Origin of the sequence: Mesorhizobium huakuii, assembly GCF_030160235.1 — a bacterium.
Taxonomy (GTDB): domain Bacteria; phylum Pseudomonadota; class Alphaproteobacteria; order Rhizobiales; family Rhizobiaceae; genus Mesorhizobium; species Mesorhizobium huakuii.
This window is the reverse complement of record NZ_BSNY01000018.1, coordinates 52117-163643: the sequence shown is the minus strand read 5'-3', so window position 1 is coordinate 163643 and position 111527 is coordinate 52117. Positions and strand designations below refer to the sequence as shown.

116 protein-coding genes, 2 tRNA genes, 1 pseudogene and 1 riboswitch (2 of these 120 only partly in view) are annotated in these 111527 nt (G+C 63.8%); of the genes and pseudogenes, 44 read left to right on the top strand and 75 right to left on the bottom strand.

The window, feature by feature from the left end; genetic code table 11:
* From lpxK to QQK95_RS09410, 6 genes are all read right to left on the bottom strand, one after another.
* Nucleotides 1-608, bottom strand: partial view of a tetraacyldisaccharide 4'-kinase gene (gene lpxK / locus QQK95_RS09435; protein WP_284271382.1) — the 5' portion only. The gene continues 418 nt to the left of window position 1, outside the view; the window shows 608 of its 1026 coding nt (coding positions 1-608); it begins with the start codon at nt 606-608; its stop codon lies off the left edge, out of view.
* Between the two features lies 1 nt (nt 609).
* Nucleotides 610-1926: a lipid IV(A) 3-deoxy-D-manno-octulosonic acid transferase gene (waaA, locus tag QQK95_RS09430; protein ID WP_284271381.1), complete on the bottom strand. Its 1317-nt coding sequence runs from the start codon at nt 1924-1926 to the stop codon at nt 610-612.
* Entirely contained in the window at nt 1923-2714 is a 792-nt protein-coding gene (locus QQK95_RS09425; RefSeq protein WP_284271378.1) for a lysophospholipid acyltransferase family protein, read from the bottom strand. The genes waaA and QQK95_RS09425 overlap by 4 nt, the downstream gene beginning before the upstream one ends.
* A gap of 5 nt (nt 2715-2719) precedes the next feature.
* Complete coding sequence (locus QQK95_RS09420) at nt 2720-2965, bottom strand: DUF4170 domain-containing protein (protein WP_032929795.1); 246 nt, start codon at nt 2963-2965, stop codon at nt 2720-2722.
* 76 nt (nt 2966-3041) lie between these two features.
* Entirely contained in the window at nt 3042-3851 is an 810-nt protein-coding gene (locus QQK95_RS09415) for a 3'(2'),5'-bisphosphate nucleotidase CysQ (RefSeq protein ID WP_284271373.1), read from the bottom strand.
* On the bottom strand, nt 3838-5181 hold the full coding sequence (locus tag QQK95_RS09410) for a TldD/PmbA family protein (RefSeq protein WP_284271475.1): 1344 nt from the start codon (nt 5179-5181) through the stop codon (nt 3838-3840). The genes QQK95_RS09415 and QQK95_RS09410 overlap by 14 nt, the downstream gene beginning before the upstream one ends.
* A 168-nt stretch (nt 5182-5349) precedes the next feature.
* On the opposite strand from QQK95_RS09410, the gene QQK95_RS09405 reads away from it, so the two are divergent.
* Complete coding sequence (locus tag QQK95_RS09405) at nt 5350-5766, top strand: VOC family protein (protein ID WP_027042200.1); 417 nt, start codon at nt 5350-5352, stop codon at nt 5764-5766.
* Nucleotides 5767-5791: 25 nt separating this feature from the next.
* On the opposite strand, the gene epmA is transcribed toward QQK95_RS09405, so the two are convergent.
* Nucleotides 5792-6838 carry an EF-P lysine aminoacylase EpmA gene (gene epmA, locus QQK95_RS09400; RefSeq protein ID WP_284271370.1) on the bottom strand — a complete coding sequence of 349 codons (1047 nt, stop codon included), beginning with the start codon at nt 6836-6838 and terminating at the stop codon, nt 5792-5794.
* A gap of 129 nt (nt 6839-6967) precedes the next feature.
* On the opposite strand from epmA, the gene efp reads away from it, so the two are divergent.
* A complete protein-coding gene (gene efp / locus QQK95_RS09395) occupies nt 6968-7537 on the top strand; it encodes an elongation factor P (RefSeq protein ID WP_096456789.1) in 570 nt (189 codons plus the stop codon).
* Nucleotides 7538-7563: 26 nt separating this feature from the next.
* On the opposite strand, the gene QQK95_RS09390 is transcribed toward efp, so the two are convergent.
* Nucleotides 7564-8463, bottom strand: a complete 900-nt coding sequence (locus tag QQK95_RS09390; protein ID WP_284271368.1) for an HNH endonuclease — start codon at nt 8461-8463, stop codon at nt 7564-7566.
* Nucleotides 8464-8625: 162 nt separating this feature from the next.
* Between QQK95_RS09390 and QQK95_RS09385 the strand changes: the two genes are divergently transcribed.
* Complete coding sequence (locus tag QQK95_RS09385) at nt 8626-9162, top strand: dihydrofolate reductase family protein (protein ID WP_284271366.1); 537 nt, start codon at nt 8626-8628, stop codon at nt 9160-9162.
* A 52-nt stretch (nt 9163-9214) separates the two neighbouring features.
* Here QQK95_RS09385 and QQK95_RS09380 read toward each other — a convergent pair whose 3' ends face one another.
* The 5 genes from QQK95_RS09380 to QQK95_RS09360 form a co-directional block, all read right to left on the bottom strand.
* Entirely contained in the window at nt 9215-10084 is an 870-nt protein-coding gene (locus tag QQK95_RS09380; protein WP_284271365.1) for a patatin-like phospholipase family protein, read from the bottom strand.
* The gene (locus QQK95_RS09375) at nt 10081-11508 is read right to left on the bottom strand and encodes a M16 family metallopeptidase (protein ID WP_284271363.1); all 1428 of its coding nucleotides are present in this window, start codon (nt 11506-11508) and stop codon (nt 10081-10083) included. Before QQK95_RS09375 ends, QQK95_RS09380 begins: the two co-directional genes overlap by 4 nt.
* 131 nt (nt 11509-11639) lie before the next feature.
* Nucleotides 11640-13028, bottom strand: a complete 1389-nt coding sequence (locus QQK95_RS09370; protein ID WP_284271361.1) for a M16 family metallopeptidase — start codon at nt 13026-13028, stop codon at nt 11640-11642.
* A gap of 114 nt (nt 13029-13142) precedes the next feature.
* Nucleotides 13143-13697 (bottom strand): 16S rRNA (guanine(966)-N(2))-methyltransferase RsmD, encoded by a 555-nt coding sequence (gene rsmD, locus QQK95_RS09365; RefSeq protein ID WP_199643046.1) that lies wholly within the window; start codon nt 13695-13697, stop codon nt 13143-13145.
* Nucleotides 13694-15799 (bottom strand): pseudouridine synthase, encoded by a 2106-nt coding sequence (locus QQK95_RS09360; RefSeq protein WP_284271358.1) that lies wholly within the window; start codon nt 15797-15799, stop codon nt 13694-13696. Before QQK95_RS09360 ends, rsmD begins: the two co-directional genes overlap by 4 nt.
* A 241-nt stretch (nt 15800-16040) precedes the next feature.
* On the opposite strand from QQK95_RS09360, the gene QQK95_RS09355 reads away from it, so the two are divergent.
* Nucleotides 16041-16490, top strand: coding sequence for a nucleoside deaminase (locus QQK95_RS09355; RefSeq protein WP_284271356.1), 450 nt, complete (start codon nt 16041-16043; stop codon nt 16488-16490).
* A gap of 40 nt (nt 16491-16530) precedes the next feature.
* Here QQK95_RS09355 and QQK95_RS09350 read toward each other — a convergent pair whose 3' ends face one another.
* The 3 genes from QQK95_RS09350 to QQK95_RS09340 form a co-directional block, all read right to left on the bottom strand.
* Nucleotides 16531-17208: a metal ABC transporter substrate-binding protein gene (locus QQK95_RS09350; protein WP_284271354.1), complete on the bottom strand. Its 678-nt coding sequence runs from the start codon at nt 17206-17208 to the stop codon at nt 16531-16533.
* A gap of 204 nt (nt 17209-17412) precedes the next feature.
* The gene (gene ileS / locus QQK95_RS09345) at nt 17413-20394 is read right to left on the bottom strand and encodes an isoleucine--tRNA ligase (protein ID WP_284271352.1); all 2982 of its coding nucleotides are present in this window, start codon (nt 20392-20394) and stop codon (nt 17413-17415) included.
* Between the two features lie 289 nt (nt 20395-20683).
* Nucleotides 20684-21490 carry a MipA/OmpV family protein gene (locus QQK95_RS09340; protein WP_284271350.1) on the bottom strand — a complete coding sequence of 269 codons (807 nt, stop codon included), beginning with the start codon at nt 21488-21490 and terminating at the stop codon, nt 20684-20686.
* A gap of 185 nt (nt 21491-21675) precedes the next feature.
* On the opposite strand from QQK95_RS09340, the gene QQK95_RS09335 reads away from it, so the two are divergent.
* Nucleotides 21676-22230 (top strand): HdeD family acid-resistance protein, encoded by a 555-nt coding sequence (locus QQK95_RS09335; protein ID WP_284271348.1) that lies wholly within the window; start codon nt 21676-21678, stop codon nt 22228-22230.
* Between the two features lie 60 nt (nt 22231-22290).
* On the opposite strand, the gene QQK95_RS09330 is transcribed toward QQK95_RS09335, so the two are convergent.
* Together QQK95_RS09330 and QQK95_RS09325 are read right to left on the bottom strand one after the other, a co-directional pair.
* Nucleotides 22291-23271, bottom strand: coding sequence for a bifunctional riboflavin kinase/FAD synthetase (locus QQK95_RS09330; RefSeq protein WP_284271346.1), 981 nt, complete (start codon nt 23269-23271; stop codon nt 22291-22293).
* 6 nt (nt 23272-23277) lie between these two features.
* Nucleotides 23278-24138, bottom strand: a complete 861-nt coding sequence (locus QQK95_RS09325; RefSeq protein ID WP_284271344.1) for a TIGR01459 family HAD-type hydrolase — start codon at nt 24136-24138, stop codon at nt 23278-23280.
* Between the two features lie 297 nt (nt 24139-24435).
* Here QQK95_RS09325 and QQK95_RS09320 point away from each other — a divergent pair, with 297 nt between their 5' ends.
* The 3 genes from QQK95_RS09320 to QQK95_RS09310 all read left to right on the top strand — a co-directional run bounded on the left by QQK95_RS09320 (nt 24436) and on the right by QQK95_RS09310 (nt 29341).
* Nucleotides 24436-26382 carry a TadE/TadG family type IV pilus assembly protein gene (locus QQK95_RS09320; RefSeq protein WP_284271342.1) on the top strand — a complete coding sequence of 649 codons (1947 nt, stop codon included), beginning with the start codon at nt 24436-24438 and terminating at the stop codon, nt 26380-26382.
* Nucleotides 26383-26572: 190 nt separating this feature from the next.
* Nucleotides 26573-28558, top strand: coding sequence for a TadE/TadG family type IV pilus assembly protein (locus tag QQK95_RS09315; protein ID WP_284271340.1), 1986 nt, complete (start codon nt 26573-26575; stop codon nt 28556-28558).
* A gap of 150 nt (nt 28559-28708) precedes the next feature.
* Complete coding sequence (locus tag QQK95_RS09310; RefSeq protein WP_140888789.1) at nt 28709-29341, top strand: LysE family translocator; 633 nt, start codon at nt 28709-28711, stop codon at nt 29339-29341.
* 123 nt (nt 29342-29464) lie between these two features.
* Here QQK95_RS09310 and QQK95_RS09305 read toward each other — a convergent pair whose 3' ends face one another.
* Together QQK95_RS09305 and QQK95_RS09300 are read right to left on the bottom strand one after the other, a co-directional pair.
* Complete coding sequence (locus QQK95_RS09305; protein WP_284271336.1) at nt 29465-30289, bottom strand: DUF2189 domain-containing protein; 825 nt, start codon at nt 30287-30289, stop codon at nt 29465-29467.
* Nucleotides 30290-30461: 172 nt separating this feature from the next.
* Nucleotides 30462-30857, bottom strand: coding sequence for a VOC family protein (locus QQK95_RS09300; RefSeq protein ID WP_284271334.1), 396 nt, complete (start codon nt 30855-30857; stop codon nt 30462-30464).
* Between the two features lie 247 nt (nt 30858-31104).
* Here QQK95_RS09300 and QQK95_RS09295 point away from each other — a divergent pair, with 247 nt between their 5' ends.
* Nucleotides 31105-32328 (top strand): TadE/TadG family type IV pilus assembly protein, encoded by a 1224-nt coding sequence (locus tag QQK95_RS09295; protein ID WP_284271332.1) that lies wholly within the window; start codon nt 31105-31107, stop codon nt 32326-32328.
* A 77-nt stretch (nt 32329-32405) separates the two neighbouring features.
* Nucleotides 32406-32921: a CAP domain-containing protein gene (locus QQK95_RS09290; RefSeq protein WP_284271330.1), complete on the top strand. Its 516-nt coding sequence runs from the start codon at nt 32406-32408 to the stop codon at nt 32919-32921.
* A gap of 54 nt (nt 32922-32975) precedes the next feature.
* On the opposite strand, the gene QQK95_RS09285 is transcribed toward QQK95_RS09290, so the two are convergent.
* The 7 genes from QQK95_RS09285 to QQK95_RS09255 form a co-directional block, all read right to left on the bottom strand.
* Complete coding sequence (locus QQK95_RS09285; protein ID WP_284271328.1) at nt 32976-34511, bottom strand: DHA2 family efflux MFS transporter permease subunit; 1536 nt, start codon at nt 34509-34511, stop codon at nt 32976-32978.
* A gap of 310 nt (nt 34512-34821) precedes the next feature.
* Nucleotides 34822-36000, bottom strand: coding sequence for an HlyD family secretion protein (locus QQK95_RS09280; protein WP_284271326.1), 1179 nt, complete (start codon nt 35998-36000; stop codon nt 34822-34824).
* Nucleotides 35997-36476, bottom strand: coding sequence for a MarR family winged helix-turn-helix transcriptional regulator (locus QQK95_RS09275; protein WP_284271324.1), 480 nt, complete (start codon nt 36474-36476; stop codon nt 35997-35999). Before QQK95_RS09275 ends, QQK95_RS09280 begins: the two co-directional genes overlap by 4 nt.
* Nucleotides 36477-36629: 153 nt before the next feature.
* Entirely contained in the window at nt 36630-37679 is a 1050-nt protein-coding gene (locus QQK95_RS09270) for a FecCD family ABC transporter permease (RefSeq protein WP_284271322.1), read from the bottom strand.
* Nucleotides 37679-38626, bottom strand: a complete 948-nt coding sequence (locus QQK95_RS09265; protein ID WP_284271319.1) for an ABC transporter substrate-binding protein — start codon at nt 38624-38626, stop codon at nt 37679-37681. The genes QQK95_RS09270 and QQK95_RS09265 overlap by 1 nt, the downstream gene beginning before the upstream one ends.
* 47 nt (nt 38627-38673) lie before the next feature.
* Nucleotides 38674-39462, bottom strand: a complete 789-nt coding sequence (locus tag QQK95_RS09260) for an ABC transporter ATP-binding protein (RefSeq protein ID WP_284271318.1) — start codon at nt 39460-39462, stop codon at nt 38674-38676.
* Nucleotides 39459-39857 (bottom strand): DUF1636 family protein, encoded by a 399-nt coding sequence (locus tag QQK95_RS09255; RefSeq protein WP_284271316.1) that lies wholly within the window; start codon nt 39855-39857, stop codon nt 39459-39461. The genes QQK95_RS09260 and QQK95_RS09255 overlap by 4 nt, the downstream gene beginning before the upstream one ends.
* 91 nt (nt 39858-39948) lie before the next feature.
* A riboswitch (cobalamin riboswitch) is annotated at nt 39949-40154 on the bottom strand.
* A 381-nt stretch (nt 40155-40535) separates the two neighbouring features.
* On the opposite strand from QQK95_RS09255, the gene QQK95_RS09250 reads away from it, so the two are divergent.
* Complete coding sequence (locus tag QQK95_RS09250; RefSeq protein ID WP_284271314.1) at nt 40536-41495, top strand: DMT family transporter; 960 nt, start codon at nt 40536-40538, stop codon at nt 41493-41495.
* Between the two features lie 186 nt (nt 41496-41681).
* Here QQK95_RS09250 and QQK95_RS09245 read toward each other — a convergent pair whose 3' ends face one another.
* From QQK95_RS09245 to QQK95_RS09230, 4 genes are all read right to left on the bottom strand, one after another.
* Nucleotides 41682-42671 (bottom strand): substrate-binding domain-containing protein, encoded by a 990-nt coding sequence (locus QQK95_RS09245; RefSeq protein ID WP_284271311.1) that lies wholly within the window; start codon nt 42669-42671, stop codon nt 41682-41684.
* Nucleotides 42672-42742: 71 nt separating this feature from the next.
* Nucleotides 42743-43798 (bottom strand): ABC transporter permease, encoded by a 1056-nt coding sequence (locus tag QQK95_RS09240; protein ID WP_284271309.1) that lies wholly within the window; start codon nt 43796-43798, stop codon nt 42743-42745.
* Nucleotides 43798-45315, bottom strand: a complete 1518-nt coding sequence (locus tag QQK95_RS09235; protein ID WP_284271307.1) for a sugar ABC transporter ATP-binding protein — start codon at nt 45313-45315, stop codon at nt 43798-43800. The genes QQK95_RS09240 and QQK95_RS09235 overlap by 1 nt, the downstream gene beginning before the upstream one ends.
* Nucleotides 45312-46340: a LacI family DNA-binding transcriptional regulator gene (locus QQK95_RS09230; RefSeq protein ID WP_284271305.1), complete on the bottom strand. Its 1029-nt coding sequence runs from the start codon at nt 46338-46340 to the stop codon at nt 45312-45314. Before QQK95_RS09230 ends, QQK95_RS09235 begins: the two co-directional genes overlap by 4 nt.
* 217 nt (nt 46341-46557) lie before the next feature.
* On the opposite strand from QQK95_RS09230, the gene QQK95_RS09225 reads away from it, so the two are divergent.
* On the top strand, nt 46558-47391 hold the full coding sequence (locus QQK95_RS09225; protein WP_284271303.1) for an AraC family transcriptional regulator: 834 nt from the start codon (nt 46558-46560) through the stop codon (nt 47389-47391).
* Nucleotides 47392-47440: 49 nt separating this feature from the next.
* Here QQK95_RS09225 and QQK95_RS09220 read toward each other — a convergent pair whose 3' ends face one another.
* From QQK95_RS09220 to QQK95_RS09200, 5 genes are all read right to left on the bottom strand, one after another.
* Complete coding sequence (locus QQK95_RS09220; RefSeq protein ID WP_284271301.1) at nt 47441-47755, bottom strand: antibiotic biosynthesis monooxygenase; 315 nt, start codon at nt 47753-47755, stop codon at nt 47441-47443.
* A 250-nt stretch (nt 47756-48005) separates the two neighbouring features.
* Entirely contained in the window at nt 48006-48956 is a 951-nt protein-coding gene (locus QQK95_RS09215) for a bifunctional helix-turn-helix transcriptional regulator/GNAT family N-acetyltransferase (RefSeq protein WP_284271299.1), read from the bottom strand.
* A gap of 60 nt (nt 48957-49016) precedes the next feature.
* Nucleotides 49017-50162 carry a DSD1 family PLP-dependent enzyme gene (locus tag QQK95_RS09210; RefSeq protein ID WP_284271296.1) on the bottom strand — a complete coding sequence of 382 codons (1146 nt, stop codon included), beginning with the start codon at nt 50160-50162 and terminating at the stop codon, nt 49017-49019.
* Nucleotides 50159-51439 carry a D-arabinono-1,4-lactone oxidase gene (locus QQK95_RS09205; protein ID WP_284271294.1) on the bottom strand — a complete coding sequence of 427 codons (1281 nt, stop codon included), beginning with the start codon at nt 51437-51439 and terminating at the stop codon, nt 50159-50161. The genes QQK95_RS09210 and QQK95_RS09205 overlap by 4 nt, the downstream gene beginning before the upstream one ends.
* A gap of 12 nt (nt 51440-51451) precedes the next feature.
* Nucleotides 51452-52639, bottom strand: a complete 1188-nt coding sequence (locus QQK95_RS09200) for an MFS transporter (RefSeq protein ID WP_284271292.1) — start codon at nt 52637-52639, stop codon at nt 51452-51454.
* 124 nt (nt 52640-52763) lie between these two features.
* Between QQK95_RS09200 and QQK95_RS09195 the strand changes: the two genes are divergently transcribed.
* The 6 genes from QQK95_RS09195 to QQK95_RS09170 all read left to right on the top strand — a co-directional run bounded on the left by QQK95_RS09195 (nt 52764) and on the right by QQK95_RS09170 (nt 59113).
* Complete coding sequence (locus QQK95_RS09195) at nt 52764-53390, top strand: TetR/AcrR family transcriptional regulator (RefSeq protein WP_284271289.1); 627 nt, start codon at nt 52764-52766, stop codon at nt 53388-53390.
* 177 nt (nt 53391-53567) lie between these two features.
* Complete coding sequence (gene groES / locus QQK95_RS09190; RefSeq protein WP_010915433.1) at nt 53568-53864, top strand: co-chaperone GroES; 297 nt, start codon at nt 53568-53570, stop codon at nt 53862-53864.
* A 63-nt stretch (nt 53865-53927) separates the two neighbouring features.
* Nucleotides 53928-55583, top strand: coding sequence for a chaperonin GroEL (gene groL / locus QQK95_RS09185; protein WP_019857432.1), 1656 nt, complete (start codon nt 53928-53930; stop codon nt 55581-55583).
* Nucleotides 55584-55998: 415 nt separating this feature from the next.
* Nucleotides 55999-58074: a TadE/TadG family type IV pilus assembly protein gene (locus tag QQK95_RS09180; RefSeq protein ID WP_284271202.1), complete on the top strand. Its 2076-nt coding sequence runs from the start codon at nt 55999-56001 to the stop codon at nt 58072-58074.
* Nucleotides 58020-58676, top strand: a complete 657-nt coding sequence (locus QQK95_RS09175; RefSeq protein WP_284271200.1) for a TadE/TadG family type IV pilus assembly protein — start codon at nt 58020-58022, stop codon at nt 58674-58676. Before QQK95_RS09180 ends, QQK95_RS09175 begins: the two co-directional genes overlap by 55 nt.
* Nucleotides 58673-59113 carry a TadE/TadG family type IV pilus assembly protein gene (locus QQK95_RS09170; RefSeq protein WP_284271198.1) on the top strand — a complete coding sequence of 147 codons (441 nt, stop codon included), beginning with the start codon at nt 58673-58675 and terminating at the stop codon, nt 59111-59113. The genes QQK95_RS09175 and QQK95_RS09170 overlap by 4 nt, the downstream gene beginning before the upstream one ends.
* A gap of 127 nt (nt 59114-59240) precedes the next feature.
* Here QQK95_RS09170 and QQK95_RS09165 read toward each other — a convergent pair whose 3' ends face one another.
* A complete protein-coding gene (locus QQK95_RS09165) occupies nt 59241-59849 on the bottom strand; it encodes a TetR/AcrR family transcriptional regulator (protein ID WP_284271195.1) in 609 nt (202 codons plus the stop codon).
* A gap of 98 nt (nt 59850-59947) precedes the next feature.
* Here QQK95_RS09165 and QQK95_RS09160 point away from each other — a divergent pair, with 98 nt between their 5' ends.
* From QQK95_RS09160 to QQK95_RS09150, 3 genes are read left to right on the top strand one after another with little or no spacing between them, the layout of a single operon-like run.
* On the top strand, nt 59948-60958 hold the full coding sequence (locus QQK95_RS09160; protein WP_284271193.1) for a zinc-dependent alcohol dehydrogenase family protein: 1011 nt from the start codon (nt 59948-59950) through the stop codon (nt 60956-60958).
* A gap of 32 nt (nt 60959-60990) precedes the next feature.
* Nucleotides 60991-61440, top strand: coding sequence for an OsmC family protein (locus QQK95_RS09155; RefSeq protein WP_284271192.1), 450 nt, complete (start codon nt 60991-60993; stop codon nt 61438-61440).
* Between the two features lie 15 nt (nt 61441-61455).
* A complete protein-coding gene (locus QQK95_RS09150; RefSeq protein ID WP_284271190.1) occupies nt 61456-61842 on the top strand; it encodes a nuclear transport factor 2 family protein in 387 nt (128 codons plus the stop codon).
* A 14-nt stretch (nt 61843-61856) separates the two neighbouring features.
* Here the strand turns inward: QQK95_RS09150 and QQK95_RS09145 are convergent, their stop codons facing one another.
* From QQK95_RS09145 to QQK95_RS09110, 8 genes are all read right to left on the bottom strand, one after another.
* Nucleotides 61857-62468, bottom strand: coding sequence for a LysE family translocator (locus QQK95_RS09145; RefSeq protein WP_096456686.1), 612 nt, complete (start codon nt 62466-62468; stop codon nt 61857-61859).
* Between the two features lie 106 nt (nt 62469-62574).
* Nucleotides 62575-62955: a YkgJ family cysteine cluster protein gene (locus tag QQK95_RS09140; protein WP_284271188.1), complete on the bottom strand. Its 381-nt coding sequence runs from the start codon at nt 62953-62955 to the stop codon at nt 62575-62577.
* A 4-nt stretch (nt 62956-62959) separates the two neighbouring features.
* Nucleotides 62960-63124, bottom strand: a complete 165-nt coding sequence (locus tag QQK95_RS09135) for a hypothetical protein (RefSeq protein WP_010915423.1) — start codon at nt 63122-63124, stop codon at nt 62960-62962.
* A gap of 1 nt (nt 63125) precedes the next feature.
* Complete coding sequence (locus QQK95_RS09130) at nt 63126-63533, bottom strand: hypothetical protein (RefSeq protein WP_010915422.1); 408 nt, start codon at nt 63531-63533, stop codon at nt 63126-63128.
* Complete coding sequence (locus tag QQK95_RS09125) at nt 63533-63760, bottom strand: hypothetical protein (RefSeq protein ID WP_027046702.1); 228 nt, start codon at nt 63758-63760, stop codon at nt 63533-63535. Before QQK95_RS09125 ends, QQK95_RS09130 begins: the two co-directional genes overlap by 1 nt.
* 361 nt (nt 63761-64121) lie before the next feature.
* Nucleotides 64122-64331 (bottom strand): cold-shock protein, encoded by a 210-nt coding sequence (locus QQK95_RS09120; RefSeq protein WP_010915421.1) that lies wholly within the window; start codon nt 64329-64331, stop codon nt 64122-64124.
* A 408-nt stretch (nt 64332-64739) separates the two neighbouring features.
* Entirely contained in the window at nt 64740-65366 is a 627-nt protein-coding gene (locus tag QQK95_RS09115) for a class I SAM-dependent methyltransferase (RefSeq protein ID WP_284271183.1), read from the bottom strand.
* Nucleotides 65356-66300, bottom strand: coding sequence for an oxidoreductase (locus QQK95_RS09110; protein ID WP_284271181.1), 945 nt, complete (start codon nt 66298-66300; stop codon nt 65356-65358). Before QQK95_RS09110 ends, QQK95_RS09115 begins: the two co-directional genes overlap by 11 nt.
* Nucleotides 66301-66479: 179 nt before the next feature.
* On the opposite strand from QQK95_RS09110, the gene QQK95_RS09105 reads away from it, so the two are divergent.
* Complete coding sequence (locus QQK95_RS09105; protein ID WP_284271179.1) at nt 66480-67106, top strand: TetR/AcrR family transcriptional regulator; 627 nt, start codon at nt 66480-66482, stop codon at nt 67104-67106.
* A gap of 14 nt (nt 67107-67120) precedes the next feature.
* Here the strand turns inward: QQK95_RS09105 and QQK95_RS09100 are convergent, their stop codons facing one another.
* Together QQK95_RS09100 and QQK95_RS09095 are read right to left on the bottom strand one after the other, a co-directional pair.
* Nucleotides 67121-67450: a YciI family protein gene (locus QQK95_RS09100; RefSeq protein ID WP_284271177.1), complete on the bottom strand. Its 330-nt coding sequence runs from the start codon at nt 67448-67450 to the stop codon at nt 67121-67123.
* 45 nt (nt 67451-67495) lie between these two features.
* On the bottom strand, nt 67496-68149 hold the full coding sequence (locus tag QQK95_RS09095) for a glutathione S-transferase family protein (protein WP_284271175.1): 654 nt from the start codon (nt 68147-68149) through the stop codon (nt 67496-67498).
* A 165-nt stretch (nt 68150-68314) separates the two neighbouring features.
* Here QQK95_RS09095 and QQK95_RS09090 point away from each other — a divergent pair, with 165 nt between their 5' ends.
* The gene (locus QQK95_RS09090) at nt 68315-68503 is read left to right on the top strand and encodes a CsbD family protein (protein WP_284271173.1); all 189 of its coding nucleotides are present in this window, start codon (nt 68315-68317) and stop codon (nt 68501-68503) included.
* A 57-nt stretch (nt 68504-68560) separates the two neighbouring features.
* Here the strand turns inward: QQK95_RS09090 and QQK95_RS09085 are convergent, their stop codons facing one another.
* Nucleotides 68561-69691, bottom strand: a complete 1131-nt coding sequence (locus QQK95_RS09085) for a metallophosphoesterase (RefSeq protein WP_409371670.1) — start codon at nt 69689-69691, stop codon at nt 68561-68563.
* Nucleotides 69692-69826: 135 nt separating this feature from the next.
* Between QQK95_RS09085 and QQK95_RS09080 the strand changes: the two genes are divergently transcribed.
* Nucleotides 69827-70420 (top strand): hypothetical protein, encoded by a 594-nt coding sequence (locus tag QQK95_RS09080; RefSeq protein ID WP_284271169.1) that lies wholly within the window; start codon nt 69827-69829, stop codon nt 70418-70420.
* A 39-nt stretch (nt 70421-70459) separates the two neighbouring features.
* On the opposite strand, the gene QQK95_RS09075 is transcribed toward QQK95_RS09080, so the two are convergent.
* The 3 genes from QQK95_RS09075 to QQK95_RS09065 form a co-directional block, all read right to left on the bottom strand.
* Nucleotides 70460-71581, bottom strand: coding sequence for an NAD(P)/FAD-dependent oxidoreductase (locus QQK95_RS09075; RefSeq protein WP_284271167.1), 1122 nt, complete (start codon nt 71579-71581; stop codon nt 70460-70462).
* Nucleotides 71582-71636: 55 nt separating this feature from the next.
* Nucleotides 71637-73178, bottom strand: a complete 1542-nt coding sequence (locus QQK95_RS09070) for an amino acid ABC transporter permease/ATP-binding protein (RefSeq protein ID WP_284271165.1) — start codon at nt 73176-73178, stop codon at nt 71637-71639.
* Between the two features lie 96 nt (nt 73179-73274).
* Nucleotides 73275-74117 carry an ABC transporter substrate-binding protein gene (locus QQK95_RS09065; protein WP_284271163.1) on the bottom strand — a complete coding sequence of 281 codons (843 nt, stop codon included), beginning with the start codon at nt 74115-74117 and terminating at the stop codon, nt 73275-73277.
* Nucleotides 74118-74344: 227 nt separating this feature from the next.
* Between QQK95_RS09065 and QQK95_RS09060 the strand changes: the two genes are divergently transcribed.
* Nucleotides 74345-75433, top strand: coding sequence for a LacI family DNA-binding transcriptional regulator (locus QQK95_RS09060; RefSeq protein ID WP_284271474.1), 1089 nt, complete (start codon nt 74345-74347; stop codon nt 75431-75433).
* A gap of 7 nt (nt 75434-75440) precedes the next feature.
* On the opposite strand, the gene QQK95_RS09055 is transcribed toward QQK95_RS09060, so the two are convergent.
* Nucleotides 75441-76049, bottom strand: coding sequence for a TetR/AcrR family transcriptional regulator (locus QQK95_RS09055; protein ID WP_284271161.1), 609 nt, complete (start codon nt 76047-76049; stop codon nt 75441-75443).
* 94 nt (nt 76050-76143) lie between these two features.
* Between QQK95_RS09055 and QQK95_RS09050 the strand changes: the two genes are divergently transcribed.
* Nucleotides 76144-76926, top strand: a complete 783-nt coding sequence (locus QQK95_RS09050) for an NIPSNAP family protein (RefSeq protein ID WP_284271159.1) — start codon at nt 76144-76146, stop codon at nt 76924-76926.
* On the opposite strand, the gene QQK95_RS09045 is transcribed toward QQK95_RS09050, so the two are convergent.
* Both QQK95_RS09045 and choX read right to left on the bottom strand, forming a co-directional pair.
* The gene (locus tag QQK95_RS09045) at nt 76923-77759 is read right to left on the bottom strand and encodes an alpha/beta fold hydrolase (RefSeq protein ID WP_284271157.1); all 837 of its coding nucleotides are present in this window, start codon (nt 77757-77759) and stop codon (nt 76923-76925) included. The two genes, QQK95_RS09050 and QQK95_RS09045, sit on opposite strands and share 4 nt — an antisense overlap.
* A complete protein-coding gene (gene choX, locus QQK95_RS09040) occupies nt 77756-78694 on the bottom strand; it encodes a choline ABC transporter substrate-binding protein (protein WP_284271155.1) in 939 nt (312 codons plus the stop codon). Before choX ends, QQK95_RS09045 begins: the two co-directional genes overlap by 4 nt.
* 121 nt (nt 78695-78815) lie before the next feature.
* Here choX and betI point away from each other — a divergent pair, with 121 nt between their 5' ends.
* The 5 genes from betI to QQK95_RS09015 all read left to right on the top strand — a co-directional run bounded on the left by betI (nt 78816) and on the right by QQK95_RS09015 (nt 82322).
* Nucleotides 78816-79418: a choline-binding transcriptional repressor BetI gene (betI, locus tag QQK95_RS09035; protein ID WP_284271152.1), complete on the top strand. Its 603-nt coding sequence runs from the start codon at nt 78816-78818 to the stop codon at nt 79416-79418.
* A 137-nt stretch (nt 79419-79555) separates the two neighbouring features.
* Nucleotides 79556-79690, top strand: a complete 135-nt coding sequence (locus QQK95_RS09030) for a hypothetical protein (protein WP_284271151.1) — start codon at nt 79556-79558, stop codon at nt 79688-79690.
* A 56-nt stretch (nt 79691-79746) separates the two neighbouring features.
* Nucleotides 79747-81144 (top strand): class II fumarate hydratase, encoded by a 1398-nt coding sequence (gene fumC, locus QQK95_RS09025; RefSeq protein ID WP_284271149.1) that lies wholly within the window; start codon nt 79747-79749, stop codon nt 81142-81144.
* Between the two features lie 177 nt (nt 81145-81321).
* Entirely contained in the window at nt 81322-81744 is a 423-nt protein-coding gene (locus tag QQK95_RS09020) for a DoxX family protein (RefSeq protein WP_284271147.1), read from the top strand.
* Nucleotides 81745-81899: 155 nt separating this feature from the next.
* Nucleotides 81900-82322 (top strand): DoxX family protein, encoded by a 423-nt coding sequence (locus QQK95_RS09015; protein ID WP_284271145.1) that lies wholly within the window; start codon nt 81900-81902, stop codon nt 82320-82322.
* 21 nt (nt 82323-82343) lie between these two features.
* Here the strand turns inward: QQK95_RS09015 and ppx are convergent, their stop codons facing one another.
* Nucleotides 82344-83879, bottom strand: a complete 1536-nt coding sequence (gene ppx / locus QQK95_RS09010) for an exopolyphosphatase (protein ID WP_284271143.1) — start codon at nt 83877-83879, stop codon at nt 82344-82346.
* Nucleotides 83879-86080 carry an RNA degradosome polyphosphate kinase gene (locus QQK95_RS09005; protein WP_284271141.1) on the bottom strand — a complete coding sequence of 734 codons (2202 nt, stop codon included), beginning with the start codon at nt 86078-86080 and terminating at the stop codon, nt 83879-83881. Before QQK95_RS09005 ends, ppx begins: the two co-directional genes overlap by 1 nt.
* Nucleotides 86081-86308: 228 nt before the next feature.
* On the opposite strand from QQK95_RS09005, the gene QQK95_RS09000 reads away from it, so the two are divergent.
* Together QQK95_RS09000 and QQK95_RS08995 are read left to right on the top strand one after the other, a co-directional pair.
* Entirely contained in the window at nt 86309-86554 is a 246-nt protein-coding gene (locus tag QQK95_RS09000) for a zinc-finger domain-containing protein (protein WP_015318409.1), read from the top strand.
* A 19-nt stretch (nt 86555-86573) separates the two neighbouring features.
* Nucleotides 86574-87809 carry an FAD-dependent monooxygenase gene (locus tag QQK95_RS08995; protein WP_284271135.1) on the top strand — a complete coding sequence of 412 codons (1236 nt, stop codon included), beginning with the start codon at nt 86574-86576 and terminating at the stop codon, nt 87807-87809.
* 39 nt (nt 87810-87848) lie between these two features.
* On the opposite strand, the gene QQK95_RS08990 is transcribed toward QQK95_RS08995, so the two are convergent.
* From QQK95_RS08990 to QQK95_RS08960, 7 genes are all read right to left on the bottom strand, one after another.
* Entirely contained in the window at nt 87849-88514 is a 666-nt protein-coding gene (locus tag QQK95_RS08990; protein ID WP_284271132.1) for a TIGR02117 family protein, read from the bottom strand.
* Between the two features lie 93 nt (nt 88515-88607).
* On the bottom strand, nt 88608-89357 hold the full coding sequence (locus tag QQK95_RS08985) for an amino acid ABC transporter ATP-binding protein (RefSeq protein ID WP_031240865.1): 750 nt from the start codon (nt 89355-89357) through the stop codon (nt 88608-88610).
* A gap of 76 nt (nt 89358-89433) precedes the next feature.
* A complete protein-coding gene (locus tag QQK95_RS08980) occupies nt 89434-90591 on the bottom strand; it encodes an amino acid ABC transporter permease (protein WP_284271129.1) in 1158 nt (385 codons plus the stop codon).
* Nucleotides 90592-90595: 4 nt separating this feature from the next.
* A complete protein-coding gene (locus QQK95_RS08975; RefSeq protein WP_284271127.1) occupies nt 90596-91783 on the bottom strand; it encodes an amino acid ABC transporter permease in 1188 nt (395 codons plus the stop codon).
* A gap of 62 nt (nt 91784-91845) precedes the next feature.
* Nucleotides 91846-92874: an amino acid ABC transporter substrate-binding protein gene (locus QQK95_RS08970; RefSeq protein ID WP_284271125.1), complete on the bottom strand. Its 1029-nt coding sequence runs from the start codon at nt 92872-92874 to the stop codon at nt 91846-91848.
* A 382-nt stretch (nt 92875-93256) separates the two neighbouring features.
* Nucleotides 93257-94117: a DUF2182 domain-containing protein gene (locus QQK95_RS08965; protein WP_284271123.1), complete on the bottom strand. Its 861-nt coding sequence runs from the start codon at nt 94115-94117 to the stop codon at nt 93257-93259.
* A 9-nt stretch (nt 94118-94126) separates the two neighbouring features.
* On the bottom strand, nt 94127-94762 hold the full coding sequence (locus tag QQK95_RS08960; RefSeq protein ID WP_284271121.1) for a DUF1326 domain-containing protein: 636 nt from the start codon (nt 94760-94762) through the stop codon (nt 94127-94129).
* A gap of 351 nt (nt 94763-95113) precedes the next feature.
* On the opposite strand from QQK95_RS08960, the gene QQK95_RS08955 reads away from it, so the two are divergent.
* From QQK95_RS08955 to QQK95_RS08930, 6 genes and pseudogenes are all read left to right on the top strand, one after another.
* Nucleotides 95114-96295 (top strand): cystathionine beta-lyase, encoded by a 1182-nt coding sequence (locus QQK95_RS08955; protein WP_284271119.1) that lies wholly within the window; start codon nt 95114-95116, stop codon nt 96293-96295.
* A 230-nt stretch (nt 96296-96525) separates the two neighbouring features.
* Complete coding sequence (locus tag QQK95_RS08950) at nt 96526-97605, top strand: HPP family protein (protein ID WP_284271117.1); 1080 nt, start codon at nt 96526-96528, stop codon at nt 97603-97605.
* A gap of 94 nt (nt 97606-97699) precedes the next feature.
* The gene (locus tag QQK95_RS08945) at nt 97700-98386 is read left to right on the top strand and encodes an RNA polymerase sigma factor (RefSeq protein WP_284271116.1); all 687 of its coding nucleotides are present in this window, start codon (nt 97700-97702) and stop codon (nt 98384-98386) included.
* A gap of 106 nt (nt 98387-98492) precedes the next feature.
* Nucleotides 98493-99017, top strand: coding sequence for a DUF4142 domain-containing protein (locus QQK95_RS08940; protein WP_284271115.1), 525 nt, complete (start codon nt 98493-98495; stop codon nt 99015-99017).
* On the top strand, nt 99014-99331 hold the full coding sequence (locus QQK95_RS08935) for a cupredoxin domain-containing protein (protein ID WP_284271113.1): 318 nt from the start codon (nt 99014-99016) through the stop codon (nt 99329-99331). Before QQK95_RS08940 ends, QQK95_RS08935 begins: the two co-directional genes overlap by 4 nt.
* 187 nt (nt 99332-99518) lie before the next feature.
* Nucleotides 99519-99747, top strand: a pseudogene (locus tag QQK95_RS08930) (alpha/beta hydrolase); the annotation flags it as partial.
* Between the two features lie 117 nt (nt 99748-99864).
* Here QQK95_RS08930 and QQK95_RS08925 read toward each other — a convergent pair.
* The gene (locus QQK95_RS08925; protein WP_284271112.1) at nt 99865-100740 is read right to left on the bottom strand and encodes a crotonase/enoyl-CoA hydratase family protein; all 876 of its coding nucleotides are present in this window, start codon (nt 100738-100740) and stop codon (nt 99865-99867) included.
* 79 nt (nt 100741-100819) lie between these two features.
* On the opposite strand from QQK95_RS08925, the gene QQK95_RS08920 reads away from it, so the two are divergent.
* Both QQK95_RS08920 and QQK95_RS08915 read left to right on the top strand, forming a co-directional pair.
* Nucleotides 100820-101404 carry a TetR/AcrR family transcriptional regulator gene (locus QQK95_RS08920; protein ID WP_284271111.1) on the top strand — a complete coding sequence of 195 codons (585 nt, stop codon included), beginning with the start codon at nt 100820-100822 and terminating at the stop codon, nt 101402-101404.
* A gap of 58 nt (nt 101405-101462) precedes the next feature.
* Nucleotides 101463-102179, top strand: a complete 717-nt coding sequence (locus tag QQK95_RS08915; RefSeq protein WP_284271110.1) for a hypothetical protein — start codon at nt 101463-101465, stop codon at nt 102177-102179.
* Here QQK95_RS08915 and QQK95_RS08910 read toward each other — a convergent pair.
* The 8 genes from QQK95_RS08910 to QQK95_RS08875 all read right to left on the bottom strand — a co-directional run bounded on the left by QQK95_RS08910 (nt 102117) and on the right by QQK95_RS08875 (nt 107711).
* Nucleotides 102117-102986, bottom strand: a complete 870-nt coding sequence (locus QQK95_RS08910) for a tetratricopeptide repeat protein (protein WP_284271109.1) — start codon at nt 102984-102986, stop codon at nt 102117-102119. The two genes, QQK95_RS08915 and QQK95_RS08910, sit on opposite strands and share 63 nt — an antisense overlap.
* A 17-nt stretch (nt 102987-103003) precedes the next feature.
* A complete protein-coding gene (locus tag QQK95_RS08905; protein ID WP_284271108.1) occupies nt 103004-104230 on the bottom strand; it encodes an anion transporter in 1227 nt (408 codons plus the stop codon).
* A 130-nt stretch (nt 104231-104360) separates the two neighbouring features.
* The gene (locus QQK95_RS08900) at nt 104361-105323 is read right to left on the bottom strand and encodes a glycosyltransferase family 4 protein (protein ID WP_284271107.1); all 963 of its coding nucleotides are present in this window, start codon (nt 105321-105323) and stop codon (nt 104361-104363) included.
* Nucleotides 105324-105535: 212 nt separating this feature from the next.
* The gene (locus QQK95_RS08895; protein WP_284271106.1) at nt 105536-106324 is read right to left on the bottom strand and encodes a GGDEF domain-containing protein; all 789 of its coding nucleotides are present in this window, start codon (nt 106322-106324) and stop codon (nt 105536-105538) included.
* A gap of 177 nt (nt 106325-106501) precedes the next feature.
* Entirely contained in the window at nt 106502-106723 is a 222-nt protein-coding gene (locus QQK95_RS08890) for a hypothetical protein (protein WP_284271105.1), read from the bottom strand.
* Nucleotides 106724-106897: 174 nt separating this feature from the next.
* Nucleotides 106898-107143 carry a hypothetical protein gene (locus QQK95_RS08885; protein ID WP_284271104.1) on the bottom strand — a complete coding sequence of 82 codons (246 nt, stop codon included), beginning with the start codon at nt 107141-107143 and terminating at the stop codon, nt 106898-106900.
* Between the two features lie 139 nt (nt 107144-107282).
* A tRNA-Arg gene (locus QQK95_RS08880) sits at nt 107283-107359 on the bottom strand.
* Nucleotides 107360-107405: 46 nt separating this feature from the next.
* Nucleotides 107406-107711 (bottom strand): ETC complex I subunit, encoded by a 306-nt coding sequence (locus tag QQK95_RS08875; RefSeq protein WP_015318428.1) that lies wholly within the window; start codon nt 107709-107711, stop codon nt 107406-107408.
* A gap of 125 nt (nt 107712-107836) precedes the next feature.
* Here QQK95_RS08875 and QQK95_RS08870 point away from each other — a divergent pair.
* Nucleotides 107837-107913: transfer RNA gene (locus tag QQK95_RS08870), tRNA-Pro, on the top strand.
* Nucleotides 107914-107935: 22 nt separating this feature from the next.
* Here the strand turns inward: QQK95_RS08870 and QQK95_RS08865 are convergent.
* Nucleotides 107936-108802: an NAD(P)H-binding protein gene (locus QQK95_RS08865; RefSeq protein ID WP_284271103.1), complete on the bottom strand. Its 867-nt coding sequence runs from the start codon at nt 108800-108802 to the stop codon at nt 107936-107938.
* A 127-nt stretch (nt 108803-108929) separates the two neighbouring features.
* Here QQK95_RS08865 and QQK95_RS08860 point away from each other — a divergent pair, with 127 nt between their 5' ends.
* Nucleotides 108930-109832 carry a LysR family transcriptional regulator gene (locus QQK95_RS08860; RefSeq protein WP_284271102.1) on the top strand — a complete coding sequence of 301 codons (903 nt, stop codon included), beginning with the start codon at nt 108930-108932 and terminating at the stop codon, nt 109830-109832.
* A gap of 153 nt (nt 109833-109985) precedes the next feature.
* Nucleotides 109986-110267 carry a hypothetical protein gene (locus QQK95_RS08855; protein WP_284271101.1) on the top strand — a complete coding sequence of 94 codons (282 nt, stop codon included), beginning with the start codon at nt 109986-109988 and terminating at the stop codon, nt 110265-110267.
* Nucleotides 110268-110572: 305 nt separating this feature from the next.
* Here the strand turns inward: QQK95_RS08855 and hdaA are convergent, their stop codons facing one another.
* Together hdaA and QQK95_RS08845 are read right to left on the bottom strand one after the other, a co-directional pair.
* Nucleotides 110573-111277 (bottom strand): DnaA regulatory inactivator HdaA, encoded by a 705-nt coding sequence (gene hdaA, locus QQK95_RS08850; RefSeq protein ID WP_284271100.1) that lies wholly within the window; start codon nt 111275-111277, stop codon nt 110573-110575.
* Nucleotides 111274-111527 carry the end of an AI-2E family transporter gene (locus QQK95_RS08845; protein WP_284271099.1) on the bottom strand. The gene runs 955 nt beyond the window's last position, so 254 of the gene's 1209 nt are visible here — the last part of the coding sequence; the start codon falls outside the window, past its right edge; it ends in the stop codon at nt 111274-111276. The genes hdaA and QQK95_RS08845 overlap by 4 nt, the downstream gene beginning before the upstream one ends.

Below are 111527 nucleotides of genomic sequence, written 5' to 3'. Positions count from 1 at the left end.
ACGGCGTCGGCGGCGGTGCCCTCGCCCATCTTCAACAGCCCGCTGGTGAAGACCAGCTGGTCGACGATCTTGGCCCTCAGCGGGCCGCCCGGAATGACGCGGCCATTGCCGATGCCGTAGCGGGCATCGACGACGACAAGCGCGTAGTCGATATGGATGCGCGCACTCTGAAAGCCATCATCCATGATCAGGAAATCGCAGCCATGCTTTTCCAGGAGCAGCCGGGCGCCGGCGGCGCGGTTCGGCGTCACCGCGACGGGGGCGTGTTCGGCCAGAAGCAGCGGCTCGTCGCCGACATGCTTGGCGGCATCGTGATGGGCATCGACCACATGCGGCTCGGCGAAGGAACCGCCATGGCCGCGCGACAGGAAACCGGGCTTCAGCCGCATGCGCTTGGCCTGTTCGGCGAGCGCGATGGCGACCGGCGTCTTGCCGGTGCCGCCGACGGTGAAATTGCCGACGCACAGGACCGGCGCCTCGATCTTCTCGCGCCTGGCCCGCCGCATACCGCGGCCGGCAACCATCGCATAGACGGCCGACAGCGGCGACAGCGCCAGGACTTTCCAGTCCGGCTCTTCCCACCAGAATGGTGGTGCTTCGGAGGTCACGCTAGCGCCCGTTGGCGCCCTTCAGGCGCGATTTGACGACCAGTGGCTGGATATAGGGTTCGAGCGATTTCAGCGTGCGCGCCAGCGCGCCGCGCATCTCGTCGACGGTCGCCACCCCCGCAGCCATCATCTCGTGGCGGGCCACTTCGTTGGTCAAAAGGAAGTTGACCGCGCCGGCCAGCATATCGCGATCGCGCACCAGCTTGGCGCCGCCGCTGTCGATCAGGCGCTGATAGGCCTCGCGGAAATTCTGCACATTGCGCCCGGCCAGAACCGCTGTGTCGAGCATAGCCGGCTCAAGCGGATTCTGCCCGCCCTCGGAGGTCAGCGAGCGGCCGACAAAGGCGATCTCGGTCAACCGGAGATAGAGCCCCATCTCGCCGATCGTGTCGCCGAGCAGGATATCGGTGTCAGGCCCGATACGATCGCCCTTGCTGCGCCGCGCGACCTTCAGCCCCATGCCGGAAATCTGCGCGGCAAGGCTTTCCGCGCGATCGGGATGGCGCGGAACGACGATCGTCAGCAAGCCGTGGTGGCGCTTGTGCAGCGTCGCGTGGACTTCCGCCGCCACCACTTCCTCGCCATCATGGGTCGAGATCGCGGCCCAGGTCGGGCGGCCGCCAATCTGCCGCTGCAAGGAGGCCAATACCCGTTCGTCGACCGGCGGCGGGTTGGTGTCGACCTTGAGGTTGCCCGACACCGTGACCGGGCGGGCGCCCAGCGCGCGAAAACGCTCGCCGTCGACATCGGACTGGGCAACGACATGGGCGAGGTTCTCGAACAGCGCCTCGGCGATGTTGGCGCGCTTCTTCCACGAGGTGAACGAGCGGTCGGACAGCCTGCCATTGACCAGCACCTGCGGCACGTGGCGCGCGCCGAGCTCGAGGATGGTCATCGGCCAGATCTCGGATTCGGCGATGATCGCCAGGTCCGGCTGCCAGTGATCGAGGAACCGGCTGACCGCCGGTTTGAGGTCGAGCGGCACATATTGGTGGATGATGCGGTCGCCAAGCCGCTCGTCTGCGACCTGGGCCGATGTCACCGTGCCTGTCGTCAGCACGATGTTGACGCCGTAGTCGAGAATGCTTTCGACCAGCGGCACGACGGCAATGGTCTCGCCGACGCTCGCGGCATGGATCCAGATCACGGGCCCTTCGGGGCGCGGGCGGCCGGCGACGCCGTAGCGTTCGCGGCGCCGGTTGCGGTCTTCCTTGCCGCGCGAGGTGCGCCAGGCGACGTAAGGCCCGACCAGCGGATAGGCCGCGGCACCGGCGAAACGGTATGCCGTCAGCATGGCGCGCGCCCAGCGACCGCTCATCGCCGGCCATCCACGAGACGGTAGGCCTCGGCCGTCGCGGCATTGAGAGCGGTGGTGATTTCCTGGCGCTTGCGCTCCATTTCGGCGTCATCGGCGTCGGCCGCGACAAAGATCGGCGCGCCGATGGTCACGGCGGAACGGCCGAAAGGCAGGTTGATGGTGGTCTTGTCCCAGCTCTTTTCCAGCACCTTGCGGCGGCTGGTGGCGATGGCGACAGGCAGCAGCGGCCGGCCCGAGAGGCGCGCCAGGAGAACGATGCCGAGCCCTGCGTCGCGCGGGGTGCCATGCGGAATGTCTGCGATCATGGCGACGTTCTTGCCTGATGTGAGCGACTTTTTGAGGGCAATCAGTGCCTTGGCGCCACCCTTGTCGAGATGGCGGGCATTGTCGCGCCCACCGGAACCGCGCACCGCCTCGATGCCGAATTTCTCCAGCATCAGCGCGTTGAGCTCGGCATCGGCGCTGCGCGACACCATGGCGACCAGCGGCTTGCGCTTGGGATAGTAGGCCGGCGTCAAAAGATGCTGGCCGTGCCACAGAGCGATGATGCCGGGCTCGAATTCGGAATAGGCGCCGCCAGAAAAGCGCGCCGAGCCGGCGACCAGGGGGCTGGTCAGGCGAACCAGGCGCACGAACTGGGCAAGCAGGCTGGCAATGGCGTTCTTGACGAATCGCGACTGCGCGAGCGGCTCGCGCACCTTGCGCCAGAACGCCTTGGTCGCGCGGCTGCCGCCCCTGCCAGTCGGCGCGGCATCGCTGGCTGGCCCTTTCGCCAGGTCATGCTCCATCGAAGTCAACCGGCGGCCTTGTTGTCGGGGTCCAGCAGACGGTGCAGATGAACGACGAAATAACGCATATGGGCATTGTCCACGCTGGCTTGCGCCTTGGCCTTCCACGCCGTGTGGGCGGATTGATAATCGGGATAGATACCGACAATGTCGAGCCCGTCGAGATCGCGGAACTCGGTGCCCCCAAGCTTCTTCAGTTCGCCGCCGAACACCAGATGCAAAAGCTGTTTCTTCCCGTCTTCCGCGGTCATGTCGGTCCTTCACATATTGTGAGTTTGTGACAGGTCTAGACCAAAGCCGCCGACTTTGGAACCTGCGAATGTGCTTTCACGCGTCCAGCCCGGCAATGACATCGACGAGCACCGCCAGCAATTCACCGCTGCCGGCGGCGAGCGCGCCGTGCCGGGTCACCTCGCCGGCATAGAGCGGCGTGCGGCCATGCGGGTCGAGCAGTTGGCCGCCGGCCTCACGCAGGATGAGATCGGCGGCGGCGATGTCCCAGTCATGCGCATTCGGCTTGACGAAGGTGGCGTCGAGCGTGCCGTTGGCGATCATGGCCAGGCGGTAGGCAAGCGAGGGGCTGTAGGGTGCCCGTACCAGCCGCTTCTGCCAGCCGGGCGGCAGCAGGTCGATCAGCTGCTTCAACCCTGAAATCTCGGCCTTGTCGCCAAGCGTGCGCACGCCAATGCGCTTGCCGTTGCGGAAGGCGCCCTGGCCGGGCAGAGCCCAGTAGGTCTCGTCCATGGCCGGGCATTCGAGCACGCCGGCAAGCGTGCGGCCCTCTTCGACGACGGCGACACTGACGCACCAGGTGCGCTGTCCCTCGAGGAAGCCGCGCGTGCCGTCAATCGGATCGACGACGAAGGTGCGGCGAGCCGAAAGCCGCGCCGAATCGTCGACCGTCTCTTCCGACAGCCAGCCATAGTCGGGCCGCGCCGCCAACAGCGCGCCGCGCAGATAGGCGTCCGCGGCATGATCGGCTTCGCTGACCGGCGAGGTGCCGCCCTTCATCCAGACCTGTGGGCTGTTGCCGAAGTAGCGCATGGCGATCAGACCCGCCTCGCGGGCGGCGTCGCGCAGCAGCGGCAGATCCCCAATGGTGCCGGCAGGGGCAGCGGTCAGTTCAGGCTCCGGCAAGGGTCATGCCTTCGATCAGGAGCGTCGGCGCGGCGGTGCCGAAATTGCGGTCGAGGTCATCGGCCGGCACCATGTTGAGGAACATCGTCTTGAGGTTCGAGGCAATGGTGACTTCGGCGACCGGATAGGCCAGCTCGCCATTCTCGATCCAGAAACCGGAAGCGCCGCGGCTGTATTCGCCGGTCACCATGTCGACGCCCTGGCCGAACACTTCGGTGACATAGAAGCCGCGCTTGAGCGACTTGACCAAATCCTCCGGCGAGCGTTCGCCCGGCTCGATGGCGAGATTGGTGGAGGACGGCGAGACGGAAGAGCCGCTGCGCGAGCCGCGGCCGTTGGTGACAAGGCCGAGTTCCCGCGCGGCCGAAGTCGACAGGAACCAGTGGTTGAGCACGCCCTTTTCGACCATGAGAAGCTTTTCGCCCTCGACGCCCTCGCCGTCAAACGGCCGCGAGGCCTGGCCACGCGGCCTGAGCGGCTCGTCGGTGACGGTGATGGCGGACGCGGCCACCTGCTTGCCCATCATGTCGCGCAGGAACGAGGTCTTGCGCGCCACGGACGCGCCGTTGATGGCGCCGGCAAGATGGCCGGCGATGCCGCGCGCCACGCGCGGGTCGAACACCACGTCGACCGGCCCGGTCGCCGCCTTGCGCGCGCCGATGCGGCGCACGGCGCGTTCGCCGGCCTTGCGGCCGATATCCTCCGGCGCATCGAGATCGGCAAAATGCTGGCGCGAGGAGAATTCATAGTCGCGCTCCATGCCGGTGCCCTCGCCGGCGATGACGCTGGCCGAACGCGAGAAGCGCGAGCCGACATAGTGGCCGATGAAGCCGTGCGAGGTGGCCAGCACGATCCCGCCCAGCCCGGCACTGGCGCCGCTGCCGGCCGAATTGGTCACACCCTTGACGGCAAGTGCCGCCGCTTCGGCCGCAAGGGCTGCTTCCTTCAACTGGTCGGCCGACACTTCGGTGGCGTCGAACAGGTCGAGATCGCGCGTCTGCGTTGCCAGCAGCGCCGGATCGGCCAGACCCTGATAGGGATCCTCGGGCGAGACTTTCGCCATGGCAACGGCGCGTTCGGCCAGTGAGCGCGGATCGGATGCGGCGGTGGCCGAGACGCTCGCCACTTTCCGGCCGACGAAGACGCGCAACGAAACGTCCTCGGCCTCCGACGATTCGGTGGCCTCGACCTTGCCGAGCCGCACCGACACGCCGGTGGAGCGGCCGCGCACCGCAACCGCGTCGGCGGCATCGGCGCCGGCCTTCTTGGCGGCTTCGACCAGCGCCGCGACGCGGTCGGTCAGTTTTTTAGCGTCTGATGTGTCGGCCATGCCTGTGATCCTGCTCGTCGCGGCCAGCGTGCGGCCGCGCCCACCCATCTATTGTTCCGGTCCGGCTTGTGCAATGGCACAGGCTTCAATCAAAATGCGTCGCTGCATGGTTCCCATCGCGAACCCTGTGACGCAAAATCAGTCCGCAGCCCGCACGGAGTACCCTTCATGACGCCTTTCCATCTCGCCTTCCCGGTCCGTGATCTCGATGAAACCCGCACTTTCTATGGCGAAGTGCTGGGCTGCGCGATCGGCCGCTCGTCGGCGACCTGGGTGGACTTCGATCTTTACGGCCACCAGATGTCGGCGCATTTGCGGCCGCAGGCCGCGCAAGCCGCCAGCGACGGCAAGGTCGACGGCATTCTGGTGCCGATCCCGCATTTCGGCGCTGTGCTGCTGATGGATGACTGGCAGCGCCTGGCGACCCGGCTGGAAGCCCGCGACGACATAGACTGGCTGGAGCGGCCAATGGTCCGCTTCAAGGGCGAGCCCGGCGAACAGGCGACGCTGTTCATCCGCGACCCCTCCGGCAACGCCCTGGAATTCAAGGGTTTTCGCTCGCTGGAGCAGGTTTTCGCACACTGAGGCCGGGCACCACGAGGCCGGCGGCTCACGGGCCCGCGACCGGCGTCCAGATCACGTCCTCTATTTTCTGGGCGCCGGTGGCCAGCATCACCAGGCGGTCGAAGCCGAGCGCGATGCCGCTGGCCTGCGGCATGGTGGCAAGGGCGGCAAGAAAGTCCTCGTCCAGCGGGTAGCGCTCGCCATAGATGCGCTCTTTCTCGTCCATTTCGTGGATGAAGCGCCGGCGCTGCTCCTCGGCATCGGTCAGTTCACCAAAGCCGTTGGCGAGTTCGACGCCGCAGCAATAGAGCTCGAAGCGCTCGGCGACGCGCGGGTCGCGCTGGCTCGGCCGGGCGAGGGCCGCCTCGGCGATCGGATATTCGCACAGGATGGTGGCGCGGCCGAGGCCGAGATTGGGCTCGATCTTTTCCACCATCACGCGGCTGAACAGGTCGGCCCAGTTGTCGTCGGGTGCCGTACGCAGGCCCGCTCGCCCCAAGGCGGCGTAAAGCGCGTCCCGGTCGGTGCCGCCATCGGCGCCGACCGTGGCCAGGAGATCGATGCCGGCATGGCGCAAGAAGGCGTCCGCCACCGTCAGCCGTTCCGGCTCGGCAAACGGGTCGCAGTCGCGACCCCGGAACGAAAAGTGTGTCGCCCCTGCCCGCGTCGCGGCCAGCGCCAGCAGGTCGGCGCAATCGCGCATCAGGCTCTCATAGGTCTCGCCCACCCGGTACCATTCGAGCATGGTGAATTCGGGATGATGCAAAGGGCCGCGCTCGCGGTTGCGGTAGACCGGGCCGAGGCTGAAAATGCGCTGTTCCCCTGCGGCGAGCAGCTTCTTGCAGGCGAATTCCGGCGAGGTGTGGAGATAAAGCGGCACGCGCGCGCCATCCGGCCCGACCGCTTCGGTGGCGAAAGCCGCCAGATGCGCCTCATTGCCGGGCGAGACCTGCAGCGCCGCCGTTTCCACCTCGACGAAGTCCCGGGCCGCAAACCACTCCCGCAAAGCCGCGGTCAGCCCGTTGCGCAGCATCAGGCGCGGGCGGCGGTCGGCGTGAACGTCAGGCGTCCACCAGGGCGAAGCGGCGGTCATGGGCGATTTGAAGGCGTGCTGGCGCGCCCCATGTCAGTTTGCAGCGGGGGCTGGCGGTTCGCGCCAAGATGCGCTACCAGCGCCGCACAAGCCGGCAAACGCCCGTCAACTCTCGCAGGATTTAAAACCGTGGTGAAAGTCATCGCCAGTTCGCTCCGCAAAGGCAATGTCGTCGACAAGGACGGCAAGCTTTATGTGATCCTCTTTGCCGAAAACATCCACCCAGGCAAGGGCACGCCCGTGACGCAGCTCGACATGCGCCGCATCGGCGACGGGGTGAAGGTGTCAGAGCGCTACCGCACCACCGAGCAGGTGGAGCGCGCCTATGTCGAGGAGCGCGAGCACACCTTCCTCTACGCCGACGGCGAAGGCTATCACTTCATGAACCCGGAAACCTACGACCAGGTGGCGGTGAGCGAAGCCGTGGTCGGCGACGCAGCACCCTATCTGCAGGAAGGCATGCCGGTGCAGGTCTCGCAGTTCAACGGCATCGCGATTTCCCTGGTCCTGCCGCAGCGCGCCACTTTCGAAGTGGTCGAGACCGAGCCGACGACCAAAGGCCAGACCGCATCGTCGTCCTACAAGCCCGCCGTGCTTTCGAATGGCGTGCGCACCGCCGTGCCGCCGCACATCGCGCCCGGCACCCGCGTGGTGGTGATGACGGCCGATGGGTCTTATGTGGAGCGCGCGAAGGACTGAGGGGTATTCGGCACGTGAGCGAAGCACTACTGCTTGAAACAGTGCTCGCGGTGCCATTGCAAGAAATGAGGATGCGGGCGTTCGAGCGGCCGGCGAGGCGGAAGCGCACGGCGGCTCTTGTTTACGAACCCCTGCACGCTCTCGAGGTCATTGACCTGCCGCGAGATCAGGATTTCCAGATCGTCGGAGAGGCTGATCAATCCGCGATCGAACATCCAATGCGCGGTACCTGATAGTGCGAGCCCATTGTTGACGACATCGGGGCCGTTCGCTTCGACGGGTCGAATATGTGCCGCGGCAACTTCCGCCCGGCCACCGCCATTTATCAACTTCAGTCCCGTGATCGCGCAGCGCTCATCATAGGCCCGCAAGACGATACGGCGGAAAATACGGTCCCGCACGATCCGCGATCCGATGTAACTTATGCGGTCGCGGCTGTGCTCGAACTGGAACGGCGCCTCTTCATCCTGAAAGCCGGATGAAATGCCGATTTCATCGACGCGTGGCAGCAACGGTTCACGGGCGTCAAGGCCCAGATCGAGAATGCGGTTGAGGTCGCCCGGACTGATTGGCCGGACGGCCGATTGAGCGCGACCGGAAATCCGCCCCTCGTCGTTAAGCAAACCTCGCTCAACGAGCCCGTCCGTCCCATTGAATGGAACGGGATTGGCGAAATCGAGGTATGAGCCCGGCTCAATCAAAGCGAGATACATATCAGGCGCCACAGGATCAGGGATAACTTGCTGGACTTTGGCTAGAGCAAAATAGCCACGGGTATAGTCTACTTTTCTAGGTTCATAGTAGATGATCCAATCGCCGACGCATGCTTCCACACGACGCAGATACTGGCTGGGGAACTGATATCGCTCAGCGGGGCTGTCATCGTAGATCGAATCCGAGCGATGGATGAAGACCCCGAATCCCATGATCTGCCTGTAACTTTGGGGACACCTCGGCGACATGTAGCATCAAAATTCCTAGGAGCTTATCTAGATTAGAGAAACTCCCTCTCTGATAAACCGCTTTTTTCACGGAGCCTGTAGCAAAAGGCTCATCTGGTTCGTCCTTTGAGCGAAAAGGAGAACACCATGAGAAAACTCATCGTCACCGAGTTCATCAGCGTCGACGGTATTGCCGAGGTCGAGAAATTGCCAGGCGTGACCTGGAACGACGAGATGAACAGGTTCAAGGAGGATGAACTTGCCGACAGCGGCGCCATGCTTTTGGGGCGCACGACCTATGAGATCTTCGCCGGCTCATGGCCTGGGGAAACCGGGGATTTTGCCGACCGGTTCAACGCGCTGCCGAAATACGTCGTTTCGACCAGCCTGAAGGCGCTCGACTGGAAGCCGGCCGAATTGCTGAAGGGGTCCCTGCCGGACGCGGTGAGGGCGCTGAAGCAAGGCAGCGGCGGCAACATCTATGTGCATGGCAGCCTCAGCGTCGCGCAGGAATTGCTGCGCCACGGGCTGGTCGACCGCGTCAGGCTGCTCAGCTATCCCGGCGCCGTCGGCCAGGGCAAGCCGCTGTTCCCGCCGGGCGAACAAGTGGCGCTCGAGCTGATTTCGGCCGCGCCGTTCAGCAACGGCGTTGTTGCGCTGGAGTATGCGCCGGCGAAGTCTTAGCGGGCTTCCAGGCGACCTCGACACGGGACCGCCAATTGCGGCGTGCCACCGCTCAACCGGCCTTCTTCCCTCGCCTCCCCTTGATGGCAGCGCCATTGCGCGCCTCCACCACTCGCTCCACCTCGCGCTTCAGCTGATCCTTGATATCAGCCGTCTCGTTCATCAGCGCGTCGATCTTCAGGAAATCGAGCACGCGGTATTTCGACACCGCCGGGCGGACCAGTATGTCGGGGCGGCATTGTTTCAGCTTGTTGGCGATGATCGACTGCATCATCAGCTGGGTGGCGCCGAACATCAGGTCGACGGAGGTGGGGTGCTTGCGGTCGGCCTCTTCCGGCGCACCGACGACGTCGACGCCGATGATGATGTCGGCGTCGTTCTCGATGAGATCGAAGGGCACCGGGTTGTAGATGCCGCCGTCGATCAGCAGCCTGCCGTCGCGCGTCACCGGGCGGAACACGGCGGGAATGGCGGCCGAGGCGGCGAGCGCGGAGTGCAGGTCGCCTTCGTCGAACACGGCGAGCTTGTGGCCGAAATAGTCGGTCGCGGTCACCTTCAGCGGGATCTTCAGTTCGGCGAAGGTTTCGGGAATGGCCTCGGGCAGGAACGCCTTCAGGATACGCTCGACATTGAACTGGCTGACCCGGATGCCGTTCTGCATGGCCTCCGCGATCGTGCCCGGGCGCGCGCGCCACATGCGGCTCGCCACTTCGGCGCGGCGGCCAAGGATCGAGCGGGCATAGTCGTGGATGTCCTTGCCGGTCATGCCCGCGGCCATGCCGGCGCCCATGATGGCGCCGATCGACGAGCCGGCGATCGCCACCGGCTTGATGCCGAGCTCGTCCAGCGCCTCGATGACATGGATATGCGCCAGGCCCCGCGCGCCGCCGCCGCCGAAAGCTATGCCGAAGGTCGGGCTCATCCCTTGCCGGCTCCGGCCAGCGGCGGCCCGACCACCATGATGGTCGGCTCGGCCGTCAGCAGCTTTTTCGCCGCCGCCTTGACCTGGTCGAGCGTCACCGCGTTGATGTAGCCGGCGCGGCGCTGCATGTAGTCGATGCCGAGATCGTCGAGCTGCAATTCGACCAGCGTCGCGGCGATGGAACTCGAAGAGTCCAGATTGGTGATGGCGTAGGCGCCGATCAAATATTTCTTGGTCGCCGCCAGTTCAGCCTCGGTCGGACCTTCCTCGGCCAACCGCCTGGCGACATCGCGCACGATGCCGAGCGTCTCGGTCGCGCGGTCGGAGCGCGTGCCGGTGGTGACGATCAGCGCATTGGCATGGTCCTGGTTGACCAGCGAGGAATTGACGCTGTAGGCCAGCCCGCGCTTTTCGCGCACCTCCGCGAACAGGCGCGAGGTGAAGGTGCCGCCGCCAAGGATTTCGTTCATCAGCACAGAGGGGAAGAAATCCGCCGACTTGCGCTTCACGCCCGGCCAGGCGAGCTGCAGCGAGGTCTGCGGCAGATCGTAATTGACCTCGACGCGCTGCGCCAGCTGCGGCTCGACATCGGCGACCTGGGCGAGCGCCTGGGTCTGCGGCAGGTCGCCGAACACCATGTCCAACTTCTTCTTCAGCGTCTCGGGATCGATGGCCCCGACCACGGCGACATGCAGGCCGCCGCGCGCGAACACCGCCTTGTGCAGGGCCTTCAGATCGTGCTGCGTGATGGCGGCGATGCTCTGCCTGGTGCCCTGGTCGGAGCGCGAATAGGGATGGTCGCCATAGACGGCGCGCGCCCATTTGTGCTGCGCCACCGTGTCGGGATCGTTCTCGTTGGCGATGATGCCGGACAGGATCTGGGCGCGAATGCGGTCGATCGGCGCCTGGTCGAAGCGCGGCTCGTTGACCGCCAGCCGTAACAGGTCGAAGGCCTCGTCGCGCTGCTCGGCCAGCATGCGCATGGAGCCATAGACGCCGTCGCGGGTCTCCTCGAAGCTCATCTCGGCGCCGGCATCGTCGAGCCTGATCTGGAAGGCTTCCGAATCGAGAGACCCGGCGCCCTCGTCGAACAGGCCAGTCATCAGATTGGCCAAGCCCTCCTTGCCCACCGGATCCTGCGTCGAGCCGCCGCCGAAGACGAAACGGACGGCGACGATCGGTACGGAATAATCCTCGACCAGCCAGGCGGTGATGCCTTTTGGCGAGGTGACCTGCTGGATGTCCATGGCGCGGGCGGCCAGTGCCGGCAGGATCAGGAAGAGGATGGAGAGGAAGAGGGTCGCGAGGGCGTGCAGGGCCTTGCCTTCTCCCCTTGTGGGAGAAGGTGGATCGGCGCGCAGCGCCGAGACGGTTGAGGGGTGGGTGAAGGATCGCCGTCCCCGCGAAGCTGGAACACCTCTCATCCGACCTCGCTTCGCGAGGCCACCGCCCCGGGGCGAGCCACAGGTCTCACCCCGTCCTTCGGACCCCACAAGGGGAGTAGGGGGAGCCTGCCGGGGAGAAGTCAACCCGCCACCAAACTGGTTCGTCATCATCAGTTCCCCGCCTGTTGCTGCGGCAAGAGATAGCCTGATGTCGAGCGAGCGAGCACCAGATAGCGTGCGGCGACGGCCTTGACCTCGTCCGCCGTGACCTTGCGGATGCGGTCCGGCCATTGCTGGACGTCCTGCACATTGCCGCCGGTGGCCAGCGTCGAGCCATAAATCTCGGCCATGGAATCCTGCTTGTCGCGGGCAAAGACCATCGACCTGATGTAGCGGTCCTTGGCCTTTTCCAGCTCATCCGGCGTGACGCCGCTGGTGGCGATGCGCGCCACTTCCGCATCGACCGCGGCTTCGACGTCGGCCAGCTTGGCGTCGCCGCGCGGTGCGCCATAGACGGTGAAATTGGTGTCGTCGTGCATGGTGCCCTGGAAATACGCGCCGGCATTGGAAGCGATGCCTTGCTGGACCACCAGCGCCTGGTAGAGCCGGCTTCGGTTGCCGCCGCCGAGGATTTCGGCGAGCAGGTCGAGCGCCTCGGCCTCGCCCGGCTTGGCTGTGTGATAGGACGGCACCACCCATTGCGTCGAGAAACTCGGCACGCTGACGCGGGCGTCGGTGAGCGTGACCGTACGCTTGGTGTTCTGCTCCGGCTCGACCGGGCGTATGCGCGGCGGCAGGTCCGGTCCGCGCGCCACCTTGCCATAGGTCTTCTCGGCCAGCGCCTTGACCGTCTCCGGCTCGACATCGCCGGCCACGATCAGCACGGCGTTGTTGGGCCGGTAGTATTTGTCATAGAAGGCGGTGGCGTCGGTGCGGTTGAGCTGCTCCATCTCCTGCATCCAGCCGATGACCGGAATGCGATAGGGCTGGTTCTGCCACAGCGTGGCATCGACTTCCTCGTCGAGCACCGCCTGCGGATTGTTGTCGATGCGCGAGCGGCGCTCCTCGAGGATGACATCGCGCTCGGTCTTGATGACATCGTCGGTGAGGATGAGGTTGCGCATGCGGTCGGCCTCGAAACCCATCATCTGCTCGAGCGCCGAGGGCGCCACCGTCTCGTGGAAAGCGGTGTAGTCGTAGGAGGTGAAGGCGTTGTTGGAGCCGCCAATGTCGGAGACCGCGCGGTCGAACTCGCCGGCGGCGTGATTTGTCGTCGCCTTGAACATCAGATGCTCGAAGAAATGGGCGATGCCGGATTTGCCGGGCGGCTCGTCGGCGCTGCCGATCTTGTACCACACCATATGGGTGACGATCGGCGCGCGATGATCGGGAATGACGACCACTTCCATGCCGTTATCGAGCAGGAAATCCGTCACCTTGAACTCGGCCGGCGTCTTGTCGGGCGACGCGGTGCCGTCGGCCAGAACGGGGCCGGTGAACGTGAAGGCCAGCGAGGTTGCCAGCAGTATCGTCCTCAGCCATTCAGCCCTGGATGTCATCAATGGCTCCGGTTTTCTCTTCAAGACGATAGGCAAGGTGCGGGCGACAAGCAAAGTGAATTGTTGTTGCCGGCAAAGGCGGCGGCAAAGAGGCCGCCGCTCGACGCAGGCGTGTCACGCGGCCTCGATGAAGCGGATTATGGTTTCGCCATAGTTGCGCTCGTCCAGCACCGAAAAGCCGGGGCCAGGTTCGAAGGGAACCGCCGCCGTCTCCTCGACCACGCACAACGCGCCGGGGCGCAGCCAGCCGCCGGCTTTCGCCGATTGCAAGGCACGTTCGCCCAGCCCCTTGCCATAGGGCGGGTCGGCGAAGACCAGGCCGAAGGGCGCCAGCGTGCCCGCCTCGCCAAGGCCGGTGGCGTCGCGGCGAAATATCTTGGTGCGGCCGGTCAGGCCGAAGGCCTCGACATTGTCGCGGATCAGGCCGCGGCCTTCGGCCGATTCCTCGATGAAGACGCCATAGGACGCGCCGCGCGACAGCGCTTCCAGACCAAGCGCCCCGGTGCCAGCGAACAGGTCCAGCACGCGCGCGCCGTCCAGCTGTTCCGCAAAGCGATGCGCCAGCACGTTGAAGACGGCCTCGCGGGTGCGGTCGGTCGTCGGACGGATGGCGCTGCCGCGGGGCGTCGCCAGCGGACGCCCACGAAACTCACCGCCGACGATTCTCATCTTGTGCGGGGCCCCTTGGGGCCGCTGCGTGGCCGTTCGCCGCCAGCCGGACGCTCGCCACGCAGCTTGCCGAACGGCTTTGCGCCGCCCGGTTTGCCAGCGGGCTTGCCATAGGATGGCTTGAACGAGGCCTTGCGCGCCTTGGCCTCAGCCGCCTTGGCGGCGTCGGCTTCCGCCCTGCCCTTGCCGATCGGCCGGGCCCCGGGCGCCATCCAGACATTGGCCTTGCGCTGGCCGGGCGGCTCGATCGGCCTCTGCTCGCGCTCGGATTTCTTGCCGCCAAAACCGCCGCGAGGCTTGTCGCCGAAGCCACCACGCGGTTTGTCGCCGAAACCGCCGCGTGGCTTGTCGCCGAAGCCGCCGCGTTCGGGTCGGGGCCCGCGTTCGCCAAAGCTCTTTTCCGGCCGCTCGCCCCTGTCGGGACTGGTCGACAGTTTGCCGAGCGCTTCGTCGCGGCTGCCTTCGCGGCGCTTGCGGTTCTTGATCAGCCCACCCTCGCCGATCGGCCGGCGCTCGCCATCGCGGGTGAATTTCGGCCGCTCAGGTTCCGGCTCGCGAACCTCGGTGCGCCGCACCGGCTTGTTGGAAAACGGCTTTGCTATTTCGGCGTCGAAATTGGCGCCGGATTCCTCCACCAGGCGCTCGCCAAGCTGGTCGCGTAGCACGCGGCCCTTGATCTCCAGCACGTGGCCTTCGGGAAGATCCTCGAGCTGGAACGGGCCATAGGAGATGCGGATCAGCCGGGTCACGTCGAGGCCGAGCGCGCCGAGGATGTTCTTCACCTCGTGGTTCTTGCCTTCGCGCAGGCCGATCGTCAGCCAGGCATTGGAGCCCTGCTCGCGGTCGAGGCTCGCTTCGATGGCGCCGTAGAAGACGCCGTCGACGGCAATGCCTTCGCGCAGGCCGGCAAGCGCGCTTTCCTCGACCTTGCCGTGGACGCGCACGCGGTAGCGGCGCAGCCAGCCGGTAGCAGGCAGTTCGAGCACGCGCGACAGGCCGCCATCATTGGTGAGCAGCAGCAGCCCTTCGGTGTTGATGTCGAGCCGGCCGATGGTCATCAGCCGCGGCAATTCGGCGGGCAGCACGTCGAAGACGGTCTTGCGGCCTTCGGGATCGCGGTTGGTGGTGACGACGCCGGCCGGCTTGTGGAACAGGAACAGGCGCGTGCGCTCGATCGGCGGGATCTCCATGCCGTCGAGATGGATGATATCACCAGGCATCACGTTGAAGGCCGGCGAAGTCAGGGCGCGGCCATTGACCTTGACGCGGCCTGCGGCAATCAGTTCCTCGGCGTCGCGGCGCGAGGCAAGCCCGGCGCGCGCCAGCCGCTTGGCGATGCGTTCGCCGGCCTCTTCCGTGGCCTCCGCGGGACGCGGGCGCGGCTTGAAGCCGGCCGATGCCCCTTGGGGCCGGTCACTGAAATCACGCTTGGGGCGGTCACCGCCAAAGTCGCGCTTGGGCCGGTCGGCAAAGTCACGCTTCGGGCGATCGCCGAAATCGCGCTTGGGACGGTCGAAGCGCTTTTCGCCACCCTCCGCCGATGCGGCAACCGGACGATCGCTACGCGGTGCGTAGGGCTTGCGCGGCCCTTCGCGCTTCTCATACGGCTTGCGCTCGCCCTCGGCCGCCATCGGACGGTCGCCACGCGGCGCGTAGGGCTTGCGCGGTCCTTCGCGCTTTTCGTAGGGCTTGCGCTCGCCTTCGGCCGCCATCGGCCGGTCGCCGCGCGGCGCGTAGGGTTTGCGCGGTCCCTCGCGCTTCTCGTAGGGCTTGCGCTCGCCCTCGGCCGCCACGGGCCGGTCGCCGCGCGGCGCATAGGACTTGCGCGGTCCTTCGCGCTTCTCGTAGGGCTTGCGCTCGCCCTCAGCCGCCGTCGGTCGATCGCCACGCGGTGCGTAAGGCTTACGTGGGCCTTTGCTGAATGGCTTGTCGCCACCCTTGAAGTCGCGCTTCGGGCGTTCGCCCTCGGCGGCCATCGGCCGATCGCCGCGCGGCGCATAGGGTTTCTTGGCGCCGAAGGATGGCTTCCTGTCGCCTCGCGGGGCCGCAGGTTTCTTGCCCGGGCCTTTTTGGCGCGGAGATTTCTTGTCGTTGTCGTCCATGTGGCCTTTGTCCGTTTGCGCTGCTACAGCGTGGCGCATCCTTTCGGGCGCGCAACGAACGCTGTAGCACTTTGATTTGGCGCATGATCTTTTCCGAAAATCGAGTCCGATTTTCGGGTTGATGCGCTCCATAACAGGATCGCGGGAGTTTGTCAGGGAAAAGTGGAAACCGGTTTTCCCGGGAAGACAAACGAAAACCAAAAGCCAGGAGTGGCGAGGAGATAATCGGAATGGAAACCGCGTGAAGCGGCCGGATTTCATGGCGCTGGCCCTGCATGAGGCTGAAGCGGCAGCCTTGCGCGGCGAAGTGCCGGTCGGCGCCGTCATCGCCAACGGCAGCACGGTCGTCGCAAAAGCCGGCAACCGCACCCGCGAGCTTGCCGACCCGACGGCGCATGCCGAGATGCTGGCCATCCGCGAAGCCTGCGGCAAGCTCTCGAGCGAGCGGCTGACCGGCCACGATCTCTATGTGACGCTGGAACCTTGCGCCATGTGCGCCGGCGCCATCTCCTTCGCCAGGCTGCGCCGTCTCTACTTCGGCGCCGCCGACGAAAAGGGCGGCGCGGTGGTCAATGGCGTACGCTTCTTCGCCTCGCCGACCTGCCACCACACGCCCGAAATCTATCCGGGCATGGGCGAGACCGAGGCTGCCCTGTTGCTCAAGGAATTTTTCAGGGAACGTCGCGACTGAACCGCGCCGCGCCGCCCAAAAAAGGCAGCGCTGACCATTCTTACAGGGACGGCAACCAGTCGAACCAGCCGGACTTCTTGCCTTCCGCCTCTTTCTTCAGGCGGCGTTCCTTCTTGTATTCGTCCTCGCCGAGTTCGTTCTGCGGCGCCGTGTCGGCCGCGACGCGATAGGCCAATGGCGGCTCGCTCAGATATCTGCGGGTGTTGGGGTCGCCCTGCTTGCTCACGGCAAGACGACGCTGAATCTCGGCGGCGCGGCCCTTGTCGGAATCAGCAGGCGTCCAGGCCGGCGGGTGGCTGGAGCCAGAATCAGCCATCGCCTTCTTGACCGAGGCCGGATCGGTCTGCACATCGTCGACGATCTCCGCCTGATAGCTCGGATCGTTCTGGTGGGCGGTGGCGTCGGCGCGCAGGCGCGCGCGGCGCTGCTCGGGCGATTCGGGCCATTGGGCGCTTGCCGTCTGGATGCTTTCCTGCGGTGCGGGAAGCGCTTCCTTCTGTCCCGGAGCGGGCTTCACCAAGGTGGGGCGCGGCTTGTAGTCGATCGGATCCTTGCGCTTCGGCGCGAAGGAGACGGCGCCGGTGAGATCGCCGGCCAGCTGTTCGGCAGCGGTCTTGTCGGTGCCATAGGTCGGAGAGCCCATGCAGCCGGATAGAGCGAGGCCCGATGCGACAAGCGGCGCCAGCAGCGCAAGGCGCGCCTTATATCTCTCGGTCATGCCAAAAAGTCCCACTCTAGACAGCCTCTCGATCGCCACCGGTCTTATGACCGGTCCCCATCGTCCAAGCACTTGCGACGGAAATCCGGCGACAATTTGTCTTCCGGAGTTTCGCGTGTTTACCTCAACCGCTCGTTAAGGGCAACGTACGGGCGGATTTGCACCGCCCGGCGTGGCATTTGTGCACTATCAAGCGACATGCAGCTAAAGCCGGCCGAGCGCCTTCAGTTCATGCAGCACGGCGGCATCGCGAGCGGAGACATCGGGAAATGCAGGATCCTGCCCGACATCGGCCGTGTAACGCCAGGAACGCGCGCATTTGACGAGGCCGCGATCCTCGGCCTTCTCGACCACCACGGCGACGCCCTTGACATCGTCGAGGGTGAAGGCGCCTTCCGGCGCCTGACCATGGGCAATGACGAGATCGCTGGTGATCGCCATCTCGGCCATGTCGACATCCGATATCGCCGCTTCGAGCGCTGCGTCGTTGATGGTGACGACGGGCACCGCTTCCAGCGAGGAGCCGATCACCTTCTGGGCACGCGCGATCTCGAGCGCACCGGTGACGACGCGGCGCACCTGCCGCACCTTGCGCCATTTTTCCGCCAGCGCCTCATTCTTCCAATCCGCCGGGATTTCCGGGAACTGGTCGAGATGCACCGACGCGGCATCCGGATGCCGGTCGAGCCAGGCCTCTTCCATGGTGAAGGGCAGCATCGGCGCCAGCCATTTCACCAGGCAGTCGAAGAGGTGGCGCACCACCTGCACCGAGGCCTTGCGCTTCATGCTCGACGGCGCGTCGCAGTAGAGCGCGTCCTTGCGGATGTCGAAATAGAAGGCCGACAGCTCGACCACCATGAAATCGACGAGCGCGCGGGTGATGCGCTTGAACTCGAAGGCGTCGTAACCCTGGCGCACCACCTCGTCGAGCTCGGCCAGCCGATGCAGCATCAGCCGCTCCAGCTCCGGCATCGCTTCCAGAGGCACGGTCTCGCCATCGTCATGGGCGAGCGTTCCCAGCATCCAGCGGATGGTGTTCCTGAGCTTGCGGTAGGCGTCGATATTGGTCTGCAGCACGTTCTTGCCGAGCCGCTGGTCTTCCCAATAGTCGGTCGTCACCACCCACAGGCGCAATATGTCGGCGCCGGATTGCTTGATGACGTCCTGCGGCACCACCGTGTTGCCGAGCGACTTCGACATCTTGCGTCCGTCCTCGTCCATGGTGAAGCCATGGGTGACGACGGTGTCGTAGGGCGCCCTGCCCCTTGTGCCGCAGCTTTCGAGCAGCGAGGAATGGAACCAGCCGCGATGCTGGTCGGACCCTTCGAGATAGACGTCGGCCGGCCATTTCAAGTCGGGACGGTCCTCCAGCGTGAAGACATGCGTCGAGCCCGAATCGAACCAGACGTCGAGGATGTCCATCACCTGCTTCCACCGGGACCCATCGTGGTTGCCGAGAAAGCGTTCCTTGGCGCCGGCCGCGAACCAGGCATCGGCGCCCTCTTCCTCGAAGGCGTCCATGATGCGCCGGTTGACCGCCTCGTCCTTCAGCACGTTGCCGTCCTCGTCGGCGAAGACGGCGATCGGCACGCCCCAGGCGCGCTGGCGCGACAGCACCCAGTCAGGGCGCTCCTCGATCATGGCGCGGATGCGGTTCTGGCCGGCGGCTGGCACGAAGCGCGTGTCGTCGATGGCCTTCAAGGCGCGGCTGCGCAATGTCGTGCCGTCGCCGAGGTCCTTGTCCATGTAGACGAACCATTGCGGCGTGTTGCGGAAGATCACCGGCTTCTTCGACCGCCAGGAATGCGGGTAGCTATGCTTCAGGCGGCCGCGCGCGAACAAGGCATTGCGCTTGATCAGCTCGTCGATGACCGCCTGATTGGCGTTGCCCTTCTTGCCATTGTCGTCGATGACACGCGCCGCCCCGCCCTCGCGATCCGGGCCGAAGCCAGGCGCATCCCTGGTGAAGAAGCCGGCATCGTCGACCGTAAAGGGGATCACGGTGTCGATGCCGCGTGCGCGCAGTTGGGGCGCGGCGTCCATCCAGGCGTCAAAATCCTCGCGGCCGTGGCCGGGTGCGGTGTGGACGAAGCCGGTGCCGGCATCGTCGGTCACATGGTCGCCCGCAACCATCGGCACCGGGAACTCGTAACCGCCGCCGAGCCCCTTGAACGGGTGCGAAAGCACAAGATTTCCAAGCTGTTCGGCGCTGACGCCGTGAAGGCGCTTCAAGGTGACCTTGGCCTTGGCCTGGCTTTCCTCGGCCAGGGCGTCGGCGAAGATCAGCTTCTCACCCGGCTGCGGGCCAAACGCGTTCTCGGCCGCCGTCACCTCGTAGAGGCCATAGGCAACGCGCGGCGAATAGCTGACGGCGCGGTTGCCCGGGATGGTCCACGGCGTCGTCGTCCAGATGACGACATGGGCGTCCAGCAGATCCAGCGACCGTCCGCTCAGGTCCGGATTGAGTTCCGCCGGCTGTCCGTCCACGACATTGGCGACGACAAGATTGGCCACCGGAAACTTCGCCCAGATCGTGTCTGACTCATAATCCTGGTACTCGATCTCGGCCTCGGCCAATGCGGTGCGCTCGACGACGCTCCACATCACCGGCTTCGAGCCGCGATAGAGCTGGCCCGACAAAGCGAATTTCAACAGTTCGCCGGCGATGCGCGCCTCGGCGTGGAAAGCCATCGTCGTATAGGGGTTCTTGAAGTCGCCGATGACGCCAAGCCGCTGGAACTCACCGCCCTGCACCGAGATCCAGTGCGCGGCGAACTCACGGCATTCCTTGCGGAACTCGTTGACCGGCACCTCGTCCTTGTTCTTGCCCTTGGCGCGGTACTGCTCCTCGATCTTCCACTCGATCGGCAGGCCGTGGCAGTCCCAGCCAGGCACGTAGTTGGAATCATAGCCGCGCATCTGGAACGAGCGGGTGATGACGTCCTTGAGGATCTTGTTCAGCGCATGGCCGATATGGATGTTGCCGTTGGCGTAGGGCGGGCCGTCATGCAGCACATATTTCGTACGGCCGGCGGCACTCTCGCGCAGCTTGGCGTAGAGGTCCATGTCCTGCCAGCGCTTGACCAGCACCGGCTCCTTCTCGGGCAAGCCGGCGCGCATCGGGAAATCCGTCTGCGGCAAATAAAGCGTCTTGGAATAGTCGATCGTTTCAACAGTGTCGGTCATTGATCTGCCATCTGCGTAGCCCCGTCGGCACAAAGCCCGGGCGTTGAGGTCTTTGATTGATGCCTATCGTTTTCCCAAAACCGGACCCACTTTTTGGGCGATATGCGTCGATGTTCTGAAAAAAGCGCGAGGGCGCGCGCGAAACTCCCGGCGGTTCCGGCGGCGCTCAGGCCACCCGGAACACCGGGCCAGTAATTCGTATCGCGATCGCGAAAAGGCGCGAAAAGCTCATCATGGCGTGGCTTTTAGCGGAGATGGGCGCAGGAATAAAGCGTCTCGTTCGATTCGCCTACATCTTGAAGTCGAAGCGATAGGTGGTCGACACACCGACCATGAACTGGTTGCGGTCCCCGCGCTCCCTGACCAGGCTGGAATCGGCCGCCGGACCCTCCAGGCGCGAATATTCGCCGAACAGGCTAGCGGTCATCGGATCGGTCACCTTCCAGGTCACCGCGCCGCCGAGGCCGACGGATTTCAGGCCGCCGCCGGGGTTGTACTGGCTCAGGCCCGAGGCAACGGCTTCCTGCGCATTGACGCCATAATAGGCGTCGAAATAGTTCGCCGAAGCAAAGGACACGCGCGGGCCGCCCGAAATCCTGACGGTTGGCGTCACATCGTAGAAGGCGTCGGCGGCGATATCGGCGACAAAGCCGTTATGGGCACGGATGCCATGCCGCAATTCGGCGCGCGCGCGCATCCAGTCTGTCGGATAGAATTCGAAGAAACCGCCGACTTCGCCGCCCCAGCGAACCGGATCGAGTCCCTTGAGTTCGTCATCGCTGCTGCGTGAAAACAGGAACTTGCCGGTCAGGCCGGCGCGGACGCCGCCATCATCGACAAGCGCCAGCGAAATATTGTCGTTGCGCGAGGTGAAGCGAGCCTGGGGACCAGCCTTGCCCAGGGAGATGATGGGCTGGGCGCTGAGCATGTATTTCTTGCCGCCTTCGAAATTCGGCGCGACGAGGCCCGTGGCGCCAACCGTCAGATACCAGTCGCCGGACAGCCAGCCGAAGGGGCCGTCGCCAGCCTCGGCCGCGCCCGACGTGGCCAGCATCACGGTAGCCAAGGCTGCAGAAATCTTCCCGACCGGACTCATGGCCACTCCACTAACACGATACAACTGTCCTTCGGTGACAGCTTTGACGAGGCTTTGGTAAAATTTGATTTAAGGTCGAGACATCCCCTCGCATTGCTTGCCCATCCGGCTCACCTCGGCTGGACGCGGGCCGGCACCGGGGATAACTTCATTGGATGCTGGCGGTCCTCAACGGAGGTGGCGACATGACCTTACACGGCGATACACTGAAGAACGCGATCGGCCAGACGCGGGAAAAGTGGGGATGGTTTGTCGGCCTGGGCGTGGTGCTGCTGATCCTCGGCGGCATTGCCTTCGGCAATCTGTTCATCGCCACGGTGGCTTCCGTCTATGTCGTCGGCTGGCTGATGCTGGTGGCCGGCATCATCGAGATCATGCATGCCTTCGGGGTCAAGACCTGGAGCCGCTTCTTCTACTGGCTGCTTAGCGGGCTGCTTTACGCGGTCGCCGGGTTTTTCGCCTTCGACAATCCGCTGCTGGCGTCGGCGGTGCTAACCTTCCTGCTGGCCGTTGCGCTCGTCGCCTCCGGCGCGCTGCGGGCCTGGGTCGGCTACAGCCACCGTCCGGAACAGGGCTGGGGCTGGATCGTCGCGGCAGGCCTCATCAGCGTGCTTGCCGGCCTGATCATCGCCATGGGTTGGCCGGTCAACAGCCTGTGGGTGCTCGGAATGTTCCTGGCGATCGACCTGATCTTCCAGGGCTGGACCTTCATCGCGGTCGGCCTGGCGCTGAAAAAGTAGCGTCTTGCTTGAGCATGATCTTGTCCGAAAACCGGTATCCACCACTTTTCAGGATCATGCTTAGAAGGCAATGGCCGCGTCGAGCCGCGAAAGCGACTTGACGCCGGCGAGCAGCGCGCGGGCTTCGGCTTCATCGCGCTTCATCTGCACCACCAATGCATCGAGGCCGTCGAATTTGGTCTCGCTGCGCAGGAAACCGAAGAACGAGACCTCGCAGGTCTCGCCGTAGAGATCGCCGGAAAAATCGAAGACAAAGGTTTCCAGAAGCGGTGCGCCATTGTCGTCGACGGTCGGGCGGCGGCCGAAGCTGGCGACGCCGTCATGCAACGTGCCGTCGGCGCGCCGGAAGCGGACGGCATAGATCCCTTCCTTGAGGGTGGCTTCGGCGGGAAGCCTCATATTCGCCGTGGGAAAGCCGAGCGTTCGCCCGAGCTGCTGGCCGCCGACGACTTCGCTTTCCACCGTGAAGCGATAGCCGAGCAGACCGGCGGCCTCGGCCACTCCGCCATCGCAGAGCAAGGCCCGGATCCGGCTCGACGAAACCACCTCGGCGCCCTCGTCGCGAAAAGCGTCGACGAGCGTGACGCCGAAGCCGTGGCGTTCGCCGGCTGCCATCAGATAGGCCGGCCCGCCCTGGCGGTCCTTGCCGAAATGGAAATCGAAACCGGTCACGGCGTGGGTGATGCCAAGCGTCCTCTCCAGCACGTCGGTGACGAAGGCTTCCGCCGACAGCGCGGCGAAGTCGCGCGTGAACGGCTGCTCGACGAGCGCGGCAAAGCCCAGCAGGGACAAGAGCCGCGCCTTCATCGGCGGCGGGGTCAGCACGAACAGCGGCAAATCGGGCCTGAAGACCTTTCGCGGGTGCGGTTCGAAACTCAGCACGAGGGCTGGCACGTCACGCCGCACAGCCTCGGCCAACGCCCGTTCGAGCACGGCCTGGTGACCACGGTGGACGCCATCGAAATTGCCGATCGCGACAACGCCGCCACGCAGATCGGCGGGCAGCGGCGCGGTCGCGGTGAGATGCTGGAAGCCTACCATCGCCACCTACTGCAGTCTGACCATGACGGCCACCGGACGATAGCCATGCCGTTCCAGGAAGAGCCCGAGCCTGGCCGGATCCGGCCGGGTTGCATCGCCGTAGTCGCGGGCATGGATGCCGCCGGAGACATAAAGAACGTCGAAACCATTGTCGGCCGCGCCCTTCACGTCGGTCATCATCCCATCGCCGATGGCCAATACCCGGGAACGCTCGACCGGCCGGCCAAGCACCTCCGCCACCTCCTTCATCGCCAGGTCATAGATCGGCGCGTAGGGCTTTCCCGCGATCAGCGTGCGGCCGCCGAGCTGGGCATAGTCGCGCGCCAAGGCGCCGGCGCACCAGATGATGCGCTCGCCGCGCTCCACCATGATATCGGGATTGGCGCAGATGAACGGCAGGTTCCTAGCGCGCAATCGGCGCAGAAGTTCCGTATAATCCTGAGGCTTCTCGACCTCGTCATCGAACAGCCCGGTGCACACAACGCCGGCGGCCTCGAATTCCTCGACGAGCTCGACATCCAGGCCGTCATAGAGGGTCAGATCGCGGTCGGCGCCGATGTGGAAGATCTTGCGTGGGCCTTCCGCGATCAGGTCGCGGGTCACGTCGCCCGAGGTCACCACACGGTCGTAAGCTGACGGCGGAACACCGATCACACTCATCTGAGCCACGACATCGGCGCTGCGGCGGGGCGAATTGGTGATGAGAACAACGGGAATACCGGCTGCCCTTGCCCTGGCCAGCGCCGCTGCAGCCGCCGGGAAATGCCATTCGCCATTGTGCACCACGCCCCAGACATCGCAAAGAATTGCCGAATAGGCTTTTGAGACGTCTTCGAGCGAGCCGACGATGTCAGGCGAATCCGCCATGCCGTTTCCTTCAATATGAGCGTTGCGAGTGCCGCAGCCGACGGTTCGCCGCAGCGGGTTCGAATTATCCGAACCGATCCATGCTGTCACCAGCTTTCACCTGGAGATCGGCGCGAAGGCGCCCCTGTGTGCCCAAACGGCGCTATCAGCAGGCACTGAAAGCCGCGGCTGGACAGCGTTTGGTTAACGCGCGTTGAAAGGGCGGCTCGGCCTTGGACATATTACGGCAACCTGAAATTTAACGATTTATGACAGGGTCCGCACCGATTATCGATTTGGCGGGGGTATTTTGCGGCAATGATCCGGAGATTCGGAAGCGATCGGCGTGGCAATTACGCGCTCATGACCGTCATCGCCATGGTACCGCTCATGGGCGGCCTGGCGATCGGCATCGACTACACCGAAATGACGCGGCAGCGACAAAACGCCTTGAACGCCCTGGACGCCGCCGGCGTCGCCACTGCCCAGCAGATCGTTGCCGGCGCCACCGACGCCGATGCCAAGGCGTATGCCAAGAATTTCTTCGAAGCCAATCTCGCGCATATCGATCCAGCCAACACCACGCTGGCCGTAACGCTGCCCAACAACAATACCGGCGGCGGCACCTTGAAGCTGTGTAGCACCCTGACCTACAAGCCCTACTTCCTGCCGACGGCAAAAGTGCTGTTGGGTGGCAGCACCGCCAACAGCGACATCAGCTTCGGCGCATGCTCCGAAGTCCGCCTGAAGAATACGCTGGAAGTGTCGCTGGTGCTCGACAATTCCTATTCGATGACGGAACTCGGCAAAGGATCCAACAAGGTGCGGTTCGACCTTCTCAAGAGCGCCGCGAAGCAGCTCGTCGACCAGCTGGCAGGCCAGGCGCAGATGATGAAGCAGGTCACCAATCCGGTCCAATTCAGCCTGGTCCCCTTCGCTGCGTCGGTCAATGTCGGCTCTGCCAATGCCTCGGCGACATGGATGGACACGACCGGCATCTCGCCGATCCACCATGAGAATTTCGACTGGACGACCATGAGTTCTTCCTCCACCAAGTACGCCCAAAACATCGGCGGGGTCTGGTATGCGAAAGGCAGCGGCTGGGACGCAAGCCAGAAGGACCTGCCGCTGACCCGCTTCTCCATCTACAACCAGATGAAACGCACGGCCACGGCCACCTATGTCGCGCAGTTCAAATGCACCGCGACCTATTCCAACGGCTCATGCCGGACCTGGCAAAGCGGCTACAACTACACCTACGGAAACGTCGCGTCGTGGGGCGGCTGTGTCGAGTCGCGGCCTTATCCTTACAATATCAACGATACCGCAGCGGCGACTGGGACGCCGGCGACGCTGTTCGTGCCCATGTTCGCGCCCGATGAAACCGATCTCACCGACAGCAATTACCCGCCTCGCCCCGCCAACAACAATTGGATTGCCGACGGGTCGTCGGGCAACAGCGCGGCGCGTCAGAGCTATATGCCGAAATATTTTACCGACCCGGGCACCACGGTTACTCCAGGCTACGGCATGGATGCTGGCCCCAATACGAGTTGCAGCACCACGGCGATCACGCCTCTGACCGACGTTTCCACAACAACCGGAGCGAACACAATCAAGGCTGCCATCGACGCCATGGCTGCCGACGGCGCCACCAATGTGCCGGAAGGCATGGCCTGGGGCTGGCGGACCCTTTCCAGCACTGCCCCGTTCACCGAGGGCAGACCCGAGACCGAAAGAGGCAACGACAAGGTTCTGATCGTCCTGACCGATGGTGCGAACACGTATTACACGCCAACGTCGGTGACGGCTCAGACCTACTCTGGAACCAACTGGAACTATGGCGGCAACGATCTGGCGGGCAGCAAAGCCATCTATTCGGCGCTCGGCTACATCGTGCCATTCAGCAACGCCTACACCTATGGTCGGATGTTCCTTGGCACCAGCGACAGCGTCAGCAAGACCGACTATTCCAACGCCAACTACACCAAGGCGATGAACGAGTACTTCACCACGCTGTGCAACAACGCCAAGGCCGCCAACATCATGGTCATGACCATTGCGCTCGACCTCGACGCCACCAAGACGGCGGAAAAAACACAGATGGACGCGCTGAAGGCCTGCTCGTCGGATTCCCGCTTCAGCAAGGATCCGACTGATCCGACCAAGCCGATGAAACTGTTCTGGAATTCGACCGGAGCGACACTCTCCGACGATTTCAAGGCGATCGGCAACGAACTGTCCAACCTGCGCATCGTCAGCTGATCGCAAGGTTCCGCTCGCGCACACCCTGCCCGACAAGGCGTTTCGCTCGGGTCGGTGCCGCAGGCTTGCATTGGTTAGCGTTTGGTGAAGCGCCGACCAAGCAATAGAGCGGTTTCCCAAACCCGTCCTTCAGCGTTTTGTGGAAGGCTGGCGTCAATCGAGAATCCGCCGGCGGGGGCCGCTGCAAGACATGCATGAACTTTGGCGTCAGTTCCGCCGCGATAGACGCGGCAACTATGCTCTTATGACAGTCGTGGCGATGGTGCCGCTGATGGGCGGCCTGGCGATCGCTGTCGACTTCACGGAGATGAACCGCGAAAAGCAGATGGTGACGAATGCGCTCGATGCCGCCAACTTCGCCACGGCGCGCCGGCTGACGGAAGGTGCTACCGACGACCAGTTGAGAGCCTATGCGCTCGACTTCTTCAACGCCAATCTGAACGATGTCGATCCCGCCAGCGCGACGCTCAACGTCACCTTGCCCAGCAACGCCACCGGCGGCGGCCTGCTCACGATGAGCGCGCAGCTTGCCTACAAGCCTTATTTCTATCCGGCCTTCGCCCAGCTCGTCGGCAAATCGGCAACCGATGCGAATCAAAGGATCAACTTCAACGTCACTTCCCAGGTACGGCTGAAGAACACGCTGGAAGTTGCGCTGGTGCTCGACAATTCCGGATCGATGACCACGCTCGGCACGGGCTCGGGCCAAAAGCGCATCGATCTTCTCAAGACCGCATCCAAGCAGCTGGTCGACACGCTGGCCCAGCAGGCGGTCATGATCAAGCAGGTCGACAAGCCGGTACAGTTCGGCCTCGTGCCCTTTGCCGCTTCGGTCAATGTCGGCCCCGCCAATGGCAACGCCTCGTGGATGGACACGGAGGGCCTGTCGCCCGTGTCGAACGAGAATTTCGACTGGTCGACGCTGAACGCGGCCAACAAATATGCCCAGCAGACCAACGGCATCTGGTACAAACGCGGCACCGGCTGGGGCAGCGAGGAAGGCCAGGTGTTGACCCGGTTCTCACTCTACCGGGACATGAAGGTCGTCACCAATCACGAGCGTGTCGTCAACAGCAAGCGGGTGGTTTGCGACGAGTACAATTCGAACAACACCTGCAAACGCAGCCACGACGAATATGACTACATCGATTCCTACGGTCCGTTCGCCAGCTGGCAAGGCTGCGTGGAGGCCCGGCCCTATCCCTACAATGTCAACGACACGCCGCCGTCCGGCGGCTCGGCCAACACCGGCATAGGCGTCGGCGATCCGGCAACGATGTTCGTGCCGATGTTCGCCCCGGACGAACCCGGCAATCACTGGAAGCTCACGCAGGACCCCGACGAAGCAGCCCCGGTGACCTACGGCGCGGTGAACAGCTGGTGGAACGACGATCCCACGAGCAGCACCGGTCAAACGCGGCTGCGCAACATGGCCAAATATTTCCAGCCGCGGCCGATCGATGCGCCGGCGCTGGCCGCCGGCAACGGTCCGAACTACAGCTGCACCACCAACCCGATCACACCGCTGACCGATGTGAGCGTCGCCGATGGGGCCACCTCGATCAAGGCGGCGATCGACCTGATGCAGCCGAATGGCGGCACCAATGTTCCCGAGGGCCTGGCATGGGGCTGGCGGGTGGTCTCAAGCGGCGAACCGTTCACGCAAGGGCGCCTGGAAACGGAAAAAGGCAACGACAAGGTGGTGATCGTACTGACCGACGGTGCCAACACCTACTATACGCCGTCCTCGCTGGGCTATTCGGACCCTGCCAACTCCAAATCGACCTACGCGTCCTACGGCTATCTCAACCCCGGCTACAACGGCACCTCGGTCGGCCGCATGTTCATGGGCACATCGAGCGCCATCGGTCAGTTCGACTATTCGAACGGCAATTACACCAATGCGCTCAACGAGCAGATGGCAACGCTTTGCAACAACGCCAAGGCGGCCAACATCATGGTGATGACGGTGGCGCTCGACCTGTCGACGACCCAGGCCAGCGACAAGCTGGCGATCAATGCGCTGAAATCCTGCTCGTCGGACTCGCGCTTCCGCAAGGACCCGACGGATCCAAGCAAACCGGCGAAGCTGTTCTGGAACGCGACCGGCGCCAGCCTGTCGAACGACTTCAAGGAAATCGGCAACGAACTGTCGAACCTGCGGGTGGTCGGCTAAGCACGCCGCGTCGGGGTCACTTTCGGCAACATGCATTGCCGTGCCTCTGGCGCAACGCCTAGTCCCTGCAAGCCCTTGCGGGCGCTTGCCGTGACAGGCAGATATTGGCTGCTCGCGGGTTCGCGTCGCGGGCGTGCTTGGGGACGAACAATGCCCGATACCGCCAACCATATCGCCTTCGCGCTGGTCTGCCTCGGCATGGTGCTGACGCCAGGCCCGAACATGATCTACCTGATCTCGCGCTCGCTGTCGCAAGGGCCGAAGGCCGGACTGATCTCGCTTGGCGGAGTCGCGGTCGGCTTCCTGTTCTATGTGTTGTCGGCGGCGTTTGGCATCACGGCGCTGCTGCTCGCCGTGCCCTATGCCTATGACGCGCTGCGCCTTGCCGGCGTGCTCTATCTGCTGTGGCTCGCCTGGCAAGCGGTGAAGCCAGGCGGACGTTCGCCGTTCCAGGTGCGCGACCTGCCGAAAGACAGGCCGCGCAAGCTGTTCGCCATGGGGCTGATGACCAATCTGCTCAACCCCAAGGTGGCCGTTCTCTATCTGTCGCTGCTGCCGCAATTCATCAGCATCGGTAAAGGCCACGTCCTGTCGCAGCTGTTGGTTCTGGGCGCGACGCAGATCTCGATCAGCCTGACCGTGAATGCCATCATAGCGGTGACGGCCGGTTCGATCGCCACCTTCCTTGCGGGACGGCCATTGTGGCTGGTGATCCAGCGCTGGATGATGGGCGGCGTGCTGACGGCGCTGGCGCTGAAGATGGCGACCGACGCGCAGCGCTGAGTCCCTCTAGAGCAATTCCAGGGAAAGTGTGAGCGGTTTTCTGTCCGGAATTGCGTCAAAACAAAGAGTTAGAGCACGATCTTTTCCCAAAACCGGTTCCTACTTTTGGGGATCATGCTCTAGCTACATCGGCCGGCGGATCGGCCGGATCTGCGCCGGCTCGACTACCTTGCGGTAGAGGTGCCAGGTGGCATGGCCCAGGATCGGCATGACGACGGGCAGCCCCGCAAACAGCGGGATCGAGCCGATCACCAGAAGCACGGCAACCAGCAGGCCCCACAGCGCCATCTGTAGCGGGTTTGCCACCACCGCCCGGGCCGAGGTTTCGATTGCCGAGACGGCACCGACATCACGGTCGAGCAGCAACGGAAAGGCGATCACCGTCGTGGCCAGCACCACCACGGCAAAGACAAAACCGGCCGCATTGCCAAGGAGGATCAAGGTCCAACCCTTGCCGGTCGTCAGCACGTCGCGGACAAAGGCGCCGACCGAGGCCGGCGGTTGGTCGCCGAACAGGCTGGTGTAGATCGATTGCGCGGTGAACAGCCACAACAGGAACAGCGCAAACAGCATGATGCCGATGACCGCGATCGACGGCAGTGCCGGGGAACGGCGCACGTCCAGTGCATGGCGCCAATTCGTGTTCATGCCGAGCTCGCGCCGGCGGCTGATTTCGTAGAGCCCGATCGCGGCAAAAGGCCCGACCAGGGCAAAGCCCGACATCAGGGGATAGACGAGCTGAATGGCGTTGGAACCCGAGCTCCACTGGGTAAGGATCAGGCCGACGATCGGATAGATCAAACACAGGAACACGTAGTGGGACGGTTTTGCCCAGAAATCCTCGGCGCCGAGCTTGAGCGCGTCCCAGAGATCCGTCGTGGTTATACCGCGCACCGTGGGCTGCACATGCATCCCATAGGCGTCCGCCATGACATGAAAGCCGGCCATAACCATCCTCCCGTGTGTCGGGGGCAGTCACCGCCGTGATGGCCGCCCGCAGCTGCCACTAGTAGATGTGGCAGCATAGCCGATTTGCCAGGGGTTGTCGCCGAATCGATTAGCTTGGTCGGGTCCTCACATGATTGTCATCGCCTGCCGGCAAAAGCCGGCAGCGCGGAATCTACCGCGGCGCGTTGAAGACCGCCTCGATATGATGGCCGTCCGGATCGACGACGAAGGCGGCATAATAATGCGGACCATAGTCAGGCCGCGGGCCCGGGCCGCCGTTGTCACGGCCGCCATGAGCAAGGGCTGCCGCATGAAATTGACCGATGCTTTGACGATCCGGGGCGGCGAAGGCCAGATGAAAGCCCGGACCAGGCGGCTGCCCTTCCGGGCGAAGTTTTATCGCCAGCTTGTCGCCGCCGCCAGGAATCCCGTAGCCCACCGCCTGGTCGGGCTCGCCGGGCCTCAAATCATCCCAGACCCTGACATAGCCGAGCGGCGCCAGAGCGGCATCGTAGAAGGCTGCGGCGCGCTCGATGTTGGAGACGCCGAAGGAGATGTGGTGCAGCATGTGCTGAAAAATCCTTGTCCTTGGCTGCTGTCGACCGCTTTCGTTTGTGACGGCAGCCGGTGCTCAATTCATGGAACGTGATCGCCGGCCAGACGGCCGAACATCCGGAAATCATGGTGCCCTTGAAGACCTCGTTTGGCGAGCCGCCTCGCCTTATTTTAGAATTAACGCATTTTAGCAATTGCTTAAATTACTCTTAGATATCCCGAGCGTATCACCTGGGCTTTGCAAACCTTGGCGACGGACGATGTTCACATTGAGAGGCTTCTGGCCTTCAGAGCGCGGCAACTTTGCCATGGCGACCGCCATAGCGATGCTGCCGATAATGGTTGTGGTGGCCGGCGCGATCGACCTGACGGGCACGAGTGACGACGCCGCGCAACTGCAGAACTCGCTGGACGCGGCTGGACTTGCCGTCGGCACGAAGTACCTACCCAGCATGGCCGCGAGTGATGTCGAGGCACTTGGGTTGACATTCTTCGCGGCCAATTTGAGCCTCGCCGACCAGCAGGAATACGCAGACAGCGTCTCGGCTTTTTCGGCAAGCGCCAGTGGCGGCCCGAGCGCCTATTACATCTCGCTTTCATCCAGCATCAACCGTCCGAGCTTCATCAATGGCGCGGCCCCATGGCCAGCTCACCGCTCGGCCACGGTCAAGATGAATCCCGGTGCGCAAGCCTGCGTCCTGGCGCTCGATCCACATGCGTCGGCCGCAGTAAGCCTGCAGGGCTCGACCAATGTCTCCATGAGCAGTTGCGTCATCGCGGCAAACTCGGATGCATCCGATGCTGTCAGCAGAGGTGGTTCCGCGCAGATTTCGGCGGGCTGCGTCTCGACCGTCGGCGGCACTTACGGGCTTTCGCCGCCCAGCGCCAATCTCACCTGCGGAGCCCCGCTCGAACACCAATATGCATCTTTCGATCCTCTGGCGGACGTCGTTCCTCCCCCTAACACTTTGTGCCTGCCGGTCCCGAACGGCAAAACCTATACGCTGTCGCCCGGAACCTATTGCGACAAGACGTTGTCGGGAAACATCACGCTCAATCCGGGCGTCTACATCTTCCGTGGCGTCACTCTAAAACCCGGCGGCAACGGCAGCCTGACCGGTCAGGGCGTGACCTTATTCCTCATGGAGGGCTCACAGATCACCATAAATGCCAATGAGCAGGTGAACCTATCCCCACCCACCAGCGGTCCCTACGCCGGCATCACCATTTTCGAGAACCGCGGCAACACATCGGCACTGACGCTGAATGGCGGTGCAAATTCCGTGATCAGCGGGTTCGTCTATGCGCCGGACGCGGCGATATCCTTTGCCGGCAACTCAGATATGAGCGGTCAGGGCGACTGTCTGAGGTTTGTTGGCTTGACCGTGCAGATGACCGGAAACTCATCCATCAAAACCGACTGCACGGCCGTGTTTGGAAATCGCGAAATGTATGCCAGCCGCCTCATCACGCTTGTGAAATGAGCGGCTAATCCGCATTCCGTCTCGGATTTTGCCGCCCTGCCCGGCAAAAGCCATGATCGCCAGTATGTCAGGTGGGCATGACAATCGCGAAAACCGCAAACTCCCCAATCCCGAACCCGAACAGGCGCACGCTGCTCAAGGTCGCAGGCCTCGCAGCCATTGCCATGCTTTCCGCCTGCAGCACCGTCTCTGTACCGACGGGCGAAGGCGCAGGCGTCTCTTCCTCCGCCACTACCACCCTGGCGGGCTTGCGCGCCACGGCCGGGCTTGGCCCGCTGACGCCGGACACCCAGCTCGAACAGGCCGCGATGCAGCAGGCCGGCTACATGGCATCGCGCGAACGCATGAGCCACACCACGGGCTGGGGCAAGGATTTCGCCTCGCGCATGAAGGACAATGGCGTGCGGGGCGCCGCGGCCGAGAACATCGCCGAAGGCCGCTTCGACCAGCAGAAACTGTTCGACATCTGGATGCACTCGCCGGGCCACCGGCGCAACATGCTCGACCCTGATTTCAGCCGCTTCGGGCTCGCCTATGTCCGCGACGGGCGTGACCCCAACCTGCGCTACTGGTCGCTGGTGCTCGGCAGGTAGCCTACTTCGTCGTCGCCTGGGGTTTCTCATCAAATAACGGCCTGTCACCGGAGCTCAGTCCATATGCGCCGCAGGCGCTGCGCCGCCGGACGGCGCAGCCTTTGGCTTGCGCAGCAGGAAGACGAACGGGATGGCGGCCAGCGTCATCACCATCAGTATTTTGAAGTCGTTGACGTAGGAGATCATCATGGCCTGGAGATTGACCATGCGATCGACCACCGACAGCGCCATCGGATCGCCGCCCGCTGCCGCCGGCGAGACGGCCCAGAGATTGGGATTGAACGGATTGATGAAGGCCGAAAGCTCGGCGTGGTTGATCTGCGTGTTGCGCACCAGAAGCACCGTCACGACCGAGACGCCGATCGACGAGCCGAGATTGCGCACCAGGCTGAACAGTGCGGTTGCGTCGGTGCGGTAGCGTGCGTCGAGCGTGGCGAAAGCGACCGTCGACAACGGCACGAACACCATTCCCATGCCCAGGCCCTGGATCACGCCGGAGCTGATGATCAGCCAGTTGTCCATCTGCGGGGTGAAGCTCGCCATGGTGTAGAGCGACTGCGCGGTCAGCAGAAAGCCGATGACGACGAGAATCCTGGCGTCGATCTTGCCCATGATGCGCCCGACGACGAGCATCGAGATCATCGTGCCGATACCGCGCGGACCGATGACGATGCCGATGGTGATGGTCGGATAGCCGAAGATGGTCGACAGCATCGGGGGCAGAAGCGACATCGAGGCCAGGATGAGCACGCCCATGACGAAGATGAACGCCAGCCCGGTCACGAAATTCCGGTCGAGGAAAATCTTCGGATCGATGAAGGGATGGTCCGCGGTCATCGTGTGAATGATAAACACCCAGAAGCCGGTGATGGCCAAGCCGAGTTCGATCCATATCTCGACCGAGGAAAACCAGTCGACCTCGCCGCCGCGATCCAGCATCAGCTGCAGCGCGCCGACGCCGAGCGATATCATGGCAAAGCCGAAGAAATCGAAGCTGCGCACCCGGCGGGCAACCGCCGGCAGGTAGGCCGCCATGCCGAGGAAGGCGACGATGCCGACCGGCAGGTTGATGAAGAACACCCAGCGCCAGTTGAAATTCTCGGTCAGCCAGCCGCCCAGCGTCGGGCCCAGGATCGGCCCCAGCATGATGCCGGCGCCCCAGATCGCCATGGCCTGGCCATGACGTTCCTTGGGATTGATGTCGAGCAGGAAGGTCTGCGACAGCGGCACGATGGCGGCGCCGAACACGCCTTGCATCAGCCGGAACAGCACGATGGTTTCGAGGCTCCATGCCAGGCCGCACAGCATGGAGAAGATGGTGAAGCCGACCACCGCCGTCAGGAACAATTCCTTGCGGCCGAAGCGGTCGGCGAGCCAACCGGTGACCGGCGTCATGATGGCGGCGGCGACGATATAGGAGGTCAGCACCCAGTTGATGTTGTCGGGGGAAGCGCCGAGGTCGCCGGTCATGGTCGGCAGCGCGACATTGGCGATGGTGGTGTCGAGCGCCTGCATGATCGTCGCCAGCATGAGCGCAACCGTGATCAGGCCGCGATGCGGCACTTCTCGAAATGGCTCTGGCGTGCTCATGATGCGGAACTTCCAGCAGGTAACAAAACCGTGTACACAGGGGTTTCCGGGCGGCAAAGCCTCCGTTGAGAGACCTTCATCGCGGTGGGACGCGATTATCGATGTGGGGGTTACATCGACCGAAAGTCTCTGGTGAGCGGATACCTGCCGCCCGGAAACATGAGGACCGAAGGATCCGTGTCGAAGATTTCAGATTTCAGCCAGGCCGCGACACGGCTTGAACAAAACGCTGATCCTTCTCACGCCTCCCCTCGGACCAATCTTGGCTGTCCGCTTTGACCCGCCTGGCCGTCGCGGACTTCCGCCGACTTTACTGCGCGACCTCGCCAGCCGTGGCGTGGCCGAATATGGCGGGAAAGCCGCGGGCAATGCCGGTGTCGACGGTGACCGAGGCGCTCATGCCGGTCCGCAGCGCCATCTTGGCGTCGGGATCGGTCAGTTCCAGGCGCACCGGGATGCGTTGCGTGACCTTGACCCAGTTGCCGGTGGCATTCTGGGCGGGCAGCAGCGAGAATTCAGCACCCGTTCCCGCACCGATCGCCTTGACCGTCGCCTCGAAGGTCTTGCCCGGATAGGTATCGACGACGATCTCGGCCTTCTGGCCCGGCTTCATGTTGGTGAGCTGGGTTTCCTTGAAATTGGCATCGATCCAGGTGTCGTCGGTCTCGACCAGCGAAAACAGCGGCGTGCCGGAGCCGACGAACTGGCCGACCTTGAAGGACGAGGCCTGGGAGATGACGCCATCGGCGGGCGCCTTCACCGTGGTTCGCGCCAGGTCGTAGGCGGCCTTGTCGCGCGCGGCGAGCGCGGCCATCACGGTCGGATGCTTGTCGGTTTCGATGTCGGGGTTGCCGCCGAGCGCGGCCTTGGCGCTGATGATGCCCTGCTGGGCGACGGCGACCTGCTGCTTTGCCTTGTCGAGATCGTTGCGGGCCTCATCCAGCGACGATTTGGCGTTGATTCCCTTCTGCGCGAGGTCGGCGGCGCGGTCATATTGCGACTGGGCGTAGTCGACCTCGCTGCTGGCGGACTTCTCCTGCGCCATCGACTGGCTGTAGGCGGCGCGCAGCTGCTCGACATTGAGGCGCGCCGCGGCAACCGCGGCATCGGCCTGGGCAAGCGCTATCCGGTAAGGCTCGGGATCGATGGTGAACAGAAGGTCGCCCTGCTTGACCATCTGATGGTCTGATATGGCGACCTGGACGATGCGGCCGGCCGTGTCCGAGGCGATCGACACCTTGGCCTGCTGCAGATTCGCGTTCTCCGTCTCCTGGTAGCGTCCGCCGGTCACCCAGACATAGCCGCCGCCGATGATCAGGGCCGCCGGCAAGGCAAGCATCAAGAAGAAGCGGCCCATGCGGCGCTTTTTCTTAGGCGCCGGGGCCGGCTCCACGGGAGGAGCGACCGCGACAGGAGCGGCAGCCGGCTGGGCCGGCGCTTCCATCTCCACCTTGGCGGCGTTTTCGTTGACTTTGGCTACCGCGTTCATGCTGCTGCGCCTTTCGTAGGCTCGACTTTTTCCGAAGACGAGCTATCGCCGTCTGCGAGATTCTGGGCCATCGCATCGAGCGCCCTGATCAGGACGCGACGATCCTCCGGCGAAACGCCGACAAGCGATTCCTCATAGACTTCGCCGGCCAGGCTCTTGACCTCGGCATAGGCGGCGCTCGCCTTGGCGGTCGGGAAGATCATGCGCACGCGGCGGTCGGCGGCGTCGGCGCGGCGCTCGATCCAGCCGCCCTCCTCCATCCGGTCGACGAGGCGCGAAACGCTGATCGGCTCGATTTCGAGCAATTCCGCGAGCCGGGCCTGGGTAACACCCTCTTCCTTGGCGACACGCACCATCAGGCGCCATTGCGCCGACGACAGGCCGAGCCCGCTGGCGCGCGTCTCGAAACGCTTGCGCATCAGGCGCTGCACGTCGTGGATCAGAAATCCCAGCCTGTCTATGCCATCAGAAACCATGAGCGATACATATAATAAGCGTGCTCACTATTCAAGATGCGATGTTGTGGCGAAAGCCGGCAAAAGTGCATGACGGTCGTGCAACGCGATCTTGGTTAGGGATTGGTGAACGCCCGGCCTCCTGGACGACAGCCGGACAGGTGGAACTGCCATTCACAGGCGGTTTCTCACGACGAGCGTGACGACGAAGAAGGCGCCGAGCGAGCTGGTGATGATACCGATCGGCAGTTCCTGCGGCGGCAGCAGGGTTCGCGCCAGGAGATCGCTTGCCAGCAACAGTACCGCCCCGAACAGCGCACAGCTGGCGATCAGGCGCAGATGCAAGGGACCGGCCAGCGGCCGCGACAGATGCGGGATCATCAGCCCGACAAAGCCGATGACGCCGGCGACCGAGACGAGAATTGCCGTCGAAAAGGCGGCGACGAGAAACGTCGTCCTACGCATCCGTGCCACCGGCACGCCGAGGCTCTCGGCGGCGCTTTCGCCCGCCAGGAAGGCGTCCAGCCTGCGATGGTTCCACAGCCCGTAGGCCGCGATCGTGCCGGCCCCCAAGGCGCCCAGCCAGACATTGTCCCAGCGCGCCAGGCCGAGCCCGCCCATCGTCCAGAACAGCACCGAATGGGCGGCGCGCTGGTCGCCGGCAAAGACCAGATAGTTGGTCACGGCCGTGAACAGGAAGGATACGGCAAGGCCGGCGAGGATCAGCCGCTCTGGCCCCTGCCCCCGCACCCGCGCGACCAGCAGCAGGACGATGCAGGCGGCCAGTATGCCGCCGGTGAAGGCCGCGACCGGCAAGGTCCAGATGCCAAAACTGTCGCCAAAGACGGTGATGACGGAAACAGCCCCCGCGGCCGCCCCCGACGACAGGCCGAACAGGAAGGGATCGGCGAGATCATTGCGGGTCACCGTCTGCAGCAACGCACCGACGATACCGAGGCCACCACCGACACAAACCGCCAGGATCGTGCGCGGCAGCCTGAGATCGACGACTATCTTGCCGACCGGGCCAGACACCTGGTGCTCGTTCAAGCCGACGGCATGGCCAAGCGAGGCGATAACGTCGGTCAGTGGGATCAGCGTCGAACCATAGGCGATCGACAGCAGGACGAGGGCTACGACCGCCACCGTGCCCGCCACTATCGCCAGCGCGAATGCCTTGTGCCCTGAAAGCGCACCGGATTTATGCCCAGGCGCAAGAAGCATCAGAAGGCTTCCGGATGCATCGCCTTGGCGATCTTGGCGATCGCCTCGATATTTGCCGGTCCGGGCGTCAGTTCGGCATAGCGCAGCGCCACGAAGCGCTCGTTCCTGACCGCGTCCGTCTCCTTCATCGCCGGGTGGGCCTTCAGGAAATCGAGCAGTTTCTTGTAGCCGCCGCCATCCTGGTAATCGAGCAGGATGAGGAATTGCGGATTGCGCGACGCCACGGTTTCCCAGTCCGTGTTGCCCCAGCTGGTATCCATGTCGGCCATGATGTTGTCGCCGCCGGCCGCCGTGATCATGGCGCTCGGGATGGCGAATTTTCCGGCGGTGAACGGCTTGTCCTCGCCTGAGTCATAGAGGAACACACGCGTCCCCTTCGCGCCGCCGACCTTGGCGGTGATATCCGCGAGCTGGGCCTTCCAGCCGGCAACAAGTTTTTCGGCCTCGGTCTCCTTGCCGAAGATCTTGCCCAGTTTTTCGACATCGCCATAGAGCAGGTCCATCGAGGCGGCCGGGCGGTTCTTGTCTAGATGGACGCAGCTTTCGGTCAGCACCAGAGTCTTGATGCCGTGCGGAGCGAGCGTGTCGGGCGTCACGTCGCCGCCCGGCTTCATGCCATAGTACCAGCCGGCGAAGAAGAAATCGGGCTCGACGGCGACGAGGTTTTCGAGCGTCGGGTACTTGGGCGCGAGTTCCGCAATCGGGCCCTGCTCGGCCTTGAATTCGGGACCGACCTTGTACCATCCGGTGATGCCGGTCAGGCCGACGATCGACGGCTGCAGCTTCAGTGCGAAGGCCATCTCGGCCATGTTGAGATCATGGATGACGGCGCGCTTGGGTGGCGCGTCGAAAGTCAGCGGCTTACCGCAGCTGTCGACGGTGACCGGGAAGGCAAAGGCTGTCGAGGCCAGCAGCGAGAAGACGAGCGACAGTGCGAAACGTTTCACGGATTTTGCTCCTTGGTTGAACAGCGTCGGATGAGGGATGGGTTCGATCAGGATGGCGGCGCGGCGCGGTTCGGAACATCGAACACCGTCAGTTCGCGGTCCTCGGTCGGATGGCGCAGCCGAAACACGTCGACGCCGAAAATCTCGCGGATCAGTTTTTGCGTCAGCGCTTCGTGCGGGGCCGCCAGCGCATGCAGCCGCGCGTCGTTCATCACCGCGACCCGGGTGGCGAAGGGCGCCACCAGAGCCAGATCGTGCAGCACCGCGATCACCGTCATGCCGAAGCCCGCCACAAGTTCGAGCAGCTCGCCGCGAGCGCGCGGGTCGAGATGGTTGGTCGGCTCGTCGAGGAACAGTACTTTCGGTTGCTGGGCGATGGCGCGCGCCAGCTGGGCGCGCTGGCGTTCGCCGCCCGACAGTGAGCCGATGGCGCGGGCAAGCAGCGGCAACAGGCCGGTCCGGCGCAACGCGTCGACGACGATGTCGCGCTCCTCGCTCCTGCGCCTCAAGCCGGCATGCGGGACGCGGCCAAGCTCGACATAGTCGATGACCGCCAGCCGCGGGTCCGGCTGGTCGGTCTGGCCGACGACGGCGATGTGCAGGGCCCGCTCGGCGATCGAGATCGCGTCCAGGCGTCGCCCACCAAGCGTCACTTCGCCGGAACTTGGCCTGAGCATGCCCGACAGCATGCGCAGCAGCGTGGTCTTGCCGGCGCCATTGGGACCGATGATGGCAAGGCGATCGCCCGAGGCCACCGACAGGCTGACCGCGTGGACCAAGTCCCGCCCATTCGCCATTGCACAGAGGTCGCGTGCTTCGAGAAGCGGCATGGTCATCGGCTGTTGCCCGCAAGCTTGGCCGGTCCGGGAATACGAGCCAGCGTCTTGCCGGCCAGCCGCGGCGGACGCTGTCCGGAATTGCACCAGCCGTCGGCGAGCGCGGCGTAAAGCCTGGCAAACCGCACGAGATCGCCGGCGTCGGCCTCGGCATCGATGGAGCCGAAGAGATAGGAAGCCTTGCCTGGTGCCTGGAAGGCTACGGCCAGCGGCCGCGCACAGCCCGCCATGCATTCGACGCCTTCGACCGTGAAGCCATCCGCCAGGGCCGGTTCATGGTGGGCCGCGAGCCGGGAGCGCAGATCGGCGCACAGGCCTTCGCCCGACCTGATGCCGGTCGGGATGTCGCGGCAAAGCGTGCACACGATGATGCGGTGATCGATGGCGCCGTCCAACTTTCCGTCACTTTCCAAAATTGGCGACGGAAGGATGTTGGCGAGCCGGCCGACAAGACCGACGTCCACGTCTCCTCCCGGCACACCCCGTCCGGTCAACTCTGTGATGGCAGGTCTCCTGGCTCGCGGGTCTCAGCGCAATCCTGCCTTCCCAGCCTTGCCGGCCAGTGGCATTTCGGATCTTGCTCACCACTTACAGTTGCGGGGGCAGCCACGGTCTCGACCTCTGCGGGTCTCACCGTGTTCCCTTTTCACCCCTTGCCTTTCGGCGCGGGGACCATCATTGCTCATCGTAGATTTGCCCCCGGCACATCGCAACGATTCTTTTCTTGATGCCATCACTGCCTTGCTCGATATGTAATAACATTACCTTTGAAAAGATATTCCCGGCAATGTCAAGCCTCTTGCCCCGCGCAATGCGGCGGGGCCTCGGTCTTCAGCCGCGAGCGGCTCACCAGGCAGGAGGGATGAGACCTGACCGTAGTCGCGGAGGAAACCGCGGCGAACCGAGGGCACAAAGCCGAACGCAGTTCTAACGTTGCTCTGAGGAACCTCCTCGCTCCATGGAAACCACATGGCGGACGAACGCCTTTCGACCCTTTCAAAACGGATGCACGACCCAACGACGCAGGCTATGTTGCTCCATCGGGCCGACGTCATCCAAGGGGAGGACATGACATGCAGGCAGTGCCGATAGCGCATCAAGCCGCGCAACCCGCGATCGGCCCCATATCCTCGTTGACCGGCTATCCGGCCGCCATCCTGTGCTGGCTGCTTTCGGCTGGTGTCTATATCGCGGCCAAATGGGTGGCGCCTGAAATGCCGCCCTGGGGCCTCTGCTTCTGGCGGCTGACACTTGCTTGCGCCATCCTGCTGCCGATTGTGCACCGTCATCACGACGCGATGATCGGGCTTTTGCGAACCCGCGCCTTGGAGGTCGTCGCCGTGGGGGCAATCGGCCTCACGCTATGCCAGGGTATGATCTACCATGGCCTCAACGACACCAACGCGACCACGGCCGGCATCATCATGGCGCTTTCGCCTGTCATGACGATGGTGCTCGCGCGTTTCGTGCTTGGCGAGCCGCTCGGACTGTGGAAGTCGCTTGGCGCGCTGGTTGCGCTGGCCGGGATGATTTTCATCGTTGCCCACGGGAACCTGACGGCGCTGCTGCAACTCCAGTTCAACGCCGGCGAGTTGTGGATCGTCGGCAGCGCGTTCTGCTGGGGCCTGTACACCGTGCTTTTGCGCCGTGCCAAATTCGGCATCGAACTCCTGCCGATGGTCGTGCTGCTGCTCGGCGCCGGTGCGCTGGTCGCGTTGCCTTTCCATTTGTGGGAATTGTTCAACGACGAACGCTCCGTCATGAACGTCCACAGCATTCTCGCGCTCGCCTATCTGGCAGGACCCGGCGGCGCCCTGATGTACTATCTCTACAACAAAAGCGTGGAAACACTCGGCGCGAGTCGGGCGAGCATGCTGCTCTACCTGCAGACGGTGTTCGTCGCCATGCTTGCGTATCTGCTGCTCGGCGAGGATTTGCACGATTACGATCTGGTCGGTGCGGCCTTCATTGTCGCCGGCATCATACTCGCTACCGTGGTCAAACCCAGGTCGGTTCAACCGCGCGTGGTGTAGAAATCTTGCGAGTGGCGGCGGGGCCGTTAGCGCTTGGACGACCCATGTCGGCTTTTGATGGACGGCGATAGCCGTGCGAATGACCGAAATGCGGCACGAAGTTGCCACTCTTTGGCAGGCCCCCAAAACGAACAAGGCCCCTTCCGGGGCCTTGCGCATCAAGTTCAGGGCCGGGTTCTCCGCCCCTCACTTCCCCATCAGTTGCTTGGCGTTCTCCGCCGTGATCGCGGTCGTTTCCACCGTCACAGTCGGTTCCACCGAGGTCGCGCAGTCGAGCAGGATCTTCTTCGACATCTCGATCGCTTCCTTCGCACCCGTCGGATAGGTGAAGGTGGCGGCCCAGTCGCCCTTGGCGACGGCCTCTATGCCGCCGGCCGGTCCGGGCAGGCCGTCGGTGCCGATGATCTTGACCTGCTTGCCCGCTCCCTTGGCGGCGAGCAGCGCGCCGGCCGCCATCATGTCGTTGGAGGCATAGAGCACCTTGATGTCGGGATGCGCCTGCAGCATGGCGGCGAAAGCGGTCTGGGCTTTGTCCGGCACCCAGTCGGCGGCCTGCTCGGCGACGACCTGGATCTTGGCATTCCCCTTGACGCCGTCCTTGAAGCCGTTCAGCCGCTCCACCGCCGGCGTCGAGCTTGGCAGGCCTTCCAGCACCGCCGCCTCGCCGCCGTCCGGCAGCAAGGTCTTGGCGGTGTATTTGCCGGCCTCGAGCGCGATCTTGTAATTGTCGCCGCCGATGAAGGCGGTGTAGTCCTTGCCGGGATCGCCGACGGTCTTGCGGTCGAGCTCGATGACCGGGATGCCAGCATCCATGGCGCGTTTCACCGCCGGTGTCAGCGGTGCCGCCTCGAAGGGCGAGATCAGCAGCAGATCGACCTTCTGGGTGATGAAATTGTCGACCTGCGAGGTCTGCGTGTTGACGTTGCCGGCGCCGTCGGCGATCTGCAGCGTGAAGCCCGGCACCTCCTTGGCGGCCGCGGTCAGCTCGTCATTGACGTGCTGACGATAGGGCTCGGCATTGTTGGCCTGCGAAAAGCCGATGATGAACTGGCCGTCCTTGGCACAGGCCTTGACCATCGGGTCGGCAGCCTGGGCGGATCCCGCAATGCACAGGCCCGCGCCTGCCAGAAGCACGGCATGAAGCGCGCGCCTCGTTCCTTGTCTCATGGTTCTCATACTCACTCTCCTCCTTGTCGGACCGGGGGGCCAGACCTTGGTTTGACTTCGACTTCGTTGCCGTCTTCCTCCTAACGACCCAAACCCTCGCGGCGGCGGACGAGGGATTGAAGCACTGCCGCCAGCACGATGATCGCGGCGGTCGCGAGCAACTGCATGGCGGGCGTGATGTTGTTGAGCTGCAGGATGTTGGCGAGCGCGCCCAGCATGATGGTGCCGGCCACGGTGCCGACCATCGAGCCGGCGCCGCCAAACAGGCTTGTGCCGCCGATGACCACGGCGGCGATGGCTGTCAGTTCGTAGCCCATGCCGTCATTGGCGCTGCCGAAATTGAACTGGCCGGCATGGACGATGCCGGCCATAGCCGAGGCAAACCCGGTGATGGCATAGACCGAGATCTTCACCATCGAGACGGGCACGCCGGAAATGCGCGCGGCGCGCTCATTGCCGCCAACGGCGAAGACATAGCGGCCGAAGCGCGTGGTGTTGAGCACGATGGTGGCGATCGCGGCAAAGACGATGAAGACGATGGTGGCGACCGGCACGGTGTTGTTGAAGAGCCGCTCGCCGAGGATCGCAAACACAGGCGGTGCCAGGCCCGGCCCGTCGCCATAGGAAATGTTGATGTATTGGTTGCCCGACACGACCAGCGCCAGGCCGCGCGCCGCCTGCAGGCCGGCGAGCGTGACGATGAACGGCTCCAGCCGGAAGCGGGTGGAGATGGTGCCCTGGATGGCGCCGAAGACGATGCCCATGATAAGCACGGCGAGGATGGTGGGAATGAGCCCGAAGCCGCCCGAGATCATCATCGACGCGGTGACGACGCTGGACAGGCCGAGCACCGCGCCAACCGACAGGTCGATACCGGCGGTGATGATGACGAAGGTCATGCCGATGGCGATGATGCCGGTTTCAGAAACCGCACGCACGATGTTGGCGATGTTGTCGGGATCGAGGAACAGGATCTGGCCATGCCGGCGCGGCGAGAAGATGATGCCGCCGATCGCCACCACGACCAGGCCGATAAGGCTCTGGAAGCGCACCACCAAAGCGAGCGGATCGCGATGCCTTGGCGCCGCCGCCGGCACCGCCGGGCTCGCTGTCACCGAAATCTTCTGTTCAGACATCAGGCCTCCCTGCCATTTGCCGCGTCAAGCACCGTATGCTCGTCGACGCCGCCGATGAATTCCGCCACGTTGCGCCCTTCGCGCAGCACCACGATCCGGTCGCACAGGCCGATGAGCTCCGGCATCTCACTGGAGGCGACCAGTATGCCGAGCCCCTGCGCCGCCAACTGCCTCAGCCGCGCGTAGATCTCGCCCTTGGCACCGACATCGACGCCGCGCGTCGGCTCGTCGAGCAACAGCAGCCGGGGATTGCCGAGAATCTCCTTGGCCAGCACCACCTTCTGCTGGTTGCCGCCGGACAGCGCGCCGACGGCGATGTCGGGATTCTTCGGCCTGATATCGAACTGGCCGAAGGACTGCTTCACCGCATCCGCCTGGCGGCGCTGCGAGATCAGGCCGAAGGGCGAGATGCGGCGGATCACCGACATGACCAGGTTGAGGCCCACCGCCATTCTAAGCATCAGCCCGCTGCCGCGCCGATCGTCCGTGACGAAGGCGATGCCGGCCGCGCGGGCCGCCCTGATCGAATCCAGCCTTACAGGCCGGCCGTCCATAGCAACCTCGCCTTCCCAACGGCCGGACAGGCCGGTGCCATAGAGCGCGCTGAGCAGTTCGGTGCGCCCTGCCCCCATGATGCCGGCCAGCCCGACGATCTCGCCCGCCTTGACGTCGAGCGAGACGCCGCTCGGCGGCTGCCAGCCGGCGCTTTCATGGGCGAGCCTGAAGCTGGCATCGCGCAAGCTGAGCAATGTCTTGCCGGCCTTCGTCGAGCGTTCGGGATAAAGCTCGTCCAGCGGCCGGCCGACCAGAAGCCGGACCAGTTCGGCCTGGGGCGCGTGTGGCTCGGTGACGCCGGCGACGCGGCCGTCGCGCATCACCGTCACCCGGTCGGCGATCTGCGGCACCTCTTCCAGGCGATGCGAGATGTAGACGATGCCGACGCCGCTGGCGGCGAGCTTGCGCATGATGTCGAACAGCCTGTCGACCTCGCCTACGGTCAGGGCCGCAGTCGGCTCGTCCATGATCAGCACGCGCGAGGCGTAGGACAGTGCTTTGACGATCGCCACGACCTGGCGCTGGCCGATCGACAGGTTCGCCACCATGCTGGCCGGGTCGATGGCCAATTCGATGGCTTCGAGCCGCCTACGGGCCTCGCTGCGCATCGCCGGCACATCGAGGAAGCCGCCCGGCCGCATCAGTTCGCGGCCGAGGAAAAGGTTGGCCGCCACATCGAGCGTCGGCACCAGGTCGAGTTCCTGGAAGATGGTGGCGATGCCGGCCGCCTGCGCCTCACGCGGGTTATTGAAGGCTACCTGCTGGCCGTCGATGTGGATGGTGCCTTCGTCCGGCGTGTAGACGCCCGACAACAGGTTCATCAGCGTCGACTTGCCGGCGCCGTTTTCGCCAAGCAAGGCATGGATCTCGCCCGCCTTGAGGTCGAAGTCGACGCCGCGCAGCGCCTGGACGCCGCCGAAGCGCTTGACCGCGCCGGTGACGGACAGCAGCGGCGCGCTCATGCCGGCCTCATGGGGCTGACCTCATGGGGGGCCGGCCTCGCGCAGGACTCCCGCACCTGCAGCGCTGCCTGGAGCCGCACCGCCTGCGGCTCCAGGTTGGTCGATGCGATGCGGGCGCACAGCAGGGCGGCCGCCTGCCGTCCGATCTCGGTGCAGGGTTGTGCGACCAGCGTCAGCCGCGGCTCGAAGCAATCGGCCCATTCGAAGTCGTCGAAGCCGGCAAGCGAAAGGTCGCCGGGGATGGAGAGACCCCTTTCGCGAATGGCGCGGACTGCCCCGATCGTCGTCATGTTGTTGCCCGTGACCAATGCGGTGGGGGGCGATGGCAATGAGAGAATGGCATGGGTCGATGCCGTCGCACTCGCCGTGTCGACATTCTCCTGCGAGACATAGTGCGGCAGGCACTCAAGTCCATTGGCGGCCAGCGAGGCGCGAAAGGCCTCGACGCGTTCGCGCGTCGTTGCCAGGCCCGGCTGGCCGGCGATGTATCCGACGCGCTTGTGGCCGAAGGCGGCGACATGATCGATCAGCGCGCGCATCGACGACTGGTTCTCGACGCCGATCTGGTCGAAACGCTCGTCGGCGAAACGGTCGATAAGTACGCAGGGCAGCTTCTTCTCGGCCAGGTAATCGATGGCGCGCTGCGGCGCGCCCGACGGCGCCAGGATTACACCGTCGACGCGACGCTGGTGGAACGCGCGCACCACCGAAAGCTCGCGGTCGGGGTCCTCCTGCGTGTCGGAGAGGAAGACCATGAGGCCGAGGCGCGCGCATTCGGCCTCCACCGCGCAGATGATGTCGGTGAAATAGGGATTGGAAATCGCCGAGATCGCCAGGCCGACGCTGTTGGTCGAGGCCACTTTCAGCGACCGCGCCAGCTCGTTGGGCTGGTAGCCCATCGCGGCGATCGCGTCATTGATGAGCCGCGCCTTCTCCGGCGAGACAAAGCGGGTGCGGTTGATCACATGCGAGACGGTCGAAACCGATACGCCGGCGCGGCGCGCGACCTCAGCCATTGTCGGCATGGCGGCTCAAATGGAGTGCTGGCAAGCGCTCCTCCCTGATGATGCGTTCCAGTCCGCTCTCATTGGTTTTGGCGGATTTCAACGAACCATAGTGCCATCGAAACGTTTGCGCAATCGATTCGATGACTTTATCCGACCAAATTCACGTGCGGCGCAATTTCGATCAAATTGCCACGCAAGAAAGCGGCAAGATGGTCCGGCCAAATGCGAGAAGCCCATGAACCCGACCGAGAAAGCGCTGTGGTTTGTCGAAAGCCATCTGCCGGAGGCTGTAACACTCGACGACGTCGCCCAAAGCAGCGGCGTGTCGCGCTTTCATGTGACGCGCGCCTTCGGTGCCGCTACCGGCCGTTCTGTCATGGGCTATATGCGCGCGCGGCGCTTGAGCGAAGCGGCGCGCAGGTTGGCCGGCGGGGCGCCCGACATCCTCTCGGTGGCGCTCGATGCCGGCTACAACTCGCATGAGGCCTTCACCCGGGCCTTCCGCGACCAGTTCGGCACGACGCCGGAGCTGGTGCGCGCGCAAGGCTCGACCAAGACCCTCGATCTCGTGGAGCCAATCCTGATGGACCAGTCCTTTCTTGCCAACCTCGAGCCACCGCGCTTCGAGACCAGCCGGCCGTTCCTGATCGCGGGGCTGGGCGAACGCTACAGCTGCGAGACCAGCGCCGCGATTCCGATGCAATGGCAACGCTTCGGGCCTTTTATCGGCAACATTCCGGGCGAGACTGGCGACGTTGCCTATGGCGTCTGCGTCAACGGCGACGATGCCGGCAATTTCGATTATATCGCTGGTGTCGAGGTCTCGGATTTTTCCGACCTTCCCAGGGAATTCAGCCGCGTGCGCATCCCGGCCCAGAAATATGCGGTGTTTTCGCATCGCGAGCACATTTCGACCATCCGCCGCACCGTCAACACGATCTGGAACAAATGGCTGCCGGCCTCCGGGCACGAAGTAGCGGACGCGCCGGAATTCGAACGCTATGGGCCGGAGTTCGATCCGCGCAGCGGCAATGGCGGGCTCGAGATCTGGATACCCATCAAGTCCTAGGTATCGAGCGGACCGTACCTTGGCATGGGGATACGATCCACCGCTTCGCCTACTCCACGGTGAGAGCGACCTCATAGAGGCCGGGATGAGCCTGACCCAAGGCCCGGTTGCGGTCGAGAAAACCGTTGCTCCGCAGATGCTCGAAGACCCGCTGCATGGCAGCCTGATCCTGCGCCTGGGCGTAGTTGACGACCCGCGTGCCGTCGAGACTTCGGTGCAGGCTGGCGGATATCCAGCCGGGAATGCCGCGGCAACTCATTGCCGCCTCCCGCAGCAAGTCGATCAGCGCCTGCTGTCCGCCTTCGGGCACGGTGAAGACATTGATCTGTGTGATGCCGCCGGTGTCGGCGCGAATGATGGGCATTTTGCTTCTCCTTCGTTGGCGCCTGGCAAACGAAGGAACGCAGATCAGCGAAGACCCCCGAACGCCAAGCCCGGCGTAAAGCACGCCGTGGGCTTGCCGCGGGTTCCCATATTGGATGGGAACGGAGCTTCCAGCTTGTGGAAGGGAGCGGGCTTACCATATGCCGCTCCAGGGTCCTTTTCGACCCGCGTTTCATATCATCGACGCAAGGCGCCAACAACCTTGCATCGTGGGATCCGGACAGCGTTCGCTAGAGGTCGAGATCCCAGGTCTGACCGACCAGATCCTTGCCGAAGGAATGGTGGCGCTCTTCGTCGATCAGCTTGAAGCCCGCCGCCTGATAGATGCGGCGGGCCGAGCCCAGTATATCGTTGGTCCAAAGCGTCAGCGTCTTGTAACCCTTGGCTCGCGCGAAGGCGATGCATTCGTCGACCAGACGCGCGCCGATGCCAAGGCCGCGCGCCGAGGGTTCGACATAGAGCAGGCGCAGCTTCGCCACCTCGGGCGACTTGCGCACGACGAAGACCGAGCCGACGACCTCGCCATCGCGCTCGGCGATCCAGCTGCGCTCCCATTTCGGGTCGAAGGATTTCACGAATGCCGCGAGGATTTCGGCGACCAGAGCCTCGTAGGTTTCGTCCCAGCCATAATCCTGCGCGTAGAGCATTCCTTGCCGGCGGGTGATCCAGCCGATGTCGCCGATCTGCAGCGACCGCAGCAGATAGGGGATTTTCGGCTCGGCGCTTTCGTCCAGCAGTGCCTGGACCGTGCGCATCGATTTCACCAGCCGGTCCTGTTCCGAGGCAGGCAGCCGATCAAGCAAGGCTGCGACCTGGTCATGCGAATCCTTGTTCAGCGGCGCGAAGGCATTCCTGCCCGCAGGGGTGAGCGCAATCGAGGATTGCCTGGCATCCGAAACCAGCGTCGACCTGGAGATGAGGTCATCGCGTTCGAACTTCTTCAGCAGACGGCTGACATAGCCGGCGTCGAGACCGAGATCGCGCCCGAGGTCGGTCGCGGTCAGGCCGTCGCGATGCGCCAGTTCGTAAAGCACGCGCGCCTCGGTCAGCGAGAAGGCGCTTTTCAGCAGCCCTTCGTCGAGCAGCCCGATCTGGCGGGTGTAGAAGCGGTTGAAAGCCCGCACCGCATCGATCAGGTGCTTGTTCGGCGCTTCGTTGTTGGGCTGATGGTGAATCGTCATGGATATCTCCTGCCTTCGCAGGATCAACCATTTACTTGACTTAGTCAACTATCAGCAAGGTCACATCATCGGCAACACCGGCCAGCGATCAACGATCCGGCCGCCGGCAAGCACCGCTATCGGCCCGAATTGCTGCAGCACGGCCTCGCTCTGCGTCGGCCGCAGAAACGCGTAGTCGCCTGGCCTGGCGACGCTATCGGCAGGCAGACCCATGAATTGCTGGTTGGAGGACTGGCCGAGCAGGCCGTTCGTCTTCATGCCCTCGGGAAAGACCGGTTCGGCCATCCATTTGCCGCCATAGAGGTAGCAGCCCTTGCGTGGGAACCGGCCGAGCGCCTGCAGCAGGCGGGTCACGGCCGGCGGACCCGGCAGCATCGGCTCGACCACTTTCAGGATCGGCGTCGCGATGAAGGCGGCCGGCTGGAAACCGTCGAGGCCAGCTGTGTCGAAATCGCTGGGCAGCACGAAGGCCGAGCCCATCGACACTTCATTGGCAATGCCGCCATGATGAAGCAGCGCGGTCTTGCTGCCGCCAATGTTCAGGATGCGGCGCTGGTCCGGACCGAGGCGCGCCACGAAGGCGGCAACCCTCTCCGAAGCCTGCGCCAACGCTTTGGCCGGGCCGCCGAACAGGCCAGGGATGTGCGGCGCATGCGCCTCATAGGCCATGACGCCTTCGCAATGCAGCCGTTTGTGAGATGCCAGCGCGCTTAACGCTTTCGACAAGGTCTGCGGGCTGGCGAAGCCGCCGCGATGCAGCCCGACATCGATCTCGAAGGCGATGCGCAGTTCAATATCGAGTTCGGTCGCGAGCGCGCCGTATTCCGCCAGCCTTTCGTCACTGTCGATCAACCAGCAGACGCGCGACCAGCCGTTGCCGCCCCTCACCAGTGCCGCCCTGGCCGCCTCGACCGGCATCGGCTTGCCGTACAGGAGATCCGCGCCCGGAAACGCCTCCAGCACCGCCGCGCTGATCGGCGGATGGAAAGTCATGAAGCGATCAGTGCCGAGCTTCTTGCCGATATGCGAAAGCAGCGGCAGGCAAGCGAGCGACTTGTCGACCAGCCGCACGGCAAGGTTAGGGTCAAGCCTGGCCTTGACCAGCGCAATGTTGCCATCCAGCCGGTCGAGGTCGAGCAGCAGGCAAGGCTGGAAGATGCCGGCCGTTTTCAGTGCTTCAGCGAGCGCGGCAAAATAGGCACTCATGGTTCAATGCCAAACAGGCCGGCCATGTAGGGCGAGACGAAGCGGTTTTGCGGATCGATGTCGCGGCGTACCGCCATGGCATCGTCCCAGCGCGGATAGAGCTTCTTGAAGTCCGCCGCTTTCAGGCTGTGCATCTTGCCCCAATGCGGCCTGCCGCCATATCTGCTGAAGATCGGTTCTGCCGCCTGCATGAAGGGCAACGGATCGCTGGCGGCATCGTGGTGGATCGCGATCGAACAGGTCGGCCTGTTGTAGAAGGGCGAGAGCCAGAACTGGTCGGGCGCGACGCTGCGCACCTCCATCGGAAAATAGACTTCGGGAAAGCGCTTTTCGGTCAGTTCGATGATCTCGGCCAGCGCCTTCGGCCCGTCCTCGAACGGAAGGTGATATTCCATCTCGTTGAACTTGGTCTGCCGGTCGCTGGCATAGACGTTGAGCCAATCCTGCACATAATCCTCGGCCGGCACTTTCGCGACGGCACCGAGGATCAGCCGGCGGCGCAGTGACGGCAGCCAGGCGAGCCCCGTGCGCAGCCGGCGCAGCGTGCGCAAGGAGCCTTCGTCATCGTCGGTCGGGCGCGTGGTGGTCGCCTCGGTGCTGAAATCGCTGGCGATGAACTGCGCATAGCCGGAAAACGGAATGTAGTAGAATTCGGCCGAGCGGTGCGCTGTCATCATCTTTTCGAAGTCGCGCAGCATGTCGCCGATCGGCAGCACCCATTTGCGGCGGCGCAGCCGGTAGGTCGCGATGTTGTTCAGCGTCACCTCGCTCAACACGCCGAAAGCGCCGAGCGCGACGCCGATGGCGTGGATCATGTCCTGGTCCCCTGCCCTGGTGAAGTCGCGGACCTTGCCAAGCCCGTCGACGATCTGCACCGTCTCCAACTGCGTGTGATAGGCGCCGAGCGTCGGCCCCGAGCCATGGGTGGCGGTTCCCAGCGCACCGCCGATCGCCTGGCGGTCGATGTCGCCCATATTGGGCAGGCCCTGGCCGATGCCTTGCAGGATGTGCATGAGCGGACCAAGCCGCGTCCCTGCCTTCACGCGTGCCTGATGCTTTTGCGCGTCATGCGAGACCAGCCCCTCCAGCCTCTCCAGGGACAGGATGGTGCCTTGCGACTTCACCAGCGGCGTGAAGGAATGACCGGCGCCGACGACGCGGATTGGGCCGGGCGCGGTGCGAACGAGATCGCCGAGTTCGCCGGCATCGGCGGGACTGGCGAGCAGCCGGGGTTCAGCGGTGACAAAGCCCGACCAGTTGCTCCAGGTGTTCGACATGCTGCCCTCCGCTCAGGCAACGGCGCGGCGACGCCGCGACACGAGGATGAACAGGCCGAGCAAGGCGACACTGGCAACGGCGCTGGCGGCGGCGAATTCCGGCACCGGGCGGAAATCCTTGCCGTCGATGAGCAAGGACGCCGCGATCGGCCCGATCGCCAGGCCAAAAAGCTGTGCCGCTGGCACCAGAAGCACGGCGGTGCGCGTCTCGTCGGCGGTGATCGCCAGCCGGATCTGGTAGGGCACGATGAACAGGAGGATGAAGCCCATGGCCAAGGCGGCCATCCAGAATGTGATAAGGTCGGGTCCGCTGGCGAGAACCAGGGAGCAGACCAGCGCCACCACACCGATCGCAGCAACGGCAAGGCGGTAATCGATCCGCGCTTCGAACGCGGTCGCCATCATCGCCCCCGAGACCTGCGCCGCGAGGCTGGCCGAGACGATCAGGCCGACGGTGCGGCCATCAATGCCGAACTGGGCGCCAAGCGGTTCCAGAAACGCCCAGACCGAGCCGAAGAACATGAAATAGCAGAAGACGCACAACAGCGCGGTGATCGAGGGAATCGTCAGCACATTGGTCAGGTTCTCGTCCTTGGGCAGGTCGGCGTAGTCAGCGGGGACGACGAAGGCGACGACGAGCGACAGGACGCAGACGACCGCGAGAATGAGGAAGCCGCCAGCCGATCCGGCGGCAGGGATGACATAGAGCGCCAGCAGCAGGGCAAGCGCGCATTGCGCCAGCGTCTGCATGGTGACGAAAAAGCCGCCGATGCGTTCGGCGCGCCGCGAACGGGCGATCAATTCGGTGGCGACCGCGACAAGGCCGCCTTCGGCAAGGCCGGCCAAGGCGCGTGCCGCCATCAACGCATTGGCGCCGGCGGCATAGGCCGTCCAGACATTCGCCAGCGCCAGCAGGAGCAGCAGGACAGCGCTTTTCCAGCGCATGTTGCGGGCCGACAGCAGCATCGCGACGATCGCCGAACCGATGGCGATGGCGATCATTTCGGCGGTTGCGACCAGCGCCAGTTCGTCGCCGCTGACATGGCCCTCGGTGTAAAGGGCGCCGAGCAGCACTGGCTGCAGGCCGAGGATGAGCAGACCGACCGAGCCGATCCACAGGGCCGCCGCGAGTTGTCCGCCGGTCGGATTGCCGACCAGCCAGTCGCCATTGCCAGAGTGCCCGGCATTTGTCGAAGTCAAAGGCGCCTCCCGACGTCCTTGCCGCGCGGCAAAAAAGCTGACAATCTGTCAGCATTTCAGAAACTGATACTTGATCATATTTTTTGTCAACCAGAATTTGGCAATTCGTGCGAAAGACCGGTGCATGATGGAAGCAAGGCGAACAGCGACCGAACCAAGGCGCAAGCCCAAGCAGGAGCGCAGCCGCGAGCGCATCGACGCCATCCTGTCGACGACGATGCGGCTGATCGGCGAGAAGGGCATCGACGCCGTCACCATGAAGGAAGTCGGCGCGTTGGCGGGCGGGCCGATCGCCACCGTCTACCACTACTTCCCCAACAAGTCGGCGATCCTGGCGATGCTCTATGAGCGGTTTTCGGAAGTGAGCCGCGCGCGATTGACTGATATCCTCGCCGATGTCCGCGAAGCCAAGGACGTGATCGCCGCTGCAGACCGTTTGCTTGACGACTACCTCGGCCGCGTCGCCAGCGATCCGGCCATCCAGGACCTGCAGAACGCCATCCAGGCCGACAAGGCGCTCAAGAATCTCGACATCGCCGAAACCCGGCATCAGGCCAGGATGTTCTGCGACCATGTCACCGCCTTGATCGAGCCGGACAAGCATGAGCAGTTCGAACGCATGGTTCTGCTGATCTTCCAGCTCGCCGGTGGCGTGGTGCGCCTGGCGCTCGCGGAGGGCCAAGCCGAGAGCCGCCGGACCATCGAGGATTACCGGTCGATCATCCACACGCAGCTGCGGATGTTTCTCTAAGCCCCAATCCGTGGAAAAAATTACCGCCTTTCGAGGCTGCCCCGCGCCTTGACTCTCAGAGGTCGGCAGCCTATTTCAGCGCCACGTTAGCACTCGCCCATGGTGAGTGCTAACTATGTGTCCGGCTTCGCCGGACGGAGGAACTGTTTCTCACCGTTCTCATTCGAGGAAGAAAAAATGGCAAAGTCGAAGTTCCGCCCGCTTCATGACCGCGTGGTCGTTCGCCGGGTCGAATCCGAATCCAAGACCGCCGGCGGGATCATCATCCCGGATACGGCGAAGGAAAAGCCGCAGGAAGGCGAGATCATCGCCGTTGGCTCCGGCGCGCGCGACGAAAGCGGCAAGCTGGTCCCCCTGGACGTCAAGGCTGGCGACCGCATCCTGTTCGGCAAGTGGTCGGGCACCGAAGTCAAGCTCAATGGCGAAGACCTTCTGATCATGAAGGAATCCGACATCATGGGCATCATCGGCTGATCATCGGCCTCACCGTCAACTGAATTCCGGGCTTTATCCCAAGCCCCTGCCAGGAGCTGAAAAATGGCTGCTAAAGACGTAAAATTCTCCCGTGATGCCCGTGAGCGCATGCTGCGCGGCGTCAACATCCTCGCCGACGCGGTGAAGGTGACGCTCGGCCCGAAGGGCCGCAACGTCGTCATCGACAAGTCGTTCGGCGCCCCGCGCATCACCAAGGACGGCGTCACCGTCGCCAAGGAAATCGAGCTTGAGGACAAGTTCGAGAACATGGGCGCGCAGATGGTCCGCGAAGTTGCTTCGAAGACCAACGACATCGCCGGCGACGGCACCACGACCGCGACCGTTCTGGCGCAGTCGATCGTCCAGGAAGGCCACAAGGCGGTTGCCGCCGGCATGAACCCGATGGACCTGAAGCGCGGCATCGACCTCGCCGTCAGCGAAGTCGTCACGGCGCTCGGCAAGGCTGCCAAGAAGATCAAGACCTCCGAGGAAGTTGCCCAGGTCGGCACGATCTCCGCCAATGGCGACGAGTCGGTCGGCAAGATGATCGCGGAAGCGATGCAGAAGGTCGGCAACGAAGGCGTCATCACCGTCGAGGAAGCCAAGACCGCCGAGACCGAACTCGAAGTCGTCGAAGGCATGCAGTTCGACCGCGGCTACCTCTCGCCCTACTTCGTCACCAACGCCGACAAGATGGTTGCCGATCTCGAGGACGCCTACATCCTGCTCCACGAGAAGAAGCTCTCCAACCTGCAGGCCATGCTGCCGGTTCTCGAAGCCGTCGTGCAGACCTCGAAGCCGCTGCTGATCATCTCGGAAGACGTCGAAGGCGAGGCCCTGGCCACGCTGGTCGTCAACAAGCTGCGTGGCGGCCTGAAGATCGCCGCCGTCAAGGCTCCGGGCTTCGGTGATCGCCGCAAGGCCATGCTGGAAGACATCGCCATCCTCACCGGTGGCCAGGTCATCTCGGAAGACCTCGGCATCAAGCTCGAGAACGTCGGCCTCAACATGCTCGGCCGCGCCAAGAAGGTGTCGATCTCCAAGGAGAACACCACCATCGTCGACGGCGCCGGCAAGAAGGCCGAGATCCAGGGCCGTGTCGCCCAGATCAAGCAGCAGATCGAAGAGACCACTTCGGACTACGACAAGGAGAAGCTGCAGGAACGTCTCGCGAAGCTCGCGGGCGGCGTTGCGGTGATCCGCGTCGGCGGTGCGACGGAAGTCGAAGTCAAGGAAAAGAAGGACCGCGTTGACGATGCGCTGAACGCGACCCGCGCGGCCGTGGAAGAAGGCATCGTTGCAGGCGGCGGCGTCGCTCTCCTGCGCGCTTCGGCCAACATCAAGGCTGCCGGCGCCAATGCCGACCAGGCTGCTGGCATCAACATCGTGCGTCGCGCGCTGCAGGCTCCGGCCCGCCAGATCGCCTCGAACGCCGGTGCGGAAGCATCGATCGTTGCCGGCAAGATCCTTGAGAACAAGGGCGCGACCTTCGGCTACAACGCCCAGACCGGCGAATATGGCGACATGATCGCCATGGGTATCGTCGATCCGGTCAAGGTCGTGCGCACGGCCCTCCAGGACGCGGCCTCGGTCGCCGGCCTGCTCGTCACCACCGAAGCCATGATCGCGGAGGCTCCGAAGAAGGAGTCGGCCGGCGGCGGCATGCCTGGCGGCATGGGCGGCGGCGGCATGGGCGGCATGGGCGGCATGGACTTCTAAGAAGTCCATAAAGCACGCCCATGAACTAACATTGCTCAAGCCCGCAAGCGGGCTTGAGTGGCGGCATGGACTTCTAAGAAGTCCATAAAGCACGCCCATGAACTGACATTGCTCAAGCCCGCAAGCGGGCTTGAGTGGCGGTATGGACTTCTAATCCCGGCCCATCAGCCTCAGATATGGAAAGGGCGGCAGAAATGCCGCCCTTTTTCATGCTTCCTGCAATTACAAGCGACCCGCTGGGTCTGTACCACCAGTCCGCGCAGCCAAGTACTTTCCAAGCAAAATCAGCAACTTAGGCTATATCTTGGCGATGCCGCGCAATTTGTCGGACAATATTTTTTAACACATTCGCGGTTACTAAAGAGCGGGAGCACGGTGAGGTTGCTCCAGCGTGCGGTGTGTCGGGTAGCCATCAATGCAATTTTTCCGGCGATTTTTGCGGAACCGCGACGGCAACGTGCTGATCATCTCGGCGCTGCTGATGCCGGTCCTGATCGGCATGGCCGCCCTGGTGACCGAATATGGCGCAGCACTCGTCGAGCGTGCCGACAATCAGCGCGTCGCCGACCTGTCGGCTTATGCGGGCGCCCTCGCCTATAATGTGAACAAGTCCACCTCGCAGATGACTGCCACCGCCGTCGGCGTCGCGGTGCTCAACGGCGTTCCCGCCGCCAACGTACAGGTCAGCCTGATTGCCTCCCCGAAAACGACCGGCGTCAACGCGGTTTCGGTGTCGATCAACACCTACAGGACGCTGTTCCTGGCACGCGTCCTCGACAATCGCCAGCAATTGCAGATCTATGCCAATTCGGTGGCCGAGCTTGGCGCGCAGCCGCAGACGCCCGGATGCATGCTTGCGCTCGACGGCACACAGACCGGCCTGACGCTGAGCGGCGGCACTTCGATCTCGGCGCAAAAATGCACCGTTTCTTCCAATAACACGGTGACCGTCCCCTGCGGCACCAGCATTTCGGCGCTCGGCGTCAATTACAATTCCGCCGCCGCTCCGAGCCAGCCGTGCAACGGCATCACCGGCCCAGGCGGGGCGGCCGCGGTCATCACCAAGAAATCAACCCCCGACCCGCTGGCCGGCAATGCCGCGGTCACGGCCGCCGTGGCCCGCATTGCGACGGTTGCCGCGCTTTCGACAACGGCCCCGCCAACGGCGCCGACCGCTCCCAACGGCAAAGACATCGACTTCGGCTGGAACCAGGGTCCCACTCAGGGCCAGGCGAACGCGCTCGGCTGCACCGCCAGCTGGGCATCGTCGTCATACACCTGGACGCTGGACTGCGGCAGCAAAACGACGGTCAACCTGGGCAACATCACTATCGGCGGCGGCATCAACCTCAACTTCGCCACAAGCGGCGCGGCAACGACCGTCTACAATATCGCCGGCGATCTCACGACCAGTGGCACCACCAATTTCGGGCCAGGCACCTACAACTTCGCCAAGACCCTCACCACGGCGGGAACCACCACTTTCGGGGCCGGCACCTACAATTTCGGCATGCAGGTGACCACCGCCGGAACCACCAGCTTTGGCGCCGGCACGTTCAACTTCGCCAAGGGGCTGACCACCGGCTACGGCACCACGACCTTCGGCGCCGGCACCTTCAAGATCGGCCGCAGCGATACCGCCTGCAACGGCTCGGGGCAGGTCAGCATCTGCAACACCTCCACCTTGACCTTTGGCGGACCGAGCACTTTCGAGATCCCCGGCGGCTACACCAACACCGGCGGCTCGACGCTCACCTTCGGCTCCGGCACGACCAATTCCTACAAGATCGGTCCCGGCAGCAATGGCGACGCCATCACGCTGGGCGGCGGTTCCACGACGATCATGGCCGATGCGACCGGCGCCAACAGTGTTTTCCAGGTCGTCGGCAATGTGAACGGCGGCGGCGGCGGCAGCTGCTTTGTGGTGCCGGTCGCGGCGCAGCACGACATCGCCGGCAACTTCATCGGCTCGGGCGCCATCCTGCTCGGCGCTGGCGTCTACACCGTGGACGGCTATTTCGCGCTGGGCGGCAATGGCGGCGGCAGCGCCAACTGCAACGGCAGCACGATCAGCGTCAGCGGCGCCAATGTGACGCTCGTCCTGTCCGGCAAGGCCAAATCCAGTTCGGGAAGTTGCAACGGCTATGTCTTCTGTGTCGCCGCCGGCTACAGCAACATCGTGCTCACCGCACCACAGTCGGGGGCGACGGCGAAGCTGGCGGTGATCGGCCCCACCGGCAGTTCCAACACCGGCGGCGCGACCTTCGCCGAAGGCGGCTCCAACGCCCAGATATCGGGCGCATTCTATTTTCCCTACGGCCCGATCATCATGAATGGCGGCTCGAGCGTGCTGGGATCGACGACCGACGCGAGCAAGTGCCTGCAGATGATCGGCTCACGCATCACGCTGTCGGGCGGCACCACAGCCGCATCGGAATGCATCGCCGCCTCGAGTGCCGGTGGCAGCAGCAAGGTGAGCCTCGTGCAATGAGAAAGCCCTCACGCCCCGACCGCGGCTTGCCCACGAGCTGGCATTTCACGCTCACGGATTTCCTGCGACGCCAGAAAGCCGGCGTGTCCGCGGTCGAATTCGCCTTGGTGAGCCCCGTGTTGCTGGTCATCCTGGCCGGAACCGTCGACATAGGCGGCTCATTGAAGGCCAAATTCGAACTGAGCTCGGCGGTCTCGGCCGGTTCGAACTATGCGCTGCTCAATGGCGACAAGGTCAATTCCACCGGCGGCGGCGCGCTGGCTGGCAACATTGCGACGGTGGTCACGAGTGGCCTGAGCGGCAATGGCGGCAGCATTCAGGTCGTCATCAACAACGGTGCAACACTTGCCTACAACGCCACCACATCCACGGCCACCCAAAGCGGCACGGCCGCCAATGCCGATCTCTGCTATTGCCCAGGCAGTTCCGGGGCCGTGGCCTGGAGCACCCCGATGGCATGCGGCAGCATCTGCAGTGGCGGCGGCATTGCGGGGAAATTCGTAACGATCACGGCCAGCAAGCCCTATACGCCGCTTTTCGGCGGCTTCGGCATCGTCAGCAACGGCAACATCACCGTCAAGGCCGTGGTGCAGCCGCAATGAGCCGTAGCCGATCCTTCCTGCGCGACAGATCCGGTGCCCACGCGGTCGAGTTCGCCTTGCTGTCTGTGCCGCTGCTGATGGTGCTGATGGGCACGTTCGAATTCGGCCGCATGTACTGGGCCCAGCACGTGCTGAATGAAATCGCCGCGGCAGGGGCGCGCTGCGTCGGCGTGCTGCAGAGCGGATGCACGCAGAACGGCGTCTACAACGCCGCCAGCGCCATCAGCTATGTCAGCAGCAGGGCGGCAACCGACGGCATCGTGCTCAGCAACGCCAACATCACCATCAGCAACAACACCACCTGCTCGGGCCTGTCCGGCTTTGCGAGCGTCCAGGTTTCCTACACATTCACGACCGTGCTGCCTGCCTTCCTGACGTCGCTGGCGAACGGCCCGAACCTTAGCGCCAGGGCCTGCTTCCCGAACCAGGGGGCCTAGAGCGTTTCACCGTTTCATGGAAACGGCGAACCGCTCTAACTCTTTGTTTTGACGCAATTCCCTAGGGAAAGCGCTGCGCGCTTTTCCGGGGAAAACCGCTCACACTTTTCCTGGAATTGCTCTAACTTCAGACATCGGCCTGCGCGCGTTGCCGTACCTCGCCGGCAAGCACCGCCGTTTCGATCAGCGCCGCGACCTCGTCCGCCACCGCCTGTAGCGGGGCGCGGTCTCTTGTGGCGCGGGCGATCACCATCAGCCCTTCCAGCGACGATTCGACCAGCAGCGCCAGAGCGTGGGCGCGGCGTTCGGGCACCCCTGCCCTGACGAAGGCTTCACGCAACAGGCCTATCCACTGCTCGAAGGCGGCGCGGCACAAATCCGCCAACTCCGGCACGTCGGTCGGCGAGTCCAGCACGACGGGCGCGATCGGACAGCCGAGCGAAAACTGGTTGTCTTCCAGCATGCGCCCCACCGCCTGGTAGATATGATGGACGGCCACCGCCGGATCCCTTTCTGCGGCCAGCGTCTCGCCCAGCCTCGCCGTCACCCCGGCAACACTGTCACGCGTCACCTCGATCACCAGTTGGTCCTTGCCGCCCGGAAAATGGAAGTAGAGCGAACCGCGCGGCGCGCCGCTGGCGCTCAATATGTCGTTGAGCGAGGTGCCGTGATAGCCGCGCTGCCGGAGCAGCAGCGCGGTCGTGTCGAGTATGCGGGTGCGGGTGTCGTTCGCCATGTCAACCTCTGTCAGCAGCGCTCATTATAGGCCTTGCGTCGAATATGACAATCGGTCTACATAATATGTAGATCAGTCTACATATTGGAGGCCACAACATGCGCAGCTATCGTCTTGAAGGGTCGGGCGGGACCGAATGCCTGGTGATGCGCGACGAGCCAGAGCCCCAGCCGAAACCGCATGAGATCGTGGTGCGCGTCCGCGCCGCCTCGCTCAACCGCCGCGACACGATGATCCTTAACGGCACCTATCCGCTGCCGCCGCGCCAGGGCGTCGTTCCATTGAGCGACGGAGCTGGTGACGTTGTCGCCATCGGCGATGCCGTCACCCGCTTCGCCGTCGGTGACCGTGTCACCGGCAGCTATTTCGCACGCTGGATCGACGGCCGCATCAACGCCGGGCTCATCGACCAGCTCGGCTGCACGCTGGACGGCATGCTGGCGCAATACGCGGTTCTCGACGAACAATGGGCGGCGCGCCTGCCCGATCATCTCGAATGGCATGAGGCGGCGACGCTGAGCTGCGCCGGAGTGACCGCCTGGAACGCGGTGACGAGTGCCGGAATTCCAAAGCCCGGCCAATGGGTTCTGGTCATCGGTTCAGGCGGCGTCTCGCTCTTTGCACTGCAGTTCGCCAAGCTGCTTGGTTGCCGCGTCGCCGCCGTCACCTCGCGCGCAGAGAAGGCCGACAGGCTACGGACGCTGGGCGCCGACCTTGTGATCTCGACGTCGGATATGCCCGAATGGGGTGCGGCCGTCCGCGACCAGACCGGTGGCGTCGATCTCGTCGTCGAGACCGGTGGCCCGGCGACCTTCGCGCAGTCGCTGATCGCCAGCACGCTTTACGGACACATCGTGCTGCTCACGCTGCAGGATGCCAAAGGCGGACCGATCCAGATCCCGGCGGCACTCTACCAGCGCAGCCTCGCCACCATCAGCCGCCTCTTCGTCGGCAGCCGGAGCAATCTCGAAGCCATGCTGCGCGCTGTTTCGCAGCACCGACTGCGGCCCGTCATCGACAAGGTCTTTGCCTTCACGGAAGCCCGCGATGCCTATCGCTATTTCCAGCAGGGCGACGTCTTCGGGAAGGTGGTCGTCGACGCCGCCTGACCCATCAGATCTCAAACCAAGGGAGAACGACAATGACCATTCGCGAAGCCTCGGCCAAGTGGCAAGGGACGCTGAAAGAGGGTTCGGGCCGGGTGAAGCTCGGCAGCGGCGTCTTCGAAGGCGCCTATTCCTTCCCGTCGCGTTTCGAGCATGGTCCAGGCACCAACCCGGAAGAGCTGATCGCGGCGGCGCATGCCGGCTGCTTCTCGATGGCCCTCAGCGCCATACTGGGCACGGCCCACCATATACCGGCAAGTATCAGCACCGTCGCCAAGGTGCATCTTGGCGCAACCGCCGCGGGACCGACGATCACCCGCATCGAGCTTGAGACGCAAGCCGAGATTCCGGGCGTTGCTCCGGATGAATTCCAGAACCTCGCACAGAGGGCGAAAACGACATGCCTCGTTTCGCGCGCCCTGGCCGGCGTGTCCTCCATCACGCTCAAGGCAGAACTCCTCGCGACCACCACAACGGCACAGTGACATCGGGAAAATGAGATGAAACAGGACAGCACCATCACCCTCCATCCGGACGACCGCTCCCGACAGACGGCCGAGATCATGCGGCGCTTCAACGATGTGTTTCAGTTGCACGACCCGTCCGCACTGCCCGAACTGGTTGCCGAAGGATGCGTCATCGAAAACACCGTGCCGGCGCCTGATGGCGCCCGTCATGCCGGGCGGGAGGCATGCGTCCAGCTGTGGTCGGCGATCGCCACCCAGCCGGGCACGCGCTTCGATCTCGAGGAGACCTTTGTGGCCGGCGACCGGGCGACCATCCGCTGGCGCTACTGGATGGCCGACGGCAACTCCGTGCGGGGCGTCAATCTGATGCGTGTAAAGGACGGGCGCATCGTCGAGGCGATGGGCTATGTGAAGGGATAGTTGGCCGGTCGCCGCTAGCGATCAGCCAATGCCAGCTTGGCGCCGAGCATGACGAACGCGCCGGCGAAGGTTCGGCGCATCCAGGTCAGCACCATTGGCCGCGAGGCGACATGGCTGCGGATCGACGCGGCGAAGATGCCGTAGCCGACGAAAACCACGAAGGTCAAAAGCATGAAGACGGAGCTGAGCTCCAGCATCTTCGACAGCGCATTGGGCTCTGTGGTGCTGACGAATTGCGGCAGGAAGGCGAAGAAGAAGATCGACAGTTTCGGGTTGAGCACGTTGACGAGGATGCCGGTGGCAATCACCTTGCCGGCCGAGCGCGGCGCGACATCGTCCTCGACGCTGAGGCCGCCCTTCTCCTTCAGCGTGTTCCAGGCCATGTAGAGCAAATAGGCGACGCCGAGATATTTCAGTGTCTCGAAGGCGACCGCGCTGGTGTGCAGCAGCGCCGCAAGGCCGGTGATGGCGGCCGCCATGTGCGGGATAATGCCGAGCGTGCAGCCGAAGGCGGCAATGATCGAAGCCCGCGCACCGCGCGAAAGTCCCGCACTCAGCGTGTAGAGAACGCCGGTGCCGGGCGAGGCCACGACGATCAGCGACGTCAACAGAAACTCGATGCTCACGATGATTTCCTCCACGGCCCTGCCCGACATGAAAGCTATCGGGTGGCGCAAGAGGAGGCAAGCGGCGGTGACTGGCGTCTTCCTTGCCGCCGCAACGCGGGAGGAACTACCCCACCGCCAGCCCGTGCGCGGCCCTTGCCATCAGGCACTCCTCGTCGCCAGGCATGCAGGCGCGGCAGACATCCGGGCGTGTTTCATAGATGCCGCAAGCGGTCGACTTGCCGACTTCGCCGGTCAGGGCCGAACAGCGCACACCCTCGCAGCGCATGCCGGACAAGTCGAGGGCTACATATTTTTCAGGGATGCGGTCGAGCTGCGCGTCGTCCTCGGTGGAGAAGCGTGGCCACTCGGCCGAATAGGAACAGCACGCGCCGCAGCTCTGGCAGTCGAAGAGCGGCGCGGCGTCGCGTTGTGAGGAAAGGCTTGCGGCAGCGACCAGGGCGAACAGTCCGGGCGCGGCAGGATTGCGATCGGCATCGTGCGGCAAAGCGCTATTTCTTCTTGCCTGTCTTGCGCGCCGGCGCTTCGACCGGTGACTTGAACAGATCGGCCGCGGGGTCGGCGGCTTCGCTGGCCTTCGCGGCCGCCGGCTTGGCCGGCTTTGCTGCGGGAGCCGGCGCTGCCGGCTGGTCCTTGGCGGAGAATTTAATGGCCATGTCAGTCCTCGTCGGCGAAACGCGATGATGGGGCGCGCGGATTGCGCAAGCGGCCGATCAGCGCCGAAACCGCCGTGATGTTCATTTCCTCTGGCGACCAGTTCCTGGCTTCCGCGATGTGATGCGGCGCCAGCTCGCGATGCGTGCTGCCACTATAGGCGGCATCCTGGTAGGTCACCCGCTCCAGGGTCTTTTTGTCCTCGCGAACGTATTCGATCAGGTAGTTCGGGGCTTCGGCACGGCCGCGCACGCCGACGCGCACCTGGGCATCGCCATGGGCGCGCTTGCAGCGCTCGAGCTTCTCCAGCACACGGCGAACATATTCGACCGGCTTGTCCAGGGTTTCGACCATGTCGGCGATGGTCGCATCGGCCGCGATCGGCGTTGGCGGTACGCGCTTGGTTGCCATCAGCGTTTTCCGGCTCGTTTCGGTTGCGCCGCGAGTGCTGCGGCGGCCGCCATCTCTTCGGCTTCCTTTTCCAGGCGCAGCTCGCGCAAGCGGGCGGTCTTGGCTTCCCGCGCCTCGCTGACGGCATCGCGCTCGGATAGGATGCGATTGAGCGACATCGACTGGGTTTGCGTCTTGCTGAACAGCGACACCGCCGGATCGGCGGCGGTCTTCGAATGGGCGGTCAAAATCTTTCTCCTGTCAGGAGCCTGGTGCCGATAGGGCGAGACCGGGTCTTCGGTCGGGACCTCGCACAAAGCAACACGGCATCGGGGCAATACGGCGGCGGATTCAAATTGCCAAGCCGTCCCTTAGCACGTTCAGCCCGATGCGCAGCGCATTTTCGGCGGCAGCAAGCGTAAAATGAAAAAGGCCAGGCACCGCCTGACCTTCCCTGGGAGTACCGCGCATCCACAGGGATGCGCAGGAAACACTCCTCTCATGCGCATGATGTGCCTTGGAAACTCAGGTCTCCATGGCCATGCGCCCGAATTCGCCCTTCACCGGTGCCAGTACATCCGTGGTCACCGGGAGGGCTGAATTCGTTCTTCAGGCCGCCTTCAACTGGTCGGCGGACATCTTGCCCGACTTGTTGTCGCGGACCATCTCGTAGCCGAGCTTCTGGCCCTCGACGATGTCGCGCATGCCGGCGCGCTCCACGGCCGAGATGTGGACGAAAACGTCGGCCGAACCGTCGTCAGGCTGAATAAAACCAAAACCTTTGGTGGCGTTGAACCATTTAACTGTGCCGGTGCTCATAAACGAACCCTTTCCATGGCAAATATTCGTTAATCGCGGTGCGACTGCACAGCGATTTTTGTCTCGATTTTTGATGGGGAAGTTCGTCAAAGGCGCGCATGCGTGCGCGGATAACAAAAGTCGGTCAAACAAATATCGACATATTTCTTCTAGACTGCTTTTGCCGCCGAGTCAATTTCTAGTTTTCCAAAACCCCGGATTCAATTTAAGATTGCTATGCGATAGAACCTCAACTGATGAACCGGCTGAAAGACCGGGGCCAAAAAACCGAACCAACCCGGAACCAATCCCGCGCCAGCGCATTTGTTCGGTGTCAGCAATTTCAAAGAGCAATCTCGGGAATGCTGGCAAAAGAACGCCTCCCGCACAATAACCGGTGCGAGGGGGCGTTCTTATATGCGCCATTGGCTAGGCCCTTTCCCGGATCGAGGTGACGGCCGGTGGCCGGGCGGGGCTCGCTCGCAGCGGCACTGGGTGCCGGGCAATGCGATAGACCGCGGCCGGCGGAATGTTCCGCAACGTGTGCCCGATGCGGGTCGCCTGCAATCCAAGCTCTCGCAGCACCTTGTCGGGGACCGGACAACGCGGCCCGTAGGTGAACTGGTAGAGGCAGCCATCCTCGCGAAGATGCGCGAACGATCCCGCAAGGATGGCCGCCACCGTCCGCGCCGGCATGGAAAGCAGCGGCAAACCGCTGACGACCGCACCGCACAATTCAGCATCGGGATTGATTGTACCTCCGATTTCGACGGCATCGATGTGCAGCAGGCGCGCCCGTGGGAAGCGCTGGCCAAGCATGGCCGCGAATTCCGCGCCCTTCTCGACCAGGACCAGTTTTTCCTCGCTGACGCCTTGCCGGATCAAAGCATGGGTGAAGACGCCGGTGCCTGGCCCCAACTCGATCACCGATCCCGTCCGGGAGGAAATCTCGGAAACCATCAGGCTGGCCAGCACCGCGCTGGACGGCGTGATCGAGGCGACCCGCAGCGGATCGAACATCCAGGCGCGGAAGAAGCGGAGGATATCAGAGGGCATGGGCCGCTCCCGAATTTGCGATGATGAAGCGGACACCAGTCAAATCCTCGGACAGCTGCCACAGTCTCTTGGCCAGATCGGGATCGCTCGCGCCGGCGATCGGCTGGACAATCCTGGGGTAGCCGTTTTTTTCACCCTTGCCGTCCGGCCCGATGAACTGTCCGCCGGCTGCAGCGGGCGCGGTTGCCGCATAGAGCTGATTGAGGGCGCCCATCGCCACGTCCTGCGCCAGGAAGCGATTGCCGAAACGCATGAACAGCTTGAGGATGCCGGTCGGGCCGCTCAGCTGCAGATTGGTGGCGGAATAGCCGGGATGGGCGAGCAGGCTTCGCACCGGCAGGCCCGCGGCCTTCAGGCGGCGATCGAGTTCCAGGGCGAACAGTACGTTGGCGAATTTCGACTGGGCATAGAACGACATGCGGCCATAGTGCCGTGCTCCGGCAAGGTCGTCGAAATGGATCTGTCCACGCTTGTGCAGATCGGAACTGACGGTGACCACTCGGCCGTCGCGGCTCTGCGCCAGACGGTCGACAAGACGGGCCGTCAGCACGAAATGGGCGAGATGATTGACGCCGAACTGCAGCTCGTGGCCCTGGCGGGTCAGGCTGCGCGGCGGCATCATGACGCCGGCATTGTTGATCAGGACATCGACGGGAAGCCCGTCCGCGATGATATCGGCGGCAAAGCGCTCCACATCGTCCAGATCGGCAAGATCGAGCCGCCGCAATTCAAGCGAGCCGCTGACACCCTCGGCTTGGATCCTGGCCTTTGCCGCCCTGCCCTTGTCTATGTCGCGCACCGTCATCACGACATGGGCGCCGTGGCGCGCAAGTTCCAGCGCCGTCTGGAAACCAAGGCCGCTGTTGGCGCCGGTGACGATGACCGTGCGCCCGGACTGATCGGGGATATCGGCTGCTGTCCAGCGGCTTGGCATGAGAGGATCATTGACGGCACGCTGAGTCGCGGACAAGGCTGCAACCGGGTTTTGGGCAGACAAGAGGTGGGCGGACATGGGATATGTCTCCAAGCTTGGTCGGGAGCAATCTAAACACTGTTAAGTGACACGCTAACCCGAAATCTATACAATGTAAAGATTGAGCTTAGGAAGGCAGAATGGCTGAGGAAACCGACCGGGAATCCTATCATCATGGCGATCTTCGTGACGCCCTGATCCAGGCGACGGACGCCATACTTGCCGAACGCGGCCTCGAAGGATTTACGCTGCGCGGCGCGGCGCGGCGGGCGCATGTGTCGCCCGCCGCTCCCGCGCATCATTTCGGCAGTTCGGCCGGGCTGCTGACCGAAGTCGCCATTCTCGGCTTCCAGGAACTCGCCCGCCATATCGACATCGAAGGACCGGCCGAAAGCCCGACCGCGCGGCTGAAAAGGCAGGGCGCCGGCTATGTGCGCTTTGCCCTCGCCTATCCCGGCCGCTTCCAGTTGATGTTCCGGCATGACCTTCTGCTGGCCGACGATGCGCGGCTGGCGGCGGCGTCGGAACTGGCCAAGGTTCCCATCGCCCGCACGATCCAGGCGCTGCTTGGGCGGCCCGAGAATGCCGAGATCGACGCACCGGCGAGCGCCATGATCTTGGCGGCCTGGTCAGCCGTGCATGGCTTTGCCCATCTGGCGCTGAGCGGCAAGTTTTCGCGCCTCACGCCGGAAGCGCGGTCCCAGCATCTGCTCGACGAGCTCTTGCCTGACATGCTGGAGGCGCTTTGGCCGGAGCCCGGCCGTTAGCTTGCTGTGTCGCCCTACATGATCGTGCTGATCATCGGCAGGATCTCGTAGCGAAAGCCGCGACCTGACCTTGTTACCGGGTCGCCATCGGTTATCGCCTTTGCCTCGGCCTCGCTGCCCACACGCAGGATCAGCAGGCCCCAAGGGCCGGCCGGATCGGCGACCGGGCCAGCAAGGATCATGGTGCCCTCGCGCAGCTTGGCGCGCAAATAGTCGGCATGCCGGCTCATCAGCTCCCTCTCCTCGTCCGTCATGGTGAAGGCGAAGTCCGGCCGCGGCGGGATCAGCCGGCAATGGAAGACCTTTGTCGTCGTGGCTTCACGCGATGCTTCGTTGCTGGTCATCGGTCTTCCTCCAGGAGCGAGCCTAGTTGCTGTCCGTCGTTCGGTCTATTCGTCCGGCCCGGGCTCCGGCCACGGCTCCTTTGCCGCCTCGGCATACCAGTGCCGCATCGCCGGCATCGCCAGCACGGCGTCGACATAGGCCCTGGTGTCGGGCGCAAGTTCGCCGCCATAGGTGTCGAAGCGAGTGACGACCGGCGCGTACATGGCATCGGCCGCGGTGAAATGGCCAAACAGGAACGGGCCGCCCTTGCCGTATTTCTCGCGGCACTCGCGCCACAGCGCCTCGATGCGCGCCCGCTGCGCTTCCCCTTCGGCGTCGAGCGGCTTGTACCCTTTCGGCCGGCGCAAATTCATCGGCCAGCCATAGCGGACCTCGCGAAAACCGGAATGCATCTCGGTCGCCGCCGCGCGCGCCAGCGCGCGGGCGCCGATATCGGCCGGCCAGAGCTTTTTCTCGGGAAACAGGTCGGCGAGATATTCGAGGATGGCAAGGGTTTCCCAGATAATCCTGCCATTGTGATTCAACACCGGCACCTGACCGGTCGGCGACACTTTCGCCAGGTTGGCAAAGGTCTCGGACGTGCGCAGCCGCACAAAGCCTTCCTCGAACGGGACCTCCAGATGGCGCATCGCCACCCATGGCCGCAGCGACCACGAGGAGAAGCATTTGTTGCCGATGTGCAGTGTGAATTCCGCCATTTTTCTCCCCCATGCGCACGGTGCGTCCGCGCAACCTAACCCGCCAGCCTTGTCGCCGGAAGCGGCCTTGCGCACTCCCTTGCTTCCGACACGGCCTGGAACTTAACCGACGCCAGCTCGTTTGTTCCCGACGGACGAATTCCTCCAAATTCAAACTCTCAGGAGATGCGAAACATGGTGAACAAGGATCAGGTCGCCGGTCTGGCCAAGCAGGTCAAGGGCTCGGTCAAACAGGCTGCCGGCAAGGCGACCGGCAACAGACAAACCCAGGCCGAGGGCATGGCCGACAAAGTCGCCGGCAAGGTGCAGAAGGCCTATGGCGACGTGAAGGACAAGGTCAAGAAGGCGCTCTGATGCCACATCGAGACGTGTTGTTGCCTGTTGGAAAAGGCGGCCGCCAGGCCGCTTTTTTCATGTGCTCCAGCCCTTGCTGAAGGCGTTGGTGAAGATGACCTCCCCTTGGTCGTCGGTCGCTTCGCCCAGCGCCACGTCCATGCCATCGCTGGTCACCCTGGCCACGGCGAACCCTCCCATATAGGCGGCCTTCGGCTTGAACAGGTCGAGCCCGTCACGGCGGTAGATCAGCGGGGTGTCATGCTGATGGCCATGGAAGATGCCGACGACATTGTAGCCCTTCAGCGCCGTCAGCAGCGCCTGCCTGTCGGCCTCGCCCCACCAATGCGGCGCACCGGCGCCGTCATCGTCATAGGTGCGCTTGGCGGGATCCCATCGCTCCGTCGAAAACGTGTCCCAGCCATAGTGCTGGAACAGGATGACGGGGCGGCCATCCGCCGCATAGGTCGCCAGATCCTGCTTGAGCCAAGGCAGGCTCGAGTCGGCGCCGTGACCGGTGTCGCCGGTGAAACGATGCATCTGGACGAGGTGCAGGCCGCCCCAGTCCCATGAATAGCAGTCGGTGTCGACATCGTAGCTGGTGGCCGGCACGGGCGGCTTGAAGAAGACGCCCGGGCGGTGATTGACTTCGACATAGTCGCGCAGTTCGCGCCGGTACCAGTCGACATGGTGCGGCGGACCGTTCTGGTCGAGATCATGATTGCCCAGTCCGACATAGACCGGCATGTGGACGCGATCCGAGCCAACGCCTTGGCTATAGCGCTGGCTGAACTGCAGCAGCTGCGTGCCCTCGCTCGGCTGGGTGATCTGGCCGCCGCCATCGTCGGTGATGTCGCCGCCGACGACAAGACCGAGCGGCATGCCGATCCGGCTGCCGGCCGAACGCAAGCCGGTGACGACGCCGGTGATCTCGGCAGGCCAGTGCTTGTCATTGATGGCGTTCAGTGCGGCGACATTGCGCAGCAGCGCGGCGTCGGTCTTGCCCTCCTGCTGGCAGTTGGGGCTGAGGCCGCTCGCCATGCGGCAGGCATGGACATCGGCGATGAACAGGAAGGTGGCGTCGATGGGCTGGATGCGCTGCCCGGTCTGGCCGAACGCCGGGCGTGAAAGCGCGCCGGCCGTGGCAAGACCCGCGGCCTGCATCAGAAAGCTGCGACGTGAAAGCAGTTGCGGCGCCCGGTGAATCATCATCGGCGGAATTTCAGCACAAGCGACCTCCGTCCGTCCAGTTTCGGCAATATCGCCACTGCCTTGACCATCGACATCGCAATGAACGTCTGACACTTCTACCTGCGCTTGTATGTCACAAAATGAGGGAGCGTCATGAGGAGCGTGCTTATCGGCATGGCATTGGCGGTATTGCTGCCGGCAAGTGTTGCGTTTGCCGGTCCATGCGTTGATGCGAAGTCGGCGAAAAACGGGTTCGTCCTGGCGCGACCAGGCATTCAAAGCGAGTTTCGGCCCGCCGCCGGCGGGATGATCTCGGTCGCCAACACCTACGAGTCACAGTCACCGCAAAAGCAGTTCCTGTTCGCCGGCCTGATCGAGGTTTTTCGCGACAGCGACACCGGCCGGCTGGCAATGATCCCGTTTTCCGACCTGCGAAAGTTGTTTCCGCTGAAGGCGGGAGCCAAGAGCACGATCGAGTTCGTCGAGTTGTCGCCAGACAAGCAGCCGAAGGCCACCAAGACGCTGACCCTGGTCGTCAAGGGCAAGGAAACCTTCAGCCTGGGCGGCTGCAAATACAACGTTCTGGCTGTCAAGGAGACCTTCAAGAACGGAGCCGGCGAGACGCTCGATACGTTCACCGCGCTCTATGCGCCCGATCTGCAGGCGTCCCTTGCCCGGCGCTATGATGAAGGCACCAGCACGGAATCGGTCAACGGCTACGAGACGATCAAGCCGCTGGCCGAATAGAGGGTCCATGGCGCGCAGAAGGCCTTTGGACTGGTCTGATCAAAAGCGGCTTGGACGGAAGTTTGCAAGCAGCGGATGCTCAATGCCGCTGGCGATCTCGCCGGCAAGCAGCTCGCCCGCGATCAGGCCAAGCGTTGCGCCGCTATGGCTGAAGGCAACATAATATCCCTGGATATCCTTCAACTGGCCGAAGACCGGCTCGCCGTCTCCGGGGATCGGCTTGGGTCCGACACCGTAGCTTTGCAATTCCAACTTTGGATGTCCCTCGATGACATTCGAGGCTTCGTTGAGAAGCCCCTGAATGGTCGAAGTCTTTACGCTATAGGTGCCGTCCGAATTGACCACCACCTCTTCTTCAGACCAGGCGGAATCGAGCGCGAGGGCTCCGTCCGGCGTCGGCCGGATGGCGACGCGCGGCGTGTTGAGCACGGCCCGAAGGGGCAAGTCGAGCGGCTTGGTCCAGACGAGCAGCGCGATCGGCGTCCCATCGGCGATATACTGGCGGGAGTCCGCAACCATTCGCGGCACAGCCGAGCCGGTCGCCAGGAGTACCGCGTCGGCAGCAAGGCTGATGCCGCTTGTCGTAGTGACGCCGGTGGCACGACCGTCGACGACCGTGACCGCGGCGCTTCCGGCATCGATGACCAGTTGCCCGCCACGCTCCACGAACTCCGCAATCAATATCTCGATCAGCGACGGCAGGTCGACCCAGCCCTCGCCGGGATTGAAGATCGCACCTTGAGGTGTGACGGCTCTTGCTGCGACACCTGGCGTGACCGAAGCTATGGCGCCCGCGGACAGATGTTGCGCGTCATAGCCGAGGTCTCTTTCATGGGCGAAGACATCGCCGATCTCGTTCGAGGCGTCATCGGCGTCCCATGTCAGGCCACCGTCGAAACGCAGCCAGGCGGCATCCGGATATCTCGCCGACAGCGTCCGGTAGCGGTCGATACCGATCATGCGCAGGCGATGATATTCAGCCGATCGCTTGCGCGCGGAATTGAGCCAGGCGAGCGAACGGCCGGAGGCTCCCTTGGCGAGCGGTCCATCATTGACCAGGGCGGTTTGGATGCCGAGCCTTGCAAGATGAACGGCCGAGGAGACACCGAAAATGCCGCCCCCGACAACAACGACCTTTGAGACCGAATGGGATGTAGCCATAGCATATTCTTTCACTGGTGAGGTTGGATTGGAGCGTCTCGGGGCTCATGCGCTATCAAAGCACTTCGGCAAGGAAGTGCTTCAGACGCGTGCTTTTCGGCGTGTCGAAGATCGCGGCAGGCGTGCCGACCTCGATGACGCTGCCTTCATCCATGAAGGCGACCTGATCGGCGACTTTGCGGGCAAAGCCCATTTCATGCGTCACCACGACCATTGTCATGCCGCGCCTGCCGAGGTCCGCCATCAGGTTGAGAACGCCCTTCACCAGTTCGGGATCGAGAGCGCTCGTCACCTCGTCAAACAGGATGACCTCCGGGTCCATTGCCAGCGCACGGGCGATTGCCACACGCTGCTGCTGTCCGCCGGAAAGACCGCCGGGACGATGGTGCTTGCGGGCGGCAAGGCCAACATCAGCCAGGCGCGCCTCGGCGATGCGCTCGGCCTCCTGCACCGGAATGCCCTTGATCTTGGTCAGCGACAGCATGACGTTTTCCAAGGCCGTGTGATCGGGAAACAGATTGAAATGCTGGAAAACCATGCCGACACGCCGGCGCAGTTTTTCAGGCTTCATTGCCAGGATGCTCGCGCCATCGAGCAGCACGTCACCGCCTTTGGGTTCGACCAGGCGATTGAGGCAGCGCAGCAGGGTCGACTTGCCTGACCCTGACGGGCCGATGACACAGGTGACCGTCCCCGGATTGACCGTCAGGCTGACTCCCTTGAGGACATCGAGATTGCCATAGGCCATGTCGAGATCGGTGATGGTGAGACTGCCGCCCTTGAAGCGGGGAAGCGCAGCATTGCCTTCACGGCCGGCCTCTGAGCGCGGGCTGCTGATGGCGCTCTCCAGTTCGCTCACTTCGGCGAGGCCGCTGGTGACGAGGCCGGCCTTTTGCTTTCCGACGCGCAGCGAATTGTCGATGTAATTGACCACATGGGTCAGCGGCACGGTGATGACGAGATAGAAAACACCGGCCAGAAGCAACGGAGAGAGGTTTCCGGTGACCACCGCCTGGTCCTGACCGACGCGGAAAATCTCGCGTTCCGACGCGAGCAGACCGAGGAAGTAGACAAGGCTCGAATCCTTGACGTTGCCGATGAACTGGTTGACCAGGGCCGGCAAGACGCGGCGGATGCCTTGCGGTATCACGATCAGGCGCATGCCTTGGCCGTAGCTCATGCTGAGCGCCCGGCAGGCCTCCATCTGCCCGCGCTCGACGCTCTGGATGCCCGAGCGGAAGATTTCGCCGATATAGGCGCCGGCGATCAGGCTGAGGGCAAGAATGCCAAGCGGATAGGGCGAAGGACCAAAGATTTCACGGCCAATGCGGGCAAAGCCCTGGCCTATCAGCAGAATCGTGACGATCGCCGGAAGACCACGGAAAATATCCGTGTAGACTCGGGCGGGAATGCGCAGCCAACGCGATTGCGAGATGCCCATGACTGCCAGAATCATGCCAAGACCGACACCCAGTACCGTGGACGCGGCCGCAAGGATCAAGGTGTTCTTCAATCCGATGGTGATCATGCTGGGCAGCACGTCCGCCATGGCCTGCCAGTCGAGGAAACTGCGCCGCAAGTTTTCAAGCCAGTCCATTCGCCCGCCTTTCGGTTGCGCTGTCCGCATCGTCCGCCATCAAGCACGGCGGCGTAAGGTCCGGCCGCCGGCTTTTGTGCCGGCGGCCGGGTGCGGTTACTTCTTCGGGAGATATTGGTCAGGCATCGGCGAACCGGGGAACCACTTCTCGTAGAGCGTCTTCCAGGTTCCGTCCTGCATGGCCGCATGAAGGGCGGTGTTCAAGGCACCACGGAACTTGTCATTGCCCTTGCGCACCACGAAGCCGGCCGGGGCATCGAAGGACGGGATGTTGATTGCGATCTTGAGGCCGGGATAACGCTCGCCATACTGCTTGGCGGCCTCATAATCGAGGAAATGCGCGTCGACGGTTCCGTTGTTGAGTGCTGAGACAGCGGAGTTGTTGTCGGGGAATTTGACAAGGTCGGTTCCGACAAAGTTCTTCGCCGCGTAGATTTCCTGAAGCGTCCCCTGCACGACGCCGAGGCGCTTGCCCTTGAGCCCGTCGGCCGACGTGATCGCTTTGTCCGAGGTAAGCACAGAGAGATAGCCCGCAAGATACCCGTCGGAAAAATCGACGGTCTTCTTGCGCGCTTCCGTCGTGCCGATCGCCGCGACCGCGACGTCGAAGCGTCCGTTCGCAACCGAAGGCATCAGCGCCGAGAATTCCTGACCGGTGAAGATCACCTGGTCCGGCTTGAATCCAAGGCGGCTGGCGACGTTGCGGAACAATTCGATGTCGAAGCCGGTGAACGTGCCATCCGCCTGGGTGAAAGCGTAGGGTTTGGCATCGCCCATCGTCCCAACGGAAATGACTTTCGCATCAATAAGACCATAGGGATTGTCATCCGCGGCGACGGCTCCCGAAGCCAGCCCGGCGCCGATGCCCATGGCCAAAAGAGCCACCACACCGATCCGGATCGGTGACATCAACGACTTGAGAATTCCTGTCCTGCTCATGTGTCTTCTCTCCACTCTGAAGGTCTGTTCTTGTTGGTATTTATGTCGAGCCCGCGCTTTACATCGCCCGCCACCGCGACCGCTGCATGTGCAGGACGTCCCGTTACGCCTACGGGCTCGCTATTTTCTTCAAAGAGACCGGTCTCTTATTGATTGAGACCGGTCTCTTTGATAATCGTTATCGCCAGATTGACCTTCCGTCAACAACTCTTGTAGTCGTTCATCCGATGAAAAGAACCGCGCCCAAGACCCCGTCGATAACGGTCAGCGATGTCGCCCGGGCGGCAAACGTATCGAAAGCGACAGCCGCGCGCGTCCTCGGCGGATACGGCGTCGTCAGCGATACGATCCGCGCGGACGTCATGGCCGCGGCCAAGGCGCTGGACTACCGTCCGAACGAGTTGGCTCGCAGCATGACGACCGGACGGTCCGGCATCATCGGGGTTGTTGTCGGCGACATCGAGAACCCGTTCTTCAGCCTTGCGGTGCGCGGCATCAGCGATGCGGCAAGGGCAGCCGGGTTCAACGTCATTCTGGCCAATTCCGGGGAGAGAATCGACGTTGAGAAGGCGGCCGTGCGGCTGTTGATCGGCAAGCGCGTCGATGGGCTGATCGTCACGCCATCGGAATCGCGTGACATCTCGCACCTGCGCGACATCCATCGTTCAGGCCGGCCGCTTGCCCTGCTTGACAGGGCGCTGCCCGATCTGGACGTCGATACAGTCACGGTCGACGATCGCGGCATCGCCATGCGGGCGACCCGCATTCTTGTGGATGCCGGACACCGCAACATCGCCTATGTGACCGCGGTCGACGCCGAAGGGCATGAGTACCGCGATCTCGGACAGATCTACACCTCGTCGGTTCGCGAGCGCATCGACGGGTTCCTCACAGTGTGCCGGGAAGCCGGGATCGATCGGCCAGAACGCTATGTCCGGCTTGGTGCAACAAGCCCCGCCGAAACGCGCAGGGTGGCCGACGCGGTGCTGTCCGGGCCAGATCGGCCGACGGCAATCCTTGCATCCGACAGCGTCATAGCGCTGGAGATATTCAAGGTGATCCGCCAACGCGGCTTGCGGGTTCCCGAGGACATTTCGCTGATCACCTTCCATGATGCGGACTGGACGAGCGTGACAACGCCACCCATTACCGTCATCGACCAGCCCGTCTACGCGCTCGGCAAGAGTGTCGCGGAATTGCTCATCCGGCGGTTGAAGGGAGATCCGCGCCCTGCGGAAAGGCTCATTCTGCCAACATCGATCTTCGAGCGCGGGTCGGTTGGCCCGCCCTCGAACGCCATCGTCAAGCGCGCGTAGCTGCGGCTCAGGCTTGGCCGAGTGCCGCCAGACAGTCACGCAATGGGCCTGCGTCCTGCGCCGTCTTGGCCATCGACATGGCGCCGGAATAGCTGGCGACGGCAAGTGCCGCGAAATGCTGGGGGTCGGTGCCTTGCTCCCTGCCCTCCTGCTGGTCGGCCGCGATCTTGTCGGCGATCGCCTGGCGCCATGCCGCAAAGATGCCGGCAAGGGCCGCGCGGAAATCCGGATCGGCGAGCGACAGTTCATGCGCCAGATTGTTGAGCGGGCAGCCACGCACGAAACCCTGCTGCTCGAGCTCCGCCGCAACGGCCTCGAACACGGCCCGCACCCCTTCGCGCGCCGAAACCGCCGCCGCCACCGGCGCGATCCATGTCGCCTCGACCGCCGCCGCCACGCGCTCTTCGATCACCGCCAGGGCCAGCGCCTTCTTGGTCGGGAAGTGATGGTGCAACGCACCGCCGCTGACCCCTGCCGCCGTCATGAGATCGCCGAAGCTCGTCGCGTGATAGCCGCGCGCCTGAAACGCGGCCTCGGCGACATCGAGCACTTTCCGGCGCATGCCCTCGGGGTCGTTGATGCGGGTTCGTGGCCTTGGGCCTGGTCGAATGGTCATCTCTGCTGACATTGCACGACAATAGCAAGTTGACAAAACAGGACAACCGGTTTGTTTATAAACAGGATGATCACCCTGTTTTTGGAGACCGCCGATGAACCTGCCCCTGAACGCCGCTCCGCCGGCCGAGGTGCTAGCCTCACCCGTCGTCGAGCTGAGGCAGTACACATTGAACCCCGGGCAGCGCGAGACGCTGATTGCGCTCTTCGACGGGGAATTCATCGAGAGCCAGGAGGCGACAGGAATGACCATTATCGGCCAGTTCCGCGATCTCGACCGTCCGGACATGTTCGTCTGGCTGCGCGGCTTCGACGGCATGGACGTCCGTAAGAAGGCGCTGGCCGCTTTCTACGACGGCCCGATTTGGGCGGCGCACCGCGACGCGGCCAATGCGACGATGATCGATTCGGACGATGTGCTACTGCTGAAGCCTGCATGGCTGGGCGCCGGCTTTGACCTGTCAGGCTTTCAGCGGCCGGCTTCTGCTGAACACGAAAACTCCAGCAATGAGAACCATTTGGGCGGTATTGTTGTCATCCGGATTCATCATCTGCGATCGGGAGCAGAGACCGAATTCGCCAGTCGCTTCGCGGCGGAGGCGGCGCCAGTGATGAAGGCGCACAGCGTGCGCCTGCTCGCCGCCTTTGTCACGGAACATGCCGAAAACAGTTTTGCGCGGCTGCCGGTGCGGGCCGGCGAAAACGTCTTCCTTTCCATCGCCCGGTTCGACGGCACCGAGGCGCATGCAAGCCAGGAAGCTGCCCTCGCCGCCGCGCCGGCATGGCAGGCCTTCTGGCAAACCGCTCATCTTGATCTGGCCAAACCAACGGAGACCTTGCGGCTGTCGCCCACGTCGCGATCGCTGGTCGGCCGCTAGGCTCCGAATACCTCGATGATGGCCCGCGCGACAAAGGCTGGGTCCTCCCAATGCGGATTGTGGCCGCACGCTTCGGCGCGCACGAGGCGTGCCTGCGCAAGGCAACGCGACAGCGCCTGCTGGTGCGCCTCGTCGAACAGCGGGTCGCACGCGCCGGCGATGATCAGCGTTGGAGCCCGCACGGCTTGCGCCGCACTGGTCAGGTCGGTCCGGCGGATCTCCTCCAGAATGGCGCGCCAGCGCGCCGCGGGCATTGCGGACGCGTCTTTCGCCAGGCCGGCGAGAAACGGCTGGGGCACGCCGGGCCGGCAGTCATGCCACCAGTCATAGAACGGGTCGGCCGGCGATATCGGGTCGCGCAAAGTCTGCACACCGGCGAACAGCGGATGATCCGATGCGAAATCGGGCTTCAACGTGCCGGCCATCACCACCAGTCCGGCGATGAGCTCGTTGTGCCGCGCAGCCAAAGCGATGGCCACCATGGCGCCCAGCGAATGGCCGACCACAACGGGCCGATCGAGGTGCAAATGCCGGATCAGGCCCGCAATGTCATCGGCGAAGTCGGCGATGCGAAAACCCTTGCCCGCCGGCGAGGCGCCATGGCCGCGCAGCTCGGGCATGATCAGCCGGCGGCCGGCCAGATGCGGCGCCAGGAGCGAAAAGCTGCGGCTGGTGTCGGTGAAGCCGTGCATCAGAACCAGCGCCGGTTCCACCCCTGATATCTCGATATAGGCGGTATCGAGACTGCCGGAATTGATGAATTGCTTGCGGCCGGCCCAGGCGTCCTGCTCCGCCCAGACATCCGTGGCCGCTTCCAGCGCGACCGACGTCACAGGCCGAGCTTCTCCTTGACCGCCGCAAGGCCGGGCTTGCCGTCGAAGGTGGTGACGCCGGCAAGCCAGGCGTCGAGGCGGCCCTTGTTCGCCGTGATCGCCTTCAGCGCCCCTTCCTCCGGCTTCATGCCGTCATTGATGAGATAGCCCATGCCGACATTCTCGAAATCGATGTCGAAAGCGAGATTCCTGAGGAACTGCGCGACATTGGGGCATTGCTGCAGATAGCCCTTGCGCACCTGCGTCGTCACCGTCGCGGCGCCGAAATTCGGGCCGAAGAACTTGTCGCCGCCGGTCAGGTATTTGAAATCATACATGGTGTTCATCGGATGCGGGGCCCAGCCCTGGAAGACGATGAACTGCTTTTCCTTGATCTCATAGCCGACCTCGGAAAGCATGCCGGCCTCGCTCGACTCGACCACGTGCCAGCCGTCGAGACCGAGCGACGGGTCGGCGATGGCGTCCATCATCAACTGGTTCGAGCCGGGCTCGATGCCGTACATTTTCTTGCCGAACTTGTCTGCGAACTTGTGCAGGTCGGCAAAATCCTTGACGCCGGCGTCCCAGACATAGGTCGGAACGGCGAAGGTGTATTTGGCGCCTTCGAGATTGACGCGCACATTCTCGACCGAGCCATCCTTCTTGTAGGGCTCGTAATAGGTGACCATGGCCGGGTCCCAATAGCCAAGGAACAGGTCCAGGTCGTTGTTCTTCATGCCTTCGTAGATGACGTTGATGCCGAGCACCGAGCTTTGCGGCTGGTAGCCGAGCGCACCGAGCAAGACATTGGCGACGCCGGTGGTGAAGGCGAGATCGTTCCAGCCCGGTTCGGCCATGCGCACCGCCCTGCACTGCTCGGCCTCGGCCGCCTGAGCCGCGCGAGCGCCCAACATCAGGGCTGCAAGACAGACGCCATTTGCAAGCATGCGGACCATTTCAATTCTCCTCGTCATCACTGATTTTGACCAATCGGTCTTTTTATTGTCCCATCGGTCAATTGTTGATCTGGGCGGGCGAAAATGTCAACATGGATTCGCAATTGCCTGGATCGAAGCTGTGAAACTCAAGCGTCTCAGTGACATACGCCGCAAGGAGTTGCGGCAGGCCGCCTTCGCGGTGCTGGAGCGCGAAGGCATTGCGGGTGCTACCCTGGAAAAGGTGGCCGCCCATGCCGGCGCCTCCAAGGGCATCGTGCTGCACTATTTCCGCAACAAGCAGGAATTGTTCGAGCATGCCATGCGCGAGGCCAACGCCGTGCTGCGCGACGCCGTCGTCGCCCGGCTTCGCCAGGCGCGCTCGCCGATGGAGCGGCTCGACGCGGTGATCGACGGCAATTTCGAGGAGCATCTGTTCCTGCCGCCGCTTTGCCATGCATGGCTTTCGCTCTGCGCCGAGGTGCCGCGCGACGAGAAGCTGGCACGGATCCAGAAGGTCCTGCACGCGCGGATGCGCTCGAACCTGTTGTCCGGCCTGCGCGGCCTTGCCTCGCCCGGCGAGACCGGCGACATCGCGCTTGGCGTCACCGCGCTGATCGACGGGCTTTGGCTGCGGCTCGGCCTGGAGCCGGGCAGCGTCTCGCGCGAACAGGCGATCCGCCAGGTCAAGGATTTCGTTGCCGCGCGCCTGGCGATGCGCCAGCCTGCGACCGTCGGCGCGTAAACCTGCACCGGCAACCCAGCCGGCCGCGCCAACGTCGGCAACTCGCGAACTTCATATCGTGGGATAGGCCAGCTGGTTGACCCGGACCGCGATTATGCGGTGCTCTGGCATTGGCCATGGCGATTTCGGAGCGCCCGATGAGACTTCAGGACAAGCGCACGCTGGTGACCGGCGGCTCGGATGGTATCGGCCTGGCGATCGCCGAGGCGGAGAAGGACGAAGCGCCGATCTTCAACCGATTTGCATCCTCAACGTCCGCAATCTCCGCTTGAAGCCATTTGTGCAACGCGATACGCCCTTGCCCAAATCGACAGACCGGAGACTTGCCGTGAGCACGCCAAAGACCAGAACCGAAACCGATACGTTCGGCCCTATCGAGGTTGCCGCCGACCGTTATTGGGGCGCGCAGGCGCAGCGTTCCCTGGGCAATTTCAAGATCGGTTGGGAAAAGCAACCGGCGTCGATCGTGCGGGCGCTGGGCATCGTCAAGCGGGCGGCGGCGGAAGCCAATATGGAGCTGAAGCGGCTCGATCCGGCGATCGGCAAGGCGATCATCGCGGCCGCGCAAGAGGTCATCGACGGCAAGCTCAACGACCATTTCCCGCTGGTGGTCTGGCAAACCGGCTCGGGCACGCAGTCCAACATGAACGCCAATGAGGTGATCTCCAACCGGGCAATCGAGATGCTTGGCGGCGTCATGGGCTCGAAGAAGCCGGTGCACCCAAACGACCACGTCAATATGAGCCAGTCGTCGAACGACACCTATCCGACGGCAATGCATATCGCCTGCGCCGAGCGCATCGTGCACGATTTGCTGCCGGCGCTGAAGCACCTGCACAAGGCACTGGACGCCAAGGCCCGGGCCTTCAATCACATCATCAAGATCGGCCGCACCCACACGCAGGATGCCACGCCGCTGACGCTGGGCCAGGAATTCTCCGGCTATGCCGCGCAGGTCGCCTCCTCGATCAAGCGCATCGAAATGACGCTGCCCGGCCTGCAGGAACTGGCGCAGGGCGGCACCGCCGTCGGCACCGGCCTCAACGCGCCAGTTGGTTTTGCTGAAAAGGTGGCGGATCGCATCGCCGCCATCACCGGCATCGCCTTCGTCACCGCGCCGAACAAGTTCGAGGCGCTCGCGGCGCACGATTCCATGGTGTTCTCGCATGGCGCGATCAACGCCGCGGCTGCAGCACTCTTCAAGATCGCCAACGACATCCGCTTCCTCGGCTCGGGCCCTCGCTCGGGCCTCGGCGAATTGTCGCTGCCGGAAAACGAACCCGGCTCGTCGATCATGCCGGGCAAGGTCAACCCGACGCAGTGCGAGGCGATGACGCAGGTCTGCGTCCAGGTGTTCGGCAACAATGCGGCGCTGACCTTCGCCGGTAGCCAGGGCCATTTCGAGCTCAATGTCTACAACCCGCTGATGGCCTACAACTTCCTGCAGTCGGTGCAGTTGCTCGCCGACGCTTCGGTCTCCTTCACCGACAATTGCGTCGTCGGCATCGAGGCCCGTGAGGACAACATCAAGGCGGCGCTCGACCGCTCGCTGATGCTGGTGACGGCACTAGCGCCCACCATCGGCTACGACAACGCCGCCAAGATCGCCAAGACCGCGCACAAGAACGGCACGACGCTGCGCGAGGAAGCGCTGGCCACCGGGCTGGTCAGCGAGGCCGATTATGACCGGCTGGTACGTCCGGAGGACATGACGCATCCGGGGTAAGGTGTTTCTCGGCGGGAGAATTTACTCCCGCCTCACGATCACCCGACACGAATTTCGCGCTCTTCCGCCGTTCACGGAAATGAATGGCCTGTGAACAATGTGTCGCCGGATAGGCGGCTTTGGTGAACAGTTGGCATCGTCTATCTCAGGGTCATTCAACCCATTCGGAGAGACACCATGTCCATCAACACTTCAGCCGCAGGCGCCGGCACCGCGTCCAACAGCTCTGTCACCATCCTGCTTGGCCGCATCCTGCTCGCGGTCATTTTCCTGCTTTCCGGCTTCGGCAAGCTCACCGCCATTTCCGGCACCGCTGCCTACTTTGGCGGACTCGGCCTGCCCGCTCCGACCGCAACGGCTGTGATCGTCGGCCTGATTGAGCTGCTCGGCGGCCTCGCCATCCTCGTCGGTTTCCAGACCCGTGTCGCCGCCTGGGTGCTCGCCATCTTCACCGTCGCCACCGGGCTGGTCGCTCATACTGGCTGGGCCGACCAGATGCAGATGATCCAGTTCCTCAAGAACCTCGCCATCACCGGCGGCTTCCTGCTGCTGGCTTCATCGGGCGCCGGCGCCTATTCGATCGACGCCAAGCGCGGCTGAACCTCCCTCCCAAGCCTGACAAAAGCGGCGCGGAATTTTCCGCGCCGCTTTTTCGTTGTCTGGAATAGCCGGTCCGGTTTCGGCCGAGGCCTCGCAGGCGTAGACTGCACGGCAGCCGGCTCGAGCCCAAAAGGGCGCCGGCAAGGGAGGTGGCCATGACCCGCGATGCATTGCTTCTGGTTTCGCGACTGCTGTTTGCCGTGCTGTTCGTACCGTCCGGTTTCCAGGCGCTCGCCAACATTGCCGGCACGTCAGATTATTTCGCCGGCCTCGGCCTGCCGCTGCCGGTGCTCGCCGCCTGGGGCACGGGCCTGTTCGAGCTGATCGCCGGCTTGCTGATCCTCATCGGCTTCCAGACCACGATCGTGGCGCTGCTCTTGGCTGCCTTCTGTATCGTCGCCGGCTTCATCGGCCATCACGGCCAGGGCGGCGACGATGCGACGCTCGCCTTCCTGCACCAGCAGATGCTGATGAAGGACATCGCCATATCAGGCGGTTTCCTCGCGCTGGCCATGGCAGGCGCCGGCGCCTGGTCGGCCGACGGACGCGGTTTCGGCATCGGCGCGGACGTAACCTGAACTTCAGTCTGCTAGAACGCCCTACTTGACCGACACGCTCGGCCCGCCCTCCACGGCCAGCACCAGGCGCCGGTTGGTGATCCGCGCCAGTTGCGCCAGGCGGCCGGCCGGCCGCTCTCCATAGAGATCGGAGAGCGACGCCGGCAACACCAGCGCCAGCACGCCGTTGGCGCGCTGCTCCCATTTCAGCCTGGGCATGATGCCGGGCATCGAGGCCGTCAGCAGGTAGACCACCCGCATCATCGCCGCCAACACGCGAGCCCGCTCGAGATAGCGCGGCGTCGCCAGCGCCTTGATTTCGGGTGCGATGGATTCGTTGAAGATGCCGTCGTGACGATAGGCGTTGGCCAAAGCCAGGAAGGCACGGCCGGGATGGTCGACGCCGAAGAAGGAGGCATGCGCAATGATGTTGAGCGACTGCCTGCCGCGATATTCCGGATGCGCCCGCCAGCCGATGTCGGCCAGCAATGCGGCGGCGTGGCGGTAGCGCGCCTCGTCCTCGGTCTCGTCTATGCCGAAGGCGGCGAAGGATTTGGCCGTCCAGTCGACTAGTTCATGCGCGTGGGTGACCGAGCGCGAGCGCAGCCGGGCGAGTTCCTCGGACGCCGAGATCAACGGATCGGCTTTCTGCTCGGCCTCGTCGAGCAGCGAATAGAGGAAGCCTTCGCGCACGCCGAGCGCCGAGACGATGATCTTCGACGGCTGCATCGCCGCCATGATCTCCTGCAGCACGATGGCCCCATAGGGCAGCAGCGAGCGGCGGTTCTTCGAGACGCCTTCGATTCCCTTGACCTTCTCGATCTCGGCCTTGGCCACCTGCTTGAGAAAGTTCGTCGCGCTGTCGGCCGACATCTCGTAATGGTGCATGACGCCAAGCGGGTAGTTGGTCATCTCCATGTGGAGCCGGGCGAGGTTTCGCCAAGTGCCGCCTACGGCATAGAAAGGCCGGCCCTGCCCGCCTTTCAGCAGCTTGGCCCGCGCCAGTTCGTCGCGCGCGATCTTCTGTGCCTGGGCGAGCGAGTTCTTCGCCATGTCCTGCAGGCGCAGGCCACCGAGCGGCAGTGTTATGCCGTCACCGATCGCCTCGCCGTTGACGTCGACCAATTCGAGACTGCCGCCGCCCAGATCGCCGGCGATGCCATTGGCCGGGTGGAAGCCGGAAATCACGCCAAGCGCCGAATAATAGGCTTCCTGGCGCCCGCTGATCACGCGGATCTCGGTCTTGAGGACCTCTTCGGCGCGATGGATGAAGTCGGGACCGTTGATCGCCTCACGAGCGGCGGCGGTGGCCAGGACATACATATGCTCGGCACCGGCCTGATCGGACAGCGCGCGAAAGCGGCGGAACTCTTCCATCGAGCGGGTCACCGCCTCGGGGTCGAGCTTTCCGGTCGAAACGATGCCGCGGCCAAGGCCGGCGAGCATCTTTTCGTTGAACAGCATGGTCGGCGAGCGCGCCAGCCCTTCATAGACGACGAGGCGGATCGAATTCGACCCGATGTCGATGATGGACAGCGGTCGGCGGTCCTGCAGCCGGCCCTGGGAATCAGACAACATCAGGTGGACGCTGCAGCGTTCTTCTTGCGGCGCTTGAACTGCGCAATGCGCTTGGGCGCATGCGACTTCAGCGCGTCACCCCGTCCCGACAGGCTCGGATTGGTCATGAAATATTCCTGCGCGTTGAACGGTTCCTCGCCCTCTTCCAGCACCACGCGCCGGGAGGTTCCATCAGCCAATACGTCGAAACTTTGCTGATTGTCCATGATGTTGCCCAGCATGATCTGGCCCAAAACCTGTTCATGCACAGTTGGATTGGTGATCGGCACCATGGTCTCGACGCGGCGGTCGAGATTGCGCGGCATCAGATCGGCGGAGGAGATGTAGACGATAGCCTCGTCCGACGGCAGGCCATGGCCGTTGCCGAAACAATAGATGCGGCTGTGTTCGAGGAAGCGGCCGACGATCGACTTGACCCTGATGTTCTCCGACAGGCCCGGCACCTGCGGCCGCAGGCAGCATATGCCGCGCACGACGAGATCGATTTCCACCCCCGCGCGGCTGGCGTCGTAAAGCGCGTCGATGATGATCGGATCGACAAGCGCGTTCATCTTCATCCAGATGCGCGCCGGCTTTCCTTCCAGCGCATGGGCGACTTCGTCGGAAATGTGCTGCAGGATGCGGTTCCGCAGCGTGAACGGCGAGATCGCCAGCCGCATTTCGGCGGTCGGCTCGGCATAGCCGGTGATGAAATTGAACAGCTGGGCGACGTCGCGGGCGATCGTCGGATCGGTGGTGAAGAAGGACAGGTCGGTGTAGATACGCGCGGTGACCGGATGGTAGTTGCCGGTGCCCAGATGCACGTAGTTGCGCAGCTTGCCATCCTCGCGCCGCACAACCAGCGACATTTTCGCGTGGGTCTTCAATTCGAGGAAGCCGAACACGACCTGCACGCCGGCGCGCTCGAGGTCGCGCGCCCAGCGGATGTTGGCCTCCTCGTCGAAGCGCGCCTTGAGCTCGACAAGAGCGGTCACCGACTTGCCGGCTTCGGCCGCGTCGACCAGCGCGCGCACGATGGGGCTGTCGTTGGAGGTGCGGTAGAGCGTCTGCTTGATCGCCACCACTTCGGGGTCAGCCATCGCCTGGCGCAGGAACTGCACGACGACGTCGAAGGATTCGTAGGGATGGTGGACGACGATGTCCTTCTCGCGGATGGCGGCAAAGCAGTCGCCGCCATGCTCGCGGATGCGTTCGGGAAAGCGCGGGTTGTAGGGCGTGAACTTCAGGTCGTCGCGCGGAACGGAGACGATCTCGGAGATCTGGCTGAGCGCCAGCGGACCGGTCAAGACGCTGATGCGGCTCGACGAGACGCCAAGCTCGCCCGCGACGAACTCGCGCAATTCGCCAGGCATCAGCCGGTCGAACTCGATACGGATCACCGACCCGCGGCGGCGGCGCTTCAGCGCCGTCTCGAACAGGCGCACAAGGTCCTCGGACTCCTCCTCGACCTCGATATCGCTGTCGCGGATGATACGGAATGTGCCGGAACCCTTGACCTCATAGCCTGGAAACAGCTTGCCGATATAGAGACCGACCGCCTCCTCCAGCGGGATGAAGCGGACATGGTGCTTGCGATCGGGAAGCCGGATGAAGCGCTTCAGCGCCACCGGCAGGCGCAGGAGCGCGCTCATCTCCTCGCCATTCTTGCGGTGGCGCAGTTGCAAAGCCATCGAGAAGCCGAGATTGGGGATGAACGGGAACGGATGCGCCGGGTCGATCGACAGCGGGGTGAGCACCGGGAACACCTGGTCCTGGAAATGGTCTTCCAGCCAGACCTTCTCGTCCTTGGTCAACGCATCGCGCGTTATGCTCTCGATACCTTCCTTGTTGAGCAGCACGGTGAGCGCCGAAAGGCTCTTCTGCTGGTCTTCCTGCAGCCGCTCGACCTCGCGCAGCAACTGTTCGAGTTGCTGTTCGGGGGTGCGGCCGTCGGGGCTCTTGAGCGTGATGCCTTCGCGCACCTGGCCGGCGAGGCCGGCGACGCGCACCATGAAGAATTCGTCGAGATTGGCGGCCGAGATCGACAGGAAGCGGACACGCTCCAGCAGCGGATGGTGGGTGTTCAGCGATTCCTCGAGCACGCGGCGATTGAACTGCAGCCAGGAAAACTCACGGTTGACGAAGCGATCCGGGTTACCGCCCTCTGAACTGGCCACCTCGACGTTGACGAATTCGCTCTGCACCGGCTTCAGTTCGTTCATTGTCCCTGCCCACAACCGTTCCCTTGGAGCGCCACCAGATGGCGATGAACGCTCTAACATGCCTTTGTGAAGCGTGATCGGTCGCGGAATCGCTTGGCATCCGCGGTCACACGCTTAACCGGCTCAACTTATCCTCTGACAGGCTTTTGCGACAGTTTCATTTCATCGATCTTGCAAAGAGACCTGTTATGATCCAGATGCATGCGAGACTGCGTTAAGGAGACGACGATGGCAGGCGGTTCCATTCCCCATTTCCAGAACGATGCCGGCCATCCGGCGATCGACATCGGGGTCAAGGAATTCATGTGCACGGGCGCCAATCCGCCTTTCGACCACCCGCATGTGTTTCTCGACATGGGCGACGACAATGAGAAAGTCTGCCCCTACTGCTCGACGCTCTATCGCTACTCGCCGAAGCTGAAGGCGACCGAAACGCTGCCGGCAGGCTGCCTCTACATCGACCAGGCCGCCTGATTCTTTCCCGACGGACCTGATGGACGACAAGCGCTCACGGCAGATCGTCATCGCCGGAGCGGGCGTGGCCGGGCTGACCGCGGCACTTGCTTTTGCCGGACGCGGCTACCCTGTGCAGGTATTCGAACAAGCGGCGCGCCTGGGAGCCGTAGGCGCCGGCCTCCAGCTTTCTCCCAACGCGACACGCATCCTGCGTCGCCTCGGCGTGCTCGATGGGCTGCTGCCGGCGGCGGTGCGGCCGGAGGCCGTGGTGCTCAGGGATGCGAGGACGTTGCGCGAATTGGCGCATGTGGCGTTGGGGCAGTCGGGTGAAGACCGCTGGGGCGCTCCCTATCTCGTCGCCCATCGGGCCGACCTGCAGAGCGCGCTGATGGCACGTGTGGCAGAGATGCCCGATGTCCATCTCACCCTAGGGGCGCGCGTCCAAACAATTGCGACCGGCAGCCATGGTGTCTCGGCGAACGTCGAGATCGGCGGCAAGACGGCAGAGGAACGGGGCTCCTTGCTGGTCGGCGCCGATGGGGTCTGGTCGTCGGTGCGCGGGCTTGTCGATGCAAAGAGGATGGCATCGCCGAGAAGCCGTTTTTCGGGAGAGCTGGCCTGGCGCACCACCGTCGCGGCCGACAGCAGCGCCGGGCGAGCCTTCGCCGCGATCGGCGCGGCCGATTGCGTCACGACTTTCCTGCATCCGGGTTTCCACATGGTCGCCTATCCCGTCAGCAAGGGCGACGCCTTCAATCTCGTCGCCTTCACCAAAGGCGAGCGCATCGCCGAGGGCTGGTCCGGCCATGCCGACCCCGGCATCCTGGCCACCGCCATGCGCGGCACCGCGCCAGGACTCGTGAAGCTTGTGGAACAGGCCGGCCCGTGGCTGACCTGGCCGCTGCATACCGTCGAACAGAAGCAGCCCTGGACAATGCCGGCCGGCATCGCGCTGATCGGCGATGCCGCGCATGCGATGACGCCGTTCGCGGCGCAAGGGGCGGCAATGGCGATCGAGGACGCAGCGACGCTTGCGAGCGTCATTGCCGACTTGCGAGCCGATCCGGCAAGTCTTCGAACCTGGGAGAATCTTCGACGGCCCCGCGTTGCGAAAGTGGCTCGTCGCGGCGCCATTAACCGCTTGGCTTGGCATGCCGCGGGGCCGGTGGCGGTTGCTCGCAACCTATTCCTGAAAATTCGCTCCCCGGACAGCCTCGCCACGGACCTCGACTGGCTCTATGGCTGGGAGCCGCAGAAAATCATCCGGCGCTGAAACCCAGACCCGGCTCGGCGGTTCGCCTGTGTAACGAAGCTAATTGTACAGCCGCATCGACCACCCCAGCGACACGGGCAGCGGGTTCCACCAGCCGGTGCGCAGGCCGCCGGCACGCAACGCCGCCGCCGTCCAGGTGTTGCAGCCGACCAGTGCGTTGAAATGGCCGTTGGCCTCGTAGAAGCGGTCGAATCTGGAATAGGCGGCATTCTCGATGACGATCGGGCCGCCAGGCCCCTGCTGAAAACTGGCCTCGATGAAATCGAGCAGTGCCGCGAACTGATCATCGCCAATGTCGAAACCGGCGACATCGGGATGCGGTTCGACGATAGCGCCGGCGATATCGACATGCATGACCGAGGTGTCGAGAGTCAGCGCCTTCATCACCGGAATGGCCTTGAGCTCGGCCCAGGTCGGTGTTTCCAGATAGAAGGCGCGGCCGCCCCAGCCGAAGATGATGTAGCGCACTTCGGGCGCATCGGAAGGCAGTCCGGCGTCTGCCAGGAAGTGGAAGCGCTTGCGCACGGCATCATCCACCGGAATGGCGATATCGGTATGGATCGGGTTCTTCAGAACCAAAATGCGCCGCGTGCCCTCGCTCGCCGACGCCGCCGGCCAGAGCGGGCGTGGCACCAGCGTGCCGAGGGTCGCCGCAAGCACGATCGCGGCCAGCACCATGGAGAGGAAGCGCAGGACTTTTCTCATCGATGACGCCTCGCCGCCAATCGCATCAGCAGATCCATAAGCAAAGAGCCCGGCCGCATTGCGGCCGGGCTCTTGCGCTCGGTGTGGAACCGCTCAGTGCAGGATCTGGCTGAGGAACAGTTTCGTGCGCTCGTGGCGCGGGTGGTCGAAGAACTCGGCCGGCGTGTTCTGCTCGACGATCTGGCCCTGATCCATGAAGATCACGCGGTTGGCGACCTTGCGGGCAAAACCCATTTCGTGCGTGACGCACAGCATGGTCATGCCTTCCTCAGCCAGGCCAACCATGGTCTCCAGGACTTCCTTGATCATTTCCGGGTCGAGCGCCGAGGTCGGCTCATCGAACAGCATGATGCGTGGGTTCATGCACAGCGAGCGCGCGATCGCCACGCGCTGCTGCTGGCCGCCGGAGAGCTGGCCAGGATATTTGTTGGCCTGCTCCGGGATTTTCACGCGCTTGAGGAAATGCATGGCGATCTCTTCCGCCTGTTTCTTCGGTGTCTTGCGCACCCAGATCGGTGCCAGCGTGCAGTTCTCCAGGATGGTCAGGTGCGGGAACAGGTTGAAGTGCTGGAACACCATGCCGACCTCGCGGCGCACCTCATCGATCTTCTTCAGATCGTTGGTGAGTTCCTTGCCGTCGACGATGATCTTGCCCTTCTGGTGCTCTTCCAGCCGGTTGATGCAGCGGATCATCGTCGATTTGCCGGAACCCGACGGGCCGCAGATGACGATGCGCTCGCCGCGCATCACCTTCAGGTTGATGTCCTTCAGCACATGGAACTCGCCGTACCATTTGTGCATGGCGATGATGTCGATGGCGACATCGGTGGTCGAGATGTGCATCTTGGCGGCGTTGACCTTGATCTCTTCGGCGCTGACGGCGTTTTCGGTGGCCATGATGGGTTCCCCTTATCTTTTGTTAGCGTTTGTGGCCGGTGTCGAGCCGGCGTTCCGTGTACATTGAATAGCGCGACATGCCGAAGCAGAACAGCCAGAAGACGAAGGCGGCGAACACCAGGCCGGACCTGGCCGTCTGCGGCGTTGCCCAATTGGCGTCCGAGAAGTTCTGCTTGACGACGCCAAGCAGGTCGAACATCGAGATGATGAGGACCAGGCTGGTGTCCTTGAACATGCCTATGAAGGTGTTGACGATGCCGGGAATGACCAGCTTCAGGGCCTGCGGCAGCACGATCAGCCCCATCTTCTGCCAGTAGCCGAGGCCGAGCGAATCGGCGCCTTCATATTGGCCCTTGGGGATCGCCTGCAGGCCGCCGCGCACGACTTCGGCCATATAGGCGGCGGCAAACAGCGACACGCCGATCAGCGCCCGCAGGAACTTGTCGAAAGTGACGCCCGCCGGCAGGAACAGCGGCAGCATGACGCTGACGAAGAACAGGACGGTGATCAGCGGGATGCCGCGCACCGTTTCGATGAAGACCACGCACAGGGTCTTGACGATCGGCATCTTCGAACGCCGGCCGAGCGCCAGCACGGTGCCCAACGGCAAAGACACGGCAATGCCGACGAAGGACAGGCTGAGCGTGACCAGCAGGCCGCCCCAGCGCGAGGTCTCGACATGCGGCAGGCCGAACACGCCGCCGATCAGCAGGAAGAACGAGACGATCGGCAGCATCAGGAAGAGCAGGATGGCGTTCAGACCCTTGCGCGGCACACGCGGGATCAGCATCGGCACCAGCAGCACCACGAACAGGATGGCAACCAGGATCGGCCGCCAGCGTTCCTCGATCGGATAGGTGCCGAACATGAACTGGCCGAACTTGGCGTTGACGAAGGCCCAGCAGGCGCCCGTCCAGCCATCCGGCTGAATGCCGCCTTGTGCGACGGTCGCGCACACCGTGCGGTCCGGCCCGGTCCACACGGCATTGATGAACGCCCAGTTGATCACCTGCGGCAGGATCCAGGCGACGATGGCGATGCCGAGAATCGTCATGATGGTGTCGCCGACCGTGCCGACCAGGTTCTTGCGCACCCAGGCCACCGGACCGCGCACGCTGGCCGGCGCAGCCTGCGCCAGGGCCATCTCGGTGCGCACCCAGGACATATCGTGTTCCTGCATGGCTCTACCTTTCCACCAGCGCCATTCTGGCGTTGACCACGTTCATGACGGCCGAGGTCACCAAGCTGAGTATGAGATAGGCGATCATCATGATCAGCACGCCTTCGACCGCCTGTCCGGTCTGGTTCAGAACCGTGCCGGCGGTTGCCGTCAGGTCCGGATAGCCGATGGCGATCGCCAGCGAGGAGTTCTTGGTCAGGTTGAGATACTGGCTGGTCAGCGGCGGGATGACGATGCGCATGGCCTGCGGCACGACAACCAGCCGCAAGATCGAACCGGACCGCAGCCCAAGCGCCGCCGCCGCCTCGGTCTGGCCCTTGCTGACGCCCCTGATGCCGGCGCGCACAATCTCGGCGATGAAGGCCGCCGTGTAGCAGGACAGCGCCAGATAGAGCGACAGGAACTCCGGCTTGACCTGAAAGCCGCCGGTCAGATTGAAGGTCGATTGCTTGGGAAGATCAAAGCTCAGCGGAAAGCCGCTCAGCACGTAGGCGAGCAATGGCAGGCCAACGATCAGCGCCACCGAGGTCCAGAGCACCGGAAATTGCTGGCCTGTCGCCATCTGCCGCTGGCGCGCCGTGCGGGCGACGAACCACGCCATGGCGATGCCGACAAGCAAAGCGACGAAGATCAGCCAGGAGCCCTCGCCCCAGACCGGGCGGGGAAAGTAGAAGCCACGCTGGTTGAGGAAGGAGCCGAAGGGCAGATGATAGCTGTCGCGCGGCGCCGGCAGCACGGCGAGCACGCCGGAATACCAGAAGAAGATGACCAGCAGCGGCGGGATGTTGCGGAAGACCTCGACATAGACCGTGCAGATCTTCTGGATCAGCCAGTTGTGCGACAGGCGGCCGATGCCGATGACGAAGCCGATGATCGTGGCGGTAATGATGCCGGCCACGGCGACGATGATGGTGTTGATCAGGCCGACGACGATAGCGCGACCATAGGTCGAGTCCGACGTATAGGCGATCGGCGTATCCGAAATGTCGAATCCGGCGCGTCCCTTGAGGAATCCGAAGCCAGAGGCAATGTGCAGGCGCTGCAGATTGTCGATGACGTTCTGCACGATCCACCAGACGGAGCCGAACAGGACGATGACGACCAGCGTCTGGAAGAAAAGACTGCGGACTTTCGGATCATTGATAAAGGAAGCCCTGCTGGACTCCTCGCGAAGAACTTCCTGCGATGCCATGTATCCGTCCCCTGAAAAGAGAAGCCGGAAGGCAGATATCTGCCTCCCGGATCACATTTCGGTCAGCGGATCGGCGGAGCGTATTGCAGGCCGCCCTTGGTCCACAGCGCATTGATGCCGCGCGCGATCTTGAGCGGGCTGCCCGAGCCGACATTGCGATCGAACATTTCGCCGTAGTTGCCGACGGCCTTGACGATGTTGACGACCCAGTCATTGGAAACGCCGAGATCGGTACCGATCTTGGTGTCGGCTTCCTGGCCGAGAACACGCTTGATCTCCGGGCTGGCCGAGTTCTTCATCTCATCGACATTGGCCTTGGTGATGCCGAGCTCCTCGGCGTCAAGCAGCGCGAAATAGGTCCACTTGACGATGTGGTACCACTGGTCGTCGCCCTGGCGCACAGCCGGTCCGAGCGGCTCCTTGGAGATGATCTCGGGCAGCACGACGTGATCCGCCGGCGAGCCCAGCGTCAGGCGGATGCCGTAAAGGCCCGACTGGTCGGTGGTGTAGACGTCGCAGCGGCCGGCGTCATAGGCGGCGTTGACCTCTTCGAGCTTCTCGAAGACGACCGGATTGTACTCCATCTTGTTCGCCTTGAAGTAGTCGGCGAGGTTGAGCTCGGTCGTGGTGCCGCTCTGCACGCAGACGGCCGCGCCCGAGAGCTGGAGCGCCGAATTGACGCCCGGCAGCTTCTTGGCGTTGATCATGAAGCCCTGGCCGTCATAGTAGGTGGTGCCGACGAAATTCAGGCCAAGCGCCGTGTCGCGATTGATGGTCCAGGTGGTGTTGCGCGACAGGATGTCGACCTCGCCGGACTGCAGCGCGGTGAAGCGCTCCTTGGCGCTGAGCGGCGTGAACTTGACCTTGGTGCCGTCACCGAAGACGGCGGCCGCGACAGCGCGGCAGAAATCCGCGTCGATGCCCTGCCAGTCGCCCTTGTCGTCCGGCGCCGAGAAGCCGGCCAGACCCGTCGAGACACCGCACTGGATGAAGCCCTTCGCCTTGACGGTGTCGAGCGTCGTCGCCGACGCGGCCGACGCCATAAACCCAAGCGTAGCGGCGCCAAGGATGCCGATAGCAGTATGTTTCATGACCCACAGACCCTTTTCTGTTTTCAGGCAAAACCTGATCTTTTTTCCCGTGTGAACGCAGCTCCCATTCCAGCCCATTCCCGGAATCCCGCATCGTAAGCGACGCGCCGCCTCCCATTCACGAACAGCATCGAAGGCGATAATTCCTGTGAGGTCAAGGGAAATGACCGAATCCCAACGTCTTTGAAAATCGATTGCCTGAAATGCCCGAATTGCAGACAAACGCGCCCGCAATTTAGTCACGGCGCGAATAAAGTCGGCAAAGCGCATTCAACGCAAATGCGGACCAGCGGCGAAGTCCATCCCTGGCACCAGCTTGGCGTCCCTGATCTCGATATCGGATGAATTGGCACGTCCGAACACTGTCATCGGACCTGCGCAGTCAAAACGCACGCGCCATCAACCACACTCCGGCTGCCACCATCAGCGCGCCGGAGATGCGCGATATCAACGGCCCGCTCGTGGCCGTCTTCTCCAGGAGAACGAGGATAGCGATACCGGCGATCCACAGGATGTTCATGACGCCGCCGACGAACAGCAGGGCCATCAGCGCCCAGCAGCAGCCCAGACAATAGAGGCCGTGATCGATACCCAGCCGAATCGCGCCGACCGGCGCGGAACGGAACCCGCCATGGCTCATCAGGAACCCGATCGGCCCCTGGCATTGGCGCAAGCAGACGCCCTTGATCGGCGTCCATTGATAGAGCCCGGCGCCGATCAGGACGAGGCCGCCGAGGATCGTGCTGTCGGTCGCCATCGAAGGATCGAGCAGTGCCAGGCGGACGAGCAGCCATTGCGCGCCGGTCGCGGCGATGCTGAAGACGATCCAGACGGCGAGATAGCCGGTGAAAAACCATCCGGTCGAAGCGATGGGGCGACCATCCGCCTGCGCCTTGCGGCCGATGCCGGCATAGAGCAGCAGCAGCGGCGCGACCGAAGGCGTCATCATGCCGACCATCATCACCGCCCACATGGTGAAAATGAAAACGAAATCGGCGGGTGCCCAGGCCCGGAAGCCGGGCGCCATGGCGGCGCCCACATCCATGCCAGCCATGTCCATGTTCGACATGTCCATTGCGGCCATATCGCCGCTCGCTCCGGCCGGCATCGTGGACGCGGGCATGGCCATGTGGACGGCGAGCCACAGCACATAGGCCCAGGCGAGCACCGCGATCACGACGAGCGCGGCCATCACCACCGTGCGGTCGCGCCGAAGCACCGCTTCCAGGGCCGTGTCGCTCATCGGATCAGCTCAATGGACGACGCCGCTCTGCGTGAGATGCAGATTGGCAAAATGGCTGTGTGTATCGGCCACCTCGAACTTGATCGGGCCTGTCGCCTTGGTCCAGCCGCGCCCGATCTCGGCCATTGCGTATTCGAAGCCGTGCGGCAGGTCGATGCGTGCCCGATGCTCCGCGCCGGTGACGGGATTCTTGATCGGCTCGCCGTGACCGTCGGCCACCCCCTCGACATGCAGCCGTCCGGTTCGCGCGTCGACGTCGACCTCGAATTCGATCGGGGCAAAGATCGGGTCATGGAATTTCTCCAGCGTGGTCGAGAAGACCTCGAATATTGTCGCGCCTGGTTCGGTGTCCTGTCCGCCCATTATGCGAAGCAGCGCTTCACGCTGGGCTTCGCTTGCCCTCTCGTCGACGACCACCGCTGCTTCGCCTCCGCCCTGATGGATGGCGCCAGGCCAGCGGAAAATCCCGACAAACCGCAATCCATCGAGTTTGGTGGCTCCGTGATGGCCGCTCTGGATTTCGATGCCGGCAACCGCCTGGCAGAAGCCGTGGGTGGGCATGGCGTTGAACTGGCATGGGCAGCCATAGGCGCAATTGCAGTTGACGAATTCGCGCGCCTTCATTGTCCATTTGACGTTGGCCATGGCATTCCTCCCCTTGCCGCGCTCTATGAGCGCGATACCCGGACGGGGGGATCAAGAGGTAACCGGCCAAAAACCATCCGGCAGCATCTGATCGAGGCAATCCGGTGATTAATATTAGGAATTGATTATATATGTTTCACAGCCGCCTACAATAGGTTGACCGGGGGCGGACCGGGCTCCGCCGACAATCACCGCCGCACTTTGGCCGGCCTGCTTCAGGACGTCGCCGCAATGCCGTTCAGACGGAGAATTGGCATATCCGAAGTCTATCCCTGGCGGATCGTGGGCTGTTGCACGGTCCATGGCGCCGCACTATGGCTAGCGCCTTGTCAAACAAGGCGAAGACGAAGAATGGCTAAGGACGGCAACGAGCAGGGTTTCGGTAAAATGGGCATCAACACGCGGTTGGCCCATTCGGGCAACAACCCGCACGACTATTTCGGCTTCGTCAATCCGCCTGTCGTGCACGCCTCGACCGTGCTGTTTCGCAATGCCGCCGCAATGGCGGGCCGTAGCCAGAAATACACCTACGGCACGCGCGGCACGCCGACGACGGACGCCCTTGCCCAGGCCATCGACGCACTGGAGGGATCCGCCGGCACGGTCGTGGTGCCGTCCGGCCTTGCGGCGGTGACCATTCCGCTGCTCGCCTTCGTGTCGGCCGGCGATCACCTGCTGATCGTCGACAGCGTCTACCATCCGACCCGTAATTTCGCCGACACGATGCTGAAGCGGCTCGGCGTCGAGGTGGAGTACTATGAGCCCCATATCGGCGCTGGCATCGCCGCCTTGATCAAGCCCAACACCAAGGTGGTGTTCACGGAATCGCCGGCCTCCAACACCTTCGAGGTGCAGGACATCCCGGCGATCGCCAAGGCGGCGCATGCGGCCGGCGCTATCGTGATGATGGACAACACCTGGGCGACGCCACTCTATTTCCGCCCGCTCGACCACGGCGTCGACATCTCCATCCACGCGGCGACGAAATATCCCGCCGGCCATTCCGACGTGCTGCTCGGCACGGTCTCGGCCAATGAGAGTTGCTGGAAGCAGCTCTATGAGAGCTTCTGCACGCTCGGCTGCTGCGCGGGACCCGACGATGTCTACCAGGTGTTGCGCGGCCTGCGCACCATGGGCGTGCGCCTGGAGCATCACCAGCGGAGCGCGCTTGCCATCGCGTCGTGGCTCGAAGGCCAGAAGGGCGTGGCGCGCGTGCTCCACCCTGCCCTTCCCAGCCACCCGGACCACGATCTGTGGAAGCGCGACTTTTGCGGTTCGAGCGGCATCTTTTCCATCGTGCTTGCCGGCGGCGGCCAGAAGGAGCAGCACGCTTTCCTCGACGCGCTCAGGATATTCGGCCTCGGCTATTCCTGGGGCGGCTATGAGAGCCTTGCGGTGCCGGTCTGGCTTGGCGACCGCGTCGTTGCAAAGGCCCCCTATGAAGGCCCGTTGATCCGCCTGCAGATCGGCCTCGAGGATGTCGACGACCTGAAAGCCGACATTTCGCGTGGTCTGGCCGCAGCGACGGCCTGACCAGCGCGCACAGGCCGACTGCCGGACAGAATCGGCAAACGGCCGCAATGCCTTGGCGCTGATGACAAAGCGCGAGCCGCTCGCGGCATCCCATTGTTGCGCCTCGCGCAATATTATTCTCCGAGGCCGCGACTTTACGGATTTGTTTGACTTTCAAATCCGTGGGTTCGGTCGCATTGCGTGCTGCACTGGTACCTTCGCCCAACAATCCCATTGGTCACAACCCTGCCATGGCCTTTCGCCTTTTTGCCCCGATCCTTGCCGGCGCGACCTTGCGAGAGCGGCTGCTTGCCTGCATCGGCGCCACGATCGGCATCGCGCTGACCGGCCTGATCAGCGGGCTGGCGATGGGCGGCGGCCCGCATGTGGCCCTGCTGGTGGCGCCGATGGGCGCCTCCGCCGTGCTTCTCTTCGCTGTGCCCGCGAGCCCTTTGGCGCAGCCCTGGTCGATCATCGGCGGCAACTCCATATCGGCGCTGGTGGGCGTGACGGTGGCGCATTTCATCCATGATCCGGTCATGGCCTCGGGCCTCGCCGTGGCGCTCGCCATCGCCGCCATGTCGTTCACGCGCTGCCTGCATCCGCCGGGCGGCGCGGCGGCGCTGACGGCGGTGCTCGGCGGACCGGCCGTGATCAGCGCCGGCTTCCTGTTTCCGTTCGTACCGGTGGCCTTGAATTCGATCATCCTGGTCACGCTCGGCCTGCTTTTCCACAGACTGGCGCGGCGCAACTACCCGCATGTCGCCGCCCCCCCAGCCAACAGCCATGGGACGGCCGATCCGCCGGCGCAGCAGCGCGTCGGCTTCCGGCCCGAGGATATCGACGCAGCGCTGACCACGCTCGACGAGACCTTCGACATCGGCCGCGAAGACCTCGAACGGCTCCTGAGGCAAGTCGAGCTGCAGGCCATGGTGCGCTCGCACCGGACGCTGCTTTGCCAGGACATCATGTCCCGCGACGTGGTTTCGGTGCCCGAGCAGGCCACCGCCGATGAAGCGCGCCGGCAACTGCTCGATCACAACATCCGCACCTTGCCGGTGGTCGACGCGGATGCAAGGCTGGTTGGCGCCGTCGGCCTGCGCGAGCTGACGAAGGCGACCGATACGGTGAAGAGCGTGATGTCCAAGGCCGGCACCGCTTCGTCCGAGACGCCGGCAATGAGCCTGCTTCCGGTACTGACCGACGGCCGCAGCCACGCGGTGGTCATCGTCGATGGCGAACGGCGCATTCTCGGCCTGATCACCCAGACCGACCTGCTGGCGGCGGCCGCACGCGTGCAGGCCGCAGACAAAGGACTGGCGGCGGCTTAGAATAGAGGAGCCAGGTTGCCGAAATCCGGGAACCTTTTTCCGGCGGGCGCATCCAACGTGCAGTCAAGCGTCTGTTCGGGGAGATCCGGTCGCGATGAGCAAGCTCGCAATACCCGTCAAAATGCCCGGGGTGGGCGAGGCTCATTCCGGCGACCTGCTGCTTGTACAGCGAGCCCTGGCGCGCGACGCGGGCGCCTTCCGCACGATCATCAAGACATACAACCAGCGGCTCTACCGCATTGCGCGCGGCATGCTGCGCAACGACGCCGAAGCCGAGGACGTCGTTCAAGAGGCCTATGTCCGCGCCTTCGCCAATCTGGCGGCATTTCGCGGCGATGCCTCGCTCGCCACCTGGCTGTCGCGCATCGTCATCAACGAAGCGCTCGGCCGCCTGCGCAAGAGGCGCCGCACCTTGGCGATGCCCGAAAACCCGGAAGCGCAGGTCATCCGTTTTCCCCTCAACCCCAGCGACGACCCGGAGCGGACGATGGCGCAGCGGCAGATTCTCGCACTTGTCGAACGGGCGACCGACAGCCTGCCCGACATCTACCGAATGGTTTTCGTGGCCCGCGTCATCGAGGGCCTGAGCATGGAGGAAACCGCCGATCTGCTTGGCGTGCGCCCAGAGACCGTCAAGACAAGGCTGCACCGGGCACGCACCTTGTTGCGCAAGGCGCTTGACGACGAGAGCGGCCCGGTCCTGCTCGACGCCTTCCCCTTCGCCGGCCGCCGCTGCGAGCGGCTGACCCGGACCGTGATGGGACGGCTGGGCTTCGAATGATCCCGTCGCGATTTTCCGGGAACGTTTCTCCCGGCCGCGCATCCAATCAGCGTCAACTGAAAAATTGAGCCCGGCGCCTCCGCGCGGCCGGGCGAAGGAGGATGCCATGTTCACCCGATATACCGCCGCCCTTGCCGCCCTGCTTCTCGTCGGCGCTGCTCCGTTCGCGCGGGCCGCCGACAAGCCGACCGACCCGCAGATCGCCCATATCGCCTACACAGCCGGCGTCCTCGACATCGAGGCGGCCAAGCAGGCGATCAAGACATCGAAGAACAAGGAGGTCGTCGCCTTCGCCAAGGACATGGAGCGCGACCATGAGGCGGTGAACAAGCAGGCGCTCGACCTGGTCAAGAAGCTCAAGGTGAAGCCAGAGGACAACGCCACCAGCCAGGCACTGACCAAGGCGGCGGAAGAAGAACGCGCCAAGCTCGCCAAGCTGAAGGGCGCGGCTTTCGACAAGGCCTATATCGAGAATGAGGTCGCCTATCACAAGCAGGTCAACGGCGCGCTCGAAACGCTGCTCATCCCTTCGGCCAGCAATGCCGAGCTGAAGAGCCTGCTCGAGACCGGCCTCAAGATCTTCCAGGGCCATGAGCAGCACGCCGAACATGTCGCCGGCATGCTGAAATGAAAGCGGGCGCCTTGATCCGCTTGTCATGGCTGGCCGCGCTGGCGCTTACGGCGGCGCCGGCGGCGGCCGCAACAATAGAGATCACCATCGACAAGCTCGTCTTCTCGCCGGCAACCGTCGAGGCGAAGGTCGGCGACACGATCGAGTGGGTGAACAAGGACGTGGTCGCCCACACGGCCACGGTGAAGGGCGTCTGGGAGGTGTTGATCCCGCCGAAGAAGGCGGCCAGCCTGACATTGAAGGCGGCGGGAGCGGTCGACTATTTCTGCCGCTTCCACCCCAATATGAAAGGTCATGTGAACGTGGCGCCGTGATGCGCTTGCGGCTGGCGGCGTAGGTCGCCAGCCCTAACGGCATCGGCCGGGTTCTGGTCCTGATGCACCTTGACGCGGTGACGATGCGCGGCCTGCTTTGCCCGGTTGCCGCACTGCGCCATTGACGCGCCCCCTCGCCGGCCAACCGAGAGGCGCTGCGCCCGGCCCAAGCCGGCGGCGATCGCCTGGCCAGTACACGCATGGCGTGCCGGCGGATCTGGTCTCGCCCGACGGCTATTCGCTGGACAGCTTCTACTTCAGCCGGCCGGACGCCGAGGGAAGTGCAGCTCGACCTGTTCGGCGACGACAAGAGCCCTGTCGCCCTCTATCCCGTCTACGAGGCCTATTTCCGCGCCCGCAAGCCGCCGCTCCTGGCGGTGTGGGGCAAGAACGATCCCTTCTTCGTGCCGCCCGGATGGCCTCCGGCGACTTCGAGGGCGGCAAGAGCGGCGCGGGGGAAGTGCTGGGGCAATTGGGGTCCATCGTCAGGGCGAAGTGACGGCCGCCAGGCAGCGACGCCGCGCCCCGACACCTCATCTCGACGCTTTGGCCTGCCCCAAAGCCTGGTCGAGCCGCAGCGATGCGCGCCTTGCCTCGTCCGGCCTTGTGATGTGCGTCCAGGAGCCGTCATAGCTGGGCCTGCGCCGCTCGATCCAGGCGGCAAGGCCTTCCCTGAGATCGGCGGTCGGGGCCATGCGGGCGAACTGCTCGGCCTCGACCAGCAGCCCTTCGGCTATGCCGAGGTTGATGCCGCGCGCCACAGCCGTGAGAATGCTGGCCAGCGCTGCAGGCGAATGCGCGATGATACGGCGGGCAAGATCGTGCGCCGCCGGCATCAGATCGCCATGCGGCACGACCTGATTGACGAGACCAAGTTCGAGCGCCCGTGGCGGCGGAAACCAGTCGCCCGTCAAAAGCAGTTCCAGCGCGCGCTTGCGCCCGGCCAGCCGCGGCAGGCGCTGCGTGCCGCCGAAGGTCGGTGGCATAGCGAGGTTGATCTCCGGCTTAGCGAACAGGGCGCGGTCGCTGGCGATGGCCAGCGGCACGGCCTCGGTGATCTCGCAGCCACCGCCAAAGGCAATCCCGTTGACGGCGGCGATGACGGGTTTGCGGAAGGCTTCAAGCCTTGCCGTCAGCCGCTGGCCGCGCAGGACGAAGTCGCGCAGTGCCGCCTCCGGGCCCGCGGCGACGCTCAGTGAAAATTCGTGGATATCGCCACCCGCCGAAAACGCCCGCTCCCCTGCCCCGGTCAGGATGACGGCGCGGACCGCATTGTCGGTCTCTATCGTGTCGAGGATCGCGAGCAGGCGATCGATCAGGGCGTAGTTCAGCGCATTGAGCTTTTCCGGGCGGTTGAGGGTGAGGACGCTCACCCCGTCGCGGGTCTCGTTCAGGACAAGATCGGCCATTGTTCTTCCTTTCCAGATACGATGGAAAGGGATCATGCTTTCGATTGCGTGTATATTCACTAGTCGGTATACATGCCTCATGCCTGAAGCTGTCATCCCGACCCGCAAACGCATCGTCGATGCCGCGACGAGGCTGTTCTATGCCGAGGGAATCGGACGCGTCAGCGTCGATGCCATCGCCGAAAAGGCGGGCCTCACCAAGCGTACGCTCTACTACCACTTCAAGAGCAAGGACGACCTGATCGCCGCCTATCTCGATGGCCGCGACCAACCCAACCTGCGGCAGATGGCCGGCTGGTTCGATGCCGCGGAAGGCGGCGCCGACCGCAAGGTCGAGGCGATTTTCAGCAATCTGGCGCGGGTTGCGCGCCATCCGAAATGGAAGGGATGCGGTTTCCTGCGCACGGCCGCGGAACTCGCTTCGATGCCCGGCCATCCGGCGGTCAAGGTCGGATCGCGCCACAAGTCGAATTTCGAGGCATGGCTGGCCAGCGCGTTGTCCGACCTCGGCGTCGAGGAACCGCAAGCGGTGGCGCGCGAGATCGTGCTTTTGATCGACGGCTCGTTTTCGATCATGCTGGTCCACCGCAATCCCGATTATATCGAGGCGGCAGGACGCGCCGCCGCCACGCTGGTCAGGGCGAGATCGCAGAACAAGGACTGACCAACCATGGCTTGGAACGCAGCCGGCAAGCATGGTATCGCAATGCCAGGAGGCGGTGATGCGTATCATCTTTCGATGTGATCCAATGTTGATTGAGCATTTGCCGCGTCCGATCCCGGCGCGCGGCGCTCTGCCGGAATGGCTGCGCGCCATGCCCGCCACCGCTTATTCGGCGATCCACGGTCGTGACATTCGCACGCTCAAGCAGTGCCCACCCGTTGTCGATGCGATGACCTATGGCTTCATGGTCCTGCTGCCGTGCGACGTCGTCGTCGACAAGGGCACCTTTTCGTGGGACTGGCAAATTCCTGAACCGGTCACGCAGAACCACCCCAGAGCGCCATTGAGCTTCCATACGCCGGGGCAGCTCGCCGGCAGCCCGTTTGCTACGCCCGGCCAAGCCGCCCTCAAATTCAACAGCTTCTGGACCATCGAGCTCGAGGACGGCTGGTCGCTGTTCGCGACGCATCCGGTCAATCGCGAGGATCTTCCTTTCAGGCTGGTGACCGGCCTGGTGGATTCCGACCGGTTCAGCGATGGCGGCATCAATTTCCCGGCGGTCTGGACGGAACCTGGGTTCTCCGGCGTACTCGGGAAAGGAACCCCGGTCGCACAGTGCTTTGCGGTTCCGCGGGCAGCGCAGCAGTTGGAATACGAGGTGTTCGACGAAGAACGGCAGGCGTCTTACGCACGCACGGTCGCCAGCGTCCTGTCAACGCCGGGGGTCTACCGCAAGCGGTTTCGCGCCCGGCGGGGGCGCTCCGCTGGCGAGTGAGCGACGTAGTGCTTCCTCATCAAGCCACAGCCGACCACTCGGTGCCGATGTAAGCGCCATAGCGATGACGCCGAACGTGGATGGGCGCAGACGATAGGCCGTTGAATACGCCAGCATCGCCCCATCGAGATCACCAGTTTCCTGCAGGACAACGCCCAGATTGACGGCGGCCTCCGGGGTGTCCGGGCTCATCTCCAGCACGCGTCGATAGGCCTGGGCGGCGGCGGCGAACTTGCGCATGTCCTGACGCACCAAGCCGAGATCAAACCAGGCAGCCGGATGCCCGCCGCCGGCGACGGCGCGTTCGAGGAAGCCTTCTGCCTCAACAGACGCACCGCGTTGCCAGGCCAGGTGTCCGAGGCGCGCCGCAGCCTCCCCGGATTTCGGATCCCGTTGCAAGACAAGTGTCCACCATTCGCCCGCGGCCAAAGCATTGCCCGCCTGATCGAGGGTACGTGCCCGCTCGATCAGTATTTCCACCTGCGATGACAGCTTTGCCGCGCGATCCAGCTGTTGCAACGCTGCTTCGAACCGGCCGTCGGCGCGGGCAATCCTGCATGCGAGAATCAAGGCGGGCACATTATCCGCACGAGCGGCCAGACTCGTCTCGATGCGCTTGCGAGCCCCCGGCAAATCCGCCCTGGCGAACAGGACCGCCGCCAGAAGATGGCAAAGCGCCGGATCGTCCGGGTGTTGCTTCAGGCCTAACTCGCACAGCTGCATTGCCTGGCCGTGATTGCCGGAATTGAAAGCAGCCACCGCACGGCGGATCAGATCGCCGCTTTCGACTTGATTCTTAGTCGTCACCGCTTTGCCACTCCCCGCTAGAACCCGAAGGCCAGCCATGCCGTGCCGGCGACGAGTGTCATAAGCGTCAGCGGCAGGCCGACCTTGAAGAAGGCACCGAACGACAAGGGTGTGCCGGCAGCCTTGGACTGTTCGGCGACGATCAGGTTGGCGACCGAGCCGAGAAGCGTGAAATTGCCGGCGAGCGTGGAGCTCATCGCCACCACCAGCCAGGCCCGTTCGGGATTTTCCAACCCGGGTATGAACGGGCGCAGCGCCAGCACCGCCGGCACATTGCTCATGATGTTGGAGAGCACCGCGGTGAAGCCGGAAAGGCGCCAGACGTCGTCCAGGCCGAGATTCTTGGCGGAGGCAATGAGATCGGGCGTCAACAACGTCCTTTCGGCGCCGGCGACCACCACGAACAGGCCGGCGAACATGAACAGCAGCGGGCCGTCGATCTCACGGTAGATGCGGTCCGGCTTGATGGCGCGGGTGAGCAGCAGAATGGCGCCGCCGATCAATGCCGCCTTGGCAACGGGAACACCGGCGAAGAAGGCGATGGCCAGCCCGATGCAGACGATCACGGCCTTCAGCACCTGCCCGCGATGCATGCGGCCGCGCGAGACATGCGGCGTCAATTCGGCGGTGCGGGTGAATTCGGCGCGATAGACGAGGCGCACGATGACGATGACCGCGACGAGGCCGAACAGCGCGACCGGCGCCAGCGCCGCCGAAAAAGCGGGATAGGAAATGCCCGACAGCGCGCCGATGACCATGTTCTGGGGATTGCCGGTGATGGTGGCGACGCTGCCGCAGTTCGACGCGGTGGCGGTGGCGATCAGATAGGGGATCGGATTGCGGTTGATGACGCGGGTAACGTGGACGACGATCGGCGCCATGACCAGGCAGATGGCATCGTTGACCAGGAAGGCCGAGAGCACGCCGGTGAGCAGCGTCACCATCACCAGGAGCATGAAGGGCGCGTGCGCATGTTCGATGGCGATGGCGCCCAGGCCGCGAAAGGCGCCGGAGACCTTCAGATGCGCCACCACGATCATCATGCCGAGCAGAAGCGTGATCGTGTCGAAATTGATGGCACGGTAGGCATCTTCCATGCTGATCGCGCCAATGGCGATCATCGCTGCGCCGCCAAGCAGTGCGATGCCCGCCCGGTCGAGACGCAGGCCGGGGATGCGGCCGATGGCGACGCCGGCATAGGTCAGAACCAGGATCAGCAATGCCGCAGCGCCCGTCAATGTCATCGGTAGGAAGCCCCGCGCGATCTGGTGGCGCCGATGCGGTCCGCCGGTTCATTCTTTTGCATGTCGGGTCTGGCGATGTCGAGATTGATGACAAACGGAGTGGGCAAACCGTGGTTCCTGCCCGGTATCGCTAACGCCGATAGAAATCCAGCCGCTGTTGCAATGCCTGCGGCGAAAAAAGCCGCTCGACGGTCTGCCGCGCTCTGTGGCCCACGTCAGTCCGCAGCGCCGGATCGGCCTTGAGCTCGGCCAGGATTTGCGCCGCCTGCTGCGTCGTCTCGAAGAGAAACCCGTTTTCGCCATGGTTGATATGGTCGGCATAGCCGCCATGCGAATGGCAGACCACGGGCAAACCGCAGGCCATTGCCTCGAACACCACGCGGCCGAAGGTCTCCACATGCGAGCCGGTGCGATAGTAGAAGACGTCGAGCGTCGGCAGGAATTCTTCCGCGACAAACTGGCCTTGCGGCAGAAGCTCGAGTTGCGGATGCGGCGCGAGCCTGTCCTTGAGCGGCATGCCGCCCTGGATCCGCACCGCAACGCCATCGGCCAGCAACGTCTCGTAGAGTGCCACATCGTCGGCATGATGCTTGTCCGCCGTGTCGCGGCTGAGCCGCCCCACCGTGAACGGCCGATCCGGCCTTGCAGGCCGTGGGGTGAAACGCCCGATATCGATCGGCGACGGATGCACGACGCCTTCGACCTGCAGCAGGCGCTTCTGGAATTCCGAGATCAGCACCAGTTCGGCGTCGGGCCAGCCCAGTAGGCGCGGCATGCCGGTCGTCAGCGCGATGATCTTCGGGTGAAAGGTGTTGAAGACATAGATCAGCCGGCGTGGCCGCGGGATCAGGTAAGGCCAGATCTTGTTGCGCCAATGCGCGCCGAGGAAGACATAGGTGCCGCCGTCCGGCACCTCGCGCCTAGCCGGCGAGACGCGGTGAATCGGAAATTGCCGCATCAGTTCGCCCGACACGCGCGAAGAGGTTGCCCAAAGACGAACCTGCTGGTCGGCACCCAGCAGCCGGTACAGGTCCAGGGTTTCGCGCTCGCTGCCGCCAAACGGGTTCTGAAAACCGTTGAACAGATGGATCATGATCGCCGCGCTTGCCTGGCCCCGGGCCGTCCCGCCACTCGTTCGCCGGCACCGAAACAGGTCACGGCTGCACCGGCGGCCCGGAAGACCGAGGAGATCAAGAAAGCAGAAATGTCTCTGGCGATGCCCAATACATCACCTTGCCCGGAGGAAGCACACCGACAAGAAGGCGTCAAGGAAGCGGCGGCCTTCACGCGCTTGCGAGGCTGAGGTCAATGTACCGTGGCGGCGCTGGACTGGGACACCAGGGCGGCTTCCGCCGGGTCGAAGCTGACCTGATCGCGTCCATTCGACTTGGCGGCATAGAGCCGTCTGTCGGCGGCGGAGAATATCGCCTCGTAAGTCGTCGGGCCACTGAAGCTGGTGCCGCCGATGCTGACGGAAAGCGGACAGGCGCGGCCGCCCGGCGAAAAATCCATTTCGCGAATCCGCCGGCGGATGCCTTCGGCAACCAGCCAGGATTGCGAGGGGTCGACACCGGGGAGAAACACGCCAAACTCCTCACCGCCGATGCGGCCGACGATATCGCTGCCGCGCAGTTGTCCCTTGATCGCCTGGGCGATCAGCCTGAGCGCCTGGTCGCCGCAGTCATGGCCAAGGCGGTCGTTGATCGACTTGAAGTGGTCGGCGTCGATAATCAGCAAGGCGCCTGAGCGGGTGTCCTCCTGCTTGCGGGTCTGATCGAGATACGCCTCGACCAGCATCGAGAAGGCGCCGCGGTTCAGCACCGCCGTCAGGCTGTCGGTCGCGGCGATGACGCTGAGGTCGCGTTGGGCGATCGCCAGCTGGCGGATCTTCCACATCAGGAAAAACAGGAACGACCCGCCCAGCCCCAGAGGCAGCAGCAGGTCCGTCAGCTGCGCGTGCCACAGCGCTTGCGGCGACAGATAGGGAAAATTGAACGAATCGACAAAAAACGCCACGGCAATGAAGAATGCCGTGCCGGCGGCGGTGACAGCGATCACCCTGCCCCAGCTGGTCGGCGACAGGTCAAGCTTCATCCCATTTTCTCCGTTAGCCGTCCCTACTATGACGTGCCAACGCAAACAAAATGATAAGACTTTCCCTTCAATTCGAGATCTGGGAGCCGGAGCATGCTCGCCCAATGGACAGCCGTGCTCCGGCGGTGAACGCAAGCCCGCTGACTAAATTTCGCACGATGCGGGGAATTCACAACGTCAACGGTTCGGTGCCGGCCCACTTGCTTCGACAACGAAGGATGCCGCGATCAGGTCGTCGGCATCCAGTCGTAGGGACCCGTCGCCCGCCCCCATGATGGCAGCGACCTTGTGGAAGGTCTTCATCTCATGATCGGAAATTTCGGCATCCTGCATTCTGGCCTTGAGTTCAGCGATACGCCGCACCAAGGCAGGGGACGTTCCAATTTCACGTTTCGACATGGCCTCGTTTTCTCCTCCCCCAACCCGCGCTTGTTTTGCCCCGCCCGTTCGCTGGCCCGCACATTGCCTTTTATGAGGCTCCGCGAATACAAGGCCCCGAACGCCTGATGGGGGCTAAGGTTCCAACCTCCGCGGATCACGAAATAATTCCTGATGGCCCCACGCAGCGTTGCTCTATTGCCCGGCCGGCAGCACCAGTGTCGTGATAGAATTGCGCGCCTCAACCCGCTCCAGGCACCGGTCCGGAATGTTCGGCCACGTCGCGGCGGCGCATTCCTTGTCAGTAACCGCAACGGATTCGCTGGGCTGGACGTCCGCCGCTTGAGTCGCCGTGGACGCGAATAGAACCGTCTGCGTTATCAGCGCCGAGAAAACGGCAACCTGAAACAGCACGGCGGCGAAGGCGATCTTCTTGAGCATGCGAGGCAACGCGCCGGCGGGCATCAGGTTCCCGCCGGTCATTTCTTGCGGCGCGGACCGGCACCATGCCGACGCGGCAGAAGGTAAGCAGACACGCCTTCAACAGGACGGGAATAACCTCGTAAAATCAATGATTTAATGGCGATCCCGACAGGATTCGAACCTGTGACCATCGGCTTAGAAGGCCGGTGCTCTATCCAGCTGAGCTACGGGACCGCTGGCCGGCCAAAGGGGCCGGCTGGATATGTGGCGCTGGCGCCGTTCAATGCGTCCAGGGCGTCCTGCGGTCATAGCGGAAATTCTCCGCATAGGAAATCTGGCGGCGCTTGGTCTCTTTGGGCTCCTCGACACGGAAGGCAAGCCCTTCCTTTTCGGCGTAGGCCACGGCCTCTTCGCGCGTGTCGAAGGTGAGCCTGATCTGGCTTCTCATGTCTCCCGACGTCGTATAGCCCATCAAGGGATCGATCTTCTTGCGCATCTCGGGGTCGAATTCCAGCACCCAGTGGCCGGTCTTGGCCTTGCCGGACTGCATCGCGGTTTTGGCTGGGCTGAAAATGCGCGCGGACATGGCCACCTCATGGTTGTGCAAGGCAGCATCGCCACCCCTTCGCCCGTCATTACTGCGCAATGCGCATGGCGGCAAGGTTTTTGCACTTGCCATGTAACACCGAAATGAATAGGCAACAGACCGTTCGGAGTGTAGCGCAGGCTGGTAGCGCATCTGGTTTGGGACCAGAGGGTCGGGAGTTCGAATCTCTCCACTCCGACCATCCCCCTCGTATCCCATTTGATCTAGGCGCCCTCGCCCGCCACGAGAGCCTGAACCACGGCCGCCGCAGATATCGTGCCCTTGATCGTCCGCGCTTCGTCGGCGAATGCGATCCAGCCCTCGTTGATGCCGTCCAGCATGCGCATGCGGGGTTGCGGATTTCGCATGCCTTGCGAACGGAAAAGCGCCTCCCACGTCTCGCGCGTCACCGGCACGGCGCGCACCGGTTTGCCCAGCACTGTGGTGAAAGCGGCGGCAAGGTCATCGGGCGATACACGCTCCGGCCCCTCCAGCTCGACGATACGCGTGCCGCTCCAGTCCTGCTGGATGAGCGCCGCCGCCACTCGCCCGACATCCTCGGCGGCCACCATCGGCAGCGCCCTGTTCGTCGGCGCGAGGAAGCTATGGATGAGACCAGTCTCGCGCGCGGACGAAACGTCCCAGGCGGCATTGTCGAGGAACCAGGCGGGCCGCAGGAAGGTAAGTGTCAGTTGGAGCGCGCTCAGTGCGGTCTCCATCATCGTGTGCTGCGACAGCAGATTGTCCTGGACCGCATCGGCGCCGACGGTCGACAGGCAGACGACCCTGGCCGGCTTCGCGGCCTTCAACGCCGTCACGACGCTGTCGATGACCGCCTGCGCTTCGGGATAGAAGGGCTCCGGATCAAACACCGGCGGCGGCAGGATGAACACCGCCGTCGCACCCTCGAAAGCTTGCGTCAGCGCCCCCGGATCCTCCATGGCGGCGATCGCGACTTCGCAGCCGAGTGCCGCCCATTGCCGGCCTTTCGTGGCATCGCGCACGACGGCGCGAACGGGCTGGCCAGCGGCGAGCAGTGCGCGCGCCATCGCGCCGCCGACTTTGCCGGTAATGCCGGTGATTGCATACATGATCCGTCTCCATTTGTGGGTTCGCGCCTCTGCGGCGCGGAATGGCGGATCTTTAGCTCGACACTGACTGTTGCCGTGAGTGCTATTAAATCATATCATTGTTGATCTTAAATCAACGGATGAGCCAATGGCGTTCGACGGGCGTGTCATCTCCAATGTCGGCGTGCTGGCCGCGATTGCCGAAGGCGGCAGCTTTGCCCGGGCCGCCGATGCGCTCGGCCTGTCACGCTCCGGCGTCAGCCGCGCGGTCTCTCGCCTGGAGGCCCGCGTCGGCGTGCGGCTGCTCGACCGGACGACGCGCGCCGTGTCGCTGACCGACGAGGGCCGCCGGCTCTACGCCGAGGTGGCGCCGTTGCTGAACGGCATAGAAGACGCGGTGACCGTCACCTCGGGCACGTCGGTCGCGGTGCGCGGCCGGCTGCGCGTCAATGTCGACGCTTTCTTTTCGCGCCAGCTGTTCACGCCGCATATCAGCGAGTTCCTGTCGCTCTATCCGGATCTGTCGCTCGAGCTTGTCGCGAGGGATCAGCTGGGGGATGTGGTCGCCGAAGGGTTCGACATCGCCATACGCTTTGGGACACCGCCCGTGTCGTCGCTGGTGGTGAAAAAGCTGGTCGAGACCCGCACGGTGACGGTTGCCGCACCCACCTATCTCAGGGCACATGGCACTCCCACCGTTCCCGCCGACCTCGTCGATCACGCCTGTATCCAGGTCCGCGATTCGCTGACTGGCCAGCCGATCGAAGAATGGCGGTTTCGGCGCGGCGACGAGGTGGTCGATGTGAGGACGACGGGCCGCCTGATGGTCACCGAGTTCGGCACCATGCTTGGCGCCTGCCTCGACGGCGTCGGCATCGCCAGGATCAAGGCGATTGGCGTGCAGCACCTCATCCGGCAAGGCACGCTGGTCGAGGTTCTGCCGGATTGGCACGGCGAAAGCTTCCCACTCTACGCGCTCTACCCGTCGCGCCATTTGCCGCCGGCCAAGGTGCGCGCCTTCATCGACTTCGTGCAATCGCATCTCCGCTGACCAGATCGCGGAACATTTCTTCGGTCGGCGCGCCGCCCAGCCCTCTGCTCACAGCTTGCGTTTGCACAGCGTGATGCTCGTCCACGTTTCGCCATTTCAAGCTCGCATCCGTCACCATGGCCGGCTTACACTCCCGCAAAAGGGGGATGGCCGATGCTTGGGATCGATGCGTGGGTGTCGTTGTTCGGGCCAGCTTACTTTGCCTATGCGGGCGTGACGGTTCCCTTCATGGCTGCGTGGGCGATCGCTTGTGCGGCGCTGGCGGCGTGGAACAATCGCGGGAGCCGCAGACAGGCCAGGCTGGCCCCGGGCACCATCGCCTCCCGCTCCTGGCCTATGAGCATCGGGATTTTTGTGCTGATCGCGGCCTGCTATGTCGCCGCTCATTCGGCCGTCTATCTGCTGGTCCGGCATTTCGTCAGAATGTGGCTCTGAGATTGGCCAAAGACATCTCCCGGCGCGCGACGTTCAAAGCAATGCTTCGATGTCGGTCTTGGAAAAATCGCCTCCGACATAGAGCAGACGGCAAGAGTCCGGCAGAAGGGGAAAGTCCACGGTATGGGCGGTCGCTCGATGCACCTGAAGGTAAGCTCGCCGGGCGAGAACCCCAAACTCATTCCCGGCGAGCCTACAACCTGATTTGGAACGCAATCAGGACCGGGGTCAGCCGGCAAGCTGGTGCAGCAAGATGGATGCCAGTCCTGTTTCCCGAAATGGCACACACCCTTTGGCGGCCGACCCTAAATCTCGAACGCGCCCTGCCCCTCGTCCATGGCGCTGACCGTTTCGGCGGCGAGCGCCCGGGTGATCGGCATCTTGCGCTCGAGTGCTGTGCGGTCCAGCCGCTCCACCACGCGCATGGCTGTCGCCAGCGAACGCTCGATGCGCCGCACCAGATATTGCACGACATGCGGTTCGACCTCGACCTGGCGGTCGGCGAACAGCTTGGTGATGACGCCGGCGAGCAGCAGGTCGTCGGGCTCGTGGATTTCGACCGTTGCCGCCGCCTTCAGCCGCGAGGCCAGATCGGGCAGCGAAACACCCCAGGCCGAGGGAAAACGCCGCGCGGTCAACAGCAGCGTCGAGCCGGCGCCGCGCACCGCATTGATCAGGTGGAACAGGCCTTGTTCGTCGACCACGCCGGCGTCGACATCGTCGATCAGCGCCGGCCGGGCGCCGAGACCGGCGATGCTGTCGCCGATCCGCCGGGCGTCGACGGCAACCGCGTTGGCGCGCGCACGCCAGATGGCGGCCAGATGCGTCTTGCCGGAACCGGCGGGGCCTGCCAGCACCACCACCGGCGAAGGCCAGTCCGGCCAGCGGTCGACCAGTGCCGCCGCCTGGTTGTTGGTGCCGGAGACGACAAGCTCGTCGCGTGAATAGCCGGTGCCGTGGCCGAGATCGAGCGGCAGCTGGCGCGGCGGATCGGTTCGCTGGGCGGTCACTTCGAGCGACGCGGTTGGGTGCGGTGGCCGCCGCCGCGATCGGCCGGCAGCGGCGGCGCGGGCACTGTCGCGTGGCCCTTGTAGAGCGGCGATTCGAGATAGCGGGCGATGGCAAAGCGCACCAGGACGGCGACGGCGGCGGAAGCCGGCACGGCAATCAGCAGACCGACAAAGCCGAACAACGCGCCGAAGGCAAACAGCGCGAACATCAGCCATACCGGATGCAGGCCGACGCTTTTGCCGACCAGCC

Coding starts and splice junctions, on each gene's coding strand:
- waaA (WP_284271381.1), bottom strand. CDS start 1,926: ATGAGCGGTCGCTGGGCGCGCGCCATGCTGACGGCATACCGTTTCGCC.
- QQK95_RS09425 (WP_284271378.1), bottom strand. CDS start 2,714: ATGGAGCATGACCTGGCGAAAGGGCCAGCCAGCGATGCCGCGCCGACT.
- QQK95_RS09420 (WP_032929795.1), bottom strand. CDS start 2,965: ATGACCGCGGAAGACGGGAAGAAACAGCTTTTGCATCTGGTGTTCGGC.
- QQK95_RS09410 (WP_284271475.1), bottom strand. CDS start 5,181: ATGGCCGACACATCAGACGCTAAAAAACTGACCGACCGCGTCGCGGCG.
- QQK95_RS09405 (WP_027042200.1), top strand. CDS start 5,350: ATGACGCCTTTCCATCTCGCCTTCCCGGTCCGTGATCTCGATGAAACC.
- epmA (WP_284271370.1), bottom strand. CDS start 6,838: ATGACCGCCGCTTCGCCCTGGTGGACGCCTGACGTTCACGCCGACCGC.
- QQK95_RS09390 (WP_284271368.1), bottom strand. CDS start 8,463: ATGGGATTCGGGGTCTTCATCCATCGCTCGGATTCGATCTACGATGAC.
- QQK95_RS09385 (WP_284271366.1), top strand. CDS start 8,626: ATGAGAAAACTCATCGTCACCGAGTTCATCAGCGTCGACGGTATTGCC.
- QQK95_RS09380 (WP_284271365.1), bottom strand. CDS start 10,084: ATGAGCCCGACCTTCGGCATAGCTTTCGGCGGCGGCGGCGCGCGGGGC.
- QQK95_RS09375 (WP_284271363.1), bottom strand. CDS start 11,508: ATGAGAGGTGTTCCAGCTTCGCGGGGACGGCGATCCTTCACCCACCCC.
- QQK95_RS09370 (WP_284271361.1), bottom strand. CDS start 13,028: ATGACATCCAGGGCTGAATGGCTGAGGACGATACTGCTGGCAACCTCG.
- rsmD (WP_199643046.1), bottom strand. CDS start 13,697: ATGAGAATCGTCGGCGGTGAGTTTCGTGGGCGTCCGCTGGCGACGCCC.
- QQK95_RS09360 (WP_284271358.1), bottom strand. CDS start 15,799: ATGGACGACAACGACAAGAAATCTCCGCGCCAAAAAGGCCCGGGCAAG.
- QQK95_RS09350 (WP_284271354.1), bottom strand. CDS start 17,208: ATGACCGAGAGATATAAGGCGCGCCTTGCGCTGCTGGCGCCGCTTGTC.
- ileS (WP_284271352.1), bottom strand. CDS start 20,394: ATGACCGACACTGTTGAAACGATCGACTATTCCAAGACGCTTTATTTG.
- QQK95_RS09340 (WP_284271350.1), bottom strand. CDS start 21,490: ATGAGTCCGGTCGGGAAGATTTCTGCAGCCTTGGCTACCGTGATGCTG.
- QQK95_RS09335 (WP_284271348.1), top strand. CDS start 21,676: ATGACCTTACACGGCGATACACTGAAGAACGCGATCGGCCAGACGCGG.
- QQK95_RS09330 (WP_284271346.1), bottom strand. CDS start 23,271: ATGGTAGGCTTCCAGCATCTCACCGCGACCGCGCCGCTGCCCGCCGAT.
- QQK95_RS09325 (WP_284271344.1), bottom strand. CDS start 24,138: ATGGCGGATTCGCCTGACATCGTCGGCTCGCTCGAAGACGTCTCAAAA.
- QQK95_RS09320 (WP_284271342.1), top strand. CDS start 24,436: ATGATCCGGAGATTCGGAAGCGATCGGCGTGGCAATTACGCGCTCATG.
- QQK95_RS09315 (WP_284271340.1), top strand. CDS start 26,573: ATGCATGAACTTTGGCGTCAGTTCCGCCGCGATAGACGCGGCAACTAT.
- QQK95_RS09310 (WP_140888789.1), top strand. CDS start 28,709: ATGCCCGATACCGCCAACCATATCGCCTTCGCGCTGGTCTGCCTCGGC.
- QQK95_RS09305 (WP_284271336.1), bottom strand. CDS start 30,289: ATGGCCGGCTTTCATGTCATGGCGGACGCCTATGGGATGCATGTGCAG.
- QQK95_RS09300 (WP_284271334.1), bottom strand. CDS start 30,857: ATGCTGCACCACATCTCCTTCGGCGTCTCCAACATCGAGCGCGCCGCA.
- QQK95_RS09295 (WP_284271332.1), top strand. CDS start 31,105: ATGTTCACATTGAGAGGCTTCTGGCCTTCAGAGCGCGGCAACTTTGCC.
- QQK95_RS09290 (WP_284271330.1), top strand. CDS start 32,406: ATGACAATCGCGAAAACCGCAAACTCCCCAATCCCGAACCCGAACAGG.
- QQK95_RS09285 (WP_284271328.1), bottom strand. CDS start 34,511: ATGAGCACGCCAGAGCCATTTCGAGAAGTGCCGCATCGCGGCCTGATC.
- QQK95_RS09280 (WP_284271326.1), bottom strand. CDS start 36,000: ATGAACGCGGTAGCCAAAGTCAACGAAAACGCCGCCAAGGTGGAGATG.
- QQK95_RS09275 (WP_284271324.1), bottom strand. CDS start 36,476: ATGGTTTCTGATGGCATAGACAGGCTGGGATTTCTGATCCACGACGTG.
- QQK95_RS09270 (WP_284271322.1), bottom strand. CDS start 37,679: ATGCTTCTTGCGCCTGGGCATAAATCCGGTGCGCTTTCAGGGCACAAG.
- QQK95_RS09260 (WP_284271318.1), bottom strand. CDS start 39,462: ATGACCATGCCGCTTCTCGAAGCACGCGACCTCTGTGCAATGGCGAAT.
- QQK95_RS09250 (WP_284271314.1), top strand. CDS start 40,536: ATGCAGGCAGTGCCGATAGCGCATCAAGCCGCGCAACCCGCGATCGGC.
- QQK95_RS09245 (WP_284271311.1), bottom strand. CDS start 42,671: ATGAGAACCATGAGACAAGGAACGAGGCGCGCGCTTCATGCCGTGCTT.
- QQK95_RS09240 (WP_284271309.1), bottom strand. CDS start 43,798: ATGTCTGAACAGAAGATTTCGGTGACAGCGAGCCCGGCGGTGCCGGCG.
- QQK95_RS09235 (WP_284271307.1), bottom strand. CDS start 45,315: ATGAGCGCGCCGCTGCTGTCCGTCACCGGCGCGGTCAAGCGCTTCGGC.
- QQK95_RS09230 (WP_284271305.1), bottom strand. CDS start 46,340: ATGCCGACAATGGCTGAGGTCGCGCGCCGCGCCGGCGTATCGGTTTCG.
- QQK95_RS09225 (WP_284271303.1), top strand. CDS start 46,558: ATGAACCCGACCGAGAAAGCGCTGTGGTTTGTCGAAAGCCATCTGCCG.
- QQK95_RS09220 (WP_284271301.1), bottom strand. CDS start 47,755: ATGCCCATCATTCGCGCCGACACCGGCGGCATCACACAGATCAATGTC.
- QQK95_RS09215 (WP_284271299.1), bottom strand. CDS start 48,956: ATGACGATTCACCATCAGCCCAACAACGAAGCGCCGAACAAGCACCTG.
- QQK95_RS09210 (WP_284271296.1), bottom strand. CDS start 50,162: ATGAGTGCCTATTTTGCCGCGCTCGCTGAAGCACTGAAAACGGCCGGC.
- QQK95_RS09205 (WP_284271294.1), bottom strand. CDS start 51,439: ATGTCGAACACCTGGAGCAACTGGTCGGGCTTTGTCACCGCTGAACCC.
- QQK95_RS09195 (WP_284271289.1), top strand. CDS start 52,764: ATGATGGAAGCAAGGCGAACAGCGACCGAACCAAGGCGCAAGCCCAAG.
- groES (WP_010915433.1), top strand. CDS start 53,568: ATGGCAAAGTCGAAGTTCCGCCCGCTTCATGACCGCGTGGTCGTTCGC.
- groL (WP_019857432.1), top strand. CDS start 53,928: ATGGCTGCTAAAGACGTAAAATTCTCCCGTGATGCCCGTGAGCGCATG.
- QQK95_RS09180 (WP_284271202.1), top strand. CDS start 55,999: ATGCAATTTTTCCGGCGATTTTTGCGGAACCGCGACGGCAACGTGCTG.
- QQK95_RS09175 (WP_284271200.1), top strand. CDS start 58,020: ATGCATCGCCGCCTCGAGTGCCGGTGGCAGCAGCAAGGTGAGCCTCGT.
- QQK95_RS09170 (WP_284271198.1), top strand. CDS start 58,673: ATGAGCCGTAGCCGATCCTTCCTGCGCGACAGATCCGGTGCCCACGCG.
- QQK95_RS09165 (WP_284271195.1), bottom strand. CDS start 59,849: ATGGCGAACGACACCCGCACCCGCATACTCGACACGACCGCGCTGCTG.
- QQK95_RS09160 (WP_284271193.1), top strand. CDS start 59,948: ATGCGCAGCTATCGTCTTGAAGGGTCGGGCGGGACCGAATGCCTGGTG.
- QQK95_RS09155 (WP_284271192.1), top strand. CDS start 60,991: ATGACCATTCGCGAAGCCTCGGCCAAGTGGCAAGGGACGCTGAAAGAG.
- QQK95_RS09150 (WP_284271190.1), top strand. CDS start 61,456: ATGAAACAGGACAGCACCATCACCCTCCATCCGGACGACCGCTCCCGA.
- QQK95_RS09135 (WP_010915423.1), bottom strand. CDS start 63,124: ATGGCCATTAAATTCTCCGCCAAGGACCAGCCGGCAGCGCCGGCTCCC.
- QQK95_RS09130 (WP_010915422.1), bottom strand. CDS start 63,533: ATGGCAACCAAGCGCGTACCGCCAACGCCGATCGCGGCCGATGCGACC.
- QQK95_RS09120 (WP_010915421.1), bottom strand. CDS start 64,331: ATGAGCACCGGCACAGTTAAATGGTTCAACGCCACCAAAGGTTTTGGT.
- QQK95_RS09115 (WP_284271183.1), bottom strand. CDS start 65,366: ATGCCCTCTGATATCCTCCGCTTCTTCCGCGCCTGGATGTTCGATCCG.
- QQK95_RS09110 (WP_284271181.1), bottom strand. CDS start 66,300: ATGCCAAGCCGCTGGACAGCAGCCGATATCCCCGATCAGTCCGGGCGC.
- QQK95_RS09105 (WP_284271179.1), top strand. CDS start 66,480: ATGGCTGAGGAAACCGACCGGGAATCCTATCATCATGGCGATCTTCGT.
- QQK95_RS09100 (WP_284271177.1), bottom strand. CDS start 67,450: ATGACCAGCAACGAAGCATCGCGTGAAGCCACGACGACAAAGGTCTTC.
- QQK95_RS09095 (WP_284271175.1), bottom strand. CDS start 68,149: ATGGCGGAATTCACACTGCACATCGGCAACAAATGCTTCTCCTCGTGG.
- QQK95_RS09090 (WP_284271173.1), top strand. CDS start 68,315: ATGCGAAACATGGTGAACAAGGATCAGGTCGCCGGTCTGGCCAAGCAG.
- QQK95_RS09085 (WP_409371670.1), bottom strand. CDS start 69,691: ATGATTCACCGGGCGCCGCAACTGCTTTCACGTCGCAGCTTTCTGATG.
- QQK95_RS09080 (WP_284271169.1), top strand. CDS start 69,827: ATGAGGAGCGTGCTTATCGGCATGGCATTGGCGGTATTGCTGCCGGCA.
- QQK95_RS09075 (WP_284271167.1), bottom strand. CDS start 71,581: ATGGCTACATCCCATTCGGTCTCAAAGGTCGTTGTTGTCGGGGGCGGC.
- QQK95_RS09070 (WP_284271165.1), bottom strand. CDS start 73,178: ATGGACTGGCTTGAAAACTTGCGGCGCAGTTTCCTCGACTGGCAGGCC.
- QQK95_RS09065 (WP_284271163.1), bottom strand. CDS start 74,117: ATGAGCAGGACAGGAATTCTCAAGTCGTTGATGTCACCGATCCGGATC.
- QQK95_RS09060 (WP_284271474.1), top strand. CDS start 74,345: ATGAAAAGAACCGCGCCCAAGACCCCGTCGATAACGGTCAGCGATGTC.
- QQK95_RS09055 (WP_284271161.1), bottom strand. CDS start 76,049: ATGACCATTCGACCAGGCCCAAGGCCACGAACCCGCATCAACGACCCC.
- QQK95_RS09050 (WP_284271159.1), top strand. CDS start 76,144: ATGAACCTGCCCCTGAACGCCGCTCCGCCGGCCGAGGTGCTAGCCTCA.
- choX (WP_284271155.1), bottom strand. CDS start 78,694: ATGGTCCGCATGCTTGCAAATGGCGTCTGTCTTGCAGCCCTGATGTTG.
- QQK95_RS09030 (WP_284271151.1), top strand. CDS start 79,556: ATGAGACTTCAGGACAAGCGCACGCTGGTGACCGGCGGCTCGGATGGT.
- QQK95_RS09020 (WP_284271147.1), top strand. CDS start 81,322: ATGTCCATCAACACTTCAGCCGCAGGCGCCGGCACCGCGTCCAACAGC.
- QQK95_RS09015 (WP_284271145.1), top strand. CDS start 81,900: ATGACCCGCGATGCATTGCTTCTGGTTTCGCGACTGCTGTTTGCCGTG.
- ppx (WP_284271143.1), bottom strand. CDS start 83,879: ATGTTGTCTGATTCCCAGGGCCGGCTGCAGGACCGCCGACCGCTGTCC.
- QQK95_RS09005 (WP_284271141.1), bottom strand. CDS start 86,080: ATGAACGAACTGAAGCCGGTGCAGAGCGAATTCGTCAACGTCGAGGTG.
- QQK95_RS09000 (WP_015318409.1), top strand. CDS start 86,309: ATGGCAGGCGGTTCCATTCCCCATTTCCAGAACGATGCCGGCCATCCG.
- QQK95_RS08995 (WP_284271135.1), top strand. CDS start 86,574: ATGGACGACAAGCGCTCACGGCAGATCGTCATCGCCGGAGCGGGCGTG.
- QQK95_RS08990 (WP_284271132.1), bottom strand. CDS start 88,514: ATGAGAAAAGTCCTGCGCTTCCTCTCCATGGTGCTGGCCGCGATCGTG.
- QQK95_RS08985 (WP_031240865.1), bottom strand. CDS start 89,357: ATGCACATCTCGACCACCGATGTCGCCATCGACATCATCGCCATGCAC.
- QQK95_RS08980 (WP_284271129.1), bottom strand. CDS start 90,591: ATGCAGGAACACGATATGTCCTGGGTGCGCACCGAGATGGCCCTGGCG.
- QQK95_RS08975 (WP_284271127.1), bottom strand. CDS start 91,783: ATGGCATCGCAGGAAGTTCTTCGCGAGGAGTCCAGCAGGGCTTCCTTT.
- QQK95_RS08970 (WP_284271125.1), bottom strand. CDS start 92,874: ATGAAACATACTGCTATCGGCATCCTTGGCGCCGCTACGCTTGGGTTT.
- QQK95_RS08965 (WP_284271123.1), bottom strand. CDS start 94,117: ATGAGCGACACGGCCCTGGAAGCGGTGCTTCGGCGCGACCGCACGGTG.
- QQK95_RS08960 (WP_284271121.1), bottom strand. CDS start 94,762: ATGGCCAACGTCAAATGGACAATGAAGGCGCGCGAATTCGTCAACTGC.
- QQK95_RS08955 (WP_284271119.1), top strand. CDS start 95,114: ATGGCTAAGGACGGCAACGAGCAGGGTTTCGGTAAAATGGGCATCAAC.
- QQK95_RS08950 (WP_284271117.1), top strand. CDS start 96,526: ATGGCCTTTCGCCTTTTTGCCCCGATCCTTGCCGGCGCGACCTTGCGA.
- QQK95_RS08945 (WP_284271116.1), top strand. CDS start 97,700: ATGAGCAAGCTCGCAATACCCGTCAAAATGCCCGGGGTGGGCGAGGCT.
- QQK95_RS08940 (WP_284271115.1), top strand. CDS start 98,493: ATGTTCACCCGATATACCGCCGCCCTTGCCGCCCTGCTTCTCGTCGGC.
- QQK95_RS08935 (WP_284271113.1), top strand. CDS start 99,014: ATGAAAGCGGGCGCCTTGATCCGCTTGTCATGGCTGGCCGCGCTGGCG.
- QQK95_RS08925 (WP_284271112.1), bottom strand. CDS start 100,740: ATGGCCGATCTTGTCCTGAACGAGACCCGCGACGGGGTGAGCGTCCTC.
- QQK95_RS08920 (WP_284271111.1), top strand. CDS start 100,820: ATGCCTGAAGCTGTCATCCCGACCCGCAAACGCATCGTCGATGCCGCG.
- QQK95_RS08915 (WP_284271110.1), top strand. CDS start 101,463: ATGCGTATCATCTTTCGATGTGATCCAATGTTGATTGAGCATTTGCCG.
- QQK95_RS08905 (WP_284271108.1), bottom strand. CDS start 104,230: ATGACATTGACGGGCGCTGCGGCATTGCTGATCCTGGTTCTGACCTAT.
- QQK95_RS08900 (WP_284271107.1), bottom strand. CDS start 105,323: ATGATCCATCTGTTCAACGGTTTTCAGAACCCGTTTGGCGGCAGCGAG.
- QQK95_RS08895 (WP_284271106.1), bottom strand. CDS start 106,324: ATGAAGCTTGACCTGTCGCCGACCAGCTGGGGCAGGGTGATCGCTGTC.
- QQK95_RS08890 (WP_284271105.1), bottom strand. CDS start 106,723: ATGTCGAAACGTGAAATTGGAACGTCCCCTGCCTTGGTGCGGCGTATC.
- QQK95_RS08885 (WP_284271104.1), bottom strand. CDS start 107,143: ATGCTCAAGAAGATCGCCTTCGCCGCCGTGCTGTTTCAGGTTGCCGTT.
- QQK95_RS08875 (WP_015318428.1), bottom strand. CDS start 107,711: ATGTCCGCGCGCATTTTCAGCCCAGCCAAAACCGCGATGCAGTCCGGC.
- QQK95_RS08865 (WP_284271103.1), bottom strand. CDS start 108,802: ATGTATGCAATCACCGGCATTACCGGCAAAGTCGGCGGCGCGATGGCG.
- QQK95_RS08860 (WP_284271102.1), top strand. CDS start 108,930: ATGGCGTTCGACGGGCGTGTCATCTCCAATGTCGGCGTGCTGGCCGCG.
- QQK95_RS08855 (WP_284271101.1), top strand. CDS start 109,986: ATGCTTGGGATCGATGCGTGGGTGTCGTTGTTCGGGCCAGCTTACTTT.